Annotated in this window: 101 protein-coding genes, 1 tRNA gene and 2 pseudogenes (1 of these 104 cut by a window edge); 49 read left to right on the forward strand and 55 right to left on the reverse strand. The window is 71.2% G+C overall.

Annotated features, from left to right (window positions below):
- A partial coding sequence (locus AB0H21_RS10355) for a (Fe-S)-binding protein (RefSeq protein ID WP_358514260.1) occupies positions 1-717 on the forward strand: 717 nt, incomplete at its 5' end.
- A gap of 126 nt (positions 718-843) precedes the next feature.
- On the opposite strand, the gene AB0H21_RS10360 is transcribed toward AB0H21_RS10355, so the two are convergent.
- Positions 844-1,767 carry a LysR family transcriptional regulator gene (locus AB0H21_RS10360; protein ID WP_358514262.1) on the reverse strand — a complete coding sequence of 308 codons (924 nt, stop codon included), beginning with the start codon at positions 1,765-1,767 and terminating at the stop codon, positions 844-846.
- A gap of 248 nt (positions 1,768-2,015) precedes the next feature.
- Between AB0H21_RS10360 and AB0H21_RS10365 the strand changes: the two genes are divergently transcribed.
- From AB0H21_RS10365 to AB0H21_RS10375, 3 genes are read left to right on the forward strand one after another with little or no spacing between them, the layout of a single operon-like run.
- Positions 2,016-2,222 carry a hypothetical protein gene (locus AB0H21_RS10365; protein WP_358514264.1) on the forward strand — a complete coding sequence of 69 codons (207 nt, stop codon included), beginning with the start codon at positions 2,016-2,018 and terminating at the stop codon, positions 2,220-2,222.
- Between the two features lie 53 nt (positions 2,223-2,275).
- Entirely contained in the window at positions 2,276-3,394 is a 1,119-nt protein-coding gene (locus tag AB0H21_RS10370) for an FxsB family cyclophane-forming radical SAM/SPASM peptide maturase (protein WP_358514266.1), read from the forward strand.
- A 26-nt stretch (positions 3,395-3,420) separates the two neighbouring features.
- On the forward strand, positions 3,421-6,162 hold the full coding sequence (locus AB0H21_RS10375) for an HEXXH motif-containing putative peptide modification protein (protein ID WP_358514268.1): 2,742 nt from the start codon (positions 3,421-3,423) through the stop codon (positions 6,160-6,162).
- 244 nt (positions 6,163-6,406) lie between these two features.
- Here the strand turns inward: AB0H21_RS10375 and AB0H21_RS10380 are convergent, their stop codons facing one another.
- Positions 6,407-7,234, reverse strand: coding sequence for a permease-like cell division protein FtsX (locus tag AB0H21_RS10380; protein WP_358514270.1), 828 nt, complete (start codon positions 7,232-7,234; stop codon positions 6,407-6,409).
- Positions 7,235-7,769: 535 nt separating this feature from the next.
- Positions 7,770-7,843: transfer RNA gene (locus AB0H21_RS10385), tRNA-Pro, on the reverse strand.
- 184 nt (positions 7,844-8,027) lie between these two features.
- Between AB0H21_RS10385 and AB0H21_RS10390 the strand changes: the two genes are divergently transcribed.
- A complete protein-coding gene (locus tag AB0H21_RS10390) occupies positions 8,028-8,483 on the forward strand; it encodes a hypothetical protein (RefSeq protein ID WP_358514272.1) in 456 nt (151 codons plus the stop codon).
- 288 nt (positions 8,484-8,771) lie between these two features.
- On the opposite strand, the gene AB0H21_RS10395 is transcribed toward AB0H21_RS10390, so the two are convergent.
- The 3 genes from AB0H21_RS10395 to AB0H21_RS10405 all read right to left on the reverse strand — a co-directional run bounded on the left by AB0H21_RS10395 (position 8,772) and on the right by AB0H21_RS10405 (position 15,117).
- Complete coding sequence (locus AB0H21_RS10395; protein ID WP_358514274.1) at positions 8,772-10,778, reverse strand: phosphocholine-specific phospholipase C; 2,007 nt, start codon at positions 10,776-10,778, stop codon at positions 8,772-8,774.
- Between the two features lie 28 nt (positions 10,779-10,806).
- Complete coding sequence (locus AB0H21_RS10400; protein ID WP_358514276.1) at positions 10,807-12,573, reverse strand: endonuclease/exonuclease/phosphatase family protein; 1,767 nt, start codon at positions 12,571-12,573, stop codon at positions 10,807-10,809.
- A 693-nt stretch (positions 12,574-13,266) separates the two neighbouring features.
- Entirely contained in the window at positions 13,267-15,117 is a 1,851-nt protein-coding gene (locus AB0H21_RS10405) for an ABC transporter ATP-binding protein (protein WP_358514278.1), read from the reverse strand.
- 539 nt (positions 15,118-15,656) lie between these two features.
- On the opposite strand from AB0H21_RS10405, the gene AB0H21_RS10410 reads away from it, so the two are divergent.
- Complete coding sequence (locus tag AB0H21_RS10410) at positions 15,657-16,301, forward strand: hypothetical protein (protein ID WP_358514280.1); 645 nt, start codon at positions 15,657-15,659, stop codon at positions 16,299-16,301.
- Positions 16,302-16,384: 83 nt separating this feature from the next.
- Here the strand turns inward: AB0H21_RS10410 and AB0H21_RS10415 are convergent, their stop codons facing one another.
- Both AB0H21_RS10415 and AB0H21_RS10420 read right to left on the reverse strand, forming a co-directional pair.
- Positions 16,385-17,590, reverse strand: coding sequence for a cysteine desulfurase-like protein (locus AB0H21_RS10415; protein ID WP_358514282.1), 1,206 nt, complete (start codon positions 17,588-17,590; stop codon positions 16,385-16,387).
- 168 nt (positions 17,591-17,758) lie between these two features.
- Positions 17,759-17,908, reverse strand: coding sequence for a hypothetical protein (locus AB0H21_RS10420; RefSeq protein ID WP_358514284.1), 150 nt, complete (start codon positions 17,906-17,908; stop codon positions 17,759-17,761).
- 34 nt (positions 17,909-17,942) lie between these two features.
- On the opposite strand from AB0H21_RS10420, the gene AB0H21_RS10425 reads away from it, so the two are divergent.
- From AB0H21_RS10425 to AB0H21_RS10450, 6 genes are all read left to right on the forward strand, one after another.
- Positions 17,943-19,205: an RNA-guided endonuclease TnpB family protein gene (locus AB0H21_RS10425; protein WP_358514286.1), complete on the forward strand. Its 1,263-nt coding sequence runs from the start codon at positions 17,943-17,945 to the stop codon at positions 19,203-19,205.
- 198 nt (positions 19,206-19,403) lie between these two features.
- Positions 19,404-20,324: an STM4015 family protein gene (locus AB0H21_RS10430; RefSeq protein ID WP_358514287.1), complete on the forward strand. Its 921-nt coding sequence runs from the start codon at positions 19,404-19,406 to the stop codon at positions 20,322-20,324.
- A complete protein-coding gene (locus tag AB0H21_RS10435; protein WP_358514289.1) occupies positions 20,321-21,487 on the forward strand; it encodes an STM4014 family protein in 1,167 nt (388 codons plus the stop codon). The genes AB0H21_RS10430 and AB0H21_RS10435 overlap by 4 nt, the downstream gene beginning before the upstream one ends.
- Complete coding sequence (locus tag AB0H21_RS10440) at positions 21,484-22,290, forward strand: STM4013/SEN3800 family hydrolase (protein WP_358514291.1); 807 nt, start codon at positions 21,484-21,486, stop codon at positions 22,288-22,290. The genes AB0H21_RS10435 and AB0H21_RS10440 overlap by 4 nt, the downstream gene beginning before the upstream one ends.
- Complete coding sequence (locus AB0H21_RS10445; protein ID WP_358514293.1) at positions 22,287-23,573, forward strand: STM4012 family radical SAM protein; 1,287 nt, start codon at positions 22,287-22,289, stop codon at positions 23,571-23,573. Before AB0H21_RS10440 ends, AB0H21_RS10445 begins: the two co-directional genes overlap by 4 nt.
- Before the next feature lie 82 nt (positions 23,574-23,655).
- Positions 23,656-24,540, forward strand: coding sequence for an STM4011 family radical SAM protein (locus AB0H21_RS10450; protein WP_358515393.1), 885 nt, complete (start codon positions 23,656-23,658; stop codon positions 24,538-24,540).
- Between the two features lie 50 nt (positions 24,541-24,590).
- Here the strand turns inward: AB0H21_RS10450 and AB0H21_RS10455 are convergent, their stop codons facing one another.
- Together AB0H21_RS10455 and AB0H21_RS10460 are read right to left on the reverse strand one after the other, a co-directional pair.
- The gene (locus AB0H21_RS10455; protein WP_358514295.1) at positions 24,591-25,796 is read right to left on the reverse strand and encodes a DUF6745 domain-containing protein; all 1,206 of its coding nucleotides are present in this window, start codon (positions 25,794-25,796) and stop codon (positions 24,591-24,593) included.
- A 301-nt stretch (positions 25,797-26,097) separates the two neighbouring features.
- On the reverse strand, positions 26,098-26,418 hold the full coding sequence (locus AB0H21_RS10460; RefSeq protein WP_358514297.1) for a hypothetical protein: 321 nt from the start codon (positions 26,416-26,418) through the stop codon (positions 26,098-26,100).
- Between the two features lie 420 nt (positions 26,419-26,838).
- Between AB0H21_RS10460 and AB0H21_RS10465 the strand changes: the two genes are divergently transcribed.
- Positions 26,839-28,134, forward strand: coding sequence for an epoxide hydrolase family protein (locus AB0H21_RS10465; protein ID WP_358514299.1), 1,296 nt, complete (start codon positions 26,839-26,841; stop codon positions 28,132-28,134).
- A gap of 52 nt (positions 28,135-28,186) precedes the next feature.
- Here the strand turns inward: AB0H21_RS10465 and AB0H21_RS10470 are convergent, their stop codons facing one another.
- Together AB0H21_RS10470 and AB0H21_RS10475 are read right to left on the reverse strand one after the other, a co-directional pair.
- A complete protein-coding gene (locus AB0H21_RS10470) occupies positions 28,187-28,858 on the reverse strand; it encodes a helix-turn-helix domain-containing protein (RefSeq protein ID WP_358514301.1) in 672 nt (223 codons plus the stop codon).
- Between the two features lie 320 nt (positions 28,859-29,178).
- Positions 29,179-30,399: a cytochrome P450 gene (locus AB0H21_RS10475; protein ID WP_358514303.1), complete on the reverse strand. Its 1,221-nt coding sequence runs from the start codon at positions 30,397-30,399 to the stop codon at positions 29,179-29,181.
- Between the two features lie 267 nt (positions 30,400-30,666).
- Here AB0H21_RS10475 and AB0H21_RS10480 point away from each other — a divergent pair, with 267 nt between their 5' ends.
- Positions 30,667-31,008: a DUF3147 family protein gene (locus AB0H21_RS10480; protein WP_358514305.1), complete on the forward strand. Its 342-nt coding sequence runs from the start codon at positions 30,667-30,669 to the stop codon at positions 31,006-31,008.
- The gene (locus AB0H21_RS10485) at positions 31,005-31,418 is read left to right on the forward strand and encodes a DUF3147 family protein (protein WP_358514307.1); all 414 of its coding nucleotides are present in this window, start codon (positions 31,005-31,007) and stop codon (positions 31,416-31,418) included. The genes AB0H21_RS10480 and AB0H21_RS10485 overlap by 4 nt, the downstream gene beginning before the upstream one ends.
- Before the next feature lie 53 nt (positions 31,419-31,471).
- On the opposite strand, the gene AB0H21_RS10490 is transcribed toward AB0H21_RS10485, so the two are convergent.
- The 4 genes from AB0H21_RS10490 to AB0H21_RS10505 all read right to left on the reverse strand — a co-directional run bounded on the left by AB0H21_RS10490 (position 31,472) and on the right by AB0H21_RS10505 (position 34,228).
- A complete protein-coding gene (locus AB0H21_RS10490; protein ID WP_358514309.1) occupies positions 31,472-32,251 on the reverse strand; it encodes a hypothetical protein in 780 nt (259 codons plus the stop codon).
- A gap of 8 nt (positions 32,252-32,259) precedes the next feature.
- Positions 32,260-32,904, reverse strand: a complete 645-nt coding sequence (locus tag AB0H21_RS10495; RefSeq protein WP_358514311.1) for a hypothetical protein — start codon at positions 32,902-32,904, stop codon at positions 32,260-32,262.
- On the reverse strand, positions 32,904-33,914 hold the full coding sequence (locus tag AB0H21_RS10500; RefSeq protein ID WP_358514313.1) for an endonuclease/exonuclease/phosphatase family protein: 1,011 nt from the start codon (positions 33,912-33,914) through the stop codon (positions 32,904-32,906). The genes AB0H21_RS10495 and AB0H21_RS10500 overlap by 1 nt, the downstream gene beginning before the upstream one ends.
- 77 nt (positions 33,915-33,991) lie before the next feature.
- A complete protein-coding gene (locus AB0H21_RS10505; protein ID WP_358514315.1) occupies positions 33,992-34,228 on the reverse strand; it encodes a hypothetical protein in 237 nt (78 codons plus the stop codon).
- A 451-nt stretch (positions 34,229-34,679) separates the two neighbouring features.
- Here AB0H21_RS10505 and AB0H21_RS10510 point away from each other — a divergent pair, with 451 nt between their 5' ends.
- A complete protein-coding gene (locus AB0H21_RS10510; protein ID WP_358514317.1) occupies positions 34,680-35,051 on the forward strand; it encodes a hypothetical protein in 372 nt (123 codons plus the stop codon).
- Here the strand turns inward: AB0H21_RS10510 and AB0H21_RS10515 are convergent.
- The 9 genes from AB0H21_RS10515 to AB0H21_RS10555 form a co-directional block, all read right to left on the reverse strand.
- The gene (locus tag AB0H21_RS10515; protein WP_358514319.1) at positions 35,038-35,343 is read right to left on the reverse strand and encodes a hypothetical protein; all 306 of its coding nucleotides are present in this window, start codon (positions 35,341-35,343) and stop codon (positions 35,038-35,040) included. The genes AB0H21_RS10510 and AB0H21_RS10515 overlap by 14 nt on opposite strands.
- 185 nt (positions 35,344-35,528) lie before the next feature.
- Positions 35,529-37,139, reverse strand: coding sequence for a phosphoenolpyruvate--protein phosphotransferase (ptsP, locus tag AB0H21_RS10520; RefSeq protein ID WP_358514321.1), 1,611 nt, complete (start codon positions 37,137-37,139; stop codon positions 35,529-35,531).
- Positions 37,132-37,407, reverse strand: coding sequence for an HPr family phosphocarrier protein (locus AB0H21_RS10525; protein WP_358514322.1), 276 nt, complete (start codon positions 37,405-37,407; stop codon positions 37,132-37,134). The genes ptsP and AB0H21_RS10525 overlap by 8 nt, the downstream gene beginning before the upstream one ends.
- 16 nt (positions 37,408-37,423) lie before the next feature.
- A complete protein-coding gene (locus tag AB0H21_RS10530; RefSeq protein ID WP_358514324.1) occupies positions 37,424-38,428 on the reverse strand; it encodes a zinc-dependent dehydrogenase in 1,005 nt (334 codons plus the stop codon).
- Entirely contained in the window at positions 38,425-38,859 is a 435-nt protein-coding gene (locus tag AB0H21_RS10535) for a PTS sugar transporter subunit IIA (RefSeq protein WP_358514326.1), read from the reverse strand. Before AB0H21_RS10535 ends, AB0H21_RS10530 begins: the two co-directional genes overlap by 4 nt.
- The gene (locus tag AB0H21_RS10540; RefSeq protein WP_358514328.1) at positions 38,852-39,160 is read right to left on the reverse strand and encodes a PTS lactose transporter subunit IIB; all 309 of its coding nucleotides are present in this window, start codon (positions 39,158-39,160) and stop codon (positions 38,852-38,854) included. Before AB0H21_RS10540 ends, AB0H21_RS10535 begins: the two co-directional genes overlap by 8 nt.
- Positions 39,161-40,327: a PTS mannitol transporter subunit IICB gene (locus AB0H21_RS10545; RefSeq protein WP_358514330.1), complete on the reverse strand. Its 1,167-nt coding sequence runs from the start codon at positions 40,325-40,327 to the stop codon at positions 39,161-39,163.
- 43 nt (positions 40,328-40,370) lie between these two features.
- Entirely contained in the window at positions 40,371-41,312 is a 942-nt protein-coding gene (gene pfkB / locus AB0H21_RS10550) for a 1-phosphofructokinase (protein ID WP_358514332.1), read from the reverse strand.
- Positions 41,309-42,070, reverse strand: a complete 762-nt coding sequence (locus AB0H21_RS10555; RefSeq protein WP_358514334.1) for a DeoR/GlpR family DNA-binding transcription regulator — start codon at positions 42,068-42,070, stop codon at positions 41,309-41,311. The genes pfkB and AB0H21_RS10555 overlap by 4 nt, the downstream gene beginning before the upstream one ends.
- A 1,103-nt stretch (positions 42,071-43,173) precedes the next feature.
- Between AB0H21_RS10555 and AB0H21_RS10560 the strand changes: the two genes are divergently transcribed.
- From AB0H21_RS10560 to AB0H21_RS10595, 8 genes are all read left to right on the forward strand, one after another.
- Entirely contained in the window at positions 43,174-44,232 is a 1,059-nt protein-coding gene (locus AB0H21_RS10560) for a 50S ribosomal protein L11 methyltransferase (RefSeq protein ID WP_358514336.1), read from the forward strand.
- A complete protein-coding gene (locus AB0H21_RS10565; protein ID WP_358514338.1) occupies positions 44,229-45,644 on the forward strand; it encodes an iron-containing redox enzyme family protein in 1,416 nt (471 codons plus the stop codon). The genes AB0H21_RS10560 and AB0H21_RS10565 overlap by 4 nt, the downstream gene beginning before the upstream one ends.
- Entirely contained in the window at positions 45,632-45,976 is a 345-nt protein-coding gene (locus AB0H21_RS10570) for a Rieske 2Fe-2S domain-containing protein (protein ID WP_358514340.1), read from the forward strand. Before AB0H21_RS10565 ends, AB0H21_RS10570 begins: the two co-directional genes overlap by 13 nt.
- Positions 45,977-46,109: 133 nt before the next feature.
- On the forward strand, positions 46,110-47,057 hold the full coding sequence (locus AB0H21_RS10575; protein ID WP_358514342.1) for an alpha/beta hydrolase: 948 nt from the start codon (positions 46,110-46,112) through the stop codon (positions 47,055-47,057).
- A complete protein-coding gene (locus AB0H21_RS10580; protein ID WP_358514344.1) occupies positions 47,054-48,322 on the forward strand; it encodes an ATP-grasp domain-containing protein in 1,269 nt (422 codons plus the stop codon). Before AB0H21_RS10575 ends, AB0H21_RS10580 begins: the two co-directional genes overlap by 4 nt.
- A 2-nt stretch (positions 48,323-48,324) precedes the next feature.
- Entirely contained in the window at positions 48,325-48,984 is a 660-nt protein-coding gene (locus AB0H21_RS10585) for a LysE family translocator (protein WP_358514346.1), read from the forward strand.
- A 69-nt stretch (positions 48,985-49,053) separates the two neighbouring features.
- Positions 49,054-50,421 carry an ATP-grasp domain-containing protein gene (locus AB0H21_RS10590; RefSeq protein ID WP_358514348.1) on the forward strand — a complete coding sequence of 456 codons (1,368 nt, stop codon included), beginning with the start codon at positions 49,054-49,056 and terminating at the stop codon, positions 50,419-50,421.
- A complete protein-coding gene (locus tag AB0H21_RS10595; RefSeq protein WP_358514350.1) occupies positions 50,418-51,728 on the forward strand; it encodes an MFS transporter in 1,311 nt (436 codons plus the stop codon). Before AB0H21_RS10590 ends, AB0H21_RS10595 begins: the two co-directional genes overlap by 4 nt.
- Here the strand turns inward: AB0H21_RS10595 and AB0H21_RS10600 are convergent.
- The gene (locus AB0H21_RS10600) at positions 51,709-52,677 is read right to left on the reverse strand and encodes a transglycosylase SLT domain-containing protein (protein WP_358514352.1); all 969 of its coding nucleotides are present in this window, start codon (positions 52,675-52,677) and stop codon (positions 51,709-51,711) included. The genes AB0H21_RS10595 and AB0H21_RS10600 overlap by 20 nt on opposite strands.
- Before the next feature lie 407 nt (positions 52,678-53,084).
- On the opposite strand from AB0H21_RS10600, the gene AB0H21_RS10605 reads away from it, so the two are divergent.
- The 3 genes from AB0H21_RS10605 (at position 53,085) to AB0H21_RS10615 (ending at position 56,079) form a co-directional block, all read left to right on the forward strand.
- A complete protein-coding gene (locus AB0H21_RS10605; protein WP_358514354.1) occupies positions 53,085-54,398 on the forward strand; it encodes a hypothetical protein in 1,314 nt (437 codons plus the stop codon).
- A 104-nt stretch (positions 54,399-54,502) separates the two neighbouring features.
- Positions 54,503-55,477 (forward strand): polyphosphate kinase 2, encoded by a 975-nt coding sequence (gene ppk2, locus AB0H21_RS10610; protein ID WP_358514356.1) that lies wholly within the window; start codon positions 54,503-54,505, stop codon positions 55,475-55,477.
- 170 nt (positions 55,478-55,647) lie between these two features.
- On the forward strand, positions 55,648-56,079 hold the full coding sequence (locus AB0H21_RS10615; protein ID WP_358514358.1) for an ATP-binding protein: 432 nt from the start codon (positions 55,648-55,650) through the stop codon (positions 56,077-56,079).
- A gap of 45 nt (positions 56,080-56,124) precedes the next feature.
- Here the strand turns inward: AB0H21_RS10615 and AB0H21_RS10620 are convergent, their stop codons facing one another.
- On the reverse strand, positions 56,125-57,120 hold the full coding sequence (locus AB0H21_RS10620; RefSeq protein ID WP_358514360.1) for a LuxR C-terminal-related transcriptional regulator: 996 nt from the start codon (positions 57,118-57,120) through the stop codon (positions 56,125-56,127).
- A 128-nt stretch (positions 57,121-57,248) separates the two neighbouring features.
- Between AB0H21_RS10620 and AB0H21_RS10625 the strand changes: the two genes are divergently transcribed.
- The 3 genes from AB0H21_RS10625 (at position 57,249) to AB0H21_RS10635 (ending at position 60,862) form a co-directional block, all read left to right on the forward strand.
- Positions 57,249-58,877: an ABC transporter substrate-binding protein gene (locus tag AB0H21_RS10625; protein WP_358514363.1), complete on the forward strand. Its 1,629-nt coding sequence runs from the start codon at positions 57,249-57,251 to the stop codon at positions 58,875-58,877.
- Positions 58,878-59,046: 169 nt separating this feature from the next.
- Entirely contained in the window at positions 59,047-59,973 is a 927-nt protein-coding gene (locus tag AB0H21_RS10630; RefSeq protein WP_358514367.1) for an ABC transporter permease, read from the forward strand.
- Positions 59,966-60,862, forward strand: coding sequence for an ABC transporter permease (locus tag AB0H21_RS10635; protein ID WP_358514369.1), 897 nt, complete (start codon positions 59,966-59,968; stop codon positions 60,860-60,862). The genes AB0H21_RS10630 and AB0H21_RS10635 overlap by 8 nt, the downstream gene beginning before the upstream one ends.
- Positions 60,863-60,902: 40 nt before the next feature.
- Here the strand turns inward: AB0H21_RS10635 and AB0H21_RS10640 are convergent, their stop codons facing one another.
- Positions 60,903-62,210, reverse strand: coding sequence for an aspartate aminotransferase family protein (locus tag AB0H21_RS10640; protein WP_358514371.1), 1,308 nt, complete (start codon positions 62,208-62,210; stop codon positions 60,903-60,905).
- A 129-nt stretch (positions 62,211-62,339) separates the two neighbouring features.
- On the opposite strand from AB0H21_RS10640, the gene AB0H21_RS10645 reads away from it, so the two are divergent.
- Positions 62,340-63,245 carry a LysR substrate-binding domain-containing protein gene (locus AB0H21_RS10645; protein ID WP_358514373.1) on the forward strand — a complete coding sequence of 302 codons (906 nt, stop codon included), beginning with the start codon at positions 62,340-62,342 and terminating at the stop codon, positions 63,243-63,245.
- A 26-nt stretch (positions 63,246-63,271) separates the two neighbouring features.
- Here AB0H21_RS10645 and AB0H21_RS10650 read toward each other — a convergent pair whose 3' ends face one another.
- From AB0H21_RS10650 to AB0H21_RS10675, 6 genes and pseudogenes are all read right to left on the reverse strand, one after another.
- On the reverse strand, positions 63,272-64,405 hold the full coding sequence (locus AB0H21_RS10650; RefSeq protein ID WP_358515395.1) for a LuxR C-terminal-related transcriptional regulator: 1,134 nt from the start codon (positions 64,403-64,405) through the stop codon (positions 63,272-63,274).
- 626 nt (positions 64,406-65,031) lie between these two features.
- Entirely contained in the window at positions 65,032-65,163 is a 132-nt protein-coding gene (locus AB0H21_RS10655) for a hypothetical protein (protein ID WP_358514375.1), read from the reverse strand.
- Positions 65,164-65,917: 754 nt separating this feature from the next.
- Positions 65,918-67,690, reverse strand: coding sequence for an ABC transporter ATP-binding protein (locus AB0H21_RS10660; protein WP_358514377.1), 1,773 nt, complete (start codon positions 67,688-67,690; stop codon positions 65,918-65,920).
- A complete protein-coding gene (locus tag AB0H21_RS10665) occupies positions 67,687-69,432 on the reverse strand; it encodes an ABC transporter ATP-binding protein (RefSeq protein ID WP_358514379.1) in 1,746 nt (581 codons plus the stop codon). Before AB0H21_RS10665 ends, AB0H21_RS10660 begins: the two co-directional genes overlap by 4 nt.
- Before the next feature lie 29 nt (positions 69,433-69,461).
- The gene (locus AB0H21_RS10670) at positions 69,462-69,926 is read right to left on the reverse strand and encodes an alpha/beta hydrolase (RefSeq protein WP_358514381.1); all 465 of its coding nucleotides are present in this window, start codon (positions 69,924-69,926) and stop codon (positions 69,462-69,464) included.
- 14 nt (positions 69,927-69,940) lie between these two features.
- A pseudogene (locus AB0H21_RS10675) lies at positions 69,941-71,296 on the reverse strand (prolyl oligopeptidase family serine peptidase); the annotation flags it as partial.
- A gap of 314 nt (positions 71,297-71,610) precedes the next feature.
- On the opposite strand from AB0H21_RS10675, the gene lanL reads away from it, so the two are divergent.
- Together lanL and AB0H21_RS10685 are read left to right on the forward strand one after the other, a co-directional pair.
- Positions 71,611-74,385 (forward strand): class IV lanthionine synthetase LanL, encoded by a 2,775-nt coding sequence (gene lanL, locus AB0H21_RS10680; RefSeq protein ID WP_358514383.1) that lies wholly within the window; start codon positions 71,611-71,613, stop codon positions 74,383-74,385.
- A gap of 108 nt (positions 74,386-74,493) precedes the next feature.
- Complete coding sequence (locus AB0H21_RS10685; RefSeq protein WP_358514385.1) at positions 74,494-75,309, forward strand: class I SAM-dependent methyltransferase; 816 nt, start codon at positions 74,494-74,496, stop codon at positions 75,307-75,309.
- 229 nt (positions 75,310-75,538) lie between these two features.
- On the opposite strand, the gene menC is transcribed toward AB0H21_RS10685, so the two are convergent.
- From menC to AB0H21_RS10710, 5 genes are all read right to left on the reverse strand, one after another.
- Positions 75,539-76,639 carry an o-succinylbenzoate synthase gene (gene menC, locus AB0H21_RS10690; RefSeq protein ID WP_358514386.1) on the reverse strand — a complete coding sequence of 367 codons (1,101 nt, stop codon included), beginning with the start codon at positions 76,637-76,639 and terminating at the stop codon, positions 75,539-75,541.
- Positions 76,640-76,769: 130 nt separating this feature from the next.
- A complete protein-coding gene (locus AB0H21_RS10695) occupies positions 76,770-77,549 on the reverse strand; it encodes a GNAT family N-acetyltransferase (protein WP_358514388.1) in 780 nt (259 codons plus the stop codon).
- Positions 77,546-78,625: a M20 family metallopeptidase gene (locus tag AB0H21_RS10700; protein WP_358514390.1), complete on the reverse strand. Its 1,080-nt coding sequence runs from the start codon at positions 78,623-78,625 to the stop codon at positions 77,546-77,548. The genes AB0H21_RS10695 and AB0H21_RS10700 overlap by 4 nt, the downstream gene beginning before the upstream one ends.
- Complete coding sequence (locus tag AB0H21_RS10705; RefSeq protein ID WP_358514392.1) at positions 78,622-78,747, reverse strand: hypothetical protein; 126 nt, start codon at positions 78,745-78,747, stop codon at positions 78,622-78,624. The genes AB0H21_RS10700 and AB0H21_RS10705 overlap by 4 nt, the downstream gene beginning before the upstream one ends.
- Positions 78,748-79,460: 713 nt before the next feature.
- Entirely contained in the window at positions 79,461-80,009 is a 549-nt protein-coding gene (locus AB0H21_RS10710; protein WP_358514394.1) for a hypothetical protein, read from the reverse strand.
- Between the two features lie 462 nt (positions 80,010-80,471).
- Between AB0H21_RS10710 and AB0H21_RS10715 the strand changes: the two genes are divergently transcribed.
- A complete protein-coding gene (locus AB0H21_RS10715; protein WP_358514396.1) occupies positions 80,472-81,458 on the forward strand; it encodes an NAD(P)-dependent alcohol dehydrogenase in 987 nt (328 codons plus the stop codon).
- A 259-nt stretch (positions 81,459-81,717) separates the two neighbouring features.
- On the opposite strand, the gene AB0H21_RS10720 is transcribed toward AB0H21_RS10715, so the two are convergent.
- From AB0H21_RS10720 to AB0H21_RS10735, 4 genes are all read right to left on the reverse strand, one after another.
- On the reverse strand, positions 81,718-82,440 hold the full coding sequence (locus AB0H21_RS10720; RefSeq protein WP_358515398.1) for a VOC family protein: 723 nt from the start codon (positions 82,438-82,440) through the stop codon (positions 81,718-81,720).
- 248 nt (positions 82,441-82,688) lie between these two features.
- The gene (locus AB0H21_RS10725; protein ID WP_358514398.1) at positions 82,689-83,642 is read right to left on the reverse strand and encodes an alpha/beta fold hydrolase; all 954 of its coding nucleotides are present in this window, start codon (positions 83,640-83,642) and stop codon (positions 82,689-82,691) included.
- Positions 83,643-83,949: 307 nt separating this feature from the next.
- Entirely contained in the window at positions 83,950-84,402 is a 453-nt protein-coding gene (locus AB0H21_RS10730; protein WP_358514400.1) for an ATP-binding protein, read from the reverse strand.
- Positions 84,399-84,728 (reverse strand): hypothetical protein, encoded by a 330-nt coding sequence (locus AB0H21_RS10735; protein WP_358514402.1) that lies wholly within the window; start codon positions 84,726-84,728, stop codon positions 84,399-84,401. The genes AB0H21_RS10730 and AB0H21_RS10735 overlap by 4 nt, the downstream gene beginning before the upstream one ends.
- A 247-nt stretch (positions 84,729-84,975) precedes the next feature.
- Here AB0H21_RS10735 and AB0H21_RS10740 point away from each other — a divergent pair, with 247 nt between their 5' ends.
- Positions 84,976-85,812: a helix-turn-helix transcriptional regulator gene (locus tag AB0H21_RS10740; RefSeq protein WP_358514404.1), complete on the forward strand. Its 837-nt coding sequence runs from the start codon at positions 84,976-84,978 to the stop codon at positions 85,810-85,812.
- Complete coding sequence (locus AB0H21_RS10745) at positions 85,788-86,015, forward strand: DUF397 domain-containing protein (RefSeq protein ID WP_358514406.1); 228 nt, start codon at positions 85,788-85,790, stop codon at positions 86,013-86,015. The genes AB0H21_RS10740 and AB0H21_RS10745 overlap by 25 nt, the downstream gene beginning before the upstream one ends.
- Positions 86,016-86,197: 182 nt before the next feature.
- On the opposite strand, the gene AB0H21_RS10750 is transcribed toward AB0H21_RS10745, so the two are convergent.
- From AB0H21_RS10750 to AB0H21_RS10765, 4 genes and pseudogenes are all read right to left on the reverse strand, one after another.
- On the reverse strand, positions 86,198-87,343 hold the full coding sequence (locus AB0H21_RS10750; RefSeq protein ID WP_358515401.1) for a UDP-N-acetylglucosamine--N-acetylmuramyl-(pentapeptide) pyrophosphoryl-undecaprenol N-acetylglucosamine transferase: 1,146 nt from the start codon (positions 87,341-87,343) through the stop codon (positions 86,198-86,200).
- Positions 87,344-88,074: 731 nt separating this feature from the next.
- Positions 88,075-88,281, reverse strand: a pseudogene (locus AB0H21_RS10755) (DUF6461 domain-containing protein); the annotation flags it as partial.
- A 100-nt stretch (positions 88,282-88,381) separates the two neighbouring features.
- Positions 88,382-89,602: a substrate-binding domain-containing protein gene (locus tag AB0H21_RS10760; RefSeq protein WP_358514408.1), complete on the reverse strand. Its 1,221-nt coding sequence runs from the start codon at positions 89,600-89,602 to the stop codon at positions 88,382-88,384.
- A 581-nt stretch (positions 89,603-90,183) separates the two neighbouring features.
- On the reverse strand, positions 90,184-90,798 hold the full coding sequence (locus tag AB0H21_RS10765) for a TetR/AcrR family transcriptional regulator (protein WP_358514410.1): 615 nt from the start codon (positions 90,796-90,798) through the stop codon (positions 90,184-90,186).
- A 133-nt stretch (positions 90,799-90,931) separates the two neighbouring features.
- On the opposite strand from AB0H21_RS10765, the gene AB0H21_RS10770 reads away from it, so the two are divergent.
- Positions 90,932-91,225 carry a hypothetical protein gene (locus AB0H21_RS10770; RefSeq protein WP_358514412.1) on the forward strand — a complete coding sequence of 98 codons (294 nt, stop codon included), beginning with the start codon at positions 90,932-90,934 and terminating at the stop codon, positions 91,223-91,225.
- A gap of 279 nt (positions 91,226-91,504) precedes the next feature.
- On the opposite strand, the gene AB0H21_RS10775 is transcribed toward AB0H21_RS10770, so the two are convergent.
- Positions 91,505-93,031 carry an acyltransferase gene (locus AB0H21_RS10775; protein ID WP_358514414.1) on the reverse strand — a complete coding sequence of 509 codons (1,527 nt, stop codon included), beginning with the start codon at positions 93,029-93,031 and terminating at the stop codon, positions 91,505-91,507.
- 595 nt (positions 93,032-93,626) lie between these two features.
- Here AB0H21_RS10775 and AB0H21_RS10780 point away from each other — a divergent pair.
- From AB0H21_RS10780 to AB0H21_RS10790, 3 genes are all read left to right on the forward strand, one after another.
- Entirely contained in the window at positions 93,627-94,322 is a 696-nt protein-coding gene (locus AB0H21_RS10780; RefSeq protein WP_358514416.1) for a fasciclin domain-containing protein, read from the forward strand.
- A 490-nt stretch (positions 94,323-94,812) separates the two neighbouring features.
- Positions 94,813-95,550 (forward strand): DUF899 domain-containing protein, encoded by a 738-nt coding sequence (locus AB0H21_RS10785; protein ID WP_358514418.1) that lies wholly within the window; start codon positions 94,813-94,815, stop codon positions 95,548-95,550.
- Between the two features lie 150 nt (positions 95,551-95,700).
- Positions 95,701-96,264 (forward strand): fasciclin domain-containing protein, encoded by a 564-nt coding sequence (locus AB0H21_RS10790; protein WP_358514420.1) that lies wholly within the window; start codon positions 95,701-95,703, stop codon positions 96,262-96,264.
- A 126-nt stretch (positions 96,265-96,390) separates the two neighbouring features.
- Here AB0H21_RS10790 and AB0H21_RS10795 read toward each other — a convergent pair whose 3' ends face one another.
- The 4 genes from AB0H21_RS10795 to AB0H21_RS10810 form a co-directional block, all read right to left on the reverse strand.
- Entirely contained in the window at positions 96,391-97,206 is an 816-nt protein-coding gene (locus AB0H21_RS10795; protein WP_358514422.1) for a Clp protease N-terminal domain-containing protein, read from the reverse strand.
- 111 nt (positions 97,207-97,317) lie between these two features.
- Positions 97,318-98,607 carry a M20/M25/M40 family metallo-hydrolase gene (locus AB0H21_RS10800; RefSeq protein WP_358514424.1) on the reverse strand — a complete coding sequence of 430 codons (1,290 nt, stop codon included), beginning with the start codon at positions 98,605-98,607 and terminating at the stop codon, positions 97,318-97,320.
- Complete coding sequence (locus AB0H21_RS10805) at positions 98,604-100,484, reverse strand: prolyl oligopeptidase family serine peptidase (RefSeq protein WP_358514426.1); 1,881 nt, start codon at positions 100,482-100,484, stop codon at positions 98,604-98,606. The genes AB0H21_RS10800 and AB0H21_RS10805 overlap by 4 nt, the downstream gene beginning before the upstream one ends.
- Positions 100,481-101,638 carry a C39 family peptidase gene (locus AB0H21_RS10810; RefSeq protein ID WP_358514428.1) on the reverse strand — a complete coding sequence of 386 codons (1,158 nt, stop codon included), beginning with the start codon at positions 101,636-101,638 and terminating at the stop codon, positions 100,481-100,483. The genes AB0H21_RS10805 and AB0H21_RS10810 overlap by 4 nt, the downstream gene beginning before the upstream one ends.
- Before the next feature lie 267 nt (positions 101,639-101,905).
- Between AB0H21_RS10810 and merB the strand changes: the two genes are divergently transcribed.
- Positions 101,906-102,541, forward strand: coding sequence for an organomercurial lyase (merB, locus tag AB0H21_RS10815; RefSeq protein WP_358514430.1), 636 nt, complete (start codon positions 101,906-101,908; stop codon positions 102,539-102,541).
- A gap of 34 nt (positions 102,542-102,575) precedes the next feature.
- Here merB and AB0H21_RS10820 read toward each other — a convergent pair whose 3' ends face one another.
- A complete protein-coding gene (locus tag AB0H21_RS10820) occupies positions 102,576-103,685 on the reverse strand; it encodes a DUF5925 domain-containing protein (RefSeq protein ID WP_358514432.1) in 1,110 nt (369 codons plus the stop codon).
- A gap of 238 nt (positions 103,686-103,923) precedes the next feature.
- On the opposite strand from AB0H21_RS10820, the gene AB0H21_RS10825 reads away from it, so the two are divergent.
- The 8 genes from AB0H21_RS10825 to AB0H21_RS10860 all read left to right on the forward strand — a co-directional run bounded on the left by AB0H21_RS10825 (position 103,924) and on the right by AB0H21_RS10860 (position 112,499).
- Positions 103,924-104,703 (forward strand): N-acetylmuramoyl-L-alanine amidase, encoded by a 780-nt coding sequence (locus AB0H21_RS10825; protein ID WP_358514434.1) that lies wholly within the window; start codon positions 103,924-103,926, stop codon positions 104,701-104,703.
- Between the two features lie 157 nt (positions 104,704-104,860).
- Complete coding sequence (locus tag AB0H21_RS10830; protein WP_358514435.1) at positions 104,861-106,705, forward strand: methylmalonyl-CoA mutase subunit beta; 1,845 nt, start codon at positions 104,861-104,863, stop codon at positions 106,703-106,705.
- A complete protein-coding gene (gene scpA, locus AB0H21_RS10835; protein ID WP_358514437.1) occupies positions 106,702-108,885 on the forward strand; it encodes a methylmalonyl-CoA mutase in 2,184 nt (727 codons plus the stop codon). The genes AB0H21_RS10830 and scpA overlap by 4 nt, the downstream gene beginning before the upstream one ends.
- Entirely contained in the window at positions 108,872-109,855 is a 984-nt protein-coding gene (meaB, locus tag AB0H21_RS10840; protein WP_358514439.1) for a methylmalonyl Co-A mutase-associated GTPase MeaB, read from the forward strand. The genes scpA and meaB overlap by 14 nt, the downstream gene beginning before the upstream one ends.
- A 168-nt stretch (positions 109,856-110,023) precedes the next feature.
- The gene (locus AB0H21_RS10845; RefSeq protein WP_358514441.1) at positions 110,024-110,389 is read left to right on the forward strand and encodes a hypothetical protein; all 366 of its coding nucleotides are present in this window, start codon (positions 110,024-110,026) and stop codon (positions 110,387-110,389) included.
- Between the two features lie 122 nt (positions 110,390-110,511).
- Positions 110,512-110,967: a MarR family transcriptional regulator gene (locus AB0H21_RS10850; protein WP_358514443.1), complete on the forward strand. Its 456-nt coding sequence runs from the start codon at positions 110,512-110,514 to the stop codon at positions 110,965-110,967.
- Entirely contained in the window at positions 110,961-111,326 is a 366-nt protein-coding gene (locus AB0H21_RS10855; RefSeq protein ID WP_358514445.1) for a DUF2203 domain-containing protein, read from the forward strand. The genes AB0H21_RS10850 and AB0H21_RS10855 overlap by 7 nt, the downstream gene beginning before the upstream one ends.
- 168 nt (positions 111,327-111,494) lie before the next feature.
- Positions 111,495-112,499, forward strand: coding sequence for a hypothetical protein (locus AB0H21_RS10860; RefSeq protein ID WP_358514447.1), 1,005 nt, complete (start codon positions 111,495-111,497; stop codon positions 112,497-112,499).
- A gap of 189 nt (positions 112,500-112,688) precedes the next feature.
- Here the strand turns inward: AB0H21_RS10860 and AB0H21_RS10865 are convergent, their stop codons facing one another.
- Both AB0H21_RS10865 and AB0H21_RS10870 read right to left on the reverse strand, forming a co-directional pair.
- Positions 112,689-112,952: a zf-TFIIB domain-containing protein gene (locus AB0H21_RS10865; RefSeq protein ID WP_358514449.1), complete on the reverse strand. Its 264-nt coding sequence runs from the start codon at positions 112,950-112,952 to the stop codon at positions 112,689-112,691.
- 14 nt (positions 112,953-112,966) lie between these two features.
- Positions 112,967-113,878, reverse strand: partial view of an aminoglycoside phosphotransferase family protein gene (locus AB0H21_RS10870; RefSeq protein ID WP_358514451.1) — the 3' portion only. The gene runs 75 nt beyond the window's last position; 912 of the gene's 987 nt are visible here — the last part of the coding sequence; its start codon lies off the right edge, out of view; the stop codon is at positions 112,967-112,969.

Below are 113,878 nucleotides of genomic sequence, written 5' to 3' on the forward strand. Positions count from 1 at the left end.
GACCGGGCGAAGAAGACCACCAAGGCCGTGGCCGAGCTGCTGCACATCGCCGGGGTCAAGTTCGGCGTGCTCGGGCCGATGGAGGCGTGCACCGGCGACCCGGCCCGCCGGCTGGGCATGGAGTTCCTGTTCGACATGCTGGCCCGGCAGAACATCGAGACGCTGAACGAGGCCGGCGTCAAGAAGATCGTGGCGACGTGCCCGCACTGCTTCAACACCCTGGCCAACGAGTACCCGCAGCTGGGTGGCACGTTCGAGGTGGTGCATCACACCCAGTTGCTGGCCCGGCTGGTGGAGGAGGGCAGGCTCACCCCTATCACCCCGATCGAGGAGAAGATCACCTACCACGATCCGTGTTTCCTGGGCCGGCACAACAAGGTGTACGCCCAGCCGCGCGACATCATGGCCAAGGTGCCCGGCGTCCAGGCCCAGGAGATGCACCGCTGCAAGGAGCGCGGTTTCTGCTGCGGCGCGGGTGGCGCGCGCATGTGGATGGAGGAGCGTATCGGCAAGCGCATCAACACCGAGCGGGTGGATGAGGCGCTGACCACCGACCCCGACACCGTGTCCACCGCGTGCCCGTTCTGCCTGGTCATGCTGGGAGACGCGATCAACGAGAAGAAGAACAACGGCCAGGCCAAGGAGACGCTGGAGGTCGTGGACGTCGCCCAGCTCCTCATCCGGTCGATCAAGGGCGAGCCGATGCCAGCCACCTGACCGCTCGATGCGACTTGACAGGCGCCGACGTCAGTCTGCCGCCATCGGTGGGGAGCGCTTATAGGGCGTTTAATCCGCTGATGGGTGTGTGCGTTCGGGTGCGTAGTCACTCAGTAACGCGAAAGCCTAGTGAGGCCCCCCGCCGAGCAGGCTGCGTGGACCGAGAGCCTGGAAGGCCTCCACCAGGGCATGAACGGCGCCCCGCCGGTCAGTGCGTCGGCATGCGATATGGAAGGCCACGGGGGCGGCGCCGGTCAGCGTCACCGCGCGGAAGGCGGGGCCCAGGAACGGGGCGATCTCCGCAACGGTGGCTATCACGGCTGTGCCGTCGGCGACTTGGCGCAGGACGCGGGCGAAGGTCCCTACGTCGGTCTCGACCAGGCGCGCCTCGCGGCGGGGCCGCACGTCCGCGAGCCAGAACTGGTTCATCCACTCCTCGGAGATGGCCGGGTTGTACAGGATCGGTTCCTCACTGAAGTCCTCCACGTTCACCGCATCGGAGTCGGCGAGGGTATGCCGGGCGGCGACCACGCCGATACGCGCACTGACGGCGGTCAGGGGGAAGGAGGTCACGATGGGATGCCGCACGGGCGCGAAGGTCCACAAGAGGTCCACCTGATGGTCGGGCAGGCAGCGGGTGAGCACGGGAAAGGGAACATCCTGGCGCACCAGCCGGGTCTCGGGAAAGCTGCGGCGGACCTCCCTCGCGATGCCGCTCATGTCGAAGTATTTAAGGATCCCGCCCGTGCCGGCGGGGACACCGATCCGCAGCGTGTACCGGGCGGGTGCGGCCCGGGCACTCTCGCGGGCGGCGCAGGCCTGAGCGATCAGGGGTACGGCGGCGGTCGCGAACCGCCGGCCCGCGGAGGTCACGGCGAGCACACCCGCAGGATCCCGCTCGACGAGGGCGACCCCGAGTTGTCGTTCCAGACGTTGGATGCGCTTGGCCAACGCCGATGAGGTCAGGTGCAGCTGCACGGCCGCACGCCCATAGTGCCGCTCCTCCACGAGCACCAAGAAGTCGGCGACCAAACCGAGATCCAGATCCATGCGCACCCCTGCGTGGTGGATGAGCCGAGCGACCAAGACGCCGAGTCATGGACATCGATCAATGCTCGCTACTTTAAGTCTCCGCCTGTCAAGACCCGATTCCTTATTGGAATGAGGGGGGTCTCACACCCCGGCCGACGCGTGTAAAACAAAGTCACCAATACGGCGTTGATCCGGACACACCCGCGTGCAGGCCCGCCATGTTCGTGGGTTCCGGTCCCTGTATCCGAATCACCAAGGAGACATCCATGGACCAGGCTCGCGAATCATCACCTGTCGATGTCAGCACCGCGCTTGCTGACTTCGAGCTCGGTAGCGTCGACGCCCTCGAGGGCAGCGCACTCGGCAACATTCTCACTGAGGTCTACGCGTCCCGTGATGGTGCGGGCGCGGCGGGCGGCGTGATGCACAGCTCGCACAGTTCCTTCTCGCAACATTCCTCGACCTCGTGGTGAGGTCAAAGATCAGGGATGAGTTGACGTCGGCGGCCGCGGTGACCACTGCACCCATGACCACATTCATCTGCAAGGTCGCGTCCCGGTGCAATCTAGACTGCGACTACTGCTACGTCTATCGCCACGCTGACCAGAGCTGGCGTCGTCAACCGCAGCGGATGTCGATGCGGACGGCGGCGCAGCTCGGTCGGCGGATCAACGAGCACGCAGTGACACATCACCTACGCGAGGTGAACGTCATCCTTCACGGCGGTGAGCCGCTGTTGCTGGGGCTGCCCTATCTGCGCGAACTTTGCGACGCGATCACCGAGCCGACCAAGAATGTCACGATCAGATGGCACGGTCAGACGAACGGCGTTCTCTACGATGAGGCGACGCTGGAGTTCTGTCGTGAGCGGAACCTGTCGTTCGGGTTGAGCATCGACGGGCCTGCGGAGGCACATGACCGGCATCGAGTGGACCATGCCGGTCGACCGTCCTTCGCGGGCGCCCATCGGGCCTTGACGCTGCTCAGTGGTGATTGGGGCCGACCGGTGTGGGGCGGTGTCCTGGCAGTGATCGACCTGCGCCACGACCCGCTCGACGTGTACCGGTTCCTGCGCGGCTTCGAGCCGCCGAACATCGATTTCCTGTTGCCCCTCGGGCACCACGACCTGAGGCCGCCGGGTAAGGATTCGCCCGGCACCACGCCGTATGCGGACTGGCTGTTGCGGATCTTCCGCGAATGGTACGACGAACGCCCACAGCCCATTCGGATTCGCCGCTTCCGGGATGTCGTCGCACTGCACCTCGGCGCGCAGAACAGTTCCGAGGAATGGGGTCTGCAACCCGTCGATCTCATCGTCGTCGAGACGAACGGTGAGCTGCAGGCGGTGGACACGCTCAAGGTAACCTTCGAGGGCGCCTGTGAATTGGGGCTTAACGTTTTCGACCACAGCTTCGACGACGCACTGCGATCGCCGTCAGTGCGGGCGCGTCAGGACGCTTGGGCGACGCTGAGCCCGATATGCCAGGCCTGTGATCTCGTCCGGGTATGCGGAGGCGGGTACTTTCCGCACCGGTATTCGGACGAAGCCGGCTTCAACAACCCGTCGGTCTACTGCGCGGATCTCATGAAGCTCATCCGCGAGATCACGACGGTGGTGGACCAGGACCTGGCCAGGCTCGCATGAGCGTACGCCTTGAACCTGCGACGGTCGTGGCGCTCGCCGAGCCGACCGGGGCCAACGATCCGCTGGTGCGTGCGTTGTTCCTGGCCCGGCTTCAGTCGACGATGATCGGTATGAGGCGGATCCAGCAAAGGTTGGCGGCGCAGGCGCCGGAATGGGCCGACCGGTACGGGTTTACTGCCGCGTTCTCCGATCTGCTCAACCGACCGGCGGAGACTCAGCGTCGGGTGCTGGCTCACCCGAGTGCCGCCTTCTGGGTGGAGGTGGCGTGGGACTTGATTTCGCGCCAGGCACACGAGCTGCGGCCGGGGGGCCACTTCGCACGCCACCTCGCCAAGGCCTCGGCTTTCGCTCTCTCCGCATGCCATCTCGTCGGCAAGGGCTCGTTCGTGGCCACGGTGCGCGGTGACAGCGCCGGACGTGTCGTGTTCCCCGGCGCAGGGCTCTGCCTGGCACCGCGGGCGGCAAAGCCGTACGCGCCGATTACCGTACGGGTGGCGGGCGACACGGTGGAGCTCACCGACGCGAGCGGCACGCCCGTGCCATACGACAGACTCACCGTGGCATGCCTGCCGGAGACGGCGGTCGAGGTGAACTGGCTTGACCAGGATCTCCGTCTCGGCGGGCGAACGCGCTTCATGTACGCCGAACCGATCCCGCCCGAGGGGGTCGAGTGGGTCGACCGCCTCGCGACCGCATGGTCCATAGTGGACAACGTCGATCCGGTTCTCGGCGCCGAGATGCGGCTGGGTGTGAACGCCATCGTCCCGCTCGCGACGCCTGATCCGCTCAAACATTTCAGCGCCAGCTTCCGTGAGGCGCCCGGGCTGGTCGCGCTTTCACTCGGTGACCATCTCCAGCTCACGGAGGCGCTCGTCCACGAGTACGCGCACCAGAAGCTCTACGCGCTGGCCCAGCTCGACCCGCTCCTCGCGGGCCCGACCGACGAGGCGTTGTACTACTCACCGCTGCGTGACGACCCCCGCCCGCTCAGCGGCCTGCTGCACGCGGCGTACACGTTCATCAATATCCTGGGCTTCTACGTCCGGGCGCCGCAGCTTGCCCCGGTGCAGCGGCTCGAGCGCCGCACGTACCACATCATCGGTTACGCTGACACACTGCTGAGCGAGCTCAGCCGCCACGCGGAGTTCACGCCAATCGGCGAGGCTCTGCACGGCGCGCTCGCCAGGCGTCTGGAGCTATACCGGGACGCCGTATCGCCGCCGACCGCGGAGGTCCGCACTCGCGTCGACGACGAGCGGCGGAGACATCGTGAGCGTTGGGAGAACGCACACGGCGATCTGGTGCGACCGCATCCCGAGTCTGCAGGCTCGATGCGGTCACCGGCGCCAGACAGCGACAGGCGGCTGCGTGAACTGCTCGACCTCCCCCCTCAATGGTCGGCCCGGGCGCTTCGCCGGTGGTACCCGGCCGACATGGTCCTCGACGCGCTCCGCGCTCTGCCCGACCCGGCACCGGTCCGGGCAGCAGTCGCCGGTTTGAAGCCGGGCGACTCGTTCCTCGCGGACCTCACGGCCGCCCATCTGTCCTATCTGGACCGTGACTACGGGGACGCCGCGAAGAGGTATCTGGTCTGCCTGCGACACGAGCCTGCGAGCTCCTATCTGTGGCATTGCCACGCGTTCGCGTTGCGCCACTGCGACCAGTTTGGGGCGAGCCTGCATATCCTGACGCACACCGCCGAGCTCGTCACGGCAGCGCAGGATCCAGCGGCGGTCGCCGTTGCCGACGACGGATGGCCGCTGGCGGAGCCGGCCCCGACGAGCCCTCCCAACCCGGTGACGATGCCACCATCGGTTCTCGAGTCGCTGCTGGAGAGCCGATTCTGGCCGTATGTGCGGGCATCGTCCGGCGGGCCTCAGCTCCCGTCCGTCATGGCCGTGGCCCACGGGCTCAAGCCTGCGATGGACGTGTGGGTCCGCGTGGAGGGATGGGCGATATTCCGGGAGATGGTGGAAGCGCTTGGGTTGAGCTACCACATCGACGCCTACTTCGACCGGCACGCGCCTGGCTTGGACGGGGTACCCGCATCCCAGCTCACCACGACCCGCGCCGGGTTCTCGCGCGTGCCCCGGGCCGGTACGGAGGCGCACGTCTTCCTGGCCCGCGAACCGGACCGCCTGCGCGCGGCGGCACACTCCGGCTGGTATCCGCTGCTCATCGGCGGCCAGGTCGTGCAGAAGCACCGGGCCGACCACGACACCTTTGGCGAGGCGCTCGGCTACCCACCGTGCTGTCGGCGGTTCTTCCGGGAGCGGAACAACTGGTACCTCGACAACACTTACGCCGCGGCCTTGGACGCGGCCGTGGGAACGCCGTCGGTGCTCGCCAATCCGTTCCTACGCCACACCGTCTTCGGGCTCGTCCCGCACATGCCGTGCTCGTACACATGCAAGACGACGATGGCCTACGCCGGCCGGCTGCGTGCGGCGATAGCCGCCGAGCTACCGGGGTACGCGGCGGAGATGGATCGGGCGCTGCGGTGTCCCGTGCTGTGCCTGTCGGAGATACGCATCTACCGGTTCCAGGGCGAACTGATCGACTCGGCGACGGTGAGGTACCGGCAGGTGCAGTCGCTGTACAACGTGGTCGTCGACGACGCTCTGCATGAGCTGTTGGCGGCCGGCGACCGCTGCACTGTGGACGCCGGACTGGTACACGTGTACCGGCACGGTCGTCACGTCGGGACCTATGAAGCGCGGGCGGACCGGCACGGGCCGGAGTCGCCGTTCCTCATCGCCTTCGCGTAATCAACGCCGTGGCGCCGCCCTCGCCCCGGCCGCCCCCGCCCGGGATAAGGCCGGGCACGCAATCGAACGCGTGATCATCGTGAATCAACAGGTGGTCCTCACTGATCGGCGCCCCACCTTGGCCACGCCGAAGACGAAGGCGTCCATCCGGGAGGTGCCGATGCCCAAGGTGCTCGCTGATGCGCTGGCCGACCACGTCGACACGCATAAACCTGAGGACGTCCTCGCCGTCCGCGGCCTCCTGTCAGGAGAGCTCCTTGTCAACGGTGTTCACACCGGGGAACTCGCCGACCACGCGCCTGACGCGCGCGTCGGCGTAGGGAGCGTCAAGGACGAGATGGAAGGAATCGGGGATGTACGCGAACGGTTTCGTCTTGTCCGGGGACTTGGCGAACGACGCCCAGTAGATGTCCTTGGCGGCGTGCCCATGGTCTTCCAGATAGATCGCGCCGACACCCTCCAGAGTACGAAGGGCCTGGTAGACGGCTTCCTTCTCGGCCGCGCTCGCCGCGCCGCGCCCTCTGCACCGCGTGTCCCTCTCCAGAGGCTCCCGGGGGCACAGCCGGACGACCACATCAGTCTTGCCCGCCCAGAAACTCGTCCCCGACAGGTAGAGGTTCGAGACTCCGGGCAGCGTCTCCGCCTTCCGCTGGAAATCGCTCATCGTGGTCAGGTCCGCCTCGAATGACTCCGGCATATCGGATTCTTGGAGCGCAAGCCTGTTCATGTCCGGGTCCAACGTGAAGTTCTTGAGCGCCTCCGCACGGGACACGTACCGCACGGCGGACACCTCGGGGATGGCCCGGAGGCTCCGTTCGACCGCCAGGCGCTGCGCCGCCGTGATCGCGCCCTTACGGCAGTTCTCGTACACGCCGTCGTCCGCGCACAGGAAGATCCTCGCCTTTCCCGTCACCGGCCAGGGGACGTCGGGCGGCGGCAGAGGCCCCTCCGGCGGGCGGCGCAGCACCCACACCCCCACACCGAGCGCGCCGAGCAGCACCACCACGATGACCACCACGACCCAGGGACTCCAGCGCGCACCGGGCTGCTCCAAAATCTCTTCGGAGGACATGCGCACGACTGTGTCCCGGCGAACGCCGCAAGGTCAACTCGCCGAAGACCGGCGTGACAACGGGTCACACCGCCCGTCCGGGAAATGGGCCTCGCTCCGCCTTGGGCTGTACCTACCAGGGGCCTCCGGTCTCGTCTGCCCCCATGTGTCGACATCGCGTAGTCCCAGCGAGAGCCGTCCGGTAACAGTGAACGTGAACGCTGTCGAAAGGCGTCCGAACCTCTCGCGGTCTGCTCGTTCGGCGTGACTATTTCAACGCCCGGATCCTCAAGCCGGTGGTTTTGTTCGTGAGCGGGCTCTGTCGCAGATTCGGTGGTGACGTAACGTCCCACCGTGTCACGGTGAGTCATGCGCGATGTCGCTGATCTTGTAAGTGAGGTGTTTTCCGGGTTATCGCCGCTGGTCGTGGTGGACGTGGTCGGCGAGGGTGAGCGAAGGGGCGTAGTCACCCAGTTGGTCACCCAGTTGGTCACCCAGGAACGAGAAAGGGTGCCACGTGGTCTCGTGACACCCTTGCCGACCTGGTGCTACCCGGTCGGGACGACAGGATTTGAACCTGCGACCCCTTGACCCCCAGTCAAGTGCGCTACCAAGCTGCGCTACGTCCCGTTGCTCGTGTTTCCCGAGCGAGAACAACCTTAGCGCAGATCTAGGGCTCATGCGTACGCGAGGCGGTGGAGGCGGGGCTTCGGATCGCTTCTGGGACTGGGGATGCCGATGGCGCGCGGGGTGTCCGGCGCGGGAACATGGGGCGGGGGGAAGGTGACGGGCGAGGAGAGGGCGGGATGGACGTATGGGGCGGAAGGCTCACATAGATCGTGAGGAGTTGCGGCGGCTCGTCGCCACGGGGCGGTCGAACGCCGAGCTGGCCGCGCACTTCGGGGTGACCGAGTCGGGCATCCTGCAGGCGAAGCGGACGGCGGGGCTCGCCAAGCCGATGCTCGATCATGGACGGGCGATTCCGTGGAAGCTGAAGCGGGCGCACAACCAGACCGGGCCGGCGACCAACCTGCGGAACCTGTCGGCCGTCGCCCAGGGCGGACACGTCCCGCAGGCGAAGATCAACACGGCCCTCAGGTGGGCACGGAGGCTCGCCGAGAGCGGTCTGGACGTGGGCTACAGCTATGAGGACGGGTTCTACGAGCGGCCGGCGGAGGGGGCGTCCCACATAGAGGCCGTGCTGAACGATGCGCTGCGGGCCTTGGAGGAGCCCGGGAGGGAGACCGCGGAGTCTTCCGACCTCGAGTGAAGATCGAGCGGGGGAGCTCCGTCGCCGCCCCTTGCCGCAGGGGGTCGGTGAAGCCCGGGCGTGCCCTGGGATGCGCCGAGGCGGCGGGAGGGTACGAGCTGACCAGAAAGCCCTGTGTATGACGACTGTGGCGCCTGGCGCGACACGCTCACCTTGGATCCTCTGACGCTTTGACCGGCCGGGCATAGGCCAAGGGACACATGGTCACAGACCCTGAAGAGCGGCGTATCGAAGGGCGGGAGCGGGGCCGGGCACGCTGTTGGCGTGCCCGGCGCCTTTCCGGGGGCGTCACGCCGGGTGGACGGTGCCCGCGTAGCGTTGGGCGAAGCGGGTGCCCGTGCCCGCTGTGATCGTGAAGTCGTAGCGGCCGTGGTCGGTCGGCCACGTCGCCGTGGTGCGGCCGCCGGGGCGGACCCAGACGGTCTGCTGCTGGTCGGTGAAGGCGTTCGGCGTGATCGTGAAGGCGACTTCCGTGTCGCCCTCGTTGCGCAGCTCCAGGTCGATCGATGCGTTCTCCGGCCGCCCGGCGTGCCGCGGGTTCGCCTCGGCCGAGGGGACCGCCACGTCGTCCTGGTCGTGCCGTACGACCGTGCCGGAGAAGCGGCGTACGAAGCCGTCCGCGCCGTGCACGGTGAAGTCGTAGCGGCCGTCGGTCGCCGCGGCGTCCCACACGTAGGTCCGCGACGAGCGCGGCGCGACCGTGAACGGGGTGCCGGTGAACGGCGCGGCGGTGCTGACGATGTTGGGGAGCACCGTGAAGTGGAAGCCGACGGTGCCGTCGTTGGTCAGCGTGCAGGTCACCTTGCCGGTGGCCCGGTCGACCGACACGTCGGCCCACGGCCGGTACGGCAACGGGCGGTGCGGGCGGTCCCCCTCCTCCGGGACGGCCATGGCCTGCTGGGTGGGCGGCTTCACCGACGGCAGCGAACGGTTGGCGTCGGCCTTGGCCATGAGCGCCACCGTGTCGGGCAGGCGCGGGATGCTGTAGTCCGGCCTGCGGAAGTCGAAGCAGCTGGTGAGGTCGCCGCAGACCGTGCGCCGCCAGTCCGAGATGTTCGGCTCCTGTACGCCGGTGACCCGCTCGAGGAAGCGCAGCACCGACGTGTGGTCGAAGACCTGGGAGTTGACCCAGCCGCCGCGCGACCACGGCGAGATGGCCCACAGCGGCACCCGGCTGCCGAGCCCGATGGGCTTGCCCGCCGCGAACTCGTCCTTCGTCCCCGGCTCGGGGAACGGCGGGATGACGTGGTCGAAGTACCCGTCGTTCTCGTCGTACATCAGCAGGAAGACGGTGTGCTTCCACACGTCGGGGTTGGAGAACAGGGACTGCAGCGCGGTGTTCACCCAGTGGGCGCCGTAGTCGGGGCTGGCCGCCGGGTGCTCGCAGAACAGATAGGGCGCCACCAGCCAGGAGACCGTCGGGAGGGTGCCGTCCTTGCAGTGCTGGTCGAACGCGGTCAGGTCGAACTTCGTCATCGCGTTGACGTAGCGCGGGTCGTCCTTCGGGAAGGCGTGGAACTGCTTGAAGTACGACAGCCCGTTGTCGTCGTAGTCGCCGTACCGGTCGTCCGAGCCGTCGGGGTTGTGGTAGACGCGCCAGCTGACACCGGCCTGCTCCAGCCGCTCGGCGTAAGTCGTCCAGTCGGCCACCGGGTTCTGCGTGACCACCGAGTTGTCGGTGAAGGGGCCGGTGGTGCCGTCGACGCCGGGGCCGGCGGTGCCCGACCACAGGTAGAGGCGGTTGGGGTCGGTGGGCCCGTTCAGCGAGCAGAAGTAGCCGTCGCACAGGGTGAAGGCGTCGGCCAGCGCGTACTGGTAGGGGATGTCCTCGCGGGTGAAATAGCCCATGGTCCGCTCGCCCTTGGCGGAGACCCACTTGTCCATGGCGCCGCCGGCGACGGCCGTGTGACCGGTGTCCCAGTCGTGGGGGAGACCGCCCGCGTTCTGCGCGTTGTACTTGGTGGAGTCCATCCGGAACGGCAGCAGGTATCCATCGGCGCGCCCTCTGGCGGGCTGGCGGAACACGGAGTCCCCGTTGGGGAAGACCAGCGCCTGCCGGTCGCCGAAGCCCCGCACGCCGTTCAGCGTGCCGAAGTAGTGGTCGAAGCTGCGGTTCTCCTGCATGAGGATGACGACGTGCTTCACGTCGCGGATGTCCCCGCGAGCGCCGTCGTGCTTGTCGCGCTTGTCGTCGGAGGCGTTGGCCGTGCCCGTGATGCCGGGGAGTCCGACGGCGGCCGCCGCCCCGGTGGCCGCGGTGGCGCCGATGAACGTGCGGCGGCTGATCTCGGTCATGGGAGGAGGTTCCTTTGGTCTTTCGGGGTCAGCCGCGGGCTGAAAGGGAGAAGGTGACGACGGCCGCGGCGTGGTCGGAGGGCCAGCCGTTGGCGGCGGTGTCGGGAACGGGACGCGGCCAGCCGGTGTAGAGGCTGTGGGCCTCGACGACCTTCAGCGGTCCGGCGTACTGGACCTGGTCGATGCGGTCCTGGGGTTCGGCGCCGCCGCCGTCGTGCTCGGGCCGTACGGGCGACCAGGTGACGCCGGGGTCCTTCACCGGGTTCGAGTTGGCCTCGCGGAAGGCGTCGGTGAGACCGGCCCGCTGGAGCGCGTCGGTGACCGGCCAGCGAAGCTTGCCCACTCCCGCGTGCGCGGAAGCCGTACGGTTCGTCCAGTCCAGATGGGACGGAGAAGCGAGGCCGGCGGCGAGGATCACGGGGACGCCGGAGGCGAGATCGCTCCGCATCGCGGCCACCAGCGCCTGGACCTGGCGGTAGCGGAGCGTCAGCTTCTCGGCCGCCTCCACCTGCGCGGCCGTCTGCCCGGCCGCCAGCGCGTACGGCCCGTAGTCGGCCTCGTCGAGCCGGGCCGTCCACAGCCGCACCGTGCGGCGGCCGGGCAACTGGACGGTGGCGGCCGCGGCGGGCAGGTCGGCGGTGGGGGCGAGGAGGTCGCTCAGCGGGTAGCGGCTGACGATGCCGAGGCCGGAGCCGGTCTGGTGGGTCTGCCAGCCCAGCGCCTCGCCGAGCGCCGTGGCAGCGGCGTCACCGGTCTCCTGCAGCGCGACGACGTCCAGGCCCTGGGTGAGCACCAGTCGCAGTTGCTTCTCCAGGGATCCGCCGACGTGCGCGCCGGCGTCCCAGAGGTTCAGAGTCGCGATCTTGATCTGGATTTTGTCCTTGGCCGTCCGTACCGGCACCTGGACGGTGACGGTGTCGGCGCCCACGGCGCTGTCCTGGACGGAGACCACCAACCGGCCCGGGGTCTTGGGCCGCGAGGCGGGCGCGGTGCCGCTGACGGTGCCGTTCGCGCTCACCGAGAGCCACGGGTCGCCGGAGACCCGCGTGAAGGCGGGGCCGCCCGCCGCGTTGCCCTCGGGCCTGATCCACAACCCGGCCAGGCGGACGCTGAAGTCCGCGCCGGTGTCCTGCGGGGCCGTCGTCAGCGCGTCGACCACCGCGTGCGGGCGCGGGATGACGGGCCGCACGGCGAAGCTGAACGGAGCCGTGCGGGCGAGGATGCCGTAGCCGTCCTTGGCCAGCAGATACGCGGTGTACGGGCCGCCGCTCAGGCCCGAGGTGTCGAGGGTGATGTCGCCGGACGCGGCGGGGGTGTACTGCCACACCAGGGAGCCGCCGTTGCCCGGCTTGCGGTCGCCGTCGTAGACGCCGACCCAGTTCTTGGAGTGGGGCGCATCCGTCGTCCAGTGGAAGGTGAGCTTGTCGCCCTCATACGGGGACGCCGGAGAGCGAAGCACGATGAAGTCTCCGGTCGGCGGCCCCTCGAAGGTGAACGGCGTGGTCTGGGCGAGGATGCCGTAGCCGTCCTTGGCCAGCAGATACGCGGTGTACGGGCCGCCGCTCAGGCCCGAGGTGTCGAGGGTGGTCCGCCCGGACGTTCCGGTGACGTACGTCCAGACGATCGAGTTGCCGTTGCCCGGCTTGCGGCCGCCGTCGTAGATGCCGATCCAGTTCTTCGGGTCGGGCGCGTCCGTCGTCCAGTCGAAGCTCAGCTTGTCGCCCCGAGTGGGGGCCGTCGGGGAACTGAGCGTGATGGTGCTGCCGGATATCGCGGCGCCTGAGAGGCGTGACACAGGTACAGGTCCTCTCCGCCCGGGCGTCGCGCCGACGGCACCCAGGTGAGCGAAGTCGTTTTTCTAACCGACCCAGTAAGCAGGCCTCCGGAGACACCCCGATGAACGACGGGTTGCGGATGACCGGTACCTGGCGGAAATCGGGGATTCGTCCGGAATAGCGCTTTGTGGGCGAGTTGCGGGGCGACGGCGTCCGAACCGCACCGTTCGGCCAGTGCCGTACGCAGCGCGTCAGTGGCTTCGACCGCTGTGACCATCACACGGTTGTGCTCGGGGTCGCGTCTTCAGGGGCGGTGGCACGGCGCTGGGGTCGCCCGTGCCCTCATCCGGGAGCGCCGCGACCGGTGCCGTCGACGGAGCGTCTATTCTTCCGATCTCTCTTCGAGGCTCTTGACCACGTCGGCGAGGGCGGCATGCACCTGATGCCGGTCATAGCCGCGCATCACGACCGAACTCGGCCTGACGTACCTCGTCAGAGGTGATCTCGTTCGCCTCGACCCTCGCCCAGAGCGCATCCAGGTGCCGGGGGCTGTAACCCCGGATCACCACATCAAAAGCCTGCTTCCCATCCCGCTCGAAGCCCTTCTGGCCGTGGCTGATACACCTGAGGGAACACGGATGTCCTGTCCTCCGGGACCGGTATCCGGCGGTGCCGATTCTACGAGAACGCCGGCCCGCGAACCGGTCACCGGATCAGCGGGGGACGGCGTCCGAGGTGTCCTCTTCGATCAGGAAGCCGCCGGACTGGTGGTGCCACAGGCGGGCGTACGGCCCCTGGTTCCGCAGGAGTTCGCGGTGACTGCCCTGTTCCACGATGCGGCCCTGGTCGAGCACGATCAGGCGGTCCATGCGGACGACGGTGCTCAGCCGGTGCGCGACCACGAGGGCGGTACGGTCACGCATCAGGGTCCACAGGGCTTCTTGGACGAGGATCTCGCTTTCGGAGTCCAGCGCGCTCGTGGCCTCGTCCAGCAGGAGGATCGGCGCGTCGCGCAGGACGGCGCGGGCCAGGGCGACGCGCTGGCGCTGGCCGCCGGAGAGTTTGACACCGCGCTCCCCGACCAGTGTGTCGAAGCCGTCCGGCAGGGCTTCGGCGAACTCTGTGACGTGCGCCGCCCGCGCGGCCTGGTAGATCTCGGCGTCGGTGGCGCCAGGCCGGGCGAAGGCGATGTTGTCGCGCAACGACCGGTGGAACATGGCGGGCTCCTGGGGGACGTACGCGATCAGGCTGCGCAGGTCGGCCTGGCGGAGCCGGGTGATGTCCTGGCCGCCGATCAGGATGCGGCCGCCGTCGATGTCCATGAGGCGGAGCAGCAGCCGGGTGAGGGTGGTCTTGCCGCCGCCGGAGCGGCCCACGAGGCCGATCTTGGTACCGGTGGGGATGGACAGGTCCAGGCCGTCGAACAGGCGCGGGTTGCCGGCGTGCGCGAACGCCACCCGCTCGAACCGGACGCTCGCGTCGGCCGGGCGCAGCGGCTGCGGGTTCTCCGGGTCGACGACACCCGGCGGCGTGAGGAGAAGTTCGGTGAACTGGGCGGCCTCGGTGAGCACGCTCTCCATGCGACGGTAGATCTGGTTGAACTCGAACATGATGTTGATCGCGTTCGTGTAGTAGGTGAACGTCACCACGATCGCCTCCACGCCGAGGCCGCCGTGCAGGGCGACGGCGAGGAGCAGGCCGATGCTGCTGGTGAGGACCGACAGTGGTGCCACGACGGTGTCCACCCGGAGGTTGCCGTAGTCCCAGGAACGGAGCGTCAGCCTGCGCTGTTCGGCGATCCGGGCTCGGTGCTCCGCCTCCTCGCGGTCCTCCGCGGCGAACGCGCGGACCGTGTCCATGTTGGCCAGCACGTCGGCGACGTGGCCGGACACCCGTACCCTCGCGGCCTCACGCTGGTCCACCAGCCTCTGCCGGCGGCGGATGAGCGGGGCGACGAGGAGGCCGGTGACGATGATGAGGCCCACGAGCACCAAGACCAGCAGGGGGTGGTACCGCCACAGCACGACCGAGGCGAACCCCAGCGGCACCACCTTGGCGATGATCGAGAACGTGAGCGTGTCGGTGAAGGACTCGAACCCGCCGGAGAAACTCAGCACCCGTTTGGTGAGCGAGCCGGCGAAGTTGTCGTGGAAGAACGCGGCGTCCTTGACCAGCAGTTCGCCCATGCCCGTCGCGGCGAGGTGCTCGATGCCCCGGGCCTCCGTACGGTTCACGAAGTGCAGGCCCAGCCGCCACAACGCCTCGCCCGTGAGCAGGAGCGCGCCGAAGCCGAGCACGTACGGCATGAGCGCGGCGACGCTGCCGTCCCCGCCGCCGGACAGGTGCCCCACGATCCCGCCCACCGCCAGCGGCGCCAGGTAGAACAGGCAGATGTTGCCCAGCGCCGGTGAGATCAGCGCGGGCAGCGCGAACCGCCACTGATTCCGCAACTCCCCGTTGTAGTGCCGCAGCGCCAGCAGAACGGCCGACTTTCGCGCGGATGGTTCAACTTCGGGGGATTCGAGTAATCCGAGCACAGCCACCCCGCCTCTCTGAATACTCACGGCTAAGGCCATGTTGACGCAGAGTGGCCGGTGGGAGCCAACCATTTTCGCCGGCCCGGCGACCGGCGAACGTCGCCCGGAGGCGCCCGCTCCACCGGCGGGGCCTGCTCGCCGAGGAGCGAGGTCCGCGCGGCGTTCAACGAGGCCGGAGCCCGGGCGGCGGTCGAGCGGGACCCGTTTTCCGTACAAATACGGATATGGATACGGATATTAAGAAATGGAACCGGGACTTAACGTCACGAACAAGACGGTCGACGGGGCCCAGAACCGAGTAAGGAGCGCCGTGAAGAAACCCCGACGTCAACGGACCTTGGGGCGGGCGGTACAGAAAGGAATTCGCGCATGAGACGCAGAGCCCTGTTCGTGGCGGCCGCCGGCCTGGCCGTTGCGATTGGCTGAACCGCAGCGGCATCGATGGCCAGGGCGGTGGCTTCCCCTTCAGGGGACCCGCGTGAACAGGACCGGCCCCGGACACGGCCCGAACATACGGCGGGAAAGCAGCGTCCAACCTGACATCAGCCGATCGATGGGGAGGGCGAATGCGCAGAGCGCTGATGCTGGTGGCGGGTGTGGCCGCGGTGATCGGCCTCACGGGAGGCGAGGCCATGGGGGCGGCCGGCGCCGTCGCGAGGCCCGGGGCGGTGGCCGGGGGTGTCCTGCCCAAGGGGTTTCTGCTGTACGAGGCCGAGGCGGCGGGCCCGTCCAAGCCATGGGAGACGTGGCACGTCAGCGACCGCGTGGGCCAGCGCCTGGCCGTGAACCCCTGTGGCGACGACCCGGCCCCGAAGGGCCGCGCCGCGGCCCGCGGCATCACCCACACCGTCGAGAACGATTACACGACCGAGCAGGTGATCATCTACCGTGACAGGTCAGCCGCGCGCAAGGCCATGAGTTCGCTGCGCGCCGACCTCGAGCGGTGCGCGACCCACAAGGGAACCGGGCACGACGGCTACTCCTACAAGTGGAAGAAGACCGCCATCGGCGACGACGCCCTGCGCGTCGGCGGCTTCTTCTTCGAGTCCCGCGTGCGCTATGTCGTCGTCAGGAAGGGGCGGGCGCTCGCCCTCTACTCGGGGACGGGCATGGTGACCTCGCGCCTCCTGCCCTCCCACTTCCGCCCGCTGGTGAAGGACGCCCGCACGATGGCCGGAAGGCTCTGCCGGCTCCGCCACGTCTGCGACTAGGCGGACATGCCCGTGTCGGCGTGCCCGGGTCCGGCGGGGTTTCGCTCTCTCTGGACTGCGGCCCGGCGGCGGTGCGGGCGGGTTCAGGAAGTGAGCTCGTCCAGGGCCTTGAGCAGGCGGTCGACGTCGGACTCGTCCGTGTACGGGGCGATTCCCGCGCGGACGGCTCCGGTGTCGCCGAGGCCGAGCCACCGGCTGCACTCCAGGGCGTAGAAGCTGCCGGCTGGCGCGTTGACCCCGCGCGCGGCGAGGAACTCGTAGATCTCGGCGGAGTCCACGCCCTCGACCGAGAACAGCGTGGTGGGCGTGCGCCCGCGCCCGGGCGAGCCGTACCGCCGCACGCCGGGAATACGGGCCAGCCCACCGTCGAGCCGTTCCAGCATGGCCTGCTCGTGCCGCTCCAGCGCGTCCATGGAGCGGACCAGGCGCTCGCGGCGGCTCCCGTCGCCGGGTACCAGGCCGGCCAGGAAGTCGACCGCCGCCGTCGTCCCGGCGAGCAGTTCGTACGGCAGCGTGCCCAGCTCGAAGCGCTCGGGCACGGCGTCGGTCGCCGGCAGCAGTTTTTCGGGGTGGACGCGCTCCAGCAGGCCAGGGTCGGCGGCGAGCACGCCGAGGTGCGGGCCGAGGAACTTGTACGGCGAGCACGCGAAGAAGTCGGCGCCCAGCGCTCCGACGTCGACCAGGCTGTGCGGGGTCAGATGCACCCCGTCCACGAACAGCAGGGCTCCGGCGGCGTGCACGCGCTCGGCGATCGCCGGGACGTCCGGCCGGGTTCCCAGCAGGTTGGAGGCGCCGGTGACGGCGACGAGCCTGGTGCGGTCGCCCAGCAGCCCGGCGACCGCCTCGACGTGCAGCTCGCCGCTCTCGCGGTCGAAGTCCGCCCAGCGCACGGTGGCCCCGCGCGCCTCGGCGGCGTGCACCCACGGCCGGATGTTGGCGTCGTGGTCGAGCCGGGTGACCACGACCTCGTCGCCGGGCCCCCATTCCTTGGCGAGGGCGCGGGCCAGGTCGTAGGTCAGCTGCGTCATGCTGCGGCCGAAGACGATGCCGGCGGGGGTACCGGCGAGCAGGTCGGCCATCGCCGTGCGCGCCGCGATGACGATCTCGTCGGCGCGGCGCTCGGCGGCGGTGCGTGATCCCCGGTTGGCGACGGCGGCCCTGAGCGTGGCGGCCACGGCGTCCGCGACGGCGTCGGGCACCTGGGAGCCGCCCGGCCCGTCGAAGTGCGCCGCGCCTTCCTCCAGCGCGGGGAACCGCGTCCGTACCTTCGCCACGTCGTACGTCGTCACAAGACCTCCCGGACCACCACGTACACCCGACGGCACGACGATATGCCCCTGAACGGCGTCCAGCCATACGACACCGTGGTGCGCGGGATCGCGACCAGGGCGCCGACGACGGTGCGGGCGCCGAGGCCCGCCGTCGGTACGACGCCCGCGGCCTACGGCGGATCGGCGTTACCCGGCGGAGTCGAGATGGTTGTGCCGTTCGATCCGCCAGGCGTGGCGGACGAGGACGGTGCGCGGTTCGCAGCGGCGTTCGGCGATGGCCGGCTCATCGGTGAAGAAGTAGGCGCCCCAGGTGGTCGCGAGTTCTCGAACACCCATTCGTCCGGTCGGGTGCCGGGGTACCGTTGGCGCCGTGCAGCTCAGGTACAACTTCCGTCTCTACCCGACCGCTGGTCAGCGTGCCGAGCTGGCCAAGGCGTTCGGGTGCGCGCGGGTGGTGTTCAACCACGGGCTGCGGATGCGGCAGGACGCCCACGACGCTGGGCTGCCGTACATCAGCGACGGGGAGCTGTCCAAGCGGGTCATTTCCGAGGCGAAGAAGACGCCGGATCGCTGCTGGCTGGGTGAGGTGTCGGCTGTGGTGTTGCAGCAGGCGCTGGCGGATCTGAACCAGGCGTACCGGAACTTCTTCGACTCGATCACGGGGAAGCGGAAGGGGCCGAAGGTGGGTCCGCCCCGGTTCCGGTCCCGCAAGGACAACCGGCAGGCCGTCCGCTTCACCAGGAACGCCCGCTTCTCGATCACCCCCGGCGGGAGGTTGCGCCTGCCGAAGATCGGGGATGTGGAGGTCCGCTGGTCCCGTTCCCTGCCCGCCGAACCGTCCAGTGTGACGGTGGTCAAGGATGCGGCCGGACGGTACTTCGCCTCGTTCGTCGTCGACGTCGAACAGCGGCCCCTTGCGCCGGTCGAGTCCGAGACCGGGATCGATCTGGGGCTGGGGCACTTCGCGGTCCTGTCCGACGGGCGGAAGATCGACGCCCCGCGTTTCCTGCGCCGCGCGGAGAAGAAGCTCAAGAAGCTCCAGCGGGCGCTGTCGCGCAAGGCGAAGGGGTCGAACAACCGGGCCAAGGCCCGGCGGAAGGTCGCCCGGCAGCACGCGAAGGTCGCCGACGCGCGCCGCGAGTTCCACCACCGGCAGTCCACTCGGATAGTTCGCGAGAACCAAGCGATCTACGTGGAAGACCTGGCGGTGGCGGGACTGGGGCGCACCCGGCTGGCCAAGTCCGTGCATGACGCGGGCTGGTCGGCGTTCGTCGGCATGCTGGAGTACAAGGCCGCCCTTTACGGGCGGGTCTTTCATCGGATCGACCGGTGGTTCCCCTCCTCCAAGCTGTGCTCGGACTGCGGGGCCGTCGCCGAGTCGATGCCACTGAAGGTCCGGGAGTGGACCTGCCTGTGCGGGGCGGTTCACGACCGGGATGTCAACGCCGCGCGTAACATATTGGCCGCCGGGAGGCGGCAGGTCGCCGCTGGACGGAAACCCGTGCCTGAGATGGGCGGGAAGCGGAGACCCAAAACGCCTGTGGAGACTGGTAAGACCCGGACCTCCGCGCCCCGGCGCGGTGGGAAGGGCACGGTCGAGGAAGCAGGAAGCCACCGACGTGCCGCCGCGTGAGAATGCGCGGCACAGGCGGAATCCCAGGGCCTTCAGCCCGGGGAGCGCGTCAAGCGCTCGTCGCTCATCTCTAGCGGGCCTGAGCGGGCAGCGGCGGTTCCGTGGATTTCGAGCGGCCCGGCCCGGCGGGCTCGTAGATTCTGAACTGTCGGCGGTGGCTGCTAGAACTTGACTCCCCCGCCTTGTTGAGGAGTCCTTGTGATCCACGAACATCTCACCGAATTCCACGGCCTTCCCGTCCGCGACGCCGGCGACGAGGAAGCGCGCGGCGCCTCGCAGGTCGCGTGGCGCGTCGGCGGAGATCCCGACGAGGACGGCGAGGGCATCGCCGGCAGCTTCCAGCGGTTGTTCGACGAGGTCGACTGCGGCGTCGTGCGCGCACTCGTCGTGGGCTCGTGGGGGTGGAGCCACGACGGCGACACCGCCGCCGTGCCGGTGGGCCTGCTCGTCGAGGCGGCACACCGGCTCCCCGCGCTGGAAGCGATCTTCCTCGGCGACTACGTCAGCGAGGAGTCCGAGATCTCCTGGATCGGCCAGGCCGACGTGACACCTCTGCTGACCGCGTACCCCCGGTTGAAGCGGCTGGACGTGCGCGGCAGCGAGGGCCTGGAGCTCCAGCCCGTCACCCACACGTCGCTGGAGACCCTCCGCTTCGAGTCCGGCGGGCTGCCCGCGGCGGTGGTCCGCGCGATCGGCGCGTCGTCCCTGCCCGCGCTGCGCCACCTGGAGCTGTGGCTCGGCGAAGAGAACTACCTCGGCGACTCCGGGCCGGAGGACTGGGCGCCGATCCTCGCGGGCGGTGGCCTGCCCGCGCTGCGTCACCTGGGTCTCCAGGACAGCGAGCGGCAGGACGAGGTGGCCGTCGCCGTCGCCACCGCGCCGATCGTGGCCCGGCTGGAGTCGCTGGACCTGTCCATGGGCGCCCTGACCGACGAGGGCGCCGAGGCGCTGCTGTCCGGCCAGCCGCTCACTCATCTCAAGCGGCTCAACCTGCGTCACCACTTCCTGAGCGAAGAGATGACCGCGAAGCTCGCGGGCGCGTTCGGCGGAGTCGAGGTCGACCTGTCCGACCGGCAGAATCCCGATGACGATTGGCGCTTCATCGAGGTGTCCGAGTGACGGTGCTCGACACGGCGGGGGCGGCCCCGGCGTCGGCCGATCCGCCCGGCCCGGCGCCGCCGTTCGTGGTCGTCGGCACGCCGGGCGACCGGCGGGTGACCATGTTCGCGGAGGCCCTGCGGACGCGCGGCCTGCCCGGGCCGCTCGTCGTCCCCTGGCGTGACGTGCTCGCCGGCGCCGAGCTCCGCATCCCCGAGCGGGCGTACGTCCGCGTCGACTCACCCGGCGAGGACACCGAGGCGGACGTGCTGCTCCGCGGCCCCGGCGACCCGACCCGGGTCGGCGGTGGGGCGTCCTGGCATGCCGCGTTCGTGCGCGGCCTCGAACGTGTGCGGCGGGCCGTGGCGCGGACGCCGGGCGCGCGGCTGCTCGGGGACGTCGGTGAGATCGCCGTGATGTTCGACAAGCGGCGCGCCCACGCCCGCCTGGGGGCCGCGGGCGTGCCCGTGCCGCCCGCGCTGCCCGAGCCGATCACCGGCTATTCCGGCCTGCGCGAGAGCATGGCGCGCGCCGGTTGGAGCCGGGTGTTCGTCAAGCCCGCCCACGGCTCGTCCGCCTCGGGAATCCTGGCGCTCCAGGTCAGCGGGCAGGGGATCAGCGCGGTCAGTTCGGTCGAGCTCGTCCGCGGCCGAGGGGACGCCCGTCCTGACGGCCTCGAACTGCACAACTCGCTGCGCGTGCGCACCTACACCGACGAGGCCGACCTGGCGGCGATCATCGACAGGCTCGCCCCCGACGGGCTGCACGTGGAGCGGTGGTTCCCGAAGGCGTCGTCCGGCGGGCGCGTCTTCGATCTTCGCGTCGTCGTGATCGGCGGGCTGCCGACGCACGCCGTCGTGCGTGCGAGTCACGTGCCGATGACGAACCTCCACCTCGGCGGCGTTCGCGGCGACATCGAGCGGGTCCGGGCCCGGCTCGGGGCGGCCGGGTGGGAGCGGGCCATGGGCGTCTGCGCGCGGGCGGCCGCCTGCTTCCCCGGCTCGCTCATGGTGGGGGTCGACCTCATGGTGGGCGTCACCTGGCGCCGCTTCGCCGTGGCCGAGGTCAACGCCTTCGGAGACCTGCTGCCCCGGCTCACCGGCCTGCCCGACGCGGGCGCCGCCGGTCTGGACTGCTACGCCGCGCAGGTGGACCACATCCTCGCGGCCCGGAGCGCGGCATGAGGGACATGGGCCCGATCATCGGCACGCACGACCTGCTGCTGGTCACCCTGGACACCCTGCGCTACGACGTCGCGGCCGACCTGCTCGGCCGGGGCAGCCTTCCGACGCTCGCGAGCGTGCTGCCGGGCGGCGTGTGGGAAAGGCGGCACACGCCGGGCAGCTTCACCTATGCCGCGCACGCGGCGATCCTGGCCGGGTTCCTGCCCACCCCGGCCGGTCCGGGCCCGCACCCCCGGCTCTTCGCCGCGGCCTTCCCCGGAAGCGAGACCACCGCCGCGGGCACCTGGGTGTTCGACGCCGCCGACCTGCCGGGCGGGCTGGCCAAGGCGGGCTATCACACGGTGTGCGTCGGCGGGGTCGGCTTCTTCAACAAGCTGACACCGCTCGGCTCGGCGCTGCCGTCGCTGTTCGCCGAGTCGCACTGGCGGCCGTCCTTCGGGGTCACCTCGCCTGCCTCCTTCGAGGAGCAGATCGCGTGCGCCGCGCGGTCGGTGCGCGACCGCGCGGAGCCGGTGTTCCTGCTCGTCAACGTGTCGGCGCTGCACCAGCCGAACCACTTCTACCTGCCCGGCGCGACCGGCGACTCGCGCGCGACGCACGCCGCCGCGCTGGAGTACGTCGACCGGCACATCGGCCGCCTCTTCGCGCTGATGAGCGCGCGACGGCCATGCCTGGTCATCGTCTGCTCCGATCACGGCACCGCCTACGGCGAAGACGGATATGTCGGTCATCGCATCGGCCACGAGGTCGTCTGGACGGTGCCCTACGGCGAATTCGTGCTCCAGCGAGGGGAGTGGACGTGAGGCCCTACGAAGGGTATGTATACGCCTATCCGCACAAGACGGCCTACCGCCCGCTGGACCCGCGGCCCCCGCTGCGGGAGGTCTGGGCGGACGAGCGCACCGACGCGCTCTTCCTCTACCTGCACGTCCCCTTCTGTGAGATGCGCTGCGGCTTCTGCAATTTGTTCACCAGGACCGGAGCCCCGGCGGACCTCGTGGCCTCGTACCTCGACGCGCTCCAGAATCAGGCGGAGGCCGTCCGGCAGGCGTTGCCGCCCGGCGCGCGTTTCGCCACCGCGGCCATCGGCGGCGGCACGCCCACCTACCTTGAGGCGGAGGAGCTGGCCAGGCTGCTCGACCTGGCCGAGCGGTCCATGGGGGCCGACTTCTCGGCCATCCCGCTCGGCATCGAGACCTCCCCGGCCACCGCCACGCCGGAACGCCTGGCCGTCCTCGCCGAGCGCGGCACCACCCGGGTCTCGATCGGCGTGCAGAGCTTCATCGACGCCGAAGCCAGATCCGCCCTGCGCCCGCAGCGCCGCGCCGAGGTCGAGGCCGCGCTGGCCGCCATCCGCGAGGCCGCGTTCCCCGTGCTCAACATCGATCTGATCTACGGCATCGACGGACAGACGCCGGCCACCTGGCGTCACTCCCTCGACGCAGCCCTCGCCTGGCGTCCGGAAGAGATCTACCTCTACCCGCTGTACGTCCGGCCGCTCACCGGGCTCGGGCTGCTCGCGCGTGACTGGGACGACCAGCGGCTCACCCTCTACCGCCAGGGCCGGGACCACCTGCTGGCCGCCGGGTACGAACAGGTATCCATGCGGATGTTCCGGGTTCCGGCGACTACCGCCGCCACCGAATACCAGTGTCAGAGCGACGGCATGGTCGGCCTTGGCTGCGGCGCGCGGTCCTACACGTCGCGGCTGCACTACTCCTTCGAGTACGCCGTGGGCGTGCGGCACGTGCGCGCGATCATCGACGAGTTCGTGCGCCTGCCGCGCGACGCCTTCGCCGTCGCCAACGTCGGCTTCGCGCTCGACGACCTCGAACGGCGGCGCCGCCATCTCATCCAGTCCCTGCTCCAGGCCGAAGGGCTCGACCGCGCCGCCTACAAGGAGCGCTTCGGCGCCGACCCGCTCGACGACTTCTCCCTGGACATGTTCGCCGCGCGCGGCTGGGTGGAGGACGACTCCGCCCGCGTGCGCCTCACCCCGGAGGGGTTGACCTATTCCGATGCCATCGGCCCCGCCCTCTTCTCGCCCCGGGTCCGCGCCCTCATGAACTCCTATGACCTTCGCTGACCCGCCAAAGCTGTCTATCTGGGACATCACGCCGCGGCACGTGCATTCGCTGCCTGTGGAAGACGCCTCGAAGTCCGGCGACCTGAGCATCAGGCCACCGGACCCGAGCGTCAGGCCGGCCGAACTGACCATCCTCTACCGGGGCCCGCTGGCCAGCTGTGACTACGACTGCGCGTACTGCCCCTTCGCCAAGCGTCGCGACAGCCCCGCTCGGCTGCGGGCCGACCGTGAGGCGCTCGCCCGCTTCACCGCCTGGGTCGCGGCGCAGGACTTCCCGATCTCGGTGCTGTTCACGCCGTGGGGCGAAGGGCTCGTCAGGTCGTGGTACCGCACGGCGATGGTGGACCTGAGCCATCTGACGCACGTGCGCAGGGTGGCGATCCAGACCAACCTGAGTACCCGGCTGAGCTGGCTCGCGGACGCGGACCCGCGCACGCTCGCCCTCTGGGTGACCTACCACCCTAGCCAGGTGACGCACGAGCGGTTCCTGGCCAAGTGCCGCGAGTTGCTCGCGCGAGGGGTGCGCTTCAGTGTCGGCGTGGTCGGTCTGCCCGAGCATGCCGAACCGGCCGGACGGCTGCGGGAGGACCTGCCCGCCGAGGTGTACCTGTGGATCAACGCCGCCGAGGGGCACGTCTACTCCGACGAGGAGGCGGCCTTCTGGAACGCCATCGACCCGTTGTTCGGCTACAGCACGCGGCCGCACCGCAGCCTCGGGCTGCCGTGCCGTACCGGCGAGAGCGTGGTGTCGGTCGACGGCGAGGGCACGGTGCGGCGGTGCCACTTCGTCACGCGGACGATCGGCAACCTCTACGACGGCTCGGCCCTGCGCGCCCTCCGGCCACGGCCGTGCCCCCTTCCCGTATGCGACTGCCACATCGGATACGTGCATCTCGAACCCCTCGACCTCTACAGCACCTTCGCAGGTGGCCTCCTCGAACGCGTCCCCGCCACCTGGCCACACTGACCGGATACCGCAGCGGGTCGTACTCCTGCCCGGCCAGGCGGGGGTGGCGGTCAGGTTTGTTGTTGTGGGGTGTACTGCTCGGGGGTGAGGTTGAAGGTCCAGGCGACGCCTTGGCGGGCGGTGGTGACCCACGGCGGTACTCGGAGGAAGTAGGTGCGGTACGTGCCGTCGGGCTCGGGGGTCGAGTTGACGACCTCCACCATGGTGAGGGGCTCGTCGTCGCCCAACTCCGCCCTCCAGAGCACCCCGGTGTCGTCCTTGTGGACGGAGGCGGCGCCGGACTCACGCAGGTACCGATCGAACCCGTAGTGTTCGAGCATCACCCGGCGTAGCTCGGCGTTGGGCTCCTGCCGGATGCGCGGCGCGGACAGGTCGGCCATGGCGGCGCCGAAGTCCGCGGGGACGGGCATGCCGTGCCAGGCGTGCAGGGCGAAACCATCGGGGAACGCGAGAGCGGGCCCCTCGGCGCGGTGCAGGCGGCCCAGGTCGTCGCGGTGTATCTCGGACGGGCGTTCGCACATCAGCACGACGCGTTCGAAGGGCCACCACCAGCCGGCCTCCCTGGACACCTGGATCACGCCGCTCAGCGGAGTGAGATCCACCACGGAGGCTCGCCCAAGGGCGTCGAAGAACGCGAGCCAGGGAGCGTCGTGCTGGCCGAGCACGGCGTCGAGGGTGGCGCGCCGCAGTAGTGCCTCGATTTTGCCGTCCGCTTCGGCCGGACGGGTCCGGTCGTCCGGTTCAGGTCGGCCGGAAGACGCGTCGGGTGTGCCGGCTTGCGCGTGCGCGATGGCCAGGCGGCCGACGCCTCGCCGGATCTCGCTCACCAACCGGTTCACCCTCGGCCAGAAGCCCGTGCCGACGAACTCCCAGGCCGCCGCCCAGCCGGCGGGCGTGAGAGCGGCGGCCGCCTGGGCGCGCACGCGTTCCCACGGTTCGGTCCTGACGCGGTCGCGGACGAGCGGCCCGGTATCGAGCTCGAGGAGTGCCGGGGGGAGGACGTCGAACTCGCGCATGACGCCGCGGGCTTCCGGGTCGCCGGCGAGGGCGACGGCCGCCACCGCGGCCTGGGCCGGCGAGCGGAACCAGACGATCTGCTGCGGTTCCGGCAGACCGGCGGCGCGATAGGCGGCACGGACGCCGTCCTCGGCGGCGGCGCGGTCCGCCGGGCCGGTGGCATGGGCGGCGAGATCCCACCTGGTCACGGCGTCGGCGAGATACGCGGCCGGCTCAGGGGAGAGGGCAGGGGTGCTCATGGCTTTCCTCGGTTGTCAGGGGTGAGTCGTAGGCCTGGCGGTCATCAGGGCGGTCCTCAGGACGTGGGATGGGCCTGGGGGTTTCGGGGACGAGCGGCGGCCTGAAAGGTGCCAAGGTGAGTGGTGGCTCTGGCCGTCATCAGGGGGTCATGTGGGCCCTGGGGTTGCCGGGGGACTGGTGGTGGCTCTAAGGCTCTCGGGTGAGCGGTGGGGCAGGCGGTTGCCAGGAGCCGGCGGTCCGGCATTTGCGGGGATGGGAGCCGTGGCCGACCGGTTGTGGCGACAGGGAAGGGAGTGGCCGTTAGTCGGCGACGTAGCGGTGGTAGGAGCCGGGCACGTATTCGCGTTGCCGTACGACCCGGAACCACCCCTTGGGCAGGGAGATGGCGGCATGTTCCTCGTGCACCAACCGCCCGCCGTCGGGCAGGTGGAGGAACTCGGGAAAACCGGAATCGCGGCTCAGCAGTAACGTGCCCGGACCCGGGACCGCGTGCGCGTGCCCCGTCGCCTCGCCGAGCGCCAGAACCAACCGGCCGCGCGCGTCACGGGGCGCGGCCTGGAGATGCGCGGGCACCGACTCGGCGGCGACCGGCATGATCAGAATGTCTCCCTGGCGGAACACTGGAGCCTCCCTCGTCATCGATCGAGGCCATCGGTCCAGGCCGTCGATCGGGGTCACTGCTCCAGAAGGTAGAGGACGGCACCGACAGTTCCGCCTCGCGGAACCAGGCCGCCAGAACCGGCCGCGACCGATGCCCGCCGCCTCGGATGGCTGTATTCGCGGCCTCAATTGCGCTAATTCACGGCGAATTTGACGTGTCATTGGTCCCGTGAATCCGAAGCCGCCATGTCCGCGCGGCTGTGGCGGCTCGCGCCCGTTGGCCGCACTGGGGCACGGTGCTGTGGGCGCAGTGGTAGGGGGTGCCCCAGAGACGAACAGCAATTCTTGATTCTTCAGGTGTGCCTTCCTAACGTCCTAGTCGACGCGTCGAACAAAGGTTTCTCGTCGTCGGTCGCGGCCGGCGCGCGCAAGGGAGTGCACATGTCGAAAGAAGGGCACGCCACGTCACGGCGTGGAGTGCTGAAGGGTCTTGTGGCGGCGACGGTCGCCGCGCCGCCGGCCTTGGCGCTATCCAACGCCTCACCGGCGTTCGCCGGGACGGCCACGGTGACGGCCGGAGGGCTGGACCTGCCGCCCGCCACCGAGGCGATCACTCCGCTACGCCTGTACGTCCCCTCGTCGGTCCTCACCGACCTGCGTTACCGGCTGGCGAACGTCCGCTGGCCGGTCGAAGAACTGGTGACCGACTGGTCGCAGGGTACGCCGCTGCGCCGCTTGCAGAGGCTGGTCGAGTACTGGCGCACTCGCTACGACTGGCGGCGCCTGGAGAACCGGCTCAACTCCATCGGCCAGTACCGCACGCTGATCGACGGCGTGAGCGTCCACTTCCTGCACGTGCGCTCCCCGCACCGCGACGCCACGCCGATCATCCTCACCCACGGCTGGCCGGGTTCCGTCGTCGAGTTCCTGGACGTCATCGGACCGCTCACCGACCCGACCCGCTACGGCGGGCGGCCCGAGGACGCGTTCCACGTCGTCGTGCCGTCCATGCCCGGTTTCGGCTTCTCCAGCAAGCCCACGGTGACCGGCTGGAACTCCGCCCGCATCGCCGCAGCCTGGATCACCCTCATGCAGCGGCTCGGCTACCAGCGCTACATCGCGCAGGGCGGTGACTGGGGTGGCACGGTCACCACCTTCATGGGCAAGCTCCGGCCGAGGGAACTCGCCGCGGTGCACCTGAACTTCCCGATGCTGATGGGTGCCCCGGTGTCGCCCGTGCCGACACCGGAGGAGCAGGAGGCCCTGGCGCAGATGGCGGAGCACGGGGCCAACGGAGCGGCCTTCTCCCAGGCCATGCGGACCGAGCCGCAGACGTTCGCCTACGGCCTGACCGACTCTCCGGTCGGTCAGGCGAGCTGGATCTACGAGAAGCTCGCCATTTGGAGCGACAGCGGTAAGAATCCCGAGAGCATCTGGAGCTACGACCAGATTCTCGACACCATCATGATGTACTGGGTGCCCGACAACGCCGTCTCCGCCGCGCGGCTGTACTGGGAGGGCCTCGCCACGGACTACATCACCCAGGAGCTCGACCTGCCCGTCGGCGTCAGCGTGTTCCCCAAGGAGCTGTACCGGCCCCCGAGGATCTGGGGCGAGCGCGTGTACCGCGACCTGCGGTACTGGAACAAGCCCGAGCGCGGCGGTCACTTCGCCGCCTTCGAGCAGCCGGCACTGTTCACGGAGGAACTGCGCAGGTTCGTGCGCCTCGTGCGCTGACCCCGCCGGGGAGCGCGGCGAGACGACGCCGCGCTCCCCGGCGCCGAGCGGGTCAGCGGTCTCCGAGCAGGGCCGTGCTGAGCCCGCACACCGCGATGATCAGGTTCTCACCCAGCCGCCGCCAGGACCGTTCGGCGGCGGCTGGGCCGACCCGCCCGTGCGCCAGGTCGGCCTCCAATTCGGCGCACATGTGCACGATGAGCTGGCGGATCATGGCCCCGTACTGCTCGGACAGCTCGGGATCGTCGTTGCGGCCCTGCAGGCGCCGGATCTCTTCCAGGCGCCGGAACGACGGGGCGTCCAGGTGAGCCCGGATCGCGTACTCGCGCAGATTGGGGTCCACGACGGCCTGCGCGAGGAACCGTCCGTACCAGGACGGTGTGCCCAGTTCGATGTGGTGTTCGATGGCCGGCGCGATCACACATGTGATCCATTCCCGGCGGGTCACCCGGCCCGAGGGGTCGAGCGCGGCCACCATCCGGATCCGGTGCCTCTCGATCCCGGCCGCGTGCCGCGCCAGGATCGCCTGGATGAGCTCGTCGCGGGACGTGAAGTGGTACTGCACCGCGGACTTGTTGCGCTGGCCCGCCGCCTCGCCGATCTTCCTGACGGAGACGTTCGCGAACCCGTGTTCCGCGTACAGCCGCTCCGCCGTGTTCATGATCTTGTCCCGGGCGATCAGCGAGCGGGGAGACAGTGTGGTCGCCGCCGCGGACAGTGTCATTCCGCACCGACCTTCATGACCGCTCCCTGGTCTCGTCCTCGTTCGCTCCGGTTCAGGAGGGCCGCCCGCCGGAGTGGCCTGCAGATCGTCATGCGGGCGGTCGTCGGGCCAGGGTACCCAGAACGACCTAGATGTCCATCTTAATCACCGACCGGTCGGCCGCCCACGCGCGGTGTTCCGGCGACGAGGGTGACGAGGGTGAAGGGCGGCCTACCTGAGCGCACGAGGCAGGCGACGGCGCGTGGCTCACCGGAGAGCCGCGAGAGGGGCCGGCCGCGGCGCGGGACACGCCCGGCCGGCCGCTCACCGTGCCGCGGTTTTCACCACGTCACCCACACGTCTTCCAGCCCGCCGGACATCCCTCCGGTGCGCAACCGGAGATCCTGGGGAGCGTCCCGCAGGTTGAGGGTCGGCAGCCGCCGCGCCAGAGTGCCCAGCACGACCTGAAGCTCCAGCCTGGCCAGCGGCTGCCCGAGGCAGAAGTGCGGCCCCGCGCCGAAGGTGAGGTGCTGGTTGTACTCCCGGCGCGGGTCGAACCGGTCCGGGTCGGGGAACTTGCGCGGGTCCCGGTTGGCGGAGGGCAGGTTCGGGATCAGCGTCGTCCCCGAGGGCACGTGGGTCTCGCCGAGCTGGACGTCCTCGGTGGCGAACCTCGGGATGCCGCCGATGGCGGCGAGAGTGGTGTCCAGGCGCAGGACCTCTTCCACGGTGCCCGGGATCAGCGCCGGATCGTCGATGACGGCCTCGAACCGCTCCCGCTCGGAGAGCAGCATCGCCGCCATGATCGCGATCATGTTGGACGTCGTCTCGTGGCCCGCGAGCAGGATGCCTCGGACGGTGACGATGAGCTCAGCCTTGCTGAGCCGCCCGTCCTCGGCGTCGGTGATCGCGATCAGCTCGCTGAGCAGGTCGTCTCCGGGGTCGGCCCGCCTCCGGTCGACGAGATCGGACACGTACGCGTCGAAGTCCCGATACGCCCCGTCCACGTCACTCTGGGTGTAGCGCGTCAGGGTGAGCATGACACGGGACCAGTGCGCGAATTTGTCCTGGTCCGTGCTCGGCGCGCCGACCAGCGCGCAGATGACGCGCACCGGCAGCGGGAGCGCCAGCTGGGACGAGAGGTTCGCGGGGGAGCCCTTGGCCACCATGGCGTCCACCAGCTCGTCGGTCATCTGCTGGACCCGGGGCCGCCACGCCTCCATCTTCCGGATGGTGAAGGAGCGGCTGAGCAGCCGCCGCCACCGCTGGTGTCCCGCCCCTTCGGTCATGTTCTCGGCGTCCGGCCTGGGACGGTTGAACAGGCCGCCGTCCTCGGTGGTGGAGATGCGCGCCGCGCCCTCCCGCGCGAGGTCGCGGGTGAACCGCGGGTCCGCGATCACCGTACGGGCGTCGTCGTACCGCGTGACGACCGTGGCGACGTCGCCGCTGGGCAGCCGTACGTGCGCGACCGGACACCGCTCGCGAAGTTCCGCCAGCTCGGGCGGCGGCTCCAACGCCGTTGCGCGGTCGAAGGGGAAGTCGGGGATCGCGTCGGCAGTCATCGTGTCCCTCCAGCTCGAAGACCGGGCGCTCCCACTCTAAGGCGGTCGCCTTACTAAGGCAATGTCCTTGAGTCAGGATCCGAGGTCCGCCCGGCCGCCCCGTCCCAACGAACGGCCAGATTTGGGAACGGCCTGGTGCTGCCGGGAGATCGGGTGGGAACTGATACCGGAAACGCGACGCGCGCCGCAGGCCGAGGCGGCTCCGGCGGCGCGATGACGACGCGGGAACCCGCTCCGGCGGCGACTCGGGGCCGAGGGGGCGAGCATGTGAGCGAGGCGTGGTCGATCGCTTTGCGCGGGCTGTGCGGGGGCCTGCTCGTCACGGTGTTCGCCCTGATCGGCGAGATGGTGAGCCCCAAGCGCTTCGCCGGCATCTTCGCCGCGGGCCCGGCCGTCGCCCTGGCGGGGATGAGCGTGACCTTGGTGTTCATGGGGAGCCGGCACGTCGCGCAGTCCGCGCTGGGGATGATCGTCGGGGCGGTCGCGCTGGTGGCGTACTGCGCGACGGCGGCGCCTCTGGAGGAACGCCTGGGCGCGATCGCCGGCTCGGTGGTCGCCATGGCGGTGTGGGCGGCCGTGGCCGCGATCGGCTGGTTGCTGATCAGATGAGCCCCCCGGACAAGATCCAGATCGAGCCCGCGAAGCTGCGCCAGATCGCACCGGCGGCCATGGCGCTGCGCTTCGCCTTCGGGGCGGTCGTCTCCATGGTCTCCGGCTGGGTGGGCGGCCGCTGGGGTCCGCTCGAGGGCGGAATCTTCCTCGCCTTCCCGGCGGTCCTGGCCGCCACCCTCACGCTGATCGAGACCGAGGAACGCAACCGGATCCTGGCCGCTCAGGACGCGCGCGGCGCCGTGCTCGGCGCGATCGGCATGATCGCCTACGCCCTGTGCGTGTGGACGCTCGCCACCCGGATCCCCGCCGTCGCCGCGATGGCGGCCGGGACCGCGGCCTGGGCGATCGTCGCCATCGTCCTGTACCGGCTCACGTGGGGCAGCGGCCGGAACCGCGGAACGCCGTGAACGGCCGCGCCGGCGCGTCGAACGCGGCGAGCGCCGCGCGGGCGGCCGTTCAGTCAGGAGAGGCGCTCGATCGTCACGGGGATCAGCCCTTCCAGGCGGACCATCTTCGTGAGCTCCCTGAGCAGTGCGGCCAGGACGTCCGCGGATCGGCCGCCCAGCAGGGCCGTCACGTCGAGGCACCAGGCGATGCCCGGGCCGATCTGGTGCAGCCGCCAGCTGAAGGAGTCCGGGGGGACGTGCAGGTGGGACGCCCCGGAGACGCGCGCCCGTGAGCCGTCGTCGCCGGACGCCGTCCAGGCCGTGTGCAGGCGGCTCAGAGCGGCGTCGTCCACGTCGTTGGCGAAGAGGACACGGTAGAGACGCTCCTCGTGGAAGCCTGCGGGAACCTCCGGAGGGGTGAACACCAGGGGAGGGGAGTGGGGCAGCGGCGCGGTGTCGCGGAAGTAGGTGCGCAGCGTCGCCTCGGCGGGCAGGGGGCGTCCACTGAGGCGCCGGTACACGGTCTCGGCGCCGTGGCGGTCGATCGGGGTGATCCGCCGGCGTAGGTCCGGGTTCGTACGGACCTCACGGCCGAGGGCGGCGGAGCTCCACCAGCCGCCGTCCGCGGTGGTCCATCCGGCGTTGTCGAGGCCGGTCGCGGTATGGTCGTCGGCGAGCACGAATTCCTCGACCAGGATTCCGGCCGCCCGCGGCGCGGTTCCGCCGTCGTCTTCGGCCGCGATCAGGTAGTAGTCGAGGGACGCGCCGCTCGGCACCGCACCCTGCGCGCCGGCCACGATCGCGCCCCCGTTGTACCCGCCCCGCGGGTCCGCGCCTCGACGTAATTCTCGCATGGGTGACGTCATACCCAACGCTCCCGTCCGGTGGACGGCCGGGTCGTCAGGTGGGCGAGGAGCTGCAGCTTCTCGCAGGACGGTGAGCCGGGAGCGGCGTGGTAGGTGACCAGCATCTGGCCGGGGGCGCCGGGGAGCGCGAGCTTCTCGTAGTTCAGGTCCAGCTTGCCGACCTGCGGGTGGAGCAGGCGGCTGACCCCGCTGGTCTTCTGGCGCACGTCCTGACGCGCCCACAACGTCCGGAAGCGCTCGCTGCGCAGGCTGAGCTCCCCGATCAGCTCGACCAGCCGGGGCTCGTCGACGGCGCCGCCGATGACCGACCGCAGGTAGGCGACGGACTTGGCCGTCATGTCCTCCCAGTCCCGGTAGAACGCGCGCATCTCCGGCTCCAGGAACGCCGCGCGCAGCGTGTTGACCCCGGGCGCGAAGAACGGGCAGAGCGCGACGGCGATTTGACCAGGCGGTATTTCGAGGACTGCAACGAGGCTGCGGTGCTCCAGGGCGAGCCGGTCATGTTCGGCGGCGGCGTCGCGCCCTTCGCCCTGGACCCGGCCAACGCCGAACGGCTGTGGGCCGTCGCGACGGAACTGATCCGTGTGCGGCAGCCCGCGGCCCGGGCTCCGCGACCGGATAAAGGATGAAATGCCGGACATCAGCCGACGCGGGGAAGTACCAGCTCCGCGAACACCGCCCGGTGATCGGTGTCCGGCACCGGGTGCACACTGAAGGCGCGCACGCCCACCCCCGGACCGGTGAGAACGTGGTCGATCGTGACGGGCGGGATGCCGAAGCCGTTGAAGTGCCATGGCCGGTACGGCCAGGTGGTCACGAACCCGTCGCCCGTCGCGTCGGCGGCGTCCGCGTACCCCTCGGCGAGCAGCTCGCGCACCGGCGCGTGATCCAAGGTGGCGTTGAAGTCGCCCGCCAGGACGCGCGGGGTCCGGCCGGGAGGCGGGAGCGCAGCCAGGCCGTCCGCCCAGCACCGGTGCCTGTCCGGACGGGCGGGCGCGCACGGGTGCACGGACACGACGCCGACCGGGCCCGCGCCCGGCACGTCCACGGTGGCCTCCGCCTGGCCGAAGCCGCCGACCTCGATGGCCTGCCCCGGGGTGACGGGATGCCGGGCGTAGATCGCCGAGCCGCCGACCCCGGGCCGGGGACGCTCGGTCCTGTACGGCAGCAACCGTGCCAGCCCGGCCTTGTCCAGCGCGGACGCGGCCTGAGGCGTCAACTCCTGAACCGTCAGGACATCGGGGCGCAGCTTGCGAACGAGGTCCACCAGAGCGCTCGCGGGAACCGAGCCGATCAGCAGATTGGCGGAGAGGACCCGCAGTGACGGTCCATCGGGCGCCGCCTCGCCGGACGGAAGCGCACGAGGCAGGACGCACACCGCGAGTGACACACTGACCGCCAGGCTCACGACCAGTGCCGTCCAGCGGCGCGACACCAGCGCGGCGATCGGGGCGACCGCCGAGGCCAGGGCGGCGTACGGCGTGAACGCGACGAGCTGCACCCAGCGAAAGTGCACGTCCGCCGGAAGCAGCCGCAGCACGGCCCACACCGCGAACGGCGCGACAAGCCCCCAGACCAGCACACCCACCCACCGCCGCCGACGACGCCCCACCGTCACGGCCGGCGAGTCGGCCCGCGTCTCCACCGTCACCTTCTCGATCCCCCTGTCATGGTCAACGTGCCGGGCGGGACGCGTCGGGCGTCCGAAGCCCTCAATTGGATGGACGGTCAGCTGGGATCAGGGCGGAATGCTGAAATATCCTCCGGCGCGAGGCTGAGCGGGAACGGCCGCCCGTTGTCGCCGGGCGCCCACCCTTCCCGGATGGCCGTCCGCACGCTCGCCGCCACCGTCGATGGGCGAACGACCGCGCTCGGCAGCGACATCCAGTTCCCCGGGTGCGCGAACGGCGCCGACACCACGAGCACACGACCCGGCCGTTCGGCACGCTCCACCGTGAACGTCAACGGACCCCCCGTTCGCCTGGGCGTAGGTGTATCGGTGACGCACACGCCACCGATACACCGCCCCGTCGACGGTGACGAGCCGCGATCGTCTCCTCGCCAAGGCCACCCGACTCTCCGCCCTGTAGATCAGGATTCCGCGCCAGATCCTACGTCCCCGTGGAGGTCTCGTCGTCCAGCCCGGCGCGGCGGCGACCGTTTCGGCGGCGCGCCGGTGCCCACCGTGGTCCGCGTCGTAGGCAGTTCTTCGCGCAGGTGGTTGACGCGCTCGGTGCCCTGCGCGAGGACGTTGTGTGCGGTGGCGAGGCCGGCGGGGTCGATCGCCGAGTAGAGGGTCGTGGTGGTCGGCCTGACGACCTCGGCGAGTTCGGCGTTCGGGGCCTGAACGGACGAGCCGCTCGGCGGTCAGCGCGGCGTTGCCCACCGGCTGAGCGTCGCCGACCGCGCGGTGGACGTGGCCGGGCACGAGATGCGGGAACGCTGGATCGAGGTCGAGCTGGGAAGGATCAACCCCTTCCTCAAGGACTACCCGTACCGCGTGCCCTACGAGTCGGTGCCGACCGTCGAGGACCTTCTCGACCAGGTGTACCTCGCCCTGTCGGATCACGTGGGCATCTACACCTACGGCAAGGAATGGCTGCTCCAGGGCTCTGCCGGCGACAAGTCGTACGTCGACGCGGGACGGGACTGGGCGCGGCATAACCTCGGACGACACGCGCGCGCTCGACGACCTCGGGATCCGTCAGGGCGTGCGCCTCGTCGCGGTCCCGGTACGCCGCTGGTCGGGCGAGGGGCGGACCGGGACCGCCGGGTCAGCGGGTGTTGACGCGCAGGGAGACGATCTGGCCCGGCGGGAGCTGGGCGGTGGAGGTTTGGCCGGCCGGCACCCATGGGCCGACGCTGTAGACGTAGCCGACCATCGGGTTGACGTGCAGGACGGTCACGGCGACCTGGTGTTCGCCGGTGCCGGCGGCGCAGTAGCTGGACACCGTCGTCGGCGTGGAGCTGGTGGAGCAGTTGGTGGGGACGGCGAGCGCCGCGGGCGCCGTGCCGATCAGCAGGGCCGTGGTGAGGGTGGCGGTGGCGGCCAGGGCGGCCGCGCGGTTCCTGGGTTTCACGGTGACTCCTCCGCCTCCCGCCGGGCCGGACGCTCGGCGGGGGGTTTTCTTTTAGGAAAGTTTCCTAAGCGAGAGCCTAGCTGCGGGGGAGGCGGAGTCAAGGCCCCTCAGGCGGAACCGAGGCCGTCGGGCGGAGCCGGAGGCCGGTCGTCAGGCACGGTCGAGCCTCAGGCGGGGCGAGACCGTCAGGACGACGGTGGCCGTGGATCGGCCGCGAGCGCCTCGGCGGCCAGTTCGCGGCACTCGGCCAGCGTCCGGGCGGCGAGGGCGGCGCGGACGTCCGGCACGCACACCGCCGCCATCGACAGGCTCGTCACGCCGAGGCCCGCGAGGACCGGTGCGAGCCGCGGATCGCCGGCCGCCTCCCCGCAGACGCCCACCGGCTTGCCCGCCGCGCGTCCGGCCTCGGCGCAGCGTCCGATGAGCTCCAGCAGCGCGGGCTGCCAGGGGTCCAGCAGGTCGGCCAGGCCCGGGTGCTGCCGGTCGGCGGCCAGGGTGTACTGGCTCAGGTCGTTGGTGCCGATGCTGAGGAAGTCGGCCTCGCGCAGCAGCCGGTCGGCGTGCAGCGCGGCGGCGGGCACCTCGACCATGACGCCGACGCGCGCGATGCCGCGGGCCCGGGCGCGGGACGCGAACTCGGCCGCCTCGCCCGCCGTGGTCACCATGGGCGCCATCACCCACGGCTCGGCGCCGGTCGCGTCGGCGGCCCGGGCGATCGCCTCCAGTTGGGTGTCCAGCACGCCGGGCAGCAGCCGCGCGACCCGCAGCCCCCGTACGCCGAGCGCGGGGTTGGGCTCCTGCGGCAGGCCGAGGAAGGGCAGAGGCTTGTCGGTGCCCGCGTCCAGCGTCCTGACGACCACCAGCGGCGTGCGGGAGAAGACCGCACTGTAGGCGGCGACCTGCTCCTCCAGCGACGGCTCCGTCCTGCGGCCGAGGAACAGGAACTCGGTGCGGAACAGGCCGACCCCCTCGGCGCCGTCGGCGAGGTCGCGCGCGGACCCGATGTTGAGCAGCAGCTTGACCGGATGGCCGTCGGCGGTCCGGCCCGGCCCCTCGCCACGCCCGCGTTCGGCCCGCTCGCGCGCGCCGGCCGTGCGGACCCGCTCGGCGTCGGAGGAGGTCAGGCCGGTGCCGACCTCGCCGGTGGCGCCGTCGACGCTGACGAGCGTGCCGTCGTCCAGCGTCAGCGCGCCCGCGCAGCCGACGACGGCGGGCAGCCCGCGGCCGCGCGCGAGGATGGCGGTGTGGCCGGTCGGCCCGCCCTTCTCGGTGACCAGGGCCAGGACGGTGTCGTCCAGCCCGGCCGTGTCGGCGGGGGAGAGGTCCTCGGCGACCAGCACGAACGGGTGACCGGGCGCGGGCACGCCCGGCGTGGGCAGGCCGAGTGCCGCGGCCACGGCGCGGTTGCGCAGGTCGTCGAGGTCGGCGGCCCGCTCGGCGAAGTACCCGCCCGCGTCCACCAGCGCCCGCCGGTGCACGGCGAAGGCGGCGTCGAGCGCGTGCGGGGCGTCCATCCCGGCGTCGCAGTTCTCCGCGCAGCCGTCCGCGAGCATCGGGTCGCGGGCCATCATCGCCTGGGCTTCGAGGATGCCGGCCGCCTCGGGGTCGCCCGCAGCGGCGGCGCGCCGTTCGAGGTCCTCGGCGACCGCGTCCAGTGCGCGGGCGGCCACTGCGGCCTCGGCGACCGCGTCGGTGACCGGGCGCGGGTCGGGCAGCGCGGGCGGCCCGGCCATCCGGATCACCGGGCCGGCGGTGCGGCCGGGGCTGACGCCCAGGCCGCGCAGCGCCTCACCCATCGACGGCGTCCAGGTCGCGGGCCAGGAGCGCCACCAGCGTCTCGAGGGCCGCCTCCGCGCCCGGCCCGTCGGCGTCCAGGGTGACCTGGGTGCCGTGCACGGCGCCGAGGCTGAGCACGCCGAGCATGCTGGAGGCGGGGACCGGCTTGCCCTCGCCGACCCGGATCCGCACCGGCACCCCCTGGCGGGCGGCGGCCTGGACGAAGATCTTGGCGGGCCTGGCGTGCAGCCCGCTCGACGAGGCGACGGCCACTGTCCTCTCGGGCATGGTTCGTCCTTCCTGCTCAGGGTTCGATGGTGACCTTGATCGCCTCGCCGCGGCTGACGAGGCCGATGGCGTCGAGGACGCCCGGCAGCGGGAGCCGGTGGGTGATCAGATCGGCGACGGGCACGGCCCCGTCGGCGATCAGGCTGAGAGCGTTGGCGTTGTGCGCGGGGCTGGAGCCGTTGGCGCCGACGATGGTCAGCTCGCGGTAGTGCACGAGGTTGGAGTCGAGCTGGATGATCGGGGCGTCCTTGGGCAGGCCGCCGAAGAAGCTGATCCGCCCCTGCCGGGCCGCCATCTCGACGGCCTGCTGCTGGGCGGCGCCCGAGGCGGCCGCCGTGATGACGACGTCGGCTCCGCGCCCGCCGGTGAGCTTGACGACCTGGTCGACGGCGTCGCCGCTGATCACCTCGTCGGGGTGGACGAGCCCGGCGGCCATCTCCAGCCGCTCGGGGTTCACGTCGACCAGGAACACCCGGGACGCGCCGCGCGCCCGCGCCAGGCGGACGTGCAGGCAGCCGATCGGCCCCGCGCCCATGACGACGACGTCGTCGCCCGCGCCGACCCGGGCCAGTTCCTGGCCGTTGAGTACGCACGCGAGCGGCTCGGCCACCGACGCCTCGGCGAAGCCCACGCCGTCGGGGATCCGGTTGACGCCGTCCACGGCGATCACCTTGGCCGGGACGATCATGTACTCGGCGAAGCCGCCGTCGTAGTGGTAGCCCATCGACTCCTGGTTGGGGCACACCGTCATGCGGCCCCTGCGGCACTCCTCGCAGGCCCCGCAGGGGATCGCGGCGATCACCTGGACGCGCTCGCCCGTTCCCACGACCTCGCCGGCGATCTCGTGGCCCATCACCCGGGGCGGCCGGATGTGGTGGTGGCCGAACTTGTAGATCTTGGCGTCGGTGCCGCAGGTAGAGCAGTTCCGCACCCGGATCTTCAGCTCGCCGGGCCCGGCCTCGGGCTCGGGGGCGTCCTCGACGCGGATGTCGCCGGGGGCGTGGAAACGGGCGACCTTCACAAAAGCTCCTTCATCACGGTTTCTACCTCCGTCGCTTCGCGGAGGGTTCTGGCGCGGTCGGGGTCGAGCAGGATCTCGGCCAGCGCGGCGAGCAGCGCCACGTGGCCGTTCCCTTTGGCGGCGATGCCGACGCACAGGCCGACCCGCTCGCCGTCCCAGTCGACGCCCTCGGGGAAGCGCACCACGCACACGGCGTCGCGCAGCACGTCCTGCTTGCCCTTCGCGGTGCCGTGCGGGATGGCGACGCCCTCCCCGACGTAGGTGGAGATCGAGCGCTCGCGTTCGAGCATGGACTCGATGTACGGCTCGGTGATCGCGCCCACGGCCAGCAGCAGCTCCCCGCACCGGCGGATCGCGTCGTCGCGGTCGCCGGCGCGGGCGTCGAGCACCACGGCGCGCGGCTCCAGCGGGAGCGACGCGGCGTCAGGCATCGACCGTGCCGCCGTTCTTGATCGCGGCCACGAGCTTGGTCACGGCGGGGTCGCCGATGAAGATCTGGAAGGTGACCAGCGGGACGCCCGGCGCCACGGCCTTCGCCCGCGCGGCCAGCCCGATGTGGCAGACCACCAGGTCGGTGTCCTTGGGGATCTCGTTCACGGGCGTGTGCTCGACCGTGATCCCGGTGCTCTTGAGCTGCTTGCGAAGCTGGGTGGCGAGCATGACGCTGCTCCCCATTCCCGCGTCGCAGGCCACGATGAGCTTGTGGATGTCCTTGCTGTCGATGGCGGCCATCTATGCCTCCTTGGAAACGGTGGGGGCGCCGGCGGCGCGGGTCTGGGTCTCGACGGCGGGTCGCGCCCCGGACTCGGGGGCGGTCTCGGTGGACGCCTCCGCGACCTCCTCGGGCTCCTTCTCGCCATGGCCGAAGCCGAGCAGGGCCGAGGCGACCGCGAAGGAGGCGGCGGAGGCGATGATGATGCCGGCGAGGACGCCGAACCAGCCGCCCTTGGGGGTGACCGCGAGGTAGGCGAAGATGCTGCCCGGCGACGGCGTGGCGACCAGCCCCGCTCCGGTGATCATGAAGGTGAACACGCCCGCCGCGCCGCCCGCCATGACGGCGAGGATCAGCCGCGGCTTCATCAGGACGTACGGGAAGTAGATCTCGTGGATGCCGCCGAAGAAGTGGATGATGATCGCGGCGGGGGAGGTCGGGCGCAGCGCGCGCGGCCCGAAGAAGAAGTAGGCGAGCAGCAGGCCGAGGCCGGGCCCGGGGTTGGACTCCAGCATGAACAGGATGGACTTGCCCTGCTTGACCGCCTCCGCCACGCCGAGCGGGCCGAGGACGCCGTGGTTGATGGCGTTGTTCAGGAACAGCACCTTGGCCGGCTCGACCACCAGCGAGGCCAAGGGGAGCAGGCTGTGGTTGATCAGCCATTCCACGCCGTCGCCCGCCGCGTTGGTGAACGCCTCGACGACCGGCCCGATGCCCCACACGCCCACGATGGCCATCGCCGCGCCCACGATGCCCGCGGTGAAGTTGTCGACCAGCATCTCGAAGCCGGACCTGGTGCGGTCCTCGGTGAAGCGGTCGACGTGCTTGAGGATGAACGCGGCGAGCGGGCCGACGATCATCGCGCCGAGGAACATCGGGACGTCCGCCCCGACGGCCACGCCCATCGTCGCGACGGCGCCGACGACCGCGCCGCGCTGGCCGTGGACCATCCGGCCGCCGGTGTAGCCGATCAGGATCGGCAGAAGGTGGGTGATGATCGGGCCCACCAGCTCTGCCAGCGCCTTGTTGGGCAGCCAGCCCGTCGGGATGAACAGCGCGGTGATCAGGCCCCAGGCGATGAACGCGCCGATGTTCGGCATGATCATGCCGGCCAGATGGCCGCCCAGTCGCTGGATGGTGGCCTTGACCCCGGTGCCGTAGACCGGGGGGGTATAGGTGTCGGCCATGGGTCGTGCTCCTTCCTAAAGGAAAGGATGGGGGGCCTGCGCGTCAGGCGTGTGGGGTGAGGCGGCGGGCGGGGTCGGGCGGGCCGAGGCGGATGCCGTCGCGGACGATGTCGGAGGGGCCGGGCATCCGGCTGCCGGGGAGCGCGACCGCGGCGGCGGCCCAGGACAGCCCCTCCACAAGCGCTTGTTCACCGCGCGCACCGGCGGCCAGAAAGCCCGCGAGCAGGGCGTCCCCCGCGCCGACCGCGCTGCGCGGCTCGGCGACCTCCGCCTCGCCGTACCGGACGCCGTCGTCCTCGACCAGCAGCGCGCCGTCGGCGCCGAGACTCGCCAGCACCGTGCGCGCCCCGGCGGCGCGGAGCTTCCCGGCCGCCTCGATGGCGTCGCCCACGCAGGAGATGGCCATGCCCGTGGCCTCGGCGAGCTCCTCCAGGTTGGGCTTGATCAGGGCCGGGGCCGCGCTCAGGGACTCGACCAGCGCGGGGCCGCTGGTGTCGACGGCGACGTTGATGCCCGCCGCCGCGAACCTGCGGCACAGCCGGGCGTACACGTCGGCGGGGACCTCGGGGGGCAGGCTGCCCGAGGCGACCACCCAGTCGGCCGAGTCGGCCGCGCCGAGCACCGCGTCCGCGATCGTCTCCAGTTCGGCGGCCGACAGCGTGGCGCCCGGCTCGTTGATCTTCGTGATCGTGCCGTCGGGCTCGGCCAGGGTGACGTTCGACCGTGTCGGGCCCTCCACGGCCACGGTCACCATGTCCAGGCCCTCCAGGGCGAGCAGGCGGACGAGCTGCCTGCCCTCGTCCCCGCCGTAGGGGACGACCGCGCACGAGGTCACCGCGTTGGCCAGCAGCGCGCGCGAGACGTTGACGCCCTTGCCGCCCGGGTCGAGCCTCGCCGCTGCGGCCCGGATGACGGCGCCTCTGGCCAGCGCGCCGATCTCGATCGTGCGGTCCAGGCTCGGGTTGAGGGTCAGGGTGAGGATCACGCGCGCACCACCTCGGGGCCGGCGGCGGACAGCTCGGCGGCCGTCATCGGGTCGAGGCCGGTGTCGGTGATGATCAGGTCGATCTCCGACAGGGACGCGAACCCGGCCAGGTAGGTGTTGCCGAACTTGGTGTGGTCGGCCAGCAGCACGACCCGCTCGGACGACTTCACCATCGCGCGCTTGATCGCCGCCTCGGCCGGGTCGGGGGTCGTCAGTCCCTTGGCGGCCGAGCAGCCGTTCGCCGCCATGAACGCCACGTCCACGTGCAGGTGGGCCAGGGGTTGCAGGGCCCAGTCGTCGACGGTGGCGAGCGTACGGCCGCGCACCCGGCCGCCGAGCATGATGACGTGCAGGTTCGGCCGCGAGGCCAGCACCGTCGCGAGTGGGGGGGAGTTCACGACGACGGTTAGCTCGCGGTCGGCCGGGAGGATCGGGACCAGGCGGCCGGTGGTGGAGCCCGCGTCGATGATCACCGAGCCGTCCTCGGGCAGTTCGGCGAGCGCGGCCTTGGCGATGCGCTCCTTCTCGGCGGTCAGTACTTCGTCGCGGGTGGCGAGGGCGGGTTCGAACCCGAGCCGCTCCACCGGGATCGCGCCGCCGTACACCCGCCGCAGCACGCCCGCGCGCTCCAGTGCGGTGAGGTCGCGGCGGATCGTCTCGGTGGTGACGTCGAACTCCTCGGCGAGGGTCACCACGTCGACCCTGCCCGCCATTCTCGCCCTGCGGAGGATCTCCTGCTGCCGCTCCTCGGCATACATGATGTTGCTTCACCGCCGTTTGTGTGTTGGTTGTCCTGTGTTTACACCCGTTTCTATGGGATGGCAAGGGTCTCACAGGGTGGGCCCGCGTGTTGTGACAAGTGCACGTTCCGTCACGGAGGTCGGTCCGGGGGTGGTGCTGAGGGGTGTCGGGCGGTGGTCTCACGCGCGACAGGGGGAAATGCCCGCTATGTCGCCTATATCCCGCCGATGGGTGACATAAATGGATTACGGTCTCGCGCCGCCATCCACCTCCTCGCGCCCAGGCTGGACGTCCGGGCAGGTCACGGGCCTTCCGCGGTGATTACGGCGACTGAATCACCGCGCGCGGGACGGAGTGATGGCCCTAAAGTCCCGCCCGATCGCGGTGATTCGGTCCCCGTCCGCGGAAGCAGGCCCTCTACCTGCGTGAATGGGCGGGAAACGGCGCCGAAACGAGCCGCCCGAGGGCGTGGAATAGGATCGGCCGCCGCCTGGTTCTGGGATATCGCCGCCCCGCCCGACAAACGGGGAACGGCACCGAGAACCATCGATGTGACCGCGAAATCGGCCGGGAATACCGGAAGGGCCCCCAAGGTTTCAAGCCACATCGAGACGCAAGGATCCGAGGCCCGGCAAAGAGGATCGCCGAAAGGCATTCGAATTGCCCGTCAGAACGCCTGCGACGCCCGGCGGAATACCGGGTGCCGGCGGAACGGCCGAGCCCTCCCCGCGGGCTCGTGAAAGCCTCGTCGACGCCTGCGGAAACGCCGTCCCCGCCCGCCTGACCCGGGCCGGGGCCGGTTGACCGGCGCGGACCAGCCCCGCGTTCCTCCAGATCACCCGAGTCGAAGTAAGGAGTGTGCGGCCGCGGAGCCGTCCAGGGCCCGCCTGCCCGCGTCGATCAACGGCCGGACGAATCCGGCCGCTCGCCGCCCATCGAATGAGGCGGACGAGAGCAGAGCATTCCGGGGGCGTAAGAGAACGGCTCCCGACCGGCGCCGAGGAAAGGCCGCGCACGCGGACCGCCTGGCCGCGCCGACCTTTCCCGACCCATCACCGGTTTCGCCTTACGCCATGGACGGCGGTGAATTCCGCCGCGCCCGTGAACGGGAGACACAAAGATGCCGAGTACAACGCAAGTCGACGTCAACGCCTCATTATTGATGGCCTCGGTGCAGGCCACTCTGGATGCGGCGCAGGAATCCATGGACGCGGCCCGCGCGATGCTCTCGCCCGGACGCGGGATCATCGCCTCCGAGGAGGCGGCCCTCGCCGCCGCGATCCGGACCGTGCCGCGCTGGCACTTCGCCATGCTGAACGACCTGGAGCGCAACGACGCCTTCGAGGTGGCGATCGAGCGCGTGCTCCCCCCGGGCGCCCACGTGCTGGACATCGGCGCCGGCACGGGCCTGCTGTCGATGATGGTGGCGCGCGCCGGGGCCGCGTGGGTCACCACCTGCGAGCAGAACCCGATGCTCGCCGAGATCACCCGCCAGATCGTCGCGCGGCACGGCCTGTCGGACAGGATCAACGTCGTGGCCAAGCGCTCCACCGACCTGGTGGTGGGCGTGGACATGCCGAGGCGTGCCGACCTCATCGTCTCGGAGATCGTCGACTGCGGACTGATCGGCGAGGGCGTCCTGCCGACCGTCGAGCACGCCCGCGAGCACCTGCTGGCCCCCGGCGGCCTGCTGCTGCCCGAGTCCGCGCGCATCCACGGCGCGCTGCTGGACAGCGTCGCGGTCGACCGCCTCAACCGTGTGGACCACGCCGCCGGTTTCGACGTCAGCCTGCTCAACGGCCTCTCCACCCGCGGCCACTTCCCCGTCCGCCTGCCCACCTGGCCGCACAGGCTGCTCTCGCCCGAGGTGGAGCTGTACGCGTTCGACTTCGCCTCCGGCTCGATGGCCGACGGGTCCACCGAGGTCGACCTCCCCGTCACCGAGACCGGCGAGGCGCACGGCCTGGCTGTCTGGTTCGACCTCTCGCTCGGCGGCGGCGTCCGGCTCCGCAACTCCCCGGACAACCTCGCCTCGCACTGGATGCAGGCGTGCGTACCGTTCGCCGAGCCCGTCGCGCTCACCAAGGGTGACCGCGCCCACCTTCGCCTGGCCTGGCAGGACTGCCGGCTCTCCGCCTCCAAGATCAGCGTCTCGACCGCCATGAAGGGACAGAAATGAGCTTCACCCCCCACCACACGCCGTTCGAGCTGGACCCGGCGCGGCTTCGCGAGCTCGCCCTGGACTTCGCCAGCAACCCCATCTACCTCGACAACGAGGACTGGGAGAACGAGGACAACCCCTACCACCGGCAGCTCCGGCCGCAGATCATCAAGTACCTGGACTTCAGCAAGCCGCTGCCCGCCAGTGAGATCCTCGACTACTCGGCGCTGGCCGCCAACCGCCTGCTCGCGACGATCTACGAGGCCGACCTGATGTTCCTGCCCAAGAAGGGCATGAGCGAGTCGGCGTGGGCCGGCTTCAAGAACTTCTACAGCTCCACCAACCGGGCGCGCGGCGAGATGATCCGCCCGTACCTGGAGAAGCACGTCTTCGGCTTCCTCGACGACATCGAGGTCACCGGCGAGTGGACCAAGGAGAGCCTGGCCGCCTACCTCGGCCGCATCCAGGACCTGCCCACCACGCCCTCGGCCGGCGAGAAGGCCATCCGCGAGTCCAGCGACCCCAAGCGCGCCGCCCGCAACTGGCTCATCCAGTTCGCGCCGGACTTCCTGTCCGAGGCCTCGCCGATGATCCGCAACGTCATGGGCTACTACGGGCCCGTGCAGTCGGAGTGGTTCAAGATCGTGATCGACGAGTACGGCTACGGCGTCCACGGCACCAAGCACAGCACGCTGTTCGAGAACACGCTGGCCTCGGTCGGGCTCAGCGCGGACCTGCACCGCTACTGGCAGTACTACCTGACCAGCAGCCTCATGATGAGCAACTACTTCCACTACCTCGGCAAGAACCACGAGCTGTTCTTCCGCTACCTCGGCGCCCTGTACTACACCGAGACCACGCTGGTCGACTTCTGCCGCCGCGCCGCGGACCTGCTCACCGACGTCGTCGGCGACGAGGCGGACGTCAAGTACTTCACCGAGCACGTCCACATCGACGTCCACCACGGCCGGATGGCCCTGGAGAAGCTGATCATGCCGATCGTCGACCAGTGCGGCGAGTCGGTCATCCCCGAGATCGTGCGCGGGTTCGAGGAGTTCCAGGCCATCGCCCAGATCGCCGACGACGACTTCGCCGAGCAGGTGCGCTGGATGGACGCGGGCCCGCGGAACAAGGTGCTGCACGCGCCGGTCTGGGCCAAGATCGAGAGCGGCGAGGTCGAGGCGCCCGTGGCGCACATCGTCGAGCCGCGTGGTGAGCTGTCCAACACCCACCAGCACGACGGCGACGAACTGTGTCACATCGTGTCCGGCACGATGAAGTTCGTCAGCGGCTACGACTCCCACCAGATCCTGGAGGCCGGCGAGGGCACCGTGATCTGGAGGAACCGCCTGCACGGAGCGATCATCGACTCCGAGGAGTGCGTGTACGAGATCCACTCGGTGGGGGACTACCGCGCATGCTTGTCGTGAACTTCAACGTCGAAGGCGCGCACAACTGCGTCGAGGTCGCGGGCGTGCCCTACGTCTACGCGCGCACGGCCAAGGGATCCTTCGTGATGCCGGCGCTGTGCCCCCACCGGGGCGGCCCGCTCAACCTGGCCGAACTGGACGCGACGGGCGCCCGGGCCGTGTGTCCCTGGCACGAGCGCGCGACCTCGATGACCCGGCTGCGCAAGAAGGGCATCCCGGCCGTGCGCCGCGGGAACACGGTCACCGCCGTGCTCCCCGTGCCCGCGGACTCCGAGGTGACGACCACCCACCGGCCGATGTCGCCCACGTTCTGCGGCGGCAAGGCGGCCTGACCCCGCCGCCGGAGGGTCCGGTGCCCTGGCGCACCGGACCCTCCGGGCGGGCCCCGCATCCGCGACAAACAGCGACAAACCGCGACACGCAGCGACAAACCGAGAAAAACCACGACCCCCGAGGAGACGTCCCATGGCCTACGCGTCCGGCATCGAGGCGTTCGTCGACAAGGTGAACGCCACCCTGCCCCCGGACTTCTACACCTACCCCGTGGAGCGGCAGCGCGCCCTCTACGACTCGCTCGCCGAGGCCCTGCCCATCCCGGTGCCGGATGGCGTCACCTGGCGGGACGCCACCGCCGAGCACGACGGCCGCGAGGTGCGGCTGCGCGTCTACGAGCCGGCGAGCACGAAGGGCGACGGCGTCATCTTCTACGTCCGCGGTGGCGGCTTCGTCATCGGCTCGCTGACCAGCCACCACAGCCTCGTCGCCGAGATCGCCCACCGGACCGGCCTGGTGACGATCGCGCTGGACTTCGGCATGGCCCCCGAGAACCCCTTCCCCGGCCCGGTCGAGGACTGCTACGCCGGGGTGAGCGCGGTGCTCGCCGACCCGTCCCGGTTCGGGCTGTCCATCGACCCGGCCAAGGCCGTGGTCGCGGGCGAGAGCTCCGGCGCCAACATGGCGGTGATCCTGTCGATGATGGCGCGCGACCGCGGCACCCCGCTGCTGCGCGGCCAGGCGCTGATCAGCCCGGTGCTGGACTTCACCCGGTGGCGGCACGGCGGCGAGGACGCGCCGCTGCTGTCCGGCGGCGAGATGGAGTTCTACACCGCCTGCTACTGCCCCGAGCCCGAGCAGGCCGCCGACCCGTACGTCTCGCCGCTGCTGGAGGGCAAGTTCCACGAGCTGCCCCCGGCGTACGTCGTCGGGTGCGAGCTGGACTCGCTGCGCGTCGACGCCGAGAAGTACGTCGAGTTGCTGCGCGCGGAGGGCACCCCGGCCAAGTACGTGATGGAGGCCGGTATGGTGCACGGCCCAGTGCGGGCGCGCGGGATGAGCGAGCCCGCGGCGGACATGGTGCGCCGGTTCTGCGTGGCCGCCTACGCCCTGGCGATGGACGAGGGGGAGTCCCGATGACCGGCGCGCACGACACGACCGGCCCCGTGGTCGTCGTCGACCCGTACTCCTCGGGCGCGCTGTTCGCCGCCGGGTTCGCCGAGCACGGCGTCGAGGTGGTCGCCGTGCTCACCGCCGAGCGCCCCCCGGACGCGTACGCCGCGTCGTACCGGCCCCAGGACTACGAACGCAAGATCGTCTTCGGCGGGGACCTGGACGCGCTGGCGGGCGAGCTGCGGGCGCTGAACCCGCGGTGCGTGATCGCGGGCGGCGAGTCCGGCGTGGAGCTCGCCGAGCGCCTGGCGCCGCTGGTCACCCCCGGCCGGGCCAACGTGCCCGGGCTCGCCTCCGCCCGCCGGGACAAGTGGAGGATGGCCGAGGCGGTGGCGAAGGCGGGGCTCGCGGTGATCCCGCAGATCTGCACCGACGACCCCGCCGAGGTCCGCGAGTGGCTCGCCCGGGAGGGCCTGGAGGGGCAGGACCTGGTCGTCAAGCCGCCGATGAGCGCCAGCACCGACGGCGTGGTCAAGGTCGCCGGCGGCGAGGGCTGGGCCGAGGTGTTCGCCCGGGGCATCGGCCGGGTCAACCAGTTCGGCAACGTGGACGACCGGCTGCTGGTGCAGAAGTTCCTCACCGGCACCGAGTACGTCGTGGACACCTTCACCGACGGCGGACGGCACGGCCTGGTGGACGTGTGCCGCTACCAGAAGGTGGACAACGGGCCGCACATGGCCGTCTACGACGCCATGCGCTGGGTGCCCGAGGACGACCCGGCCGTCCCCGCGCTCGCCGAGTACGCGCGCGGGGTGCTGGACGCGGTCGGGATGCGGTTCGGCTCCGCGCACATCGAGATCATGAACACCGCCGACGGCCCGGTGCTGATCGAACTCGGCGCGCGGGCGCACGGCGGCGGGCAGCCGCGGTTCAACCGGGTCGCGACCGGCGACAGCCAGATCGACCGCACGGTGCGCGCCCTGGTGGGCGGCGAGGTCCCGCCCGGGTACCGGCTGGCGCGCCACCAGATGTGCGTGTTCCACATCGCGCGGGCCTCCGGGACCGTGCGCGACGTGTCCGCGCTGGAGGCGGTCAAGGACCTGCCGAGCCACCACTTCTCGGTGATGAACCTGGCCGAGGGCGACCACGTCGAGGAGACCAAGAGCCTGGTGGACAGCCTGGACTTCGGCTTCGCCATCCTGTCCCACCCCGACGCCGAGCAGGTCGAGCGGGACTACAAGGTGATCCGGGAGCTGGAGCGCGGCCTGGTGATCGACCCGGCGGGCGCCTGACCATGGTCACCCTCGCGTTCGCCGCCGCGTCCCTGGTGGTCATCATGACGCCGGGGCCGGACCTCGCCCTGATCACCAGGCTGGGGCTCACCCGGCGCCGCGCCGCCCCGGCGGTGGCCGCCGCCGCCGGGATGATCACGGCGGGGGCCGTCCAGCTCGCCGTCGGGACGATGGGCCTGGCCGCGCTGCTGGCGGCCGAGCCCTCGCTGTTCACGGCGCTGCGCTGGACGGGCGCGGCGGTGCTCGCCGTCATGGCCGCGCTCGCCCTGCGGTCGGCCCTGCGGCCCCCGCGCCCGCGAGACCCGCAGGACGCGCACGACCTGCAAGCCGCGCACGGCCCGCGCGACCCGTCCGGCCAGGGCGGCGTCCACGGGCGGGCGTTCCTGCAAGGGCTGCTGTGCACCGGGACGAACCCGAAGGTCGGCGTCTTCCTGATGGCCTTCCTGCCGCAGTTCGTCCCGCCCGGGGTGGACCCGGTGCGCGGCGTGCCCGTCCTCGGCGCCGTGTACCTCGCCCTGGGCCTCCTCTGGCTGCTCACCTGGACGGCGCTGGTCGACCGGCTCGCCCGCCGCGCGCACACCCCGGCCGTGGCGCGCGCCGCCGACGGCCTCACCGCCGCCGTGCTCGCCTTCTTCGCGGTACGGCTCTCGCTCGGGAGCTGACCGCGAGGCGATGAGGTGCGCGCGCGTTCCGTCCGACGACCACACCTTCCGAAGGGACCGGTGTTCCCCTTGACGCACGAACCGACGCACGAACCGGAAGACCTGAACGACCCGAAGACGACCACTGCGACGACCGGCACGGACGAGGTCCGCCCGGCGAGGGAGCGGGAGATGGGACTGGACGCCGAGTCCGGCGAGAAGCCGTTGCTCTTACTGATAGGCAGCAGCTCCAAGCGCAACAGGGAGTTCATCCTGCGGTCGGTCGCTCCGCGCTACCGGCTGTGGCTGCTGCAGCCGGCGGAGGTGTCCTGGGAGGCGCCGTACGTCGTCGGCAACACCGTCGTGGACAACACCGGCGCGGACGAGCTCGTCGAGGCGGCCCGCGAGGTCGCCGCCCGCCACGACGTCGCGGGCGTGTTCTGCTACGACGAGGGCCTGGTGTGGCCCGCCGCCTTCGTGAGCCAGGCCCTCGGCCTGCCCGGCAACCCGCCTGAGGTCATCGCGGCCTGCCGTGACAAGAACGCCACCCGCGTCGCCCTGGACCTGGCCGGCGTGCCGCAGCCCCTGTCCATCGGGGTCGCGTCCCTGGACGAGGCGCTGGCCGCCGCCGACAAGATCGGCTACCCGGTGGTGCTCAAGCCGCGCGGCCTGGCGGGCAGCATGGGCGTCAAGCTGGCCGCCGACCCCGAGGAGGTCGCCGCCGCCTACGCCGCCGCCACCGCCGTCTCCTACCCCGGGGTGCCGGTGTACGAGGTGTCCGTCCTGGTCGAGGAGTACGTGGACGGACCGGAGATCAGCATCGACGCGGTCTTCTACGACGGCACGTGCGTGCCGCTGGCCCTCGCGCGCAAGCGGGTCGGCTTCGCGCCGTTCTTCGAGGAGGTCGGCCACCTCGTCGACGCCGCCGACCCCCTGCTCGCCGACCCCGAGCTGGTGGACGCGCTGCGCCGCGCCCACGATGCGCTGGGCTTCCACACCGGCGTGACGCACACCGAGTTCCGGCTCGGCCCGCGCGGCCCGCGCCTGCTGGAGGTCAACGCCCGCCTCGGCGGCGACATGATCCCCTACCTCGGCCACCTGGCCACCGGCGTGGACATCGCCCTGGCCGCCGCCGACGTGGCCGCGGGCCGTGAGCCCGATGTCACGGTCAAGCACCGCAAGGCGGCCACGGTCGCCTTCCTCTACCCCGAGCGGGACCTCACGGTCGAGACCGTGACCGTGAACGAGGACCGGCTCACCCCGCCGGTGCACAGCGCCGAGGTCCTCGCCGACCCGGGCGCGGTGCTGCGCCTGCCCCCGCGCGGCTACATCGCCCGATATGGCCGGATCATCACCCTGGCCGACACCCCCGAGGAGGCCCAGGTGGACACCACGGGCATCATCGAGATCACCGGCCGCCCGCTTCCGGCCCCGGCCGCGGAGGTCACGGCCCGATGAGCGCGGAGCACCCGTCCGTCATCCAGACCGTGCGCGAGATCTCGCGGCCGGCCTGGGTGCTGCTCGCCGGCATGCTGGTCAACCGGCTGGGCAACTTCCTGCAGATCTACCTGGTCCTCTACCTGACCAACAAGGGGTTCGCCACGTACGGCGCGGGCCTCGCCCTCGGCGCCTACGGCGTCGGCTCGGTGCTGGGCGTGCTCGCAGGCGGCGCCGTCTCCGACCGGTTCGGCTACCGGTGGACGATCGTGGCCTCCATGGCGGGCGCGGGCGCGCTGACGACGCTCATCGTCGTCCTGCCCAGCCTGCCGCTGATCGTCGCGGTGGCCGCGGTCGTCGGCGCGCTCGGGCAGGCGTACCGCCCGGCGTCATCGGCGATGCTGGTGGAGCTGACCCCGGAGCGGCAGCACGTCATGGTCTTCGCCGTGTACCGGCTGGCGTTCAACCTCGGCACCACCGCCGGTCCGCTGCTCGGCGCGCTGCTGATCACCTACTCCTACGACCTGATGTTCTACGTCGACGCGGTGACGTCCGTCCTGTTCGCCGTCTTCGCGCTCAGCCTCCCGCACACGGTGGCGGGCAAGGACTCCGCGAAGGGCGAGGACGGCGCGGGCCGCAGGTCGTACCGCGGGGTGCTGGCCGACCGCCGGTTCACCCTGTTCATGCTGGCGCTGTTCCTCAACGCCGTCGTCTACATCCAGCACGTCTCGGTGCTGCCGCTGCAGGTCACCGCGGACGGCCACAGGCCGGAGCTGTACGCGGCGCTGCTGTCGCTGAACGCCGTCGTCGTCATCGCGCTGGAGCTGCCGCTGACCAAGTTCGTGCAGCGGATGCCCGCGAGGCTGGCCGTGGCGCTCGGCGTCGGGCTGGTCGGCGTCGGGATGAACCTGTACCTCGCCGGGCCCGCGGTCGCGATGTTCGTGGTCGCGACGCTCGTCTGGACGCTCGGCGAGATCGTCGGCACCCCGACCGTGTCCGCCTACCCCGGGCAGGTCGCGCCTCCCGGGATGCGCGGGCGGTACATCGCCGCCGCGGCGATGCCCATGCAGATCGGCTACGCCGCCGGTCCGGTGATCGGCGTCACGATGTGGACGCTGTGGCCGGACGGCGTCTGGTGGGGGTCCGGAGTCATCACGGTCTTCGCCGTGCTCGCCGCCCTGGCCGGGATGACCCGCCCCGCCCCGGCCGGCGCGGAGCCGGTGGAGGCGCCCGCGCCGGTGGAATCGGACATGGAATCGGAAACGGAATCGGACACGGACGCGCCGCGGGCCGAGGAGGACCTGGCGGCTAGCTCCGGGGCCCGGTGATGCGCAGGTCGCCGCGCGTGGTCAGCACGAAGACCTGCCAGTTGTAGTACGTGTAGTAGGCGCGCGGGTCGCGCCGCATCGTCCGGGCGTAGCGCTGTACGGCGTCCACGTACCGCTGGTCGTGGTTGTAGGCGTACAGCGCGCGCCGGTAGTCCCGGGGCGCGCCCGACGCGCGCAGGTAGTTGGCCGCACCGAGGACGGCGTCGCGAGGGTCGCGCACGTCGCCGCCCAGGCCGTACGCCTTCCAGGTCGCGGGCATGAACTGCATCGGGCCCTGCGCCCCCGCCGAGCTCGGCGACCTCAGGCGGCCGAACTTGGTCTCCACGAGCATGACCGCCGCCAGCACCTCCCAGCCGACCCCGAACCTGCGCTCGGCCTCCCGCATGTGGCCGCGCAGCTTCTCGGCCTCGGGCGGGTCCTGCGTGCGGAACCTGCCGGGCGTGGACGTCGGACGGGTGAGAGAGAACAGGCTGCGGGCCGCCTCCGCGTCGTCCGCGGCGCGGGCCGCCAGGCGGGAGGGCAGGCGTTCGACGACGCGGCGGGCCAGCTCGGGCCGGTGCCCCATCAGGCGGTACACGCGCTGCTGGTACAGCGACAGCAGCACGACCGGCTCGGGCGGCTCGCCTTCGGCCTTCCCGTCGTCGCCGAGCCAGGCGTCCACGGCCCGCCCGAGCGCGGCCTCGGTCCGCACCAGCTCCCGCGCCAGGCGCTCCGGGCCGGTGGGGACGGCGGCGTCCGGCGCGGGCAAGGCGTCGCCGTGCGCGGACGGCCGCGGCGTCCCCGGGGGAAGGGAGCCGTCGTCGGAGCCCGCGGTTCCGGACGCTCCGGGCTCGGAGGACGTGGACGGCGGGGCGGGGGACGCGGCCGGTCGTGTCGCGGGCGTCACCGGCTCGGTGACCGGGCTCGCGCAGCCGGTCACCAGCAGGCCGGCCACGAGCAGACCGGTCATCAGCGGACCCGCCGACGGCGGGCCCGTCCACCGAGCTCGCCGCCGGCCGATTACCGGCACGGCCGCGTCTGAAAGCCCGTGCAGGTTCACGCCGCGGTTTCCCCGCGATGCCACGTCGATACCCCCCGGAAGCGCCACGCGCCCGACCCTACCCCTCGCCACCTCGCCGCTGGGGGAGGTTCCGCACGCGCCGGACCCGTCCGGGGCAGGGCTCTGACATGGGGACGACACGCGCTTCGTGTGGTTTCGTCCTGGGCCGCGTGCCTTGCCGGGGCACAGGCGAACACGCCGTAACCCGGGGTTGAGTGACCGGTGACCGTACTCCTCCTAGCGTTTCCGTAGCCGGCCGGAGCCGGGGCGGGACGACAGAAAGGGCAGGTCATGCGGGGGCGAACGGCGGAACGCGGATGACGGCGACGACGGGGCGACCGGGCGGCACGCCCGCCGCCGTCCTCACGCTCGCCCTCACCGCCACCCTCACCGTCGCGGCCTCCGGCTGCTCGGACGGTGACGCCCGCGGCCGTGAGGCGGTGACGGCCGCCACGCCTCCGGGCGCCCCGGCGAGCGCCGCGGCCGAGTCGCAGGGCAGGGCCGAGAACGAGCACGCGGCTGAGAAGGCCGCCAAGGAAGCCGTCACCGACGTCTACGCCAACGACCGGCCCGGCATGCTCAGCCCCGAGGTCGCGAAGTTCCCCTCGCGCGTGTACGTGCCGAACAGCGAGAGCGGCACCGTCAGCGTGATCGATCCGAAGACCTACAAGGTGATCCGGGAGTTCCCCGTGGGCCGGCGGCCCCAGCACGTCGTCCCGTCCTGGGACCTGAAGACGCTCTGGGTGAACAACAACGACGGCAACACCCTCACCCCGATCGACCCGGTGACCGGCAGGCCGGGCAAGCCGGTCCCCGTCGAGGACCCGTACAACCTGTACTTCACCCCGGACGGCACGACGGCGCTGGTGATGGCCGAGCGGCTGAACCGCCTGGACTTCCGCGACCCGCGCACCTTCAAACTGCGCGGGTCGATGGACATGCCGTGCCGGGGCATCAACCACGCCGACTTCACCGTGGACGGATCGATCTTCCTCGCGAGCTGCGAGTTCTCCGGCCATCTCGTGGCCGTCGACTGGGCGGCGCGCAAGGTGCGCAAGGTGGTGGACCTCCCAGCCCACCACGACGGGGCCCACCACGACAGGGCCCACCACGACGGTGCTCACCACGACAGGGCCCACCACGACGGTGCCCACCACCTCGGGGCGCGCCGCAGCATGCCGCAGGACGTCAAGCTGTCGCCCGACGGGCGGACGTTCTACATCGCCGACATGGCCATGGGCGGCATCTGGCTGGTCGACGCCGGGAAGTTCCGCGTCGACCGGTTCGTGAGGACGGGCGCGGGCGCGCACGGGCTCTACGTCAGCCGCGACTCCCGCAGCCTCTACGTCTCCAACCGCGGCGAGGGGTCGGTGTCGGTGGTGTCGTTCGCCACGCGAAAGCCCGTCGAGACCTGGCGCATCCCGGGCGGCGGCTCCCCGGACATGGGCGGGGTCTCGGCGGATGGCCGCCATCTGTGGCTGGCCGGGCGCTACAACGGCGAGGTCTACGTCTTCGACACCCGCGACGGCCACGTCGTGCGCAAGATCAAGGTCGGTGCCGGGCCGCACGGGCTGGCGGTCTACCCGCAGCCGGGGCTCCACTCGCTCGGCCACACGGGGGTGTTCCGCTGACCTTCACCGGGACGGCGGCCATATTCGGTGCCGGCCGTCCCGGCGATCCGGATCGTTCACGATCACGTACCGAATACGTCTCAAATGTGTGAAATGCTGACGGTATGGACTTAGGTCAGTCGGACTTCACGCATGCGCACCACCTGGCGACCAGTGAGCTGCTCGACCGGACGCCGGGCCTGTGGGTCGACGCGGGGGACGACGACGATCCCGTCCTGTTCTACGCCGACGGGCGGCCGGTGGACACCTGGCGCGAGCACTACCCCTACACCGAGCGGATGTCGCGCCCCGAGTACGACCAGACCAAGCGGCTGCTCCAGATCGAGCTGCTGAAGCTCCAGTACTGGCTCAAGGACACCGGCGGGCGCCTGGTCATCCTGTTCGAGGGCCGCGACGCCGCCGGCAAGGGCGGGACGATCAAGCGGTTCATGGAGCACCTCAACCCCCGGGGCGCGACCGTGGTGGCGCTGGAGAAGCCCAGCGAACGCGAGCGCACGCAGTGGTACTTCCAGCGGTACGTCTCCCACCTGCCGGCCGCCGGGGAGATCGTCCTGTTCGACCGGTCGTGGTACAACCGCGCCGGGGTCGAGCGGGTGATGGGCTTCTGCACGCCGGACGAGTACGACGAGTTCATGCTCCAGGCGCCGCTGTTCGAGCGCATGCTCGTCCGCGACGGGATCCGCCTGGTGAAGCTGTGGTTCTCGGTCACCAGGCGCGAGCAGCGCACGCGGTTCATCATCCGCCAGGTGGACCCGGTGCGGCAGTGGAAGCTGTCCCCGATGGACCTGCAGTCCCTCGACAAGTGGAACGACTACACCCGGGCGAAAGAGGACATGTTCCTCAACACGGACACCGAAGACGCGCCCTGGACGGTCATCAAGAGCAATGACAAGAAGCGCGGCCGGGTGGAGGCCATGCGCCACGTCCTCAGCCTGTTCGACTACGACAACAAGGACGAGACCGTGGTGGGCACCCCCGACCCGCTGATCGTCCGGTCGGCGTCGGACATCGTGGAGGAGGACGTCTCCGACTCCGACGACGACGGGCACTTCGGCCTGCCGCCCCTGTCGTCCTCCTGAGGTCCCGCGCGGGTGAGGCAGGACCACCCCGTGGAGACCAGGTTCCTACCTTTTGGCGACATCTCCGACGATGATCGCGGCGTCCTTAACACGAGGGTGCGAGCAGATCACTCATCGGGGGTCGAATGACTTCATCACCGTACGGCAGGGCGGGATCGGACAGTGACCGTGTGCTCCACCTCGCGGGGGATCCGGACGCCGTGGCGCGCGCCCGGCGGCTGGTGTCCTCCGCGCTCGGCGCGGGACATCCGCTCCACGACGACTGCGTGCTGCTGACCAGCGAGATCGCCACCAACGCCGTCGTGCACTCCGAGTCGGGGGACGGCGGGACGTTCACGCTCAGCGTGTCCTACTCCGCCGAGTGGGTGCGGATCGCCGTCCAGGACGCGGGCTCGATCGACCCGCCCTTCGGCTGGCGCCCGTCCTCGCCGCTCGACACCGGGGGACGGGGACTGCTGCTCCTGGAGGCCCTGGCGCACCGCTGGGGCTTCATCCGGGAGGCGGGGATCAACAACGTGTGGTTCGAGATGCACGCCGACCTGCTGAGCCCCGAATCCGTCACCCCGAGCAACTCCGGCACGTCCCTGAGGGTCGCCCGCTGACCGCGGCCCCTCAGGGGCGTCCCCGGGTCGTGACGCGTCGCGGGGTCACGGCACGTCGAGGCGGCACAACCCCTCGGCCAGCACCTTCGTCGTCAGGCGGGTACGGCTGTCGCAGCCGAGCTTGGCGAAGATGTGCTCCAGGTGCGTGGTCACCGTCCGGACGCTGAGCACCAGCGCCGCGGCGATCTGCGGGTTGGAGTCGCCGAGGGCGACCCGGGTGAGCACCTCGACCTCCCGGGCGGTCAGGTCGTAGGGGAGTGAGCACGGCCGCTCGGCGATCACCGCCCCATGGATCGCGCCGTGGAACCCCACCCCGGCCCGGTGGACCCGCACCTCCCGCCACTGGCCGGTCGAGTCCAGCCACAGCCCGCGCCGCGACAGCTCGCGCGAGTCGATGAAGTCCCTGGCCAGGTCCACCATCGCCGGCTCGCGCTCGACGGCCTCCGACCCCGGCCACCCGGCCACCGCCCGCCGCCGCCCGCCCCGCTCGAACGCGATGGCGTGGAAGCCCGGCGGCAGACCGAACCGGTCGATGACGCAGCGGGTCAGGTCGGTGACGTGCGCCAGCGTGCTCGCCACCGCGCCGAGCACCGTGCCGGTCTCCGGCGGCAGCGCGCGGCGCGAGTTCACGTGCAGCAGCCCGGTGTAGCGGGCCTTGTAGCGGGCGTCGGTGACGTCGCCGACGAACAGCGGCGCGGTCAGGCCCGAGCGCCAGCCGTAGGGCTCCAGGTGCCTGCGGTAGTAGAGCTCGGTCCCGGGCGAGCCCATGGGCAGCGGGACGCGCGAGGCCATGGCCTGGCGGTAGGGGTCCAGGCGGGCGTACTCCTCGGCGGCGTCCTCGTCGACGCGGGTGTACCCGGAGGACACCAGGCTGCGGTGGCGCCCGGTCGCGGGGTCGTAGGCGACGAACTCGTACGCCTCCACCGGAATGATCTTGCGCAGCGCCGTCATGGCGCCATGCGCCCCCGATCCGCCGGCAACCTGGAATCCCACCTCGGCGAACGCCTGGAGGTGGCGTGCGCTCAGGGTGATGCTATCCATTGACCCTCCGCGATCAGCTTGCCGGACAGAGATCGTTCGGGGAATACGTAATCCTTCCGATGTAGAGCCTTGCCCGCCTATTTAGCCTCTCCGGCATCACGCCGGAGCGACGGAGAGGCAGAAGAACAGTGACGGTCCTGAACAAGGCGCGGGGTGCCACCGTCCTGCTCGCGGCGGCGCTCGCCCTCAGCGCGTGCGGCGGGTCCAGCGGTGACCAGGGCGGTCAGAGCGGACAGGGCGGTCAGAGCGGGCAGGGCGGCAACGGAGGAAAGCAGTTCTCCGTCGCCCTCAACGAGCCCGACCACCTCATGCCCGGCAACACCTCCAGCAGCTACTCGATCACGGTCCTGCAGGCGCTGTTCGACACGCTGGTCGTGATCGACTCCGGCGGGCAGCCGCAGATGCGGGCCGCCGAGTCGGTGACCAGCCAGGACCAGAAGACCTGGACGATCAAGATCAAGCCGGGGCAGAAGTTCCACAACGGCGAGCCGGTCACGGCCGAGAGCTTCGCCGACGCCTGGAACGCCGTCGCGTACGGCCCCAACGCCTGGACCAACAACTACTACTTCACCAACATCGAGGGCTACGCCGACCTCAACCCCGAGGCGGAGGGCGCCAAGCCCGCCACCGACAAGATGAGCGGCCTGAAGGTCGTCGACCCGAACACGCTCGAAGTCCACCTGACCGAGCCCTTCAGCCAGTTCCCGATCACGCTCGCCTACACCGGCTTCGCGCCGATGCCCAAGGCCGCGTTCACCGACCTCAAGGCCTACGACCAGGCGCCGATCGGCAACGGTCCGTTCGCCCTCGACGGCGCCTGGGCGCACAACCGGCAGATCAAGGTCAAGAAGTTCGCCGGGTACGCGGGCGCGCGCCCCGCCAAGTCGGACGCCGTCCAGTTCAAGATCTACGCCAGCCGCGACACCGCGTACACCGACCTGCGCGCCGGCAACGTCGACCTGCTCCAGACCATCCCGCCCGCCGGTTCCGCCGAGGCCAAGAAGCTGCTCGGCGACCGGTACGTCCCGACGGCGAGCGGCACGATGGACTACCTCGGCTTCCCGGTGTTCGACAAGCGGTTCCAGAAGCCCGAGCTGCGCAAGGCCATCTCGATGGCCATCGACCGGCAGGCGATCGTGGACGCCGTCTACAACGGCGCCTTCAAGCCGATGTCCTCGCTGGTCCCCCCGCTCGTCCCCGGCTACCGCGAGACGGCCTGCGGCGAGGCGTGCGTGTACGACCCGGCCAAGGCCAAGGCGCTGTACGACCAGGCGGGCGGCTTCACCGGCACGCTGAACCTCTACTTCTCCAACGCCGACCCGAGCTACGAGCAGTGGATGCAGGCCGTGGCCAACCAGCTCAAGGAGAACCTCGGCATCGCCGACATCCAGTTCCGCAAGATCCCCGCCGCCGACTACCTCTCCACGCTGCGCGAGAAGAAGGAGGACGGGCCGTACCGCAACAACTGGGTCATGGACTACCCGAGCCCGCAGAACTACCTGCAGAACATGTGGGGCGAGGGCAACCGCATGGGCTGGCAGAGCAAGGAGTTCAACGACCTGATCGCCAAGGCCAACGCGGCGTCCGGCATGGAGGCGAGCATCCCGCTCTACCAGCAGGCCGAGGACGTCGCGCTGCGCGAGATGCCGATGATCCCGCTGTGGAACTGGCAGGACCAGGCGGGCTACTCGGGCAAGATCGACGGCGTGAGGATCGACGCCTACAGCCCCAACCTCGACACGATCACGGTCAAGTAGGAATGCGCGCGACGAGGACCCCGCGCCCGGCCCCGCGCCGGCCGGGGCCCTCCCATGCCCACGCCCGTCTCAGCGGGGCGTGCGGGCCGTACGGCGCAACGGTTCCCGCTCGCGGCGGGGGCGCCGGGCCATGCGGTACGGCCCGGCCGTCCAGCGGAGGAGCCGGTACGTGAGGTACGCCGCCGTCCGCCTGCTCCAGGCCGTTCCCGTCTTCGTGGCCACCACCTTCCTCATCTACACGATGGTGTGGGCCCTGCCCGGCGACCCGATCCTCGCGCTCGCCGGGGACAAGCCGCTGCCCGAGAACGTCCTCCAGGCGCTGCGCGACCACTACCACCTGAACGACCCGCTGATCGTCCAGTACGGCCTCTACATGGCCGGGGTGTTCCTGCGCGGCGACCTCGGCGAGACGTTCACCGGTCAGCCGGTCAGCCAGCTCCTCCAGGACCGCTGGGGCGTGACCGCGCAGCTCGCCCTCACCGCGTGGATCTTCGAGCTGGTCGTGGGCATCGGCCTCGGCGTGCTCGCCGGGCTGCGCCGCGGGAAGCTCGCCGACACCGCCGTGCTGGCCGGGACGACGTTCGTCATCGCCGTGCCGGTCTTCGTCGTCGGGTACACCGCCCAGATCGTCCTCGGGCTGAACCTCGGCCTGTTCCCCACCGCCGGCACCGACCAGGGCTGGCCGGTGAGCTACCTGCTGCCCGGCATGGTCCTCGGCTCCTTCGGCCTCGCCTACGTCGCCCGGCTCACCCGGACCAGCGTCGTCGAGAACCTGCGCGCCGACTACGTGCGCACGGCCACCGCCAAGGGCATGCGCCGGTCGCGCGTCATCGGCAGGCACACACTGCGCAACTCGCTCATCCCGGTCGTCACCTACCTCGGCGTCGACTTCGGCAACCTCATGGCGGGCGCCGTCGTCACCGAGGGCATCTTCAACCTGCCCGGCATCGGCCAGCAGGTCTTCCAGTCCATCCAGCTCCAGGAGGGGCCCGTCGTGGTGGGCGTCACCACCCTCCTGGTCATGATCTTCATCCTGGCCAACCTGCTCGTCGACCTGCTGTACGGCGTGCTCGACCCGAGGATCCGCCATGGTTGACCTGAAGGAGTCCGCCGAGGCCGCCGCCCCCGCGCGCGAGGTGCGGGGCTCGCTCTGGTACGACGCCTGGCTCGACCTGCGGCGCCGCGTCCTGTTCTGGATCTCGGCGGTCATCCTCCTGCTCGCCTGCGCCATGGCCGCCTTCCCCTCGCTGTTCGCGCGGCTCGGCCCGAACGAGGGCTGCCGGCTGCGCATGTCCAAGAAGGGCCCGGACGCGACCGCCCTGTTCGGGTACGACCTGCAGGGCTGCGACTACTGGTCGCAGATCGTCCACGGCACCCGCGCCTCGGTGGTCATCGGCATCGCCGTCACGGTCTTCGCCCTGCTCATCGCGGTCGTCCTCGGCCTGCTCGGCGGCTACTACGGCGGCGTCCTGGACGCGATCGTCTCCCGGGTGACCGACGTGTTCTTCGGCATCCCCTTCGTCCTCGGCTCCACGGTGGTGCTCGTCGCCTTCCCCGGGCACGGCATCTGGGCCATGACGATCGTGCTGGTGCTGCTCGGCTGGACGACCATGACCCGGCTGATGCGCGGCCAGGTGATCGCCGTGCGCGACTCCGACTACGTCCAGGCCGCTCGGGCCCTGGGCGCGAGCGACCGGCGCATCATGGTCAAGCACATCCTGCCGAACGCCATCGCCCCGGTGTTCGTGGTGGCGATGCTGAACGTCGGCAACGTCATCTCCGGCGAGGCCACCCTCGACTACCTGGGCGTCGGACTCCAGTACCCCGACGTGTCCTGGGGACTCCAGCTCAACGTCGCCCAGACCTTCTTCTCGGAGTACCCCCACCTGCTGGTCTTCCCGGCCCTGTTCCTCACCGCCACCGTCCTGAGCTTCCTGATGCTCGGCGACGTCGTCCGCGACGCCCTGGACCCGAAACTCCGCTGACCAGGGAGCCGCCGCCCACACGCGACCGCGGACGTTCACGTCATCGGGCGGCGTCGTCGAGCACGGCCCTGAGAGACGCCTCGAGGATGTCCACGCCGGTGTGCAGCTCGTCGTCGCTGATCGTGAGAGGCGGGGCTATGCGGAAGATGCCGCCCATGCCCGGTAGCTGGACGATGTTCATGTGCAGGCCCCGTTCGAGGCAGGCCGAGGTGACCGCGCTGCCCAGCGCGTCGGCGGGCGCCTTGCTCTTCTTGTCCCTCACGAGCTCGACACCTTGGAGCAGGCCACGGCCGCGGATGTCACCGACGACGTCGTAGCCGTCGCGAAGCGCCAGCAGTCGCTCGGTGAGCTGATCGCCCAGCTTCGCGGCACGCTCGACCAGGTTCTCGCGGTGGATGACGTCAAGGACCGTCAGCGCGACGGCGGCCGCCAGCGGGTCGGAGACGTGCGTGGTGTAGAAGAGGAACCCCCGGTCGTGGCAGACCTGCTCGATCTCGGCCGTCGTGACGACGGCCGCCACGGGCAACCCGGCTCCGAGGGTCTTCGACAACGTCAGGATGTCCGGGGTGACCCCGTCACGCTCGAACGCGTACATCGTCCCGGTACGGCCGAGACCGGTCTGCGCCTCGTCGAGGATGAGCAGCATCCCGCGCTCGTCGCACATCTCTTTGAGGCGACGTAGATACCCGGGCGGCAGATCGATGAGCCCACCCGAGGACAGGATGGGCTCGATGAGGCAGGCGGCGAGACTCCCGGCGGACTGCTGGTCGACCAGAGCGAAGCCGTAGGCGAGCTCGGCCTCCCAGTCGTGGGACCCGTCCGAGGACCGGAACGGCGAACGGTAGGCGTTCGGCGTGGGCAGGACGAGGTTCCCCGGTGCGGGCGGACCGTAGCCGCGCCGCCCGGCCGAGAAGGTCGCGGAGGCCGCCCCTTGCGTCATTCCATGCCAGGAGCGGTCGAAGGAGACGATCTCATAGCGGCCGGTGGAGAGCTTGGCCATCTTGATCGCGGCCTCGTTCGCCTCGGCCCCCGTGGTGAGCAGCAACGTCTTGCCCAGCGTGGGGGGCAGGGTCGCGGTGAGCCTGCCGGCGAACTCCACCACCGGAGCGCTGAGCATGCCGCTGTAGAGGTGGTCCAGCGACGCGACCGCGGACGAGACCGTCGCCACGATGTCCGGGTGCGCGTGGCCGAGGATGGAACTCATCTGCCCTGAGGTGAAGTCGAGAATCGGTGCGCCCTGGCGATCGAAGACATACGCGCCAGAGGCGCGTTCTATGACCCGCGGGGTGAAGCCCGATCCGTAGCGGATCAGCAGGCGGTCCGCCTCGTCCCAAAACGTCGTGTCCATCGCCAACCCTCTCTGCCCGCGTCCGAGACGCCGGATGTCTTGCCCAGATGCCATCTTCGATCGGCGGTAAGAGTTATAACAAGCAAACAAATGCCCCTGACCATTCGGCTCTGCCTTACGGTTGGTGCCATGCTCAACCCGCAACGTCTCGCGATCCTGCGCGCGGTCCTGGCGGCCGGGTCGATCAACAAGGCGGCACGGAACCTCAGCTACTCGCCCGCGACGATCAGCCAGCACATGGCCGCTCTGGCGAAGGAAACCGGGCTGATCCTCTTCGAGAAGCGAGGACGCGGCATCGACCCCACCGATGCCGCACGGCACCTGGCAGATCAGGCCCAGCCGCTCCTCGCCGACTTCGAACGCCTCGAACGCGTGGTCGCCGATCTGCGGGGCGGTCAGGCGCAGCATCTGGCGATCGCCTGCTTCGCTTCCGCGGTCGAGCGGTGGATACCCGATGTCGTGCGGACCGTTCGCCGGTACCGGCCGAACCTCACCGTCGAGATCAGCCTCAACGAACCCCTCGACGGGCGCGGCCGCCGGCAACCGGACCTCGACATCCGAACCGAGCCCGCCGACGGAGCCGAAGTGCACCTGGACGGCTACCGGCGTCACGAACTCACCGTCGAGGAGCTCGTCGCCGTGCTCCCGCACGCGCACCCGCTCGCCAATGCCCGCGAAGTCGCTCTCCGGGACCTCGAAGGCGAACCCTGGGTGGATCACGACATCTACGACAGCCCGATCGGGCAGATCATCCTGAGCGCGTGCAGGGCCGCCGGATTCACACCCCGCTACGCCGCCCGCTTGGACGATCACCGGGCGGCGCTGCGACTGGTGGAGACGGGCATCGGAGTCACCGTCCTGCCGCGCCTGGCCGTCGCGGAACTCTCCGGCGGACTCGTCGCCAGGCCCGTGATCCGGCCCACCGTCCTGCGGCGCATCGTCGTCCACGCCGGTGAGGACCGGCGCCGCGGCGACCTCATCGCCCGCGCGGTGGCGCAGCTCCGCGACAGCGCCCGCACGACGGAAACCGCGTAGCGCGGAAGTCTCGCGGCCCCGGCCTCTCAGCCGTTGCTCGTGGCCAGCTTGTCGCGCAGCTGGTGGCGACGCCTGACACCCAGCTTGTGGTAGGCGTTCGAGAGGTGGACCTCGACGGTTTTGATCGTGACATAGAGGCGCTGAGCGATCTGGCTGTTGGTCAGGCCTTCCGCGGCCAGCCCGACGACCCGCACCTCGCTCGGAGTGAGCGACTCGGGACCGGTGAGATAGGCACGCCTGGGACGAGTCCCGGCGGCGACGAGTTCGCTGCGCGCCGCCTTCACGAGAGGAGACGCGTGACAGCGCTGGGCGATCTCCATTCCCTCGAAGAGCAGCGCACGGGCCTCCGCCAGGTTTCCGCTCCGGCGCCGCCACGCGCCCAGATCCACCAGGGCGCGCGCGAGTTCCAGCCGTGCGCCGGACCGGCGAAGCACCTCGACGCCGCGTTCCAGCAGCGTCACGCCGGTGTCCGCCGGTCCGACCAGCCCGGCCACCCGCAGGGCTCGCCCGATCGCGTACGGCGCCCCCCAGCGCTCGGCGAACTCCAGCTCCTCCCGCGCGTACGCCAGCGCCCTGCCGGACTCGCCCATCGCGTGAAGGCACAAGGCCGCCTGAGAACGCCACGCGACGATCCCGGGGTTGACGCCGTAATGACCGGCGAATCTCTCGCCCGCCGCGAGCGCGGCGTCCAAGGCCTGGTCATGATCGCCGCGCGCGGCCAGGATCCTGGCCTGCGCGTGAAGGCAGAAGTGGAGGATCCCCGCCTGCGGCAACCGTGCCGGAAGGCAGGCTTCCTGGAGGACCGCCGAGGCATCGTCGATCCGCCCCTGCTCGACGTGGACCTCGGCGAGGAGTCCCCGCGCGAGGGTCGGCGTGTGCCCCGTCGGCCGGCTCCCGTGCGACCGCAGCGCCTCGCGCAGGTCCCTTTCGGCCTCGGTCAGGTCTCCCCGCCTCAGCCGGCCCATCGCCCGCAGTGTCAGCGACAATCCCAAGGTGGCCACCGATCCCTGCCGGCGCGCCTCCGCGATCACGGCGTCATGGGCGTGGATGCCCGCCTCCGGGTCACCGACCGTCATGGTGAAGTGACCGGCGAGACCGGCCATGGCTCCCTTGGCCACGGCGTCCAGCATCTCCGGATGCGCCAGCGCGGCTATGTCCATCACGATCGCGTCGACCGGGGCGCGCCGGCTTGTGCCGGCGTTCTGGCCACATCCAGGTCGACACCGAGTCTCACGTCCTTGTCGATCACGTCACTCTCCTACCTGTGCGAGGACTCACGACAGGTACAAGTGTGGGCTACGGGGACAGTGAGACCTAGAGTAGTGATTACTACCATTTGACGGATTCCGCGCGCCTGGTCCGGCGCGCGTCCTTCCCGGCGGCTCACCGGGGCGATGGCGTGAGGCCCGGTGGTCGGGGCGTCGCCTGCGGCTGGAGGCGGAACGCCATGAAAGGACCGGCGAGTTCATCTTGACGTTTCTCGCCGGGCCGGAGTGAACAAACCTGGGTTACGAATCCGAGTGAAAAAACATGGCGGGGAATACGCTGCGGTCGGCTTCGATGACCTGGACCATGTCCAGGACCACTCCGCCGCGCATCCGGTCCGCCGTCCCTGGCATCTGCCAGGCACGGCGGACCGGATGTGTCGCCCCCCCCCATCGTTATCCAGCGTGGTCGCGTCGGCCCCGCGATTCGCCGCTGGTCTCACAGGGTCATCCGAGGGGCACGTCCACGCACCTCACCGGTGATATCGGTGACAACGTGCGGAGACGTCCTCTCGCCCGCGTCACGCGCTGGTGAGAATGCAGGTGACCCAGCAGGTGGACGAGCAGGTGCGGGCGCAGCTGCTGGGCTTCAGCCCGGGCTCGGATTCCCGTGAGGGGAGCACCTGCAACGCGCTGAGCTCGATTTCCATCATTCACCTCCCTTCGTCCGGTCGATCGGTATCGGGGCGGCCTAGTAGGTCTTGCCGCAGGTGACGAGGCAGGTGAAGAAGCAGCTCTTCGCGCCGCAGGGGAGCAGGCCGGCCTCCGGGTCGTCTCGGGCAGGAGCTGCAGGGAGTTGACGTCGATGCTCATGGGTGGTGCACCTCCCTTCGATATGTCGGGGTTCGTTCCGGCACGGAGCATGTGCCGGAAGCCTTCGCGTGGCCCGGTGGCGGGCACGGTGACACGGGGCGGTCGCCTCACGGCCGGGGACGAGGCGCTCGGACTTCTGACCGGGAGTGGTCCGGGGCGGTCCGGGCGCTCGCCGGGACAAGCCGAGCATCCGGGCGGTTCAGGCGGTCGCGCCGGTCAACGCATTCATTCTGCGGCTCGCCCCGGCGTCAGGCATTAGGTGAACCACTAACCGGATACCCTACTTAAAACCGCTTTTCATACCCTAAGAATTCTCGTTCCGTGGGGGAGGGCGGACTCACAATGGGGACCTGCCCGCTTTCGGCGTGAAACGCGGAAAGCGGTCCACCACGGGCAGGATTTCTCGCGGGGCCGGCGCGAAAGGACACCCGGCCTCGGATTCCGAGACCGGGCGGGACCGGGGACGCGGTGCACTTTTTCCGGCACGGCTTCAGCCGGCGAAGGGGCGCACCGGACCTCACGGCGCCGGCTCCGGGCGGCACCGAACCGGCCGTACGGCGGATCGGGGCGTACGGCCGGTTCGGCGTGGGATGTTCAGACGCGGTCCGGTTGCGGGGTGCCCCGAGGCGCCTCTTCCCAGTGGCCGACGAGGTCGGCGTAGAGCGCAGAGGCGCTCAGCAGCTCTTCATGACCGCCCACGACGACACCGTGTCCGTCGAGGAGCATGATGCGCCCCGCCCTGCGGGCGGAGCTGATGCGGTGCGCGATGACGATGAGCGTTCCCCCGCGCTCGGCGAACGCGGTCTCCGCACGGGCCTCCGCCGTCGGGTCGAGGCTGGAGGTGGCCTCGTCGAGGATGACGATCCTGGCTGGTGACAGGTGGACGCGGGTAAGGGCGATGAGCTGTTTCTCCCCCGCGGACAGGTCGGCGCCTCCCGCGCCGACCCGCGCGCCCAGCCCGCCGAGGTGTTCGATGACGTGGCCCAGCCCAACGGCCTGCGCGGCCCGGGCCACGTCGCGGTCGGTGGCGTCCGGCGCCAGGTAGGTGAGGTTGTCGCGCAGGGTTCCCGCGAAGACGTACGCCTCCTGCGGGATGAGGGCCAGGACGCGGCGCAGGTCGCGCGCGCCCCCCTGGATGTCGGCACCGCCCAGGTGGACCGATCCGTGCTGTGGTGACAGCAGCCCGATGAGGAGGTTGGCGAGCGTCGACTTGCCGATCCCGCTGGGCCCGACGACGGCGATGTGCTCCCCTTCGGGGACGGTGAGGTCCAAGCTCCGGAAGATCGCGGCCGCGTGCGGTCCGTGGGCGAAGGTGAGGTCGCGTATCCGCAGGTCGTACCGGGAGGGCTCCGAAGTGGTCTCCTCGGGGAGAGGATCGGGCTCGGCGAATCCCTCTCCCAGGCGGTCGAGGGTGACCACCAGCTCGATGCCCCAGGCGCCCATCGTGCCGAACAGGCCGCGCAGAGCCGGTTCGATGCGGACCGTCAGGTAGGTGGCCGCGCCGACCAGTTCCGCGACGGTGAGGTGACCTCCGCGCAACAGCCACGGGGCGGCCGCCAGGAGCACCACGAGGGGCAATTGCCCCCCGAGGAACACCAGCGGGCTTCGCAGAACGGTGGTCCGGGCCAGCTCGCGGGTGACCGCCGCCTCGGCCTGGACCGCGTGGCCCACCTCGCCGGCGGCCCGGTCCTCCGCGGCGCAGGCGATCGCGTCGCGCAGGCCGCCGAAGACCTCCCCTCCCCGGCGCGCGACCTCCTCCTCGGCCAGCAGCACCGCCCTCTGCCGGCCGACCAGGCGGCGCAGCAGCAGCGCGAACAGCGTCAGGGAGACGCCCATCAACGCGCCGGTGACCAGTGCGGCCAGAGGGGCGATCAGAGCGAGCCCGATCAGCGCCGCCAACGAGGTGAAGACGACCTGGCGCGCCGAACGCAGCAGAGCGAACAGAATGTTCCGCACCGTGTGCACCTGCTCGGTGAGCTGGGCGACGCGCGCGGCGTCGGGGCGGGCCGCCGAGCGGACCGACGTGGCGATGGCGCCCTCGACCACCGCGGTGACGAACGCGTCGCGCACCGGCTCGACGATCGCCGCGAGCATGGGGAGCACGCGGTAGGTGGCCACCGCCCCCGCCGCCGCGGCCACCAGCAGGAGGGTGAGGGCGGCGACCCCGGCGGTGACGTCGCGGGCCAGGAAGCGGTCCAGCGCGGCGGAGATCAGGAGGCCGGACAGCAGGGCCGGCACCGACTCCGCGAGCGACCACAGGGCGATGCGCGCCAGGGTTCCCCGGCGCCGGCGCAGTTCCCGGAGGAGCAGGGCGCGGCCGGGACGGTTCAGGCGGCGGGCGCGACGCGCCGGCGGTCTGGCGCTCATGGCGTGTCCTCGTTGAGGTCATTCTCGTGCGATCGCGGCTCGGCGGCGAACACCGCCCGGTAGTCCGGCTCCTCCATCCACAGGCGCGCATGGGGGGCGAGCGCGCGGATCCTCCCCTCGTCCAGCCAGGCCACCAGGTCGGCGCGCGCCGCGGTGGCCGCCCGGTGGGCGACCACGAGCCGGGTACGGCCGGCCAGTCCCTCGGTGAGCGCCTGCGTGACCTGGGCCTCGGTGACCGTGTCGAGGCTGGACGTGGCGTCGTCCAGCACCAGGACACGGCCTCCGTGCGCCACCGCGCGGGCCAGGCCGAGACGTTGTAACTCTCCGCCGGACAGGTGCGTGGCCGCGAGTGGGGTGTCGATCCCCTCGGGCAGCAGGCGCAGGAAACCGTCGGCGTGCGCGACCGTGACCGCGGGCAGGATCCGCGCGTCGCTCGTGTTCTCGAGCCCGTAGGCCAGGGCGTCGCGGACGGTCCGGCCGAGCAGTACGGGGCGGTCGAAGGCGTAGGCGACCTCGCGCCGCAGAGCCCGCAGCTCGATCGCGTCCACGCGAACCCCGTCGAGGACGATCTCTCCCTCGTCGGGATCGGCGAGCCGGCCGGCCAGCAGGGCCAGGGTGGTCTTGCCCGCCCCGGACCGCCCCACCAGCGCGACCGCGGCGCCGGGCGGGATGTCGAGGTCGACCGCGCGCAGCACGGTCCGCTCGCCATACCGCACCGAGACCCGCCGGAAGGACAGCGCTCCCGGTCCGGGCGGGAGGATCCCGGCAATCGCGGCGGCTCCGCCGCGTGGACGCGGGTGCGGGCGCGCGGACAGCACATCGAAGACGCGGCCGGCGTTCGCCCGGGCGTCGGCCAGATGCACCAGGCCGTCGACCTGCTCCAGGAAACCGAGAGCGTAGGACAGGTAGAGGGCGGCCTCCAGGAACCGTCCCGCCGAAAGCCGCCCGTCGGCGACCCCGAGGCCGGCGGCGATCAGCACGGCGACCCGGAGCGCGGTCAGCGCCAGATCGACCTGCCAGAAGGTGTTGCGCTGTGCCTGCCATGTCGCCAGCCCCGCCTTGGCCAGGCCGGGCAGCGGCTCGAGCACGCGGTGGATCTCCCGCCAGGTGGTGCCGCAGGCGCGGATGGTCCTGCTGCCCGAGAGCGCGTCGGTGAGACGGGCCGCGATGTCCCCCTGCCGTTCGAGGTACTCGCCGTAGCTGACGGTGACGCGTCGCAGTAGGAGCCGAAGCACCAGCAGCAGCGGGATCACCATGACGACGAAGACCGCGCCCATCCGCCAGTCGACCAGCCACAGGGCGACCAGCCCGCCTAGGGAGGTCGCACCGGCCACCGCGGCGTTGACCTGGCCGGGGACGAGGGTCGCGGCGGTCGCGGAGTTCCCGGTCAGGCGCGTCACCAGATCTCCGGTGGGGTGGCGTCGCGTGCCCGGGACGCCGAGCGCGAAGACGTGCCGGGTCAGGCGGTCGCGCAGCGCCACGGCGACGCGGGTGGTCACCGCGACCTCGGCGACTCTGCTTCCCATCTCGGTCAGCGTCCCGGCCACCAGCAGCCCGGACAGGGCGAGGACGAGCCAGAAAGAGCCGGGAGCGGCGACCACCTGATCGATGACGTGGGCCGCCACAGCCGGCAGGAGCAGCGCGATCGCGGTGTCGGCCACCGCCGCCACCGCGACGACCGCGGTGGCGGCCGGCGCCAGGCGTGTGAGTGCGGGACGGTGAAGGGCCGCGTGTGTCGGCATTGCTGGTCCCTCGGGTGAGAAACGGATGATCAGAGAGGATCGGTGTGCGGACGATCGTGGCCGGGCTCCGCCGGATCGCCGGTCAGCAGGAAATCGGCCATCTCGGCCAGCAGCGCGCTGCCGCCCCGCTCGTTCAGCGGGCTGTGCCCGGCGTCGGGCACCTCCCGGTAGACCGAACCCGCCGACGACAACCGCCGGGCGAGAAGCCGGGAATGGCCCACCGGGATCACCTCGTCGCGTGTCCCGTGGGCGAGTAGCACCGGCACCCGGATCCGCGGCGCGAGAAGGAGCAGATCCCGCGGCCCCAGCTCGTCCACGACCTCCGCGCACCCGTCCAGCCGCTCCAGCAGGGAACGGATCGGCGCGGAACCATCGGCGTGAAGCCTCGGACCGGACACGAACGGCGACACGGCCACGCAGCGCGACCAGCCAGCGGGGTCGGCGGCCGCGGCCAGCATGGCCAGGAAAGCGCCGTAACTCGTGCCGTACAACATCGGTTACCGGCCCCCACGCCGCGCTGTGCCGCCACGGTGGCGCGCAGACCCCGGATGTCGCACAGATCGGGCCCGCCCCAGCGGCCATTGATCGCGTCGCGGTGGTCCGCGCCGTAGCCGGTGCTGCCACGCTGGTTGGGCGCGATGATCGCGATACCGGTCCCGGCCACGTGCTGGAACACCGGATCGAAGTCCAGAGTCCAGGCGGCCTGCGGCCCTCCGTGCAACGCGACCAGCACGCGCGGGCTGCGCAGCCAATCGCCGTACACGACCGCCTCGATCGGACCGGCCGGCCCCTCGAACCGCTCCAGCCGCCCCTGGCACCGGCCCGTGCCGGTGTCGGCGGGCGCGTCCACCCGCCAGGCCGAGCCCGGAGGCCGTGTCACGGTGGCCACGGCCGTCGGATGGCCCGGCGAGGAGAAGACCACCCGCAGCCCGGCCTGGCCCCACCCGGCGGCCCTGATCATCCCTTCGGGTCCCGGTACGTCGGCGACCGTGCCGGAGTCGACGTCATGGACGGCCAGCCGGGTCCGCGCGCCCTCGGCGACCCGCAACGCCAGAAGGCGCCCGGCGGGGTCGAACGCCAGCGGCGAGACCGCGCCGGTGACCTCGTCCAGCTCCCCGCAAATCCGGACCCCGCCACCCGAGGGCGACAGCAGACCCAGCCGAGCCTGCTCACCCTGCCGCGTCACGACGAGCATCTCGCCGCGCCGCGGGCTGGTCAGCAGGACATCCGCGCCGCGGACGGCCGGCGACGTGAGGACGCGCCGGCGAAGATCGATCACCGCGATACGCCGCTCACCGTCCACGACCTGATTGACCGCCAGCCGGTCGCCGGCCTCCGTCAGCCACCCGCCGCCCAGGATCATGCCAGGAATCTCGATCACCGATTCGCAGTGCGGCTCGCGCGCGCTCACCCGGTGGATCACCGAGCGGTCTTCGTCGAAGGACACCAGCCATGCGAGGGTGCCGGGGTCTGCCGCGGGGAAGGCGCGCAGCCCCTGGGTGCCGAACGTCCGCACAGCCCGCTCCACGGCGCCGCAGTCGCCGTGCGGAGTGAGGACCACGACCTCGTGCGCGCGGGGGGCGTTGCGGACGAGCACCACGCGCCCGTCCCCGGCCGGCACCGGCTGGGTGTCGATCGACTCGCCCCCTCGCGTGGGCAGCCGACGCGACGAGGCCCGCCCGTGGAACGTCCAGGCCTCGACCGTGAGGCGATCGCCGTCGTCCTCCACCAGGCAGGCGGCGCGGTTCGCGTCGCCTGCGAAGCGGAAGCTGAACCGGGTCCCGGCGGCGGCCGCGGGCGCGTCCCGATCGCGCGGTGGCGCGCTGGATGCCTTCTGATCGCTCACGCCGGTCCCTCTCGCCATCTTCTCCCACCATCCCGGTCGGCCACGCCAGTCCGGGCGCGCCCGCGCGTTCCTCCACTGAGTCGATGCTCGCCTCCTCCGGTACGGGTTGACCACGGGGCGCTCCCGAACCCACCACCCCGGCAATTCGCCGTACCGAGCGTTCGGGCCGGCCCCGGATCCGCTGTCCCTGAGCCCTGACCGCCCGAAATCTTCGGGGACCGGATTCGGGTTCGCCCCTAAGACGCCGCGCCCTCGCACCGCTCACCCTGGGCAGGCGGGCCGAACCGGGAGCGTCCGGTCGCTGTGGGACGTTTCAACGCGGGGAGCAGATCATGGATGTCGAGGTCACGGACGCCGGCCGGGCGCCGAGGGTCGCGCGCGGCGACGAGAACCTGCTGGTGGACGGCGTCCGGGCGGCGCTGGACCGCCGGGGGGCGCACGACTGGCACGTGGAGCCCAAGGAGTTCTGGTGCCACGTGCGGCCGCCCGGCGGGCGTCCCCAGGTGCAGGGGTGGAAGCTCCATATCTCGGCGACACCCCTGTCGGCGCCGGTGGTGCTGGCCAGATGCGCCGCGATCCTCCTGCGCCACGGAACCGCGTTCAAGTTCGCCCGGAGCCTCGATCTGGTCGAGCAGCTCGTGTCCGGCACCTACGACCGGGGCGGGGGCGGCAAGTTCATCACGGTCTACCCCTGCGGCGGCGAAGACCGGTTGCGGGACCTGGCCGAAGAACTCCACCGGGCGACCGTGGGTCTGCCCGGTCCCGGCATCCTGTCCGACCGGCCCTACCGGCCGGGTAGCCTCGTCCACTACCGGTACGGGGTGTTCGGCGGGGTGCCGATGCTGGGCAACGACGGTGCTCACGAGGCGATGCTCATCGCCCCCGACGGGAGCCTCGCGCTGGATCAGCGCAAGGCCTGGTTCTCCCCGCCGCGGTGGGCGCCGCGGGACCCGTTCACCGGGCGGCTCCCCGCCCCGGCGCCCGGCACCGAGGGCGGGACGCCGCAGCCGGTCCTCCTCAACGGCCGGTACCTGGTGCGGGAGGTCATCCGGCACGCCTTCAGCGGCGGTGTCTACCTGGCCACCGACGAACCCACGGGCCGCCAGGTCGTGCTCAAGCAGGCTCGCCCGCACGCGGGGGCCCGTATGGACGGCAGCGACATCCGCGACGCCCGGCGGCATGAAGCGCGCATGCTTGAGCTCTTCCAGCACTCCGGTGCGACGGCACGCCTGGTCGAGGTGTTCGAGCAGCAGGGCGACCTGTTCCTGGCGCAGGAGGCGATCCAGGGCGTCACACTCCGGCAGTGGGTGCCGGACGCCATCGAGCCTGACGAGGGCGAGGGGTGGGGGCCGCCGGCGGACACCGCGCGGCGGATCGCCCGGGGCCTGGTCGACCTGGTCGAACTCGTGCACGCCGAGGGGCTGGTGCTGCGGGACTTCACCCCCAACAACATCATGGTGACGGATGACGCCGGCCTGCGCCTGATCGACCTGGAGACGCTGGCCAGACCGGGGGATCGGGTCCTCCGGGCGTACACCCTGGGGTACGCCGCACCCGAGCAGGTCGCCGTGGAGCCGATCTGCGCCGCCCCCGCGCAGGACGCCGACCTCTACAGCCTGGGGGCCACCCTGTTCTACCTCGCAGGCGGGACGGATCCCCTGTTCGCGAAGGACGAGCCTTCGACCCGGCCGGACCAGGAGCGCGCCGCCGCCCTGCTCCGTCACCTCGCCGTAGCCAACCCCGTCGCCCGGTGGCTGGCGCCGGTCATCGTCCCGCTGTTGCACCCGGACCCGGCGCGGCGCCCGCGGCTCGAGACCGTACGCGCCCTCCTCGACGGGCGTGAGGGTGCGGACGCGGGCGACGGCGCCGCGCCGGCCGCGCGTCCCGGTACCGCGGACCTCGACCGGATGATCACGGACGCGACCGGGCACCTGCTGGCCACCATGGATCCAGGCGACTCCGGCCGGCTCTGGGCGACGGCCGGGTTCGGCGCGGACACCGATCCGCTCAACGTCCAGCACGGAGCCGCGGGGGTGCTCGGCGTCCTCACCCGCGCCCATGACGTCCGTCCGGACCCGGCCCTGCGGGACGCGATGGCGACGGCGGCCGCCTGGCTCGCCCGCCACCTGCCGCGCGAGCCGCGAGCCCTGCCGGGACTGCACTTCGGCCGGTCGGGCACCGCCTGGGCGCTGCTGGAGGCCGGGCAGGCGCTGGGCGACGACGACATCGTCGGCCTGGCCGGGGACCTGGCCCGGCGCGTCCCGCTCGCCTGGCCGAACCCCGACGTCTGCCACGGCACGTCCGGGGCCGGGCTCACCCAGCTCCGGTTCTGGGAGGCCACACGGGACGAGACGTTCCTGGATCGGGCCCGCCAGGCCGCACGCGCGGTCACCGCCGCCGCCCGCCGTCATGACGGGCGCATCCTGTGGCCGATCGAGCGGGACTTCGCCTCCGAGCTCGCCGGCCTCGTCCACTACGGCTTCGCCCACGGCGTCGCCGGAGTCGGGGCCTTCCTGCTGGCCACGGCCCGCGCCACCGGCGACACGGGCTGCCTCGACCTGGCCTCCCAGGCGGCCGAGACCCTGCTTTCCGTGGTCCAGGTCAGCGGGGGGGCCGCCTACTGGCCCAGCGGGGAGGACAACGGCGCGGGGATGACCCACTGGTGCAGCGGCTCCTCCGGCGTGGGCACCTTCCTGGTGCGCATGTGGGAGCAGACCGGGGACGACCGGTTGCGCGAGGCGGTATCGCGGGCGGCGCTCGCGATCCACCGCTCCCGCTGGCACGCCGGGACCGCCCAGTGCCACGGGCTGGCGGGCGACGGCGAGTTCCTGCTCGATCTGGCCGGCGCGTTCGGGGACGAGCGGTATCGCGAGTGGGCCGAGGACCTGGCCGTGAGCATCCACCTGCGCTCGGTGCTCAGGGACGGTCGCATGCTGGCACCCGACGAGACCGGAAACCAGGTCGTCGCCGACTTCAACACCGGTCTCTCCGGGGTGCTCGCCTTCCTCCTGCGGCTGCGGCACGGCGGTCCCCGCCTCTGGCTTCCGGCGTCGCTGACCTCCTTCGTCTCGCCGCCCGGCCTGCCTTCCCCCGTTCCGGCGGTCTGACCCGGCAGATGGGACGAGCCGCGGCCACCAGACTCCGGTTCGTCACGCCGACGGGGGCCCGCCGGTACGAAGGTCCGGCGGTCGCGAAGGTGGCAATAGATTGAAGTCGTGACGCGTGAGAAGGTCGATCTCACGGGGGACAAGGCGACGCTGCTCGCGACGCTCTACGGGCGGGCGGTGCACAGCCGGTCCGCCGATCCCGTGTTGCGCGACCCGCTCGCCGAACAGGCCGTCGAGCGCATCGACTACGACTTCCGCAAGCTCAGGATGCGCCCGATCGACGCGTTGAGCGTGGCGATCCGCGTCAGGACCATCGACCGCCTCGTCGCAGCCCACCTCGCCGAGACGCCGGACGCGACCGTGATCCACCTGGCCTGCGGCCTGGACACCCGCGTGTACCGCCTCGACCCGGCGCCGACCGTCCGGTGGTTCGACGTCGACTTCCCCGACGTCATCGAGCTGCGCGCGCACCTCTTCCCGCCCCGGCCCGGCTACACGATGATCGGCCTGCCCGCCACCGACCCGGCCTGGCTCGACCGGGTCCCGGCGGACGGCCCCGTGCTCGTCGTCGCCGAGGGCCTGACGATGTACCTCACCGCGAGCGAGGTGTACGACCTGCTACGCGGCGTCACCGCCAGGTTCCCCTCCGGCGAGATCATGTTCGACGCGCTGAGCCGCCTCGCCGTCAAGCTCGGCCGCCTGGAACCGGCGATCCGCGCGACCGGCGCCACGCTGCGCTGGGGAATCGACGACCCCGGCGACCTGACCGCCGACGTCCCCCGGCTGCGTCTGGTGGATCAGACCTTCTACTCGGACGTCCCGGAGGTGTCCCGCCTCCCCGCCGGCTACCGCGCGGCGCTGGCGGTCATGAATCGCATCTACTTCCTGCACCGCATCGGCGGCATCGTCCGCTACCGGTTCTGATCCGGTGAGCGGCCCGTTCTCGTCCGGGCCCTCACCGTCCCTGGGCGTGCCCACCACCTCGGTCGGCCGAAGCTGAGGCGCCGTCGAAAGGCCACTCCGCTCGCGAGTTCCCCGGCGGCCGGTCCTGGAGTCCCAAGGCCGGGCTGCCGGGGGTGTTCGGCCCGAAGGTTCCCCGCGGTCCGCCGGAGGTTCGGCGGACCGGGAGTGCGACGACGGCCCGGGGCGGCTTCTACGTGCTGATCCACTCGGTGGAGGTGGTGACCTCTTCGAGGATGTCCGGTACGGGGTCGACGCCGATGCCAGGGCCCGTGGGGACGTCGAGGTGGCCGTCGCTCAGCTCGAACGGCGGGGTGATGTCGGTGGTGTAGTAGCGGCGTGAGGCGGAGGTGTCGCCGGGCAGGGTGAAACCGGGCAGGGCGGCCAGGGCGACGTTGGCGGCGCGGCCGATGCCCGTCTCCAGCATGCCGCCGCACCACAGGGCGACGCCGTGGGCGCGGGCCAGGTCGTGGATGCGGCGGGCCTCCAGGTAGCCGCCGATGCGGCCGGGCTTGACGTTGATGATCGAGCAGGCGCCGAGGGTGATCGCGGCGGCGGCGTGCTCGGCCGACTCGATCGACTCGTCCAGGCAGATCGGCGTGGTGATCTTACGGGCGAGCGCGGCGTGCTGGACCATGTCGTCGTTGGCCAGCGGCTGCTCGATGAGCAGCAGGTCGAAGGCGTCGAGCTTGGCCAGGTGGGGGGCGTCGGCCAGGGTGTAGGCGGCGTTGGCGTCGACCTGGAGCGGCACGTCGGGCCCGAAGCGCTCGCGCACGGCGCGTACGGGCTCGAGGTCCCAGCCGGGCTCGATCTTCAGCTTGATCCGGATGTAGCCCTCGGACAGGTAGCCCTCGACGGCGTCGAGCAGTTCGGGGATGGAGTTCATGATTCCCACCGACACCCCGCAGGGGACCCGGTCCCTGGCTGCGCCGAGGAAGGAGGCGAGCGGCTGGCCGCCCGCGCGGAGCTGGGCGTCCAGGACGGCCGTCTCCAGCGCGGCCTTGGCCATCCGGTGGCCCTTGAACGGCGCCATGGCCCGGTTCGCTCCGTAGGCGTCGGTGTTGGCGGGCAGGGCGGGGATGAGGAAGCGGCGCAGCACCTCGGCGGCGCCGTCGACGTACTCGGAGGAGTAGAGCGGCTCCGACATGGCCACGCACTCGCCCCAGCCCTCGGAGTCGGGCGTGACGACCCGCACGAGCAGCACGTCGCGTTCGGTCTCGGTGCCGAACGAGGTACGGAACGGCGCCACCAGCGGCATCGCGATCCGCCGCAGTTCGATTCCAGTGATCTTCATGATGTGTGCGGCCTCTCGCCGCGTCTCCCTCCGATACGCCGCCGGCCGGGCGGCTGCTCCAGAACTGTGTGCGGTCCGCGTGGCTCCTCCCGCCGGTTCGGCCGGGGCCGGTCCGCCTGTCTCCGGGATATCAGACCGCGCGTTCCACGACGTAGCACGACTTGCGGTGGAAGCCGGTGATCCGGCAGCCCTCTCCCAGGAGGCCGCCGAGCACGTCCCGTACGGCGAGCCGCCACGCCCTGGCCGCGCCGAGGTCGGTGCGGCGCAGGGTCTCGATGTCGCCCGGCACCGCCACGAGGATCGTCCCGGCGTCGGTGCGGCCGGGGACCGGCCGTCCGTCGCGGTCGGCCAGCCCGACCGCAACGTCCGGTGGAACCCGCGGCGTGTACGGCTCTCGCCGGACGGCGGCCAGCACGTGCGGCTCGGTCAGCCGCCACATGGCGAGCATGCGGTCCGACTCGTCCCCGGCGTTGATCGCGTCCTCCATGGCGCCGTAGAACGACGGGAGGTACTCCTCGGGGCGCGCGCCGAGCTTGGTCAGGTTGAAGTGGGCGTTGCGGCGCACCAGCGGGTCGAAGGTCCAGGTGATCCGATCAAGGCCGCGGCTGAGCGCCCACTCGCGCTGGTGCAGCTTGAGCGCGAAGCCGACCCCGCGGCCGTTCGACGCCCCGGTGATGTGGGAGTGCAGCGCGCGCCCGGGCGGGGCCGCCAGGAAACCGACCGAGGCGCCGGTCAGGCGGTCGCCCTCGTAGGCTGCGGCCACGTAGTTGCCCGCGTGCGACAGCGCACGCAAGAGCTCGACGGTGATGGGCCTGTTGCCCGAATCGGGATGCCAGATGTCGTCGAAAAGCCGGACGACGGCTTCGAACTCCTCGATGGAGTGGAGCTCGCGCAGCACGACGCCGCTCATCCGAGCACCGCCCGGACCAGTTCGGTCAGCAGGCGCGTACGGCCGGGCATCTCCGTGACGAGCGTGTGCTCGTGCGCCGCGTGCGCGCCGCCGCCGACGGCGCCCAGCCCGTCGAGCGTGGGACACCCGACGCCCGCGGTGAGGTTGCCGTCGGAGACGCCTCCCACGGCCACGCCTCGCAACGGCGGCATGCCAAGATCCTCGGCGATCCGGCACGCCAGCTCGAACAGGCGCGCCGAGGAGGCGGCCTCCAGCGGCGGCCGGTTCGGTCCTCCGCTCACCAGCAGCCGTGTCCCCGCGAGGCGGGAGGTCAGGGCCCGCACCTGCTCGTCCACCAGCTTCTGCCTCTCGGAGGTGGGGACCCGCACGTCCACCGACACCGAGGCCAGCGCGGGCACGGTGTTGGTCGTCGTCCCGCCGGACAGCACGGTCGGGGTGACCGTGGTCGCGCCGTCGCCCATCGCGCCGAGCGCGATGATCTGGTGGGCCAGCTCGACGGCGGCGTTGGCGCCCGCCTGTGGTTCGAGGCCCGCGTGCGCGGCCCTCCCGTGGACGGTGATCTGGTAGGCGGACATGCCCTTGCGGGCCGTCTTGAGCGCGCCGCCGTCGGCGGACGCCTCCGTCACGAACGCCGCCGCGCACCCGCGCGCCGCGCCCTCGATCAGCGCGCGGGAGGTGGGGGCGCCGAGCTCCTCGTCCCCGGTGACCAGCACGCACACCCCGTCAAGGGAGGGCAGAGCCGCCAGCGCGTGGAATATCTGCACCAGCCCGGCCTTCATGTCGAAGACGCCCGGTCCGCGGGCGACCCCGTCCGCCACCGACCAGGGGTGCTCGCGAAGCGAGCCGATCGGCCAGACGGTGTCATGGTGGCCGAGCAGCAGCACCCGGGGCGTGCCGAAGGTCCACCGCAGGTGGCTGACCCCGTCGATCACGATCGTCTCCGGGTGCGCGCCGAGCCGTCTGAACCCCTGGCCGGCGACCACGTCGGCGCTGCGGGCCACGGCCTGGTGGTCGGCGGAGAACGACTCGCAGACGACGAGCTCCTCAAGGTCCTGGAGCATCAGGCCGAAGTTCACCGCGACCGCCCCGGCTCCGCGCGGAACGGCCGGAGCGCGTCGCGGCCGAGGATCTCGACGAGGTCGTCCTCGGTCAGCGGGTCGTCGGCGACCACGGCGCAGTGATGAAGATCAACGGACACGTACCAACCCTCCGGGGATGTTTGCCGCAACGGTATGACAAGGGAGGGGGCAGGCAATTCGTCCGCCGCTACCTAAGACGGGCGGGTTATTCGTCCATCTGGCCAATGAGCACGATTCCCGCGCGCGGGGAGCGCGCCGGCAGGCCCGTGCCGGTCCTGCTCTCCCCGGTTCCCCGCGCGGGGGAGCATGCCCGGTCCGCGCGGGTCAGGGGGCGTCGAACAGGGCGCTGACCTTACGGTCGGCCATCATCCCGAAGCCGAGGCCCCCGCCGGAGGCATCGAACACCTTCGCCACTGCCTAGCTCAGCTCTGCAGGAATGCCTGGCCAGAGCGGTTGGTAGACGTTGAATGACAGATTGGGGCACACTTGTCCTCCCCCATATGGAGGATCAGATGTTTGTCAGCCCAGCTGAGGCCCTGAGTGTGTTGGTGATCTGGGGCGTTCCTGGAGTGGTGTTCTTCCTCCTCATTTACTGGGCGGTCCGGCTGGCGATCAGACATGAGGGGCGACGGGAGCCGAGTCTGCATGAGCGTCTGACAGCGGAGCGCGAGGCTCGACGGAATGCGGAAGCGACCGACGGGCGGTAGTCGAGTCGTCTCGTCGGGCAAGGTGGGGCCGCGTGATATGACAGCGGCCCGAGTTACCGGCGGCCGGGACCGGTCCCCAGGGCGCATGTCCGGCCGCCGAGCGGGCGGAGCGCCGCCCGTGATTTCTATGGGCTCAATTCGACAAGTTCCGCTCCGTAACGCCGAAGGGTCTTGTCGGTTAGGCGGTTGGCGGGACTCAAGCCGCGGTTAAGGTCCCACAGTCTGCGAGTTAGATCGATGAAACCGTGTGATGGCCGAGCCGTCCCGAGAGGGCCATTGCCCAGGTCCTTCGGCTCGACGAGTTGCACGTAGTATGAATCGACGAGGAAGCTGCCCTCCGGTCCCTCGAACACGGCCATAAGGGTCAATCGCTTGAGCCGGACGGAGCGCAGAGTCCCGGCTGGGATTTCGTATGTCTTGTCGCGGACCGATACGACGAAATGCCCCTCGTGGAGTTCGGCGAGGTGGGCCGCATGGCGACGTGCTGCGATACGCAGCATCGACGGTGAGATGTAGGCCAGGCTAAGCGGGATCGCGATGCTCGTGTCTAGCGGCACACCGAACAGCCTGATCAGGCCGGTAACGGCAAGCAGGGCGACAGGGGGTGTCACCAGTTCCCAGAACAGTTGCCTTCGAGTTGGACGAAGCCGGTACACCAACAGCTGATTAGACACGAGGATACATTTTCGTTGACTTGGGCCATTAATCCAGGAGTGAAGCGCGCCGACTTTGATGGAGGCTGATCACCTGGCTGTAGCAGCCTGGTGGGGTTGGTGTCAGTGTAGTAGTCGGCTTCGTACTCGTTGGGCGGGACGCAGCCGATGGCGGTGTGCAGGCGCTGGGCGCTGACTTGAGGCATTCGCGGATTGTCGTCGTGCCCAACAGCGGGCACATCCCTGAGCGGCGGGAACGCGGCGTCCTGCGTGATCGCGCTGCAGACGGCGTTCATCCGCACCGGGACGGTCCCCGCCACCGGCCGGCTGGACGCCGTGTCGCCCGTCCCCGTGCCGGCCGGGTAAGGCGCGGCGCGGCCGGCCCATAGGCCGACCACGGTGTCGTACTTCCGGCCGTGGTCCCGCGCACGGGTCTTCGGGACACTTCACCTCATCCCCACCTCGTGGACGAGGAGAACCCCGATGAAGGCTTTCGTCTTACGCGCGTACGGTTCACCGGCCGCGCTCGAACTCACCGATGTCGCCACGCCCGCGCCCGGCGGGGACGAGGTGCTGGTCCGGGTGCGCGCGACCTCCGTCCAGCCCTACGACTGGCATCTCATGCGCGGGCAGCCGTACGTCGCGCGCCTCATGGGCGGCGGGCCCGGGCTGCGCGGGCCGAAGATCAGGATCCTGGGCGCCGACGTGGCGGGGGAGGTCGTGGCGGTCGGGAAGTACGTGACCGGGTTCCGCCCCGGCGACGAGGTGTTCGCGATGCCCAAGCAGGGCGGTTTCGCCGAGTACGTATGCGTACGGGAGGCCGAGCTGGCCCGCAAGCCCGAGAACCTCTCGTTCGAGCAGGCGGCGGCGGTGCCGCTGGCGGCCGGCACCGCCCTGATCGGCCTGCGCGACGGGGGACACGTCGAGCCGGGGCAGAAGGTCCTGGTCAACGGGGCTTCAGGCGGCGTGGGCACGTTCGCCGTGCAGATCGCCAAGGCGTTCGGCGCCGAGGTCACCGGCGTGTGCGGCCCGCGCAACCTGGAGTTGGTCCGCTCGCTCGGCGCGAAGGACGTCATCGACTACCGGACGAGCGACTTCACCCGCGACGGGCGGCGCTACGACGTCCTGCTGGACATCGCGGGCGGCCACCCGGTGTGGGCGTGCCGCCGCGCGCTGACCCGCGAGGGAAGGCACGTCCTGGTCGGCGGCCCTGCCGGCCGCTGGTTCCAGCCCGTCGGCCACATGTTCGGCGTGATCGCCCTGTCGCCGCTCATGTCCCGCCGGGCGGTCCTCGCGGACGTCGTCAGGTGCACGACCATCAAGCAGAACCTGACAACGCTCACCGACCTCATCGAGAACGGCGACATCACCCCCGTCATCGACCGCACCTACGGTTTCGAGGACATCCCCACGGCCGTCGCCTATCAGGAGAAAGGCCATGCGGCGGGCAAGGTCGTCATCACGGTGTGAGCGGAACCCGGCGCGGCTCGATCCGGGTGTCCTGGATCCCGGGTGCCCGCGCCGGCCCCGCGCAGGGTGCGCCGTGTGGCGTGACGGGAGAAGAGGACGGGAAGGGTCAGGCCTGGCTTCCCAGGCCCTGGAACCGGTTCGCGATGAACTCGCCCCACGTCGCGTCGAGCTGCGTCAGCTCGCCCCCCAAGCCCGAACGTGACTGAGCCGTTCCCCGGAGCGCTCGTGCGTGTCACGGGCTACCCGGCCTCTGGTCGTGCTATCGCGGGGGCAGCACACAGAACTCATGGCCATCGGGATCGGCCATCACCACCCAGCCGACCTCGCCCTGGCCGATGTCGACGCGAGTCGCCCCCAGGGAGACGAGACGGTCGACCTCCGCTTGCTGATCACCGTGGGCGGGTGGAGTGAGGTCGAAATGCAGCCGGTACTTGCCGGTCTTCGGCATCAGCGGCGGACCGCCCCAGGTGATCTTCGGACCGCCGTGCGGCGAGCGAATCGCGGTCTCTTGGTTCTGATCCCAGACCAACGGCCAGCCCAGCGCTTCGCTCCAGAAGTACCCGACCTCCTGCGAACCGTCGCACGCGAGCGCTCCGATGAATCCGCAGTCGGCGAGGAATTTGTTGCCCGGCTCGATGACGCAGAACTCGTTGCCTTCGGGGTCCGCGAGCACGACATGACCCTCCTCCGGGCGTTGACCGATGTCGATGTGCCGGGCGCCGAGTCCGAGCGCCTTCGCCACCGTCTGCTGCTGGTCCTCGAGGGACGTGCTCGTCAGATCGAAGTGCATCTGGTTCTGGCCGGTCTTCTGCTCCTGAGTCGGAAGAAACCGGATCCGGAACCCGGTGTCATCGCTCGGCAGGAGCGCGATGCCGTCTTCGGGGTTGTCGGCCATCTCCCAGCCCAGGACGCCGGCCCAGAAGCGCGCGAGACGGAGCGGGTCGTTCGCATCGAGGCAGAGTGCGTGGAGGTGACAAGTCATTCCGCTCCGCACCTCCGATCTTTTGACTCAAAGCCGCAGACAGGGCAAATTCTCCGCGCACATAGAGAGCCACAACGCTAGGCACTCGGGGCCCGCCACGCAAAGAGTTTTAGTCAGGGGACGCACCCGCGCACCCGATACACCACAATCCCCTGCCCTACCGGTCTCGGCACGGCGTCCAGGCAGCCGGTGGCGGATTGGTCACCGTTCGTGCCGGGCTTGGGCCGGGGCGTCCACCGCGGATATACCTACTTGGTTCGTCGTGCCGCTGTGACGACCCCCTGGATCGAGTCCAGTACCAGGCGTGGCTCGGCGTACTGCACGTAGTGTTCGGGCGAGTTCGCCACCACCAGCCGGCCCCGCGTGGAGAGGGCGGCCAGGTCGCGGTAGTGGCCCAGCACCTGATCCGACTGCCCGGCGGCGGCGATCACGACCACCGGCATGTCACGCCACGCCCCGGGGCGCACGGTCGCCCGCACTTCGGCCGCGCTGTCGAGAGACGCCAGGCCTTCGGCGCGGGCGGTCGCCATGGTGCCCGCGCCGTAGACGATCGGGGCGGCCCTGCGGGCAGGCTCCGGCGCTCCCGACGGCGTGAGGGCATCGCCGAGCAGCCTGACCAGGCCGAGGCGCGCGGCGGCTTGGTAGAGCGTGAACTGCACGGCGAGGAAGGGCTTGGCCGCGCCAAGCTCGGCGGTGCCGGTCTCGTCCATGACGTCCACGAGCACCAGCCCGGCCGTCTCCCTGGGCCGGTCGGCGGCGAACAGGCGCACGACCGCTCCGCCGTAGGAGTGCCCGACCAGGACGTACGGCCCGGCCTCCCCGGCCGCCGCGAGCAGCGCGTGCAGTTCCCGTGCGGCGCGCCCGGCGGTGCGCGGCGCCGGGCCGTCCTCGCTCCACGCGTAGCCGGCCCGATCGTAGCTGCACACCCGGCCGTGCCGGGCTAGCCGAGGTTGAATTCCGGCCCAGCTCGCGCTCGACTCTCCGAGCCCCGCCTCCAGCACGACGGTCGGCCCGCCCCGTCCCGAGCAGTACAAATGCATGCGGTGGCCCTCGACCGCGATCAGCCGTCCCGGCGGCGGCCGGCGCTCATCGTCCCCGGATCGTGCGATCGTCTCGTATCCGAAACCCGCCGCCGCCACCAGCGCGAGCGCCAACACGAACCGGAGGACGATACGCGGCCACCGCCGCCTGCCTTTTGCCATGTCCCGAAGGCTAAGGATCGCGAATCCGCCTTTCGCCCTTCTCGCAGAGGATCCTGGCGTGCGACCGGCGTCGCACCCGCCGGCGTTTACTCGTTCCCACTACTGACGAGCCGAACGCCCCCCCACGACCCGACTACGGCTCACGGAATGAGACGAACTGGTCGCCGCCTCCCGGAAATGGGCCTCGCCAGGGCTCGAACTGTGTTTTCCAGGGCCTACGGCCCCGAGGGAGACCCCTCGGACTCCCCGTCCGCGACCCCTGCGCCTGCCACAGGGGCCGATGTACGCGGCTAGCCGACGTACGGGCTCATGTACCGCCCCGTGCCTTGCCGGCGGAGTCTCCCGGTGGAGTGCTCGGCGTGGGGACCTCGAACCAGACGGTGTGGCCCGTGTCGTTCTGCTGCCAGCCCCAGGACGATGACAGTTCGCGGACCAGCCACAGGCCTCGGCCGCTCTCGCTCATGGGGTCGGTCTGGGCGGGGATCTGCGGGATCGTGTCGGACGAGCCCTCGTCGGCGACCTCGACCCGTACCGTCCAGGCGTCCGCGTACACCATCAGGTTGACCACGCCGCCGGGCCTGCTGCCCGACCGTGCGTGCTTGATCGCGTTCCCGACGAGCTCGGCCGCGAGGAGCACGATGTCGTCCACAGCCGGATGCCCGGCCCTCAGCAGGACCTCGCGCACGTACATCCGCGCGAGCATGATCGAGCCGGGGGTTCCGAGAAGGTCGGCCTTCCCGAGGAGTTCGAGCGTCGTCACTGCGCGACCTCCCAGATACGGTCCGCCGCGTCGTCCGACGCCTGGACCCGCTGCCCCTGACCCCTGCCCCAGGTGTAAACCCAGGCCCCCTTGTGCGAGAACGCCATGACCCGCAGCGCCCCGCCTTCCCGAGGTACCACCAGCACCGGCTCGCTCTTAAGGGGAAGATCCACCACCGCCCGCAGCCCCCGCCTGTTCAGAGCCCAGGCCAGCCGGACGAGGTGGTAGAACCGCTGTTCCCCTGTAGTCCGAGGGCTTCCTTTCTTGGCCGTGACCATCTCTTCCCGTTCTTCTGGATGCATATGGCCGGATTCATGTCGTTTCATATTTGGTTCCGCTCACAGATTGCCTCCCGGCTGTCAGTAATTGGCGAGCGCGCTGGCAGGGGTGTCCATTTTGTGTCAGGTGGACATGTGTGCAGCGCCCCTGCGCTTCTAGAGTGCCTGTGAGTGGCTTGAAGTAAGGGCGGTATCGCTGGACAATAGGGCCACAAATAGCTCCACTGTTGGGGGTGGATTGTCATAAATCTGTCAGTGGCCGTCAGTGAAAGGGACGAGATGAACATGGACGAACATGGCGAATACGTTTGATCCCCGACTAACGCCGCTCCAGCGATTCGGCAGGGAACTGGCCCGTGCCCGCAAAGAGGTGGATCTGACTCAGGTCGCGCTCGGTAAACGCCTGGGGTGCTCGTCGTCGCTGGTGGCACACATCGAGATCGGCGACAGGACTCCTAAGCCAGACCTGGCGGCCCGGTGTGATGAAGTGTTCGGAACGGGTGACCTCTTCCGCCGCCTCTGCCGCTCGGTCACTTCTCCGTCCAGCGGTCCTGGCTGGTTCATCGAGTGGGCCGACGAGATCGAACCCCGCGCCCGCATCCTGCGCAGCTGGGATCCGCTGCTCATTCCCGGCCTGCTTCAGACCGAGAGCTACGCGCGAGCCGTCTTCCGAGGTGGCCGCGCGGCCCCAGAGGTGGAGATCCAGGAGCGGGTGACGACCCGCATGCGGCGCAAGCTGATTCTCGAACGCGACAATCCGCCGGAATTGTGGGTTCTGATCGAGGAGTCGGTCCTCAACCGTCCCATCGGAGGCGCGGCGGTGATGGCCGAACAGCTCGACTACCTGGTGGACATCGCCGACCGCTCCGCCGTGAGAGTTCAGATCGTCCCTTTCGACAGTCCGTGTACGGACGGGTTGTTGTCGAGCTTCACGATCGCGGAATTGCCGGACGCGCCGACGGCCGTGTCCATAGAGTCTGCGGGGACAGGTGAGGTATCCGCCGCGCATGAACTTGTGGCCGCGGTCTGGGGGCAATATGACAGGATACGAGCAGAGGCGTACCGCCCTGGTCCATCCCTCCAAATGATTAAGGAAGTAAGAGACCAATGGCAGCGGAAGCAAGAGACCTGAATCTGGACCTCTCCAAGGCCGCATGGGTGAAGAGCTCGCGCAGCGGCAACACCGGAGGCAACTGCGTTGAGGTGGCGTCGAATCTTCGAGAAGTGGTCGGAGTCAGGGACAGCAAGAACCTCGCGGGACCGGTACTCGTCGTCTCTCCGGGCGAGTGGTCGACGTTCGTGAACGCAGTCAAGGCCGGAGGGCTAGGCATCTAGGTCGGCCCTTCGGCCCGCCGCACACCGTGACCAGCCGTAAGAGGAGAGCCCTCGCCATGAACGAGGGCTCTCCTCTATTCCGCGCCAGGCGAACTCCGGCTGGCCGCTCAACGACTTCACCCGGGAACAGGCCGGGTGCCGCAACGCCGACGCTGCGCGATCAGGGGACCGAGGGGCGTGTTCTAGCGGCGCGCGGCGGACAGGACGACGTCGGCGAGTCTTTCGGCCGCGTCGGGACGGCCCTGCGCCCGGGCACGGTCGGCCATGGCGGCGCGTCGGCGGGGGTCGGCCAGTAGCGGGGCCGCGGCGTCCTGCAATGCCGCAGCGGACACCTCGTCAAGCAGGGCCGTCGCCGCGCCCGCCTCGACCAGGTACCGCGCGTTGTGCGCCTGCTCGTCACCGGCGGAGGAAGCCAGGGGAACGAACACCGCGGGCTTACCGAGCGCAGTCAGCTCCGCGATCGTCCCGGCGCCGCTGCGAGAGATCACCACGTCGGCCAAGGCGAGGACGTCGGGGAGTTCGGGTCCGACGTAGCCGGTGAGCAGGTACCTGGCCGCCAGAGCGGCCGGGAGCGCGGTGGCGCGGCCGCGCATTTCTTCCTCGTTGGCAAGGCCACATTGGTGGACGACGTTCGCCCGGGACAGCAGCCATGGCAGGATGCCGCTCACCAGGTTGTTGATCTGCAGCGAGCCCTGCGACCCGCCGGTGACGTACACCGTGGGCAACGCCGGGTCGAAGCCGTACAGCCCGAGCGCCTGTACCGCCTTGTCCGGGGAGCCGTGCAGGATCTCGGGCCGGATCGGGTTGCCGGTGACAACGGTGGCCGCCTGAACCGACTCGGGCAGGAGCGGCACGGTCGACGCCGACGATACCGCGACCCGGGCCGCGACCCGCGCGAGCACACGGTTGGCCAGGCCGAGCCGTACGGTCTGCTCGTGCACCACCAAAGGACGGCGGCACAGCGCGGCCCCTAGACCCACCGGGATGGCGACGTAGCCGCCGGTCGCCAGCACCACATCGGGCCGGTAGTCGGCGACGAGCGAGCGGGCTTGGGCGACGCCGAGGGGGACGCGGCCCATGTCGGCGATGTTGGCCGGTGACAGCAGGCCGAGGGGATTGCTGGAACGGCGGATCTTGCCGGTGGCGACCTCGGCGAACGGAATGCCCTCGGCGGCCGCGACACGGGCTTCTAGACCGGCCGCCGTCCCGATCCACAGAACCTCCAGCTTCCCGCCGGTGGCCGCCAGCCGGGCCTGGAGCGTGCGGACCGCGGTGAGCGCGGGGTAGGTGTGGCCCCCCGTCCCGCCTCCCGTCACGATCAGGCGCATGGGCCGTTGCGGGGCTCGCGGGGAAGGGACGACGGCGTCGCTGTTCACGGCGCGGCTCTCAATCTGGTCATGTGGACGGCGGCCGGTTCCGCCTCGATGGCTCGAACACGTGTTCAGCTCCACGGTAGCCCAATCCCTGCCCTGGATCCGTCGGATGCCGTCTCCGGCTGTCGGGGCCGGCTACATCGACGCCGGCAGACTAATGAACCCGGTGCCCTCGGCAAGGTCGTCATCGAGCCCTGACCCGCCCTTGTCCGTGGGCAACGGATCCGGCTCGATTTCGGACATGACCTTGTCGAGGTCACCAGCTCCCGCTCGCCCCCCGTGGTCATACTCGGCGCTCCCGGGAATATGGTCGGCGAAGACCTTGCTGACCAGGCCGATTCAGAAGGCGGTGACGTCCTGCCCCGCGAAGGCGACCACGGATCGGAATGGAGTCATATTCACCAGCATGTATCGGGCCATGCGCACCGCGCAACCGGTTTGGTCCTGCCAAAACGTGGCATTCCTGTCGTCACCCGCATATCACAGCATTCGCTGTCACCCGCCCCGGTATCCGCTTGGTGAGCTGCCTTCCATGGCAGTCAGAAGAAATACGTTCTGGCCGTTTTCATCGCGGTGTCGGCGCTTACCGCGGGCCTCGGCTCCGCGGCGCCGGTGGCGGCGCAGGAGGAACCGGCGCTCACCGCACGGGCGGGGGACCGATCCCGGGGCGAAGGCGAACAGCCCGCTCACGGATCCACGATGGGTCCTACGAGCATCGGGCGGCCGAGCATGTCCGGCGTGAACGGCACCCCGGTGACCTTCGCCGCCAGGGCGAAGCCCCTTGGCACGGCGGTGTAGTAGTTGTCGTCCCAGGCGGCGTCCCACGTGGCCTCCGGCTTGTCCAGCCCCATGCCCAGCTCCCGCATGAAGCCGTTGAGCCGGTCAGGGGCGGAGCCGTAACGAGAGCGTCAAGACGGCAGAACCGGGCCGGGCTCGCTGGGAGCCCGGCCCGGAATGGGTGCCGCTGTTGAGGGTGCCTAAACGGTGACTACGTCAGTTCACGTCGAACGTGACGCACTTGTTGCCGGACGGGTTGACCTTCACGAAGCCGTTGGAGGTGATGACCTGGTCGATCGCCACGCCCCAGTTACGGTCGACGTTGGCGTTGTCCTGGCCCGGGTTCGGGTCGCCGACCGGCCTGCTGTGCAGGGCGTTCGGCTTGCAGATCCAGCCGGCCTCGCCCACGTAGCCCTGGATCCACGCCGGGCCGCTGCGGCGGTAGGCGTTGAACAGGGTGCGGTTGAACTGGTAGGTGCCGTTCTGGATGGTGGTGGCGGTCGGAGCCACGCTGTTCACGCTGATCAGCGCGGTGGGGGCGGCGGCGGTGGTGCAGTTGGCCTCACCGGTGGTGTACTTGCCGAAGGACAGGGCCCAGATCGAGCGCTGACGGTCGACGGCGGGCAGGGTGTTGATCGGGGTGCAGTTGTTCTCGAACAGGACCTGGCCGCCGGTGGCCGCGACACAGGTGTTCGGGTCGCCGCCGAGGAAGCCCTGCCACGTCGAGTAGGTGCCGGAGCTGGTCTGGATGCCGTTCACGCGGATGGCCGCGTTGCCGCCGCCGAACTCGTTCCAGTTGTGGTTGCAGGTGCCGATGGTCCCGGGGGGGCTGCCGGCGGGGGGAGTGCCGAGGAAGATCTGCTTGAGCTGGTCCAGCGTCAGGTTGCCCACGCCGTTAGAGGGGCCGCCGGTCCACCGCGGGATGGTCACGGCGTCCTTGGCCCAGCCGACGTAGCGCAGCTTGTCGTTGGGGTCGTTCTTGCACTCGCTGGGAGCGCTGGCCGGCGCCGAGGAGGAACGGGCATAGGCGTAGACCCCGGTGCCCGCCAGGCCGTCGTTCTCCTGGCACAGCACGCGCAGACCGGCCGAGGAGCCCTGCGGGAACATCTCGGCGGCGACCTCGTGGTCGTAGTTCTCCGTCAGCACGGTGGTGGCCGTGTCGGGACCGCAGGTGAACTGCGGCAGCGCCGGCGGGACGATCAGGTTGCAGCCCGGCGACTCGTTGAACAGGTCGTCCATGTCCTGCATGGCGAAGTAGGTCGTGTCCGACCCGACGCCTGTCATGACGAAGTTGAACTTGCCGTCAGCGAAGTCGGGGAGCGCCGCCGACGCCGGGAGCGTGAAGACGCTCGCGGAGGCGAACACGGCCGCGACGGCGGCGACGCGCTTGGCCATGCCGCGGAATCGGCTCTTCTTTTCGTGAATTTCGGTGGACATGAATCCTCGATCCTCTGGGGGTGGGGAGCATTCGTCGGTCTGCCCCTGAGCAGGGGCGGGGGCGTCGCGACACCACTGGCATCATCAGTTGGCTTCCGCTTTTCGCCAACTAACTGGAAATGTCAGGAGTGAGAATCAGAGGTGAGCAAGGTGGAGATTCCAGGATCTCCTGCGTGATTCCGCCTAACTGGGAATGTCAGGAGTGAGAACCCGAGGTGAGCAAGATGGTGTTCCAGGACTTCCTGCGTGGTTCCGCGATTTCGCAATTTCGGTTTGTCATATAAGTATTTAATGGACGCGCCGTCGGCACTTTCTCCCCGGGGAGTGCCATGCCATGCAGGGGAGGGGGCGGGGTGGCACGGGGTGGCCACGAGGGGTTCGGAGGACTGGAGGAGGTAGGCGACGAGGCGGCCGTCGCCGCCTTGGTGGAATCGGCGGTGATGCCGTCGTTGGCCATGAGGACGAGCCCCGAAGCGGCCTTTGTGAGGAGGGTCCAGTTCAGCCGTGACGGACGGTCGTTCCGGGCGTTCCGGCGACCATGGCCGCCGGTGAAAGTTCCACCGTCCAGGCAGGCGGGACGTTCAGCGGCACAGGCCGCGTTCGGCGGTCGTGATCAGTGTCGTCGCGGTCTCTTCGATGGGCAGGCTGCGGCCGGTGTACAGCAGGTCGAAGCTGTCGAAACCGGTCAGCAGCCACAGCACATCGGTGGCCTGCTCAAGGGTGACGTCCGGGCGCAGCGCCTCCTGCTCGGCCAGGCGCCGCGCCAGGTGGGCCATTCCGGCCGCGCGCCCCTGCTCCATCCGCCGCACCGCGCCGCCGACCGCGGCCGCGTCGAGCAGCGCCATCGACGCCAGCACGCGCAGCACGTCCCGATGGGCCGCGTACATCTCGACGATTCCCCGGATGCCGCCGCGCAGGCCCTGGCGGGCGTCGGAATGGGCGGACGCCTGGAGCATGCGGTCGAAACCGCCGCGCTCCAGCAGATCCGCGCCGACCGCGTCGAACAGCCCGGCGCGCGAGCCGAAGACCAGGTAGACGGTGGGGCGCGCGACCCGCGCCATGCGCGCGATGCGGTCGATGCTGACCGATTCCGAAGGCGCCTCGCGTAGTCGCTCGTAGACCGCGTCCAGAATGCGGCGCCGGGTCTCCTGCGCGGTCTCGGCCCGCAGGCGCTGCTCGTACTTCCGGGTGGCCATGCCCATCATCCTAGCCTTCGCTTGACAGAGCGTATTTTGAAATACAAGCTGTCATGCGAAATCGGGCGGCATGATCCCGCACCGCACGGGACGGGGCGTCGCGTCGGCCGCCATCGAACGTGAGGAGACGTCGATGCAGGTGATGATCAGTTGCAAGATCAAGCCGGAGCAGGTGGAGCGCAATGTGGAATTGCTCCGCGAGGTGTACGAGGAGATGCGCACACTCGGGCCGGCCGGTCTGCGGTATGCGAGCTTCCAGCTCGACGACGAGGTGACCTTCGTGTCCTTCGCCGAGATGGACGACGGCCCCGAGGTGCTCCGGGGCCTGGAGGCTTTCCAGCGCTACCGCGCCACGCTGGACGAGCGGTGCGAGGAGCCTCCCGCGATGACCGTCCTGCGCGAGGTCGGCTCCTACGGCTTCCGCTGACACGGCCCGGTCCTCGGCTTGCGGGCCGGGCGTCCTCCGGCGCGGATGCAGCTCGGGACGATGGCCCCCGGCCGCCCGGCGGCACTCGCGGCCGAGTCGTGGACCGACGCGGCTCTGGCCCGGCTGCGGTCGCGCATCCGGCTCTGACCCGCGACGCTCCGCGTCCCTGCCCGTCACGCGGACCATGTGACGGCCCGGTGGCGGCCCGGCGTCAGGACAGTTGCCGGAGGTGGATGCGCCGGCCGTCGTGGTCGAGGGTGGTGAGAGGCGGCTCGGGGCTTACGAGGACGAATCGGCCGTCTCGGGTCGGCGGGCCCGGTGGCGGCGCCGGAGCAGGGCCAGCAGGGACGCGCCCGCCAGGTACACGGCGAGGGCGGCCGGGGGCAGGCCGGTCGGCCCGTGATAGGCGGGCCCGGCCATGGCGATGGCGAGAAGGGCGGCGACCACGGCGGCCGCACCGAGGACGGTCAGCGCGGCGGTCACCGACCCCCGCGCGCCACGTGAAGCGGTGGCAACCGGCCCCCGCGTGCCCGGGGAGGCGGCGGTAACCGGTCCCCGCGTGCCGGGTGCGGTAACCGGCCTCCGCATGCCGGGGGAGGCGGTGGCGGGTGGTTCCACGCGTCGCTCGGCGCGGCCGAACACCGCGACCAGCGCCGCAAGGATCACGCCCAGGCACAGCAGCCAGGGGATCCGGAGCAGCACCCAGGCGAGCGACCCCGCGGCCGGCTGGGGCATCACGTCCGTCCCGTACAGGGCCAGGGCGCCGATGATCAGGGCGGTCATGTGCCAGAGGAACAGTGTCATGATGACCGAGTTCACCCCGACCACCGCCGTCCACGGGCCTGGCCGCCGCAGCCACCGGTTCCCCGCGTCCCGCAGCCACAACGCGACCCCCGTCTGCGCGGTCGCGAGGGCGAGCAGGGCGAGGGTGGGCGGCGCGGTGTTCTGTACCGCTTCGCCGGGGAATCCGACCATGCTGACCGGGTAGGGCCCGGCCACCGTCAGCGCGGCCAGGGCGCCCAGGCCGAGCACCGCCAGCGGCACGGCGACCCGGGGCCTGGCGGGCAGGCGCCCGTCCTGCCAGGCGAAGCCGAGCTGGTGGACGGCCAGCCACGCCAGCAGATAGTTCGCCTGGCCCACGTACGGGACGTCGAGGCCGAGCCGCGCCAGGTCGCATACGCCGACGAGCGCCGCGAGGACGACCGGGACGGCCAGGCCCGCGCGCCGGTGCAGCGCGTACATGGGAGGGGTGAGCACGACCACGGCGATGTAGACGACCAGGAACCACAGCGGGATCGTGGCCAGCCACACCGCGAGGCCGATCAGGGACGGGCCGACGCCCGCGAGCCGCGCCGCCAGTGCCACCGCCGCGAGCGCGCACAGCAGCATGGTGGTGGGGCCGGTGAGCCGGGCCGTCCTGCCGAGCACCCAGGCGGCCGGGGCGCCGCCGCGCCGCAGGTGGGACCTCAGGGACGCGGCGTTGGCGTACCCGCCGACCAGGAAGAACAGGGGCATGACCTGGAACACCCACGTCAGCGGGCGCGTCCAGGGTACGGTCTCCAGCACGGCGCGCCCGGAGAACCCTCCGGGGCCGTGGGTGATCGAGACGACCAGCCAGTGACCGGTGACGACGGCCGTGATCGCGAGGGCCCGGACGAGGTCGACGTAGCGATCACGCCGCGCGGGCGTCCGCTCGGCCGCCCGCCGTATCCGCGCGACCGCCGACCCGCCCGCCATCCACGTCCACCACGCCACCCGCCGTGTTCCCGGGGTCGCGCGGGGTTCCTCGGTGCCGCCCTCTGCCATGGCCGGACATCCCCTTCCGCTCCCTTAACGTCCTATCAAGCGAGCTCCGGGCGGCTGAACGGCGCAGATACTCAACTCCACCTGGTGTCCGATACCGGGTTCGGGCAGGGCGAACGTACCTGATCCTTCCGACCCGCCCCCACCGGCCGGCGCGGTCTCCTGACACCCGCGCGGAGATCGCCTCCACCACGGGTGTGAAGACGCCCGCCCCCACGCCTCCACTCGGCCCTGTCATCCACCGGGGGGTTCGTGGGGTTTCTTGTGGGTGTCTGTGCCTGGGAGGAGGTTTGGCTAGGGGGAGGGGGTGGTGATGGGGGAGGTTTGGGGGGTTGTGGTGCTTGGCATGGGGGGCGGGGGCGGCCGCGCGGCGATAATTGAAGGGTCGCCCGCGGGCCGGGGCTCCGTTCGCGGAGGAGCGTCCGGGACCGCCTGGTCGTGCGACGGTGAGATCGTGGCCGTCGTCCGCGAGCACCGGGCGGCACCGTCGTCCGCGAGCGCCGGGCGGCACTTTCCTGCGGCCGGTCGGCCGTGTGCCGACCCCTGCCTGACGGCCGCCCTCAAGCGCGAGAATCGCGTGGAACAGGGGGACAGGCATATGCGCACTCGTCTTCTCGCCCTCCCGATCGTGGCGGCTCTGTCGCTGGCGACCGTCACCACGGCGGCGCGCGGCTCCGTCCAGGACCTTTCGCCCCGGTACGACCGAGGCACGCTCACGCCGACATCCGCCTGGGGACCGGTCGCACCGGCGTCCGTCGGGGGCCTGGTCACCCCCGACTCCGTGCAGGCGTCTCGGCTCTCGTCCGTCCGAGGGGCGATGGCCGCGCCGGTGGGGCCGGCGTGCAAATCGCTGCCCTCGTCGGGACGGGGGAGCCTCGCCGACCTCGGGAGGCTCCGGGTCGACACGGCGGCGGCGCACCTGCCGGACCTGTCGACGTTCCATTCGGCCCTCGTGGCGGCCGGGCTGACGAGCAAGCTGAACTCGGCCAAGGACATCACCGTGTTCGCGCCGACCAACGAGGCGTTCGACAAGCTCGGCAAGCGGAAGCTCAACAAGCTCGAGAAGGACAAGGCCGCGCTGACCAAGATCCTCACCTACCACGTCGTCCAGGGGCGTAAGACGCCTGCGGACCTCAAGAAGGGCAACTTCACGACGCTGGAAGGCGGCAAGCTCACCACCAAGGGGTCCGGCGGCAAGATCAAGGTCGAGGGCGCCAAGGTCCTCTGCGGCGACATCCCGACCCGCAACGCCAACCTCTACCTGATCGACTCGGTCCTCACACCCAAGGGCTGACCGGCGCGGGCCGGAAAGCGGCGGGGCGCCTCGGCGGAGGAGCAGGTCGATCACGCCGGTGGTGCCCTCGCCGCCCTGGCCGCCGGCCAGGCGGCGCTCCATGAGGGTCCTGAACGGGGTCAGCAGCTCGGCGCTGACCCCCTGCTCCTCGGCCGTGCGCAGCCACCCGATGCCGCGGTCGGCGGCGGGATCGAGCGCCGCGATTCGTCGTGCCGGCGAACCGGGTCTGAACCGGGTCCAAGGGGCCGGTGAATGAGGGGAAAGCGTCGAATGGCATGGCGGCCGTGGATATCGGAAACGCGGCAGGAATGCGGGTGATTAATTCGCGACGACGGCCGAGTTCGGCTACCGGATAAACCCGGGATTCGTCAACCCCAGAGCGCCCGGCGCGCTTTCTGGGGTCGTTTGGCAGTCCGCGCGCGGGTACGCGAGCATGACGTACGTCGGTATGACGCCGGGGGCCGTTCGCTTCGGATCACAAGGAGGACCGGTGGAAACACCGTCGATCGTGTCGCGCGACGAGTGGCTGGCCGCTCGCAAGGAGCTGCTGGCGAAAGAGAAGGAGGCGACCCGCGCGCGTGACGCGGTCACCGCCCAGCGGCGCGCGCTGCCCATGGTCGAGGTCGACAAGGACTACGTGTTCGAGGGCCCCGACGGCAAGGCCCGCCTCATCGACATGTTCGAGGGGCGCCGCCAGCTCATGACCTACCACTTCATGTGGATGCACGACAGCGACGTCGGCTGCACGAGCTGCTCGTTCCTGGTCGACAACGTGGGTGACATCCGGCACCTGAACAGCGCCGACACCACGCTGGCGCTGGTCTCCCGCGCCCCGATCGCGAACATCGAGCGGTTCCGGCAGCGCATGGGGTGGACGCTGCCGTTCTACTCCTCGCACGACAACGACTTCAACTACGACTTCCACGTCACCGCGGACGAGGACATCGTCGCGCCCTCCCAGTACAACTACATGGACAAGGCGACGCTGGAGTCCAAGGGCATCGGCTTCTTCGTCGGCAAGGGCCAGGACGCCCACGGGCTGAGCGTCTTCCTGCGCGACGGCAACCGCGTCTTCCACACGTACTCGACGTACGGGCGCGGGCCGGACCTGCTGCTGACGACGTACAACTACCTGGACCTGACGCCGCTCGGCCGGCAGCGGTACGTCAACGAGTTCCCGCACCACGACACCTACGAGACCGGCGCCCCGGCCGAGCACTGCCACTGAGGCCGGATAAGGATCTCCCCCTGCCTGCCCGCGCATTCCGTCCGGGCAGGCGGCGATGGGGGACGTTTGTCGCAGGTCTTCCCTGGCATGGGCGCCGGGGGCGGGCGCTCGGCGATAATTGAGAGGGTCGCCGACGCAAAGGGGACCGGCATGCGAATCCGACTTTCCGCCCTTCCGGCAGTGGCCGCCCTGTCGTTCACGGTTCTCACCTCCGGCGCCGCCGCGCACGCCGCCCCGTCGCCCTCGCCGGTGGGGTCCGGATGCGGGTCGTTGCCGAAGTCCGGCCCCGGCAGTCTCTCCGAGGTCGCGAAAGAGCCGCTGGCCACCGCCGTCTCGCACATTCCGGAGCTGTCCACGCTGGTCGCCGCCGTGAGGAAGGCCGGGCTGGAGGACGCCGCGAACTCGGCCAAGGACATCACGGTCTTCGCGCCGACCAACGAGGCCTTCGCGAAGATCCCCAAGGACCAGCTCGACAAGATCGTCGGGGACAAGCGGGCGCTGGCCAGGCTGCTCGGCTACCACATCGTCGAGGGACGCAAGTCGCCCGCCGACTTCAAGAGCGGCGGCTTCACCACGCTGGAGGGCAGCAGGGTGACCACGAGCGTCTCCGGCGACACCTACAAGGCCGACGGCGCCGGCGTCCTCTGCGGCAACGTCCAGACCCGCAACGCGACCCTCTACATCATCGACGCGGTGCTCAAGCCCCGCGGGTGACGAGCGGCAGCAGGACCAGCAGCCAGAAGGCCGCGACGGCCGCCGTCGCGAGCGCGACCCGGAGGGGGCGGGCTCGCCGTGCTCCCGCCGGTCGCGAGGCGGCGGTCGCGTCAGGGGCCGGCGGCCTCACCCGCGTGCCGCGCCGAGGTCGCGCTCCAGCCGTTCGATGCGCGCGACCAGCGGCTGGATCTGCTCCCGGACCGCCGCGGCCAGCGCCCGCGCGGGGTCCGCGGCGGCGGACTGGGCGCGCAGGTGGACGTACCCGGCCAGGGCCGCCGACACGGCGCGGCGCGTCAGCCGGGGCTCGGCGCCGAGGGCCCGGAGCACCTGCCCGGCGGCGCCGTCCGGTTCGGTGACCAGTCCGAGCAGCAGGTGCTCGCAGCCCACGTAGTTGTGCCCGAGCGAGGTGGCCTCGGTCACCGCCAGCTCCAGCGCACCCGCCGCGGGCGTGCTGAAGTGCTGTGGTGCGCTCTCCCCGGAGCCGGAGCCGGAGCCGGAGCCGGAGCCGGAGCCGGAGCCGGTGCCGGTGCCAGTGCCGGAGCGAGTGCCGATGCCGGAGCCCGCCTCGGCCTCGGTGTGCCGTTCCAGGTCGCGCAGGATGTCCGCGGGCTCGATCTCGACGGCTCGCAGCACGTGCAGCGCCAGGTTGGTCCCCTCGGCGACCATGCCGGCGAGCAGGTCCCCGGTGCCGACGTTCGGCGACCCGGCGGCCCGCGCCCGGTCGATGGCCAGCTTGATCACGGCCCGGGTGCGCGCGGTGAACAGCGGCAGCCGTTCGGTCAGGTCGTCGGCCGACAGCTCACCGAGGGCGGTCTGCCGGATGGCGGTGACCCGGCGCACGGCCTGTTCCAGGGCCCGCTGGCAGATCGCGGACACCGGGACCCCGGCGTCCTTGACGGCCTCCGCCAGCTCGTCGGGCAGGTACACGTTGATCTTCGGCATGAGGGAACCTCTCCCGGGCATGGGGTTATCACAGGGTTACCTCATACTTATACCTCCAATGGGGGTAGGCGCGCCAGTGCTCCTACCCCCATTGGTGAAAGCCCTCGAAACTCAGGCGGCCGGCGAGGTCAGCAGCCGGTCCAGGACGCGGACGCCGAACTCCAGGCCGGCCACCGGGACGCGCTCGTCCACGCCGTGGAACATCCCGAAGTAGTCCAGCGTGGGGTCCAGCAGCAGCGGCGCGAAGCCGTACCCCCGGATGCCGATCTTGGCGAAGGACTTGGCGTCGGTGCCCCCGGTCATGACGTACGGAACCGGGCGGCCGGTCGGGTCCTCGGCGAGCAGGGCCGCGCACAGCTCGTCGAACAGTCCCGACGTCGGCGAGGCCACACCGTCGTCGAAGCTGACGAACTCGCGGGTGATCTTCGGCCCGAGCAGCTTGTCCACCGTCTCCAGGAACTCGTCCCGGAAGCCCGGCAGGAACCGCCCGTCCACGTGGCCCTCGGCCGTGCCGGGGATGACGTTGACCTTGTACCCGGCATCCAGCATCGTCGGGTTGGCCGAGTTGCGGATCACGCCCTTGAACAGCGTGCCCGCCCTGCCGAGCCGCTCGACCTCCTCGTCCAGCCGGTCCAGGTCGATCGTCGTCCCGAGCGCCCGGCCGAGCCTGTCGATGAGCTCGGCCACGGCGGGCGTCAGCCGTACGGGCCAGCGGTGGTCGGCCAGCCGCGCCAGCGCCCGGCACAGCTCGGCGACCGGGTTGTCCACCGGCGGCTTGGACCCGTGCCCGGCCACGCCGTGCGCCGTCACCTTCATCCACGCGGTGCCCCGCTCGCCCACCGCGACGGGGTAGACGCGGGCGTCGCCGGAGCCGGCCTGGACGCTGAAGCCGCCGGACTCGCTGATGGCCTCGGTGCAGCCCTCGAACAGGTCGCGGTGGCGGGTCACGGCGTAGCCCGCGCCGTACTCGCCGGTGGCCTCCTCGTCGGCGAGGAACGCCAGCACGATGTCCCGCTTCGGCCGCCGCCCGGTGCGCGCCCATTCGCGCACCAGCGCCAGCGTCATGGACAGCGTGCCCTTCATGTCCACCGCGCCGCGCCCGTTGACGCACCCGTCCTCGACCTCACCCGAGAAAGGGTGCAGCCTCCACTCGGACGGGTCGGCGGGGACGACGTCCAGATGGCCGTGGACGAGCAGCGCCTCGGGGTCGTCCCCCGGGACGCGGGCCACCACGCTCGTGCGGCGGGGCGCCGACTCGAAGACGACGGGCTCGACGCCCGCCTCCGAGAGCAGCCCCGCGACGTACTCGGCCGCCACGCGCTCTCCCGAGCCGTCCGGCGTGCCGTCGTTGGTCGTGTCCATCTTGAGCAGGTCCGAGCAGATGCTCGCTACCTCTTTCACTTTGGTCCTTTCAACGTCAACGGCGGCACCTCGGGGGTGGGGAAGCCGAAGATGAGCCCGTAGAACGCGAGCTCGGCCTCAAGCGCCGCGACGATGGTTTCCTCTCGTCTCCAGCCGTGCTGTTCCCCGGGGAACGTCAGGTACGCCCACCGGCCGCCGTGCGCATCCAACGCGGCGACGAACCGCTCGGCCTGCCCGGGGTCGACGATGGCGTCCTCCAGGCCATGCATCATAAGCGCGGGCCCGGACGCCTGGTGGGCGTGCAGGGTGGGGGAGCGGTCCAGGTAGCGCTGCCGGGTCTCGGGCAGCGGGCCGATCAGGCCGTCCAGGTACCGGGACTCGAAGTCGTGGGTCTCCCGCGCCCACCCCTCGGGGTCGGTGATCGCGTAGTGGGCGACGCAGCCGCGGAACACGTCGCTGTGCACGAGCGCGGCGACCGACGTCCAGCCGCCCGCGCTGCCCCCGCGGATGGCGACGCGCTCGGGGTCGGCGAGCCCGGCCTCGATCAGCCCCCGGGCGACGGTCTCGCTGTCGCGGACGTCCACGATGCCCCAGTTGTGGCGCAGCCGCTCCCGGTACTCCCGGCCGTACCCGGTCGAGCCGCCGTAGTTGACGTCGGCGACGCCGATGCCCCTGCTGGTGAAGTAGGCGATCTCCAGGTCGAACACCAGCGGGCTGACGCCGGTCGGCCCGCCGTGCACGAACATCACATACGGGGAGGGGACGCCGTCCCGCGCGCCCCGCGGCGGGTAGACGTGCGCGTGCACGCCGCCGAACTCCATGGGCAGCGGCACGGGCAGCACCTCGGGGCCGGGAAGCTCCTTGGCGGGGGACAGCACCTCGCACGCCCCGCTCGCCAGGTCCACCCGGACCACCTCGAACGGCTTGTACGGCGTCGCCGCCACGCCCACCACACGCGCGCCGTCCGGCGAGGCCGAGATGGTGGGCGCCCAGTAGGTGTACTCCTCCGCGACGTCCCTCATCTCCCCGGTCTCGGGGTCGAGCACCCCGAGCCGCTTGCCGTCGGCCGTGCCGTACGCGGCGACGATCCTGTCCCCGGCGAGGGCGAACCAGCGGTAGCCGAGCTTCCAGGCCGCGTCGCCGAACTCCTGCGGGATGGGGGTGAGGTTGCGCGGCTCGCCGCCGTCCACCGGCACCAGGTGGATGTTCCACCAGCCGGTCGGGTCGGTGACCGCGTACAGCGCGTCGTCGTCGCGCCACTCGAACTGCGCCACGGCCTCCTCGGGCCCGCCCGCGACGACGCGGTACGCCCCGGCGGTACCGTCGTCGCGCAGGGGGGCCACGCACAGGAAGGTGCCGTCCCAGGGCATGTTGGGGTGGTCGTAGCCGATCCAGGCGACCTGCCGCCCGTTCGGGGACACGCGGGGGTTGAACAGGAAGTGCTGCGCCGTCGCGACCACCCGGACCGGGCCGCCGCCGAGCGGCACCGCCACGAGGTCGCGCCGGTCCTCGGTCTCGCGCACGCACCACACCTCGTCGGCGGGGTCACCGGGGACGATCAGGTCCGCGTACCGCGACGGCCCCTTCGGAGTGAGCGGCACGGGCTCCCCGCCGGGGTCGAGGCGGTACAGCCGCTGGTCGTCCCAGTGCGTGAACACCAGCCCGCCCCCGGGCAGCGCCCGCCAGGACCGGCCGCCGTACTCGATCACCCGGTTGCGCGCGTTCCAGCCCGGCGGCAGCACGTCGCTCACCCGCCCGTCCGGGGTGCGCCGCACCACGCACCGGCGCCCGCCCTCGGCCGGGCGCGGCTCGTCCCACCAGACCTCCTCCCCGCCCGGGGCGGGCACGATGTCGGCCCAGAACGGGCGGTCGTCCACGCGTGCGACGTCGGCTGCAGTGATGGGAGACTCGATCACCAGGTGCCCTCTGAGGATGCGAACGGAAACGGAAGCGGGACATCAAGCGGGTGGATGACATGGACGATTCCCCCGCTACCGGCCGCGCGTAACCAGACGTGCTCGAACGCGGCCCGCGGATAGGTTCTCTTGACCGTGTCGTCGGACGGCGCCGCCGGATCGTTGGCGATCACGTCGCCTTCGGGGGTGAACCCGGTGACCACCATCAGGTGGCCGCCCGTGGAGTACCCCGCCCCGGGCAGTTCGCGATCCTTGAACGACTGCGAGGTGATCACCGGGACGCCGGCGCGGATGAAGCGTTCCAGTTCGGCCAGCGAGCGCAGCCGGGTGACGAACCCGTCCATCCCGTACCGCCCGGCGTACGCCACCGCGAACGGCCAGTTCCCCGTGCCCTGGTAGCTGTGGTCGTACATGTCGCGGGCGGCGTGGTCCACGGCCGGGCACGGGTCGGCGGGGTCGACGAAGGCCAGCTCGCCCGGGTCCGGCCCGGCCCCCCAGTACCGCAGCACCATGGTCACCGAGGCGGGGCTGCACCAGGAGTCCCCGCCGCCGCCCCACTCGGGGTAGTGGCCGGCGTGGAGCCACTGCGAGCGCGGCGGCACGTCCAGCTCGGCGCCGCGGGCCTCGCCGGGCGCGCTGACCGGCACCCCGGCCCGCGGGGGCGGCGCCGAGGCCATCACCCCGGCCGCGCGCACCCGCGCGCCCGCGCCGTACAGGGTGATCCGCAGCCGGTAGGCGATGACGGGACGGGCCGCGACGAAGGTGTCGACCGCGACGTCGCCGTCCTCGTCGCCCTGGCCGGGCAGCGAGGTGCGGTGGATGTCGTCGGCGCCCTCAGCCCAGCGGCCCATGTCGTACCACTTGGTCAGCCCGCCGGTCACCGTGCGCGCCCGCAGCTCGACGCGCAGCCACGAGCCCTTGGGCGCCGCCGCCGTCCAGGAGGGCACCAGCTCGGTGGCGGGGAAGCCGATCTCGCGCTCCTCGGAGGTCCACCGCGCGTACGGCCAGGTGGTGGTCTCGCCGCCGAACGGGTCGAGGTAGCCGGTCACGCCGCTCTCCGAGGGGACCACGGCGGTCCACCGGTGGAGGGTTACGCGGCTGAGTCCGGCGGGCGATGGGGTGACCACCTTGCCGATTGTGGTTTCGGGGATCATCGGGCACATCGGATGGTTTACGTATCGCCGCCCAGCCCGCGCGGGCGGGCCCGGCCGCGGCGTGCCCGCGGGACTGCCGGTATCGACCCAGGTCAGGATGGGTATCGTCAGTTTCATGCACGATCTCGCAGACGTGCGGGTCCTCGTCTACCGGCGCTTCGCCGAGCGGGGCGAGCCGCCGCGGCCCAGGAGGTCGCCGCCGAGCTCGGCATCGGGACGCCCGATGCGATCGAGGCGCTCCGCGCGCTCCACGACGCCCACCTGCTCGTGCTGGACGGCGACAGGCGGCGGATCGTCATGGCCCACCCCTGGTCGGCGGCGCCGCTGGGGTTCGTCGTGGCCGGCCCGCGGGTCAAGTGGTGGGGCGGCTGCGCCTGGGACTCGTTCGCGATCCCCGCGCTGGTCGGCGAGCCGTGCCTGGTCGCCACCCACTGCCCCGGCTGCGGCCGGGCCCTGGCGCTGGACGTCTGCCCGGACGAGCCGCCGTCCGCCGACCTGGTGGCCCACTTCCTGGTACCGATCCCGCGCATGTGGGACGACGTGGTGTACGCTTGCGCGCACCAGTCGCTGTTCTGCTCCGAGGAGCACGTCGGGCGGTGGCTGCGCGAGACCCGCAACCCGCGCGGGGTGATCCTCGGCATGCGCACGCTGTGGCTGCTGGCCACCCGGTGGTACGCCGGCCGCCTCACCCGCGAGTACCGCAGGCGCACCCCGGACGAGGCCCGCGCGCTGTTCCAGGAGCTGGGCCTTTCCGGCCCGTTCTGGGGGAACGAGGCGGCGGAGCCGGACCCCGTCCCGGCCGCCGGGCGGGGGCTGCCCCGCACCGAGCCGGCCCTGCTGACCCGGACCGGCCCGGCGGCGGCCGCGCGGAGGGCGGCCGAAGCCGGACCGGTGCCGAGGTAGCGGATCGGGCCCCGCGATCGGGGCGGAGGGGCCGTCAGAGGTAGAGGCCGGTCGTCTCCGCGGGCGCCGCGGGGACGGAGGAGGCCCGTCCGGAACGCAGCGCGAACAGCTCCGCCAGCGACGCCCCCGCCCGGCCGACCCCCTCGGTGGAGCCCAGCCACTGGACGGCCTCGTCGTACGGCAGGCGGCCCGCCTCGACCTGCGCCAGGCAGCGGCCCGGGCGTACGACCGCCGGATGCAGCCGGGACAGCTCCTCGTTGGTGGTCACCGCCACCAGCACGTCCCTGCCCTGCCCGAGCAGCCCGTCGGTGAGGTTCAGCAGGCGCGACAGCCCCTGCCCCGTGGCCTCCTTCGCCTCGGCGCGGATGAGCTCGTCGCAGTCCTCCAGCACCAGCAGGCGCCAGCGGTGGCCGTCGTCGTCGGAGTCGTACCCGACGGCGACCTCCATCAGGTAGCCGGGCTCGGCGAACAGCCGCTCGGGGTCGAGCACGCAGTCGACCTGGCACCATTCGGCCCATTCGCGGGCCACGGCCCGCAGCGCGGTGGTCTTGCCCGTGCCCGGCGGCCCGTGCAACAGGATCAGCCGCCCGTCCACCTCGGACGGTGTCACACGCATCAGGCCCTCCAGTCCCGTGCGCGCCGCCTTGGAATAGTTCGCCTGGATCGCCGGCCACAGCGGGGCGCTGATGGGGCGCTCGGTGCGGCGGGGCCCGTGGGCGCCCGTCCACCAGAACCCCATGTCGACGTGGCCGCTGTCCTGCGGCATCGGCTCGGCCGCGTCCTTGGTGGCCTCCTCCAGCACCGAGCGGGCGAGCTCGTCGCTGACGGCCGTCACGGTGACCATGGCGGCGCGGTTGCTGTACCGGACGGCCCGGAGCGTCCAGCCGTCCCCGCACGCCAGGCGCGATTCGCGGCCGTCCTGCTCGCGCGCGGAGCGGGTCAGTCGGGCCTGGGCGGGCATCAGCGCCGCGTCGGAACGCACCCGCTCCAGGCTGGCGGAACGCGCGTAGGGCTGGTTCCCGTTGGCGAACGGGGACAGGGCCAGCGCGTCGATGACATCGATCGGCGAGTCGCCGTCGTCAAGCCACAGCCGCATGGGCAGGGCTTCCGCGGCGGGGAAACGGACCTCCTCCACAATGGACATATATTCATGATTCAGCCGTTTGTGCGGGAAGTCCAAGCATTTTCGCGCAAAGATGCAAACAAGTCGGCATCGAGAAACCGGCATCGCCGAACCGCCCATGTGGGCATCAGCATGCGGATAAGGTTGGCAAGATGCGGATTCCGCTCGCCGCGCGCCGTGAAGCCGGGGTTCGGCGCGGGGGTGGCAAGGCGGGTCCGCGGGCCGGTCCGGAAAGCGCTCGTTCCCCCTGGAGTTGTTGGTGGCCATCGACATCGTGTCGCGCAAAGACTGGGGAGCCCGTGCCCCCAGAGGTTCCTATTCCACGCTGACCTCCACGAAAGGCGTCAAAGTTCACTACACGGGCGGCCGCGTGGAACCGGCGATCCTGGACGACCACGACCGCTGCGTCGCCATGGTCAGGTCCATCCAGAACTTCCACATGGACGGCAACGGCTGGCTGGATATCGGATACAGTATGGTCAGTTGTCCGCATCGTAAGGTCTTCGTCGGCCGGGGCCCCAAGCATCTGCCCGCCGCCAACGGCCCCGACCTCAACAGCGGCCACTACGCCGTCCTCGCCCTCGTCGGCAACGCGGGCCTGATCCAGCCCAACGACGAGATGCTCCACGGCGTCCTGGACGCCATCGACTACCTCCGCGAGACCGGCGGCGCCGGCCCGGAGATCAAGGGCCACCGCGACGGCTACTCCACCGACTGCCCCGGCGACACCCTGTACGCCTGGGTCAAGAAGGGCGCGCCCCGGCCGGGCGGCGGGCAGACGCCCCCCGACCCCGAGCCCGGCGGCCACCCGAAGTTCCCCGGCCGCCTGCTCAAGTACCCGCCGGTCATGCGCGGCGACGACGTCCGCACCTGGCAGGCCCAGATGAAGAAGCGCGGCGCGAACATCGACGCGGACGGTGCCTACGGGCCCGCCTCCAAGGCGGTGTGCGTCGCCTTCCAGCGCGAGCGGGGCCTCGACCCCGACGGCGTCGTCGGCAAGGTCACCTGGGACGCCGCCTGGGAGGCCCCGCTCTCCTGACGGGCTGCCAGACCGCTCGCCCTCCGGTCCTGGCCGGGAGACCTGATCTTCGACGGTCCTCCCGGCCGCCGCCCTCCTGGTCACGCCGAGCGACACCGATCTCGCAGAGGGGTCCCCGGCGTCCCGGCCCGAGAGACGAGCGCTTACGATCCGGGACATGAGGGTGCAGCCTGAGGAGTTCCGACCGGCCGCCGGGTTCACTCCCGCCACGCGGGACGACTGGGGGCGGCTCGCCGTGGGCGTGCTGCGCAAATCCGGCGTGGAGGTGGGCTCGCCCGAGGAGGCCCTGGCCTCCATGTCCTTCACCACCTACGACGGCGTGACGGTCGCGCCGCTGTACGACGCCGCCGACCTGCCGGGGGACGCCGGGCTTCCCGGATTCGCGCCGTACGTCAGGGGCGCCCGGGCCGCGGGCGCCGCGCCGGGGGGCTGGGACGTGCGCCAGCGCCACGCCCACCCCGACCCGGCCGCCACCCGCGAGGCCGTGCTGGCGGACCTGGAGAACGGCGTCACCTCGCTGTGGCTGGTCCTCGGCGACGGCGGCCTGGACCCGGCCGCCCTGCCCCAGGCGCTGGACGGCGTCTACCTCGACCTCGCCCCCGTCGTGCTCGACGCCGGAGCCCGCACGGCGGAGGCCGCCGACGTCTACCTGCGGCTGGCCGCCGGGCTCGGCGCCGGCCCCGCGGGCGGCAACCTCGGCGCCGACCCCCTCGGCCTGCGCGCCCGCACCGGCGTCCAGACCCCGCTCGCCGAACCCGCCGCGCTGGCCGCCCTGGCCCGCCGCGCCGCCGGGTACCCCGGGCTGCGCGCGATCACCGTCGACGCCACCCCTTATCACGACGCGGGCGGCGGCGACGCCGACGAACTCGGCTGCTCGATCGCCACCGGGGTCGCCTACCTGCGCGCGCTCACCGACGGCGGCCTCACGATCGAGGAGGCGTTCGGCCAGATCGAGTTCCGGTACGCCGCCACCGCCGACCAGTTCCTCACGATCGCGAAGTTCCGCGCGGCCCGGCGGCTGTGGGCGAGGGTCGCCGAGGCCTGCGGCGTCCCCGGGCACGGCGGGCAGGTCCAGCACGCGGTCACCTCCTCGGCGATGATGACCGCCCGCGACCCCTGGGTGAACATGCTGCGCACGACGCTCGCCTGCTTCGGAGCGGGCACCGGCGGCGCGCAGGCCGTCACCGTCCAGCCCTTCGACGCGCGGCTCGGCCTGCCCGACGCCTTCGCCCGGCGCATCGCGCGCAACACCCACTCCCTGCTGGTCGAGGAGGCCGGCGTGGCCCACGTCCTGGACCCGGCCGGCGGCTCCTGGTACGTCGAGCGGCTCACCGCCGACCTCGCCGAGGCCGCCTGGGCGTGGTTCCAGGACATCGAGCGCGCCGGCGGAGCCGCCGCGGCCCTGGACCGGCTGATCCCCGAGCGGCTCGCCGCCACCTGGGCGCGCCGGTCCCGCGACATCGCCCACCGCGCGTCCCCCGTCACCGGCGTCAGCGAGTTCCCCGACCTGAGGGAGCGGCGCCCGGTCAGGCCGCCCGCGCCCGAGCCCGCCGGGGGAGGGCTGCCCCGCGTCCGCTACGCGGGCGCCTACGAGGACCTGCGCGACCGCGCCGACCGTGCCGCCGATGCCGGGCCCCGGCCCGTGGTCTTCCTGGCCACCATCGGCCCGGTCGCGGCGCATACCGCGCGGGCGTCCTTCGCCGCCAACCTCTTCGAGGCAGGCGGTCTCGCCACCGTCACTGCCGGCCCGGGCACCGACCCCGAAGCCATCGCCGAGGCGTTCGCCCGCAGCGGCACGCCCGTCGCCTGCCTGTGCTCCGGCGACAAGCTCTACGCCGAGCACGCCGCCCCCGTCGCCGCCGCGCTCAGGCGGGCCGGCGCGAAGAAGATCTGGCTGGCGGGCAAGGGCGAGTACGACGGCGTGGACGCCCTGCTGTACGCCGGATGCGACGCCCTCGGCGTACTCCGCGCCGCCTTCGACGACCTGGGAGTGGCCCCATGATCCCCGACTTCACGGGACTCCCGCTGACCGGCGGCGGCACGGGCCCCGCCGACCCGGCCGCGTGGGCGCGCGCCGTCCAGGAGCAGACCGGCAAGGACCCGGGCGACCTGGTGTGGGACACGCCCGAGGGCATCGGCGTCAAGCCGCTCTACACCGCCGAGGACCTGGACGGGCTGGACTTCCTGTCCACCTACCCCGGCGTCGCCCCCTACCTGCGCGGCCCGTACCCGACGATGTACGTCACCCAGCCGTGGACGATCCGCCAGTACGCAGGATTCTCCACCGCCGAGCAGTCCAACGCCTTCTACCGGCGCAACCTCGCCGCCGGGCAGAAGGGACTGTCGGTGGCGTTCGACCTCGCCACCCACCGCGGCTACGACTCCGACCACCCGCGCGTGGCCGGCGACGTCGGCATGGCGGGCGTGGCGATCGACTCGATCTACGACATGCGGCAGCTCTTCGACGGCATCCCGCTCGACCGCATGAGCGTGTCCATGACCATGAACGGCGCCGTGCTGCCCGTGCTGGCGCTCTACATCGTGGCGGCCGAGGAGCAGGGGGTGGCGCCCGAGCAGCTCGCCGGGACCATCCAGAACGACATCCTCAAAGAGTTCATGGTCCGCAACACCTACATCTACCCGCCCGGCCCGTCCATGCGGATCATCTCGGACATCTTCGCCTACACCTCCGAGCGGATGCCGAAGTTCAACTCCATCTCGATCTCCGGCTACCACATCCAGGAGGCCGGGGCGACCTGCGACCTGGAGCTGGCGTACACGCTCGCCGACGGCGTCGAGTACCTGCGCGCCGGGGTGGCCGCCGGGCTGGACATCGACGCGTTCGCGCCGCGCCTGTCGTTCTTCTGGTGCGTCGGCATGAACTTCTTCATGGAGGTCGCCAAGCTGCGCGCCGCGCGCCTGCTGTGGGCCGGGCTCGTCAAGGGCTTCGGCGCGAAGAACCCCAAGTCGCTGTCGCTGCGCACCCACTGCCAGACGTCCGGCTGGTCGCTCACCGCCCAGGACGTGTTCAACAACGTGGTGCGCACCTGCGTGGAGGCGATGGCGGCCACCCAGGGGCACACCCAGTCGCTGCACACCAACGCCCTGGACGAGGCGCTGGCCCTGCCGACCGACTTCTCCGCGCGCATCGCCCGCAACACCCAGCTCCTGCTCCAGCAGGAGTCGGGCACGACCCGCGTGATCGACCCGTGGGGCGGCAGCGCCTACGTCGAGCGGCTGACCTGCGAGCTCGCGCGCCGCGCCCACGGGCACATCCAGGAGGTCGAGGCGGCGGGCGGCATGGCCAAGGCCATCGACGCGGGGCTGCCCAAGCTGCGCATCGAGGAGGCCGCCGCGCGTACCCAGGCGCGCATCGACTCCGGCAGGCAGCCGGTGATCGGCGTCAACAAGTACCGCGCCGGGTCCGACGAGGACATCGAGGTGCTCAAGGTCGACAACACGGCGGTGCGCGCCCAGCAGATCGAGAAGCTGCGCCGGCTGCGCGAGGAGCGCGACGAGCGGGCCTGCCGGGACGCGCTCGCCGCCCTCACCCGGGGCGCCGCCGGCGGGGGCAACCTGCTGGCCCTGGCCGTGGACGCCGCCCGCGCCAAGGCGACCGTCGGCGAGATATCCGACGCCCTGGAGGAGGTCTTCGGACGGCACGCCGGGCAGGTCCGTACCATCTCGGGGGTGTACCGCGAGGAGGCCGGCGACGCCGCCGGGGTCGAGAAGGTCAGGGCGGCCAGCGCCGCGTTCGCGCGCGAGGAGGGCCGCAGGCCTCGCATCCTCGTCGCCAAGATCGGTCAGGACGGCCACGACCGCGGCCAGAAGGTGATCGCCACCGCCTTCGCCGACCTCGGGTTCGACGTCGACGTCGGTCCGCTGTTCCAGACGCCCGCCGAGGTCGCCCGCCAGGCCGTCGAGGCGGACGTGCACGTCGTCGGCGTCTCGTCTCTGGCGGCCGGGCACCTGGCGCTGGTGCCCGAGCTGCGCGACCGGCTGGCCGAGCACGGCCGCGACGACATCATGATCGTCGTGGGCGGGGTCATCCCGCCGGGCGACTTCGCGGCGCTGCGCGAGGCCGGGGCGTCCGCGATCTTCCCGCCGGGCACGGTGATCGCCGACGCGGCGCTGGACCTGCTGCGCGACCTGTCCACCCGGCTGGGCCATGCCGGTGCTTGAGTCCTACGTCCAGGGGGTCCGCGAGGGGTCCGTCGGCTGGATCGCCCGGGCCATCACCCTGGTCGAGTCGACCCGCGCCGACCACAGGGACCTGGCCCAGCGGCTGCTCGTCGAGCTGACCCCCCTGTCCGGCAAGGCAAGGCGGGTCGGCGTCACCGGCGTGCCCGGCGTCGGCAAGTCGACGTTCATCGACGCGCTCGGCGTCCACCTGACCGGCCAGGGCCTGCGGGTCGCCGTGCTCGCCGTGGACCCCTCCTCGACACGCACGGGCGGCAGCATCCTCGGCGACAAGACCCGCATGGCGCGCCTGTCGGCCGACCAGAACGCGTTCATCCGGCCCTCGCCCACCTCCGGGACGCTCGGCGGCGTCACCAAGGCCACCCGCGAGGCGATGGTGGTCGTCGAGGCGGCGGGCTTCGACGTCGTCCTGGTCGAGACCGTGGGCGTCGGGCAGTCCGAGACCGCCGTCGCCGAGATGGTCGACACCTTCCTGCTGCTCACGCTCGCGCGGACCGGCGACCAGCTCCAGGGCATCAAGAAGGGCGTGCTGGAGCTGGCCGACGTGATCGCGGTCAACAAGGCCGACGGCCCGCACGAGATGGACGCGCGCAAGGCCGCCAGGGAACTCGCGGGCGCGCTGCGGCTGCTGCGGGGGGGCGGCGGCACCTGGGACACGCCCGTGCTCACCTGCAGCGGCCTGGAGGAGGCCGGGCTGCCCGAGCTGTGGGCCACGATCGTGCGCCACCAGGACCAGCTGGAGGCCTCCGGGGACCTTGCGGCCAAGCGCCGCCGCCAGCAGGTCGGCTGGACCTGGACGCTGGTGCGCGAGCGCCTGCTCAGCCGCCTGCTGGACCATCCCGGGGTCAGGGCGCTGAGCGCCGAGGTCGAGCGCGAGGTGCTGGAGGGCACCCTCACGCCGTCCCTCGCCGCCGACCGCCTGCTCGCCGCCTTCTCACGGCCGCCGTCCTAGGGGGGCGCATGGCGGGCGGGCGGGGCGATGCCCGCCTCGTCATGACTTATTCACCTGCGGACATACGGCCACCCGAGGTGAAGAAAACTCCCCCGGCTCCGGCCTTCCGGCCACCCGGCCGACGCGAAGGTGTCACCATGGCGACACACTCGGTTACCGGAGGTGCACATGAGCAGTGATCCGATGCTGTCCGAGGCGGTCGCCCGGGCGCTCGGCGGCGGCCTGGCGACGGCGGGGTGCCGTCCCGGGCACGGGGAGGCTCCTCTCGTGTACACCAGGGTGATCGGTCTGTGCCGTCTGGTGGGCGAGGAGCGCGTCTTCCGCGCGGCCTTCAGCCGCTCGCGGCCTCCCGTGGACGAGGCGTGCGCCACCGTGAACGGCGGCCACGCCGGGCGCGACGAGGGCGGGGCGCGGCGGCGTGAGGGGGACGAGCGGTGCGTCTGGGTGGTCGAACTGGACGTGGACGAGGTGATCCGCGACGCCCTCGACGACGACGCGCCCGTCTCCCGCGCGCCGGTGGCCCCGCGCGTGTGACCGTGACCGCGCGTGTGACCATGGCTCCGAGCGGCCCCGGGCGCATCCCGCGGACGTGAGCGGGAAGGCGGGGGGAGCGGCGGCTCGTGAGGTGTCGTCCAAGGTCATATAGCATGTCGGTCATGAGCATGCCCGCCGGAGAGCGGCTGGGGTTCGACATCAAGCGGGTCGAGCAGGAGCTCATGGCGGCCAGGAACGAGGCGGTCAGGACGGCCCGCCTGACGGTCCCGCAGTACGCCGCGTTGTTCGCCCTGGCCGACAATCCAGGCATCTCCTCGGCCGCGCTGGGCCGCGCCTGCATGGTCACGCCCCAGGCGATGACCGTCGTGATCAGGAACCTCGAGGAACGCGGCCTCGTGCGGCGCATCCGCCACCGCTGGCACCGTAACGTCCTGGAGACCCACCTCACCGACGCCGGCCGCGCCGCCCTGCGGGTCGCCGACGAGCGGGCGGTGGCGATCGAGCGGCGCATCTTCGACGAGTTCACCCCCGAGGAGCGCCAGACGCTGCGCGCCCTGCTGGCACGCTGCTCCAAGGCCATCAAGGCGCGGGGCGGATCACCGGCGGCGCCGTGGTGAACAGGATCTTCACCGTCGAGGAGGCCCGTGCCCTCATGCCGGCCCTGCTCGGGTACGCGAACGACCTGATCGCGATCCGCGCCGACCTGGCCGAGATCGGCCACGACCTGGCGAGCACCGGGCGCTCGCGGCTCGGGGGCATCGCCGAGGCCAAGGCGCTGGAGGCGCGCGTCGCCGAGATCCTCGGCTGGTTCGGCGACCAGGGCATCGAGGTCAAGGGCGTCGCGCCCCTGCTCGTCGACTTCCCGGCCGTCCTGTCCGGAGAGTCGGTGCGCCTGTGCTGGATCGAGGGCGAGACCGCGCTTGGCTGGTACCACCGCAGCGAGCTGGGCTTCCCCGGCCGCCGCCCCCTTCCCTGACCGCCCTCCGGCGGCCCGCTCTGGGCCGTCCGGGTGAGGGGTGGCCACGTGCGCGAGGGGCCCGTCCCGGGACTGCCGCGTTCCCTCCTGGTTTTCTGCCCTATCGAATGGCCTGCCCGTTTTGTCGTACTGTCCGCCCGGCATATCGCCTTGACGCGTCGTCCGGGCGTGATCGATCATTTCCGGATGCGCGCCTCCCGGCGGACTCCCGCCGCGCTTGCCCTGACGTTATCCCTCGCCTCGGCGGCCTCGCTCGCCGCGTGCACGCCGGGTCCCGCCACACCGGCGACATCAGCCCCACCGGACTCCTCGGGCTCCTCCGGCTCTTCGGCCCCCGAGGGCGGCGTCTCCGCCAGTCCCACGGTGGACGTGTCCGCGGCCTACCGCACGACCCTCGCGGACGCGGCCGGCCCGCTGCGGACCGCCCTGGACGGCCTCGCCAAGTCGCGCTCGATGAAGTCACTGGACCAGCGGCTCGAACGCGCCCAGAACGCCACGATTGACGCCGTGGAAGGCCTCTCGGCGGCCACGCCGCCCCCTGACGTCACCGCCGAGCACACCGACTACCTCGCGGCGCTGCGCGGGCTGGAAGGCGACCTCGGCACCCTGCGCGACGGCGTCGCCGGGCACTCCCTGTGCGCGCCCTCGGCCGTCCTCGCCCGGCTCGGCAAGGCCGACGGGTTCGGCGAGGTCAGATCGGCGGGCCGGGACCTCGCCGCCAAGGGCGACTACCCGGCCGACGTCGCCAAGCTCAGAACGCCCAAGGAACAGACGCGGCGGCCGGCCAACGGCGCGTTCGTCCGCAGAGGCCCGCGAGGCGGGCTCGGGCGCCTGACCGTGAAGAACGGCGGGTCGTTCGACACCGTGCTCAGCGTGGTGCGGGGCAAGAGCGTGGTGACCCGTTTCTACATCCGCAAGAAGAAGAGCGTCACGATCAACGGCGTGCCGGACGGCACCTACAAGATCTACTACACCAGCGGCGCCGACTGGGAGAAGGGCTCGCGCCTCTTCACGCGCGACTGCGTGTTCAAGCGGTTCGACAGGTCCCTGTCGTTCCGGACGGTGCGCGGCGCGACCGTGATCCAGCGCACGATCTGGACGATCAGCCTGCAGTCGGTGCTCGGGGGGAACGCGACGAGCTCCGAGGTGGACCCGGACGAGTTCCCCCGCTGACGCGCCGGCGCCGCGCCTCGAACCGCCGTGCCGGAGGCGCGGCCATAGCGCAGTTCGGGGCGCGGCGACGTTCTGGAGTCGTCACGCGCAAGGACGAGGAACGATCCCTTGCGCGTGACGGCGGAAGAACACCGACTCCAAGGCGCCCCGAACAGCCGAGCGGAGCGAGGCCATAGGCACAGGCGTACGTCAGCTCGAGAAGAGCATGCCGACCCAGCTGCGCTGGTGGTGGCCCCGGTGGTGCCCGTGCTGCGGGGCACCCCAGGCCGGGCCGCCGCCGTGCGCCGGGGGCGGCGGGGCGTACTGCTGCTGCGCCCACTGGTTCTCGATCCTGGACAGGGTCTCGAGCTCTCCGTAGTCCAGGAAGATGCCGCGGCAGTTGTCACACTGCTCGATGTGGACGCCGTTGCGGTCAAAGGTCCGCATGTTACCGCTGCACTTCGGGCAACGCATCGAGGCGATCTCCTTCAAACTGGCCTGAGGCGACCCTGCTGCGCGGCGGCGGTGCGCGTGATCCGTCCGCAGGACGAGACCAGGGCCCGCTCGACCTCGTCGAGGGGGCGGCCCTCCGCGCCCGCCGCAGCCACAGCCGTGGCCGCCAATTGCACCGTCAACGCGCGGGCGGGCACGTCCAGTTCCCGCCACGGATCCCCGGCGGGCACGGCCGATCCGCCCGCGGCGAGGTAGGCGCCGCGGAACCGGTCCCAGGCGGCCGGGTCCAGCAGGCCCGTGGCGTACCAGGCGGCGGGCCGCGCCAGATCCCACGCCGCGACGCCCACGCCGAGGTCGTCCACGTCGATCAGCAGCCACTCGCCCTGGTATCGGATGATCTGCCCGAGATGCCAGTCGCCGTGCGTGAGCCGCGCCCGCGGCGGCACGCCGCCGTCCGGGGGCCGGGGGCTCGGGACGATCGGGGGAGGGGCCGCCGGGCGCGCGGGACCCTCGGGCACCGGCCTCGCGTCCGGGGGCAGCGTGCGGAAGGCCTCGCGGACCACCGCCGCCGGCGCCGCGTACGCGCCGTCCAGGCCGTCCAGGAGCGCGACGGCGCGGGCCACCCGCGCGGGGCCGCCGGCCGGGGGCAGGGCCAGGTCGTCCACGGGAACGGCGTGCAGGCGGGCGAGAAGCCCCGCGGCGGCCTCCCAGGGCGCGGCGCCGGGATCGCCCGGGTCCACGGGCTCGCCCGCCGGCCACACGGTGACCGGGCGGCCGCCGACGTGCTCGACCCGCGGCGACGCCGGGGGCAGCAGCACGCCCGGGAGCCCGGCAGCCACGCGCAGGCGCGCGGCCAGCGCCGTCTCGTCGGTGCCGGGCGGGTGCGCCTTGACCACGACGTCACCGGCGCGGACGACCGTCACCCGGGTGTGCTTCAGCAATGTCCA

Origin of the sequence: Sphaerisporangium sp. NPDC051011 (genome assembly GCF_040653595.1) — a bacterium.
In the GTDB taxonomy this organism is placed as follows: Bacteria; Actinomycetota; Actinomycetes; order Streptosporangiales; family Streptosporangiaceae; genus Sphaerisporangium.

Excerpts from the sequence above, each read along its gene's own strand:
- AB0H21_RS10725 (WP_358514398.1), bottom strand. The coding sequence starts at position 83,642 with ATGGCAAAAGGCAGGCGGCGGTGGCCGCGTATCGTCCTCCGGTTCGTG.
- AB0H21_RS10580 (WP_358514344.1), top strand. The coding sequence starts at position 47,054 with ATGACCGGCGCGCACGACACGACCGGCCCCGTGGTCGTCGTCGACCCG.
- AB0H21_RS10670 (WP_358514381.1), bottom strand. The coding sequence starts at position 69,926 with ATGTTGTACGGCACGAGTTACGGCGCTTTCCTGGCCATGCTGGCCGCG.
- AB0H21_RS10560 (WP_358514336.1), top strand. The coding sequence starts at position 43,174 with ATGCCGAGTACAACGCAAGTCGACGTCAACGCCTCATTATTGATGGCC.
- AB0H21_RS10605 (WP_358514354.1), top strand. The coding sequence starts at position 53,085 with ATGACGGCGACGACGGGGCGACCGGGCGGCACGCCCGCCGCCGTCCTC.
- AB0H21_RS10555 (WP_358514334.1), bottom strand. The coding sequence starts at position 42,070 with ATGTATGCCGAGGAGCGGCAGCAGGAGATCCTCCGCAGGGCGAGAATG.
- AB0H21_RS10570 (WP_358514340.1), top strand. The coding sequence starts at position 45,632 with ATGCTTGTCGTGAACTTCAACGTCGAAGGCGCGCACAACTGCGTCGAG.
- AB0H21_RS10665 (WP_358514379.1), bottom strand. The coding sequence starts at position 69,432 with ATGCCGACACACGCGGCCCTTCACCGTCCCGCACTCACACGCCTGGCG.
- AB0H21_RS10745 (WP_358514406.1), top strand. The coding sequence starts at position 85,788 with ATGGCAGCGGAAGCAAGAGACCTGAATCTGGACCTCTCCAAGGCCGCA.
- AB0H21_RS10390 (WP_358514272.1), top strand. The coding sequence starts at position 8,028 with ATGGGGCGGAAGGCTCACATAGATCGTGAGGAGTTGCGGCGGCTCGTC.
- AB0H21_RS10795 (WP_358514422.1), bottom strand. The coding sequence starts at position 97,206 with ATGCCGAAGATCAACGTGTACCTGCCCGACGAGCTGGCGGAGGCCGTC.
- AB0H21_RS10395 (WP_358514274.1), bottom strand. The coding sequence starts at position 10,778 with ATGACCGAGATCAGCCGCCGCACGTTCATCGGCGCCACCGCGGCCACC.
- AB0H21_RS10715 (WP_358514396.1), top strand. The coding sequence starts at position 80,472 with ATGAAGGCTTTCGTCTTACGCGCGTACGGTTCACCGGCCGCGCTCGAA.
- AB0H21_RS10490 (WP_358514309.1), bottom strand. The coding sequence starts at position 32,251 with ATGCGAGAATTACGTCGAGGCGCGGACCCGCGGGGCGGGTACAACGGG.
- AB0H21_RS10600 (WP_358514352.1), bottom strand. The coding sequence starts at position 52,677 with ATGACCGGTCTGCTCGTGGCCGGCCTGCTGGTGACCGGCTGCGCGAGC.
- AB0H21_RS10620 (WP_358514360.1), bottom strand. The coding sequence starts at position 57,120 with ATGGATAGCATCACCCTGAGCGCACGCCACCTCCAGGCGTTCGCCGAG.
- ppk2 (WP_358514356.1), top strand. The coding sequence starts at position 54,503 with ATGGACTTAGGTCAGTCGGACTTCACGCATGCGCACCACCTGGCGACC.
- AB0H21_RS10810 (WP_358514428.1), bottom strand. The coding sequence starts at position 101,638 with ATGATCCCCGAAACCACAATCGGCAAGGTGGTCACCCCATCGCCCGCC.
- AB0H21_RS10485 (WP_358514307.1), top strand. The coding sequence starts at position 31,005 with ATGAGCCCCCCGGACAAGATCCAGATCGAGCCCGCGAAGCTGCGCCAG.
- AB0H21_RS10695 (WP_358514388.1), bottom strand. The coding sequence starts at position 77,549 with ATGAGCGGCGTCGTGCTGCGCGAGCTCCACTCCATCGAGGAGTTCGAA.
- lanL (WP_358514383.1), top strand. The coding sequence starts at position 71,611 with ATGGATGTCGAGGTCACGGACGCCGGCCGGGCGCCGAGGGTCGCGCGC.
- AB0H21_RS10465 (WP_358514299.1), top strand. The coding sequence starts at position 26,839 with ATGTCGAAAGAAGGGCACGCCACGTCACGGCGTGGAGTGCTGAAGGGT.
- AB0H21_RS10760 (WP_358514408.1), bottom strand. The coding sequence starts at position 89,602 with ATGTCCACCGAAATTCACGAAAAGAAGAGCCGATTCCGCGGCATGGCC.
- AB0H21_RS10740 (WP_358514404.1), top strand. The coding sequence starts at position 84,976 with ATGGCGAATACGTTTGATCCCCGACTAACGCCGCTCCAGCGATTCGGC.
- AB0H21_RS10775 (WP_358514414.1), bottom strand. The coding sequence starts at position 93,031 with ATGGCAGAGGGCGGCACCGAGGAACCCCGCGCGACCCCGGGAACACGG.
- AB0H21_RS10820 (WP_358514432.1), bottom strand. The coding sequence starts at position 103,685 with ATGTCCATTGTGGAGGAGGTCCGTTTCCCCGCCGCGGAAGCCCTGCCC.
- AB0H21_RS10655 (WP_358514375.1), bottom strand. The coding sequence starts at position 65,163 with ATGATGGAAATCGAGCTCAGCGCGTTGCAGGTGCTCCCCTCACGGGAA.
- AB0H21_RS10650 (WP_358515395.1), bottom strand. The coding sequence starts at position 64,405 with ATGGACATAGCCGCGCTGGCGCATCCGGAGATGCTGGACGCCGTGGCC.
- AB0H21_RS10765 (WP_358514410.1), bottom strand. The coding sequence starts at position 90,798 with ATGGCCACCCGGAAGTACGAGCAGCGCCTGCGGGCCGAGACCGCGCAG.
- scpA (WP_358514437.1), top strand. The coding sequence starts at position 106,702 with ATGATCCCCGACTTCACGGGACTCCCGCTGACCGGCGGCGGCACGGGC.
- AB0H21_RS10380 (WP_358514270.1), bottom strand. The coding sequence starts at position 7,234 with ATGTCCTCCGAAGAGATTTTGGAGCAGCCCGGTGCGCGCTGGAGTCCC.
- AB0H21_RS10635 (WP_358514369.1), top strand. The coding sequence starts at position 59,966 with ATGGTTGACCTGAAGGAGTCCGCCGAGGCCGCCGCCCCCGCGCGCGAG.
- AB0H21_RS10830 (WP_358514435.1), top strand. The coding sequence starts at position 104,861 with ATGAGGGTGCAGCCTGAGGAGTTCCGACCGGCCGCCGGGTTCACTCCC.
- AB0H21_RS10575 (WP_358514342.1), top strand. The coding sequence starts at position 46,110 with ATGGCCTACGCGTCCGGCATCGAGGCGTTCGTCGACAAGGTGAACGCC.
- AB0H21_RS10660 (WP_358514377.1), bottom strand. The coding sequence starts at position 67,690 with ATGAGCGCCAGACCGCCGGCGCGTCGCGCCCGCCGCCTGAACCGTCCC.
- AB0H21_RS10865 (WP_358514449.1), bottom strand. The coding sequence starts at position 112,952 with ATGCGTTGCCCGAAGTGCAGCGGTAACATGCGGACCTTTGACCGCAAC.
- AB0H21_RS10495 (WP_358514311.1), bottom strand. The coding sequence starts at position 32,904 with ATGTCCGGCATTTCATCCTTTATCCGGTCGCGGAGCCCGGGCCGCGGG.
- AB0H21_RS10370 (WP_358514266.1), top strand. The coding sequence starts at position 2,276 with ATGACCACATTCATCTGCAAGGTCGCGTCCCGGTGCAATCTAGACTGC.
- AB0H21_RS10410 (WP_358514280.1), top strand. The coding sequence starts at position 15,657 with ATGCGCAGAGCGCTGATGCTGGTGGCGGGTGTGGCCGCGGTGATCGGC.
- AB0H21_RS10440 (WP_358514291.1), top strand. The coding sequence starts at position 21,484 with ATGAGGGACATGGGCCCGATCATCGGCACGCACGACCTGCTGCTGGTC.
- AB0H21_RS10535 (WP_358514326.1), bottom strand. The coding sequence starts at position 38,859 with ATGCCTGACGCCGCGTCGCTCCCGCTGGAGCCGCGCGCCGTGGTGCTC.
- AB0H21_RS10525 (WP_358514322.1), bottom strand. The coding sequence starts at position 37,407 with ATGCCCGAGAGGACAGTGGCCGTCGCCTCGTCGAGCGGGCTGCACGCC.
- AB0H21_RS10645 (WP_358514373.1), top strand. The coding sequence starts at position 62,340 with ATGCTCAACCCGCAACGTCTCGCGATCCTGCGCGCGGTCCTGGCGGCC.
- AB0H21_RS10470 (WP_358514301.1), bottom strand. The coding sequence starts at position 28,858 with ATGACACTGTCCGCGGCGGCGACCACACTGTCTCCCCGCTCGCTGATC.
- AB0H21_RS10360 (WP_358514262.1), bottom strand. The coding sequence starts at position 1,767 with ATGGATCTGGATCTCGGTTTGGTCGCCGACTTCTTGGTGCTCGTGGAG.
- AB0H21_RS10475 (WP_358514303.1), bottom strand. The coding sequence starts at position 30,399 with ATGACTGCCGACGCGATCCCCGACTTCCCCTTCGACCGCGCAACGGCG.
- AB0H21_RS10640 (WP_358514371.1), bottom strand. The coding sequence starts at position 62,210 with ATGGACACGACGTTTTGGGACGAGGCGGACCGCCTGCTGATCCGCTAC.
- AB0H21_RS10455 (WP_358514295.1), bottom strand. The coding sequence starts at position 25,796 with ATGAGCACCCCTGCCCTCTCCCCTGAGCCGGCCGCGTATCTCGCCGAC.
- AB0H21_RS10595 (WP_358514350.1), top strand. The coding sequence starts at position 50,418 with ATGAGCGCGGAGCACCCGTCCGTCATCCAGACCGTGCGCGAGATCTCG.
- AB0H21_RS10845 (WP_358514441.1), top strand. The coding sequence starts at position 110,024 with ATGAGCAGTGATCCGATGCTGTCCGAGGCGGTCGCCCGGGCGCTCGGC.
- AB0H21_RS10790 (WP_358514420.1), top strand. The coding sequence starts at position 95,701 with ATGCGAATCCGACTTTCCGCCCTTCCGGCAGTGGCCGCCCTGTCGTTC.
- AB0H21_RS10750 (WP_358515401.1), bottom strand. The coding sequence starts at position 87,343 with ATGCGCCTGATCGTGACGGGAGGCGGGACGGGGGGCCACACCTACCCC.
- AB0H21_RS10420 (WP_358514284.1), bottom strand. The coding sequence starts at position 17,908 with ATGGGTGTTCGAGAACTCGCGACCACCTGGGGCGCCTACTTCTTCACC.
- ptsP (WP_358514321.1), bottom strand. The coding sequence starts at position 37,139 with ATGGGTGAGGCGCTGCGCGGCCTGGGCGTCAGCCCCGGCCGCACCGCC.
- AB0H21_RS10540 (WP_358514328.1), bottom strand. The coding sequence starts at position 39,160 with ATGGCCGCCATCGACAGCAAGGACATCCACAAGCTCATCGTGGCCTGC.
- AB0H21_RS10735 (WP_358514402.1), bottom strand. The coding sequence starts at position 84,728 with ATGAAACGACATGAATCCGGCCATATGCATCCAGAAGAACGGGAAGAG.
- AB0H21_RS10720 (WP_358515398.1), bottom strand. The coding sequence starts at position 82,440 with ATGACTTGTCACCTCCACGCACTCTGCCTCGATGCGAACGACCCGCTC.
- AB0H21_RS10770 (WP_358514412.1), top strand. The coding sequence starts at position 90,932 with ATGCAGGTGATGATCAGTTGCAAGATCAAGCCGGAGCAGGTGGAGCGC.
- menC (WP_358514386.1), bottom strand. The coding sequence starts at position 76,639 with ATGAAGATCACTGGAATCGAACTGCGGCGGATCGCGATGCCGCTGGTG.
- AB0H21_RS10365 (WP_358514264.1), top strand. The coding sequence starts at position 2,016 with ATGGACCAGGCTCGCGAATCATCACCTGTCGATGTCAGCACCGCGCTT.
- AB0H21_RS10780 (WP_358514416.1), top strand. The coding sequence starts at position 93,627 with ATGCGCACTCGTCTTCTCGCCCTCCCGATCGTGGCGGCTCTGTCGCTG.
- AB0H21_RS10565 (WP_358514338.1), top strand. The coding sequence starts at position 44,229 with ATGAGCTTCACCCCCCACCACACGCCGTTCGAGCTGGACCCGGCGCGG.
- AB0H21_RS10585 (WP_358514346.1), top strand. The coding sequence starts at position 48,325 with ATGGTCACCCTCGCGTTCGCCGCCGCGTCCCTGGTGGTCATCATGACG.
- AB0H21_RS10850 (WP_358514443.1), top strand. The coding sequence starts at position 110,512 with ATGAGCATGCCCGCCGGAGAGCGGCTGGGGTTCGACATCAAGCGGGTC.
- AB0H21_RS10545 (WP_358514330.1), bottom strand. The coding sequence starts at position 40,327 with ATGGCCGACACCTATACCCCCCCGGTCTACGGCACCGGGGTCAAGGCC.
- meaB (WP_358514439.1), top strand. The coding sequence starts at position 108,872 with ATGCCGGTGCTTGAGTCCTACGTCCAGGGGGTCCGCGAGGGGTCCGTC.